This is a genomic window from Geodermatophilus sp. SYSU D00815 (assembly GCF_054050035.1).
On the sequence record NZ_JBJGYO010000002.1, the window covers coordinates 1 to 113589 of the forward strand.

General features: G+C 73.7%; 103 protein-coding genes, 4 tRNA genes and 5 pseudogenes (1 of these 112 only partly in view). 44 read left to right on the forward strand and 68 right to left on the reverse strand.

Translation table 11 applies throughout. The annotated features are described in order from the left end of the window. Positions 1-214 precede the first annotated feature (214 nt). The gene (locus tag ACI78S_RS02595; protein WP_456970643.1) at positions 215-922 is read right to left on the reverse strand and encodes a hemerythrin domain-containing protein; all 708 of its coding nucleotides are present in this window, start codon (positions 920-922) and stop codon (positions 215-217) included. A 70-nt stretch (positions 923-992) separates the two neighbouring features. Between ACI78S_RS02595 and ACI78S_RS02600 the strand changes: the two genes are divergently transcribed. After that, positions 993-2168, forward strand: a complete 1176-nt coding sequence (locus ACI78S_RS02600; RefSeq protein WP_456970644.1) for an acyl-CoA dehydrogenase family protein — start codon at positions 993-995, stop codon at positions 2166-2168. Positions 2169-2172: 4 nt separating this feature from the next. On the opposite strand, the gene ACI78S_RS02605 is transcribed toward ACI78S_RS02600, so the two are convergent. Both ACI78S_RS02605 and ACI78S_RS02610 read right to left on the reverse strand, forming a co-directional pair. Further along, positions 2173-4167, reverse strand: a complete 1995-nt coding sequence (locus ACI78S_RS02605) for a hypothetical protein (RefSeq protein ID WP_456970645.1) — start codon at positions 4165-4167, stop codon at positions 2173-2175. A 484-nt stretch (positions 4168-4651) separates the two neighbouring features. Then, positions 4652-5557: an ABC transporter substrate-binding protein gene (locus tag ACI78S_RS02610; RefSeq protein WP_456970646.1), complete on the reverse strand. Its 906-nt coding sequence runs from the start codon at positions 5555-5557 to the stop codon at positions 4652-4654. Positions 5558-5655: 98 nt separating this feature from the next. Here ACI78S_RS02610 and ACI78S_RS02615 point away from each other — a divergent pair, with 98 nt between their 5' ends. From ACI78S_RS02615 to phaZ, 5 genes are all read left to right on the forward strand, one after another. Further along, positions 5656-7356: a phosphatase PAP2 family protein gene (locus ACI78S_RS02615; RefSeq protein ID WP_456970647.1), complete on the forward strand. Its 1701-nt coding sequence runs from the start codon at positions 5656-5658 to the stop codon at positions 7354-7356. Further along, positions 7353-7937, forward strand: a complete 585-nt coding sequence (locus ACI78S_RS02620) for a hypothetical protein (RefSeq protein WP_456970648.1) — start codon at positions 7353-7355, stop codon at positions 7935-7937. Before ACI78S_RS02615 ends, ACI78S_RS02620 begins: the two co-directional genes overlap by 4 nt. Further along, positions 7934-9022: a lysylphosphatidylglycerol synthase transmembrane domain-containing protein gene (locus tag ACI78S_RS02625; RefSeq protein WP_456970649.1), complete on the forward strand. Its 1089-nt coding sequence runs from the start codon at positions 7934-7936 to the stop codon at positions 9020-9022. The genes ACI78S_RS02620 and ACI78S_RS02625 overlap by 4 nt, the downstream gene beginning before the upstream one ends. 63 nt (positions 9023-9085) lie before the next feature. After that, positions 9086-10879 (forward strand): PHA/PHB synthase family protein, encoded by a 1794-nt coding sequence (locus tag ACI78S_RS02630; RefSeq protein ID WP_456970650.1) that lies wholly within the window; start codon positions 9086-9088, stop codon positions 10877-10879. Positions 10880-10916: 37 nt separating this feature from the next. Next, positions 10917-11705: a poly(3-hydroxyalkanoate) depolymerase gene (gene phaZ / locus ACI78S_RS02635; RefSeq protein ID WP_456970651.1), complete on the forward strand. Its 789-nt coding sequence runs from the start codon at positions 10917-10919 to the stop codon at positions 11703-11705. Between the two features lies 1 nt (position 11706). Here the strand turns inward: phaZ and ACI78S_RS02640 are convergent, their stop codons facing one another. Further along, positions 11707-13086, reverse strand: coding sequence for a neutral zinc metallopeptidase (locus ACI78S_RS02640; protein ID WP_456970652.1), 1380 nt, complete (start codon positions 13084-13086; stop codon positions 11707-11709). A gap of 107 nt (positions 13087-13193) precedes the next feature. Between ACI78S_RS02640 and ACI78S_RS02645 the strand changes: the two genes are divergently transcribed. Continuing rightward, positions 13194-13760, forward strand: a complete 567-nt coding sequence (locus tag ACI78S_RS02645) for a copper resistance CopC family protein (RefSeq protein ID WP_456970653.1) — start codon at positions 13194-13196, stop codon at positions 13758-13760. On the opposite strand, the gene ACI78S_RS02650 is transcribed toward ACI78S_RS02645, so the two are convergent. Continuing rightward, on the reverse strand, positions 13729-14517 hold the full coding sequence (locus tag ACI78S_RS02650) for a putative protein N(5)-glutamine methyltransferase (RefSeq protein WP_456970654.1): 789 nt from the start codon (positions 14515-14517) through the stop codon (positions 13729-13731). The genes ACI78S_RS02645 and ACI78S_RS02650 overlap by 32 nt on opposite strands. A gap of 34 nt (positions 14518-14551) precedes the next feature. On the opposite strand from ACI78S_RS02650, the gene ACI78S_RS02655 reads away from it, so the two are divergent. After that, positions 14552-15301 (forward strand): ABC transporter permease, encoded by a 750-nt coding sequence (locus ACI78S_RS02655; protein WP_456970655.1) that lies wholly within the window; start codon positions 14552-14554, stop codon positions 15299-15301. Between the two features lie 116 nt (positions 15302-15417). Here the strand turns inward: ACI78S_RS02655 and ACI78S_RS02660 are convergent, their stop codons facing one another. From ACI78S_RS02660 to ACI78S_RS02670, 3 genes are read right to left on the reverse strand one after another with little or no spacing between them, the layout of a single operon-like run. After that, a complete protein-coding gene (locus ACI78S_RS02660) occupies positions 15418-15876 on the reverse strand; it encodes a GNAT family N-acetyltransferase (RefSeq protein ID WP_456970656.1) in 459 nt (152 codons plus the stop codon). Further along, complete coding sequence (locus ACI78S_RS02665) at positions 15873-16070, reverse strand: hypothetical protein (protein ID WP_456970657.1); 198 nt, start codon at positions 16068-16070, stop codon at positions 15873-15875. Before ACI78S_RS02665 ends, ACI78S_RS02660 begins: the two co-directional genes overlap by 4 nt. Positions 16071-16083: 13 nt before the next feature. After that, positions 16084-16497, reverse strand: coding sequence for an ArsI/CadI family heavy metal resistance metalloenzyme (locus ACI78S_RS02670; protein WP_456970658.1), 414 nt, complete (start codon positions 16495-16497; stop codon positions 16084-16086). A 116-nt stretch (positions 16498-16613) separates the two neighbouring features. Here ACI78S_RS02670 and ACI78S_RS02675 point away from each other — a divergent pair, with 116 nt between their 5' ends. Beyond that, entirely contained in the window at positions 16614-17000 is a 387-nt protein-coding gene (locus tag ACI78S_RS02675; RefSeq protein ID WP_456970659.1) for a metalloregulator ArsR/SmtB family transcription factor, read from the forward strand. Positions 17001-17019: 19 nt separating this feature from the next. On the opposite strand, the gene ACI78S_RS02680 is transcribed toward ACI78S_RS02675, so the two are convergent. The 10 genes from ACI78S_RS02680 to ACI78S_RS02725 form a co-directional block, all read right to left on the reverse strand. Continuing rightward, complete coding sequence (locus tag ACI78S_RS02680) at positions 17020-17643, reverse strand: hypothetical protein (protein WP_456970660.1); 624 nt, start codon at positions 17641-17643, stop codon at positions 17020-17022. Positions 17644-17917: 274 nt separating this feature from the next. Continuing rightward, complete coding sequence (locus tag ACI78S_RS02685; RefSeq protein WP_456970661.1) at positions 17918-18784, reverse strand: diguanylate cyclase domain-containing protein; 867 nt, start codon at positions 18782-18784, stop codon at positions 17918-17920. A 97-nt stretch (positions 18785-18881) separates the two neighbouring features. Then, on the reverse strand, positions 18882-20036 hold the full coding sequence (locus ACI78S_RS02690; protein ID WP_456970662.1) for an NAD(P)/FAD-dependent oxidoreductase: 1155 nt from the start codon (positions 20034-20036) through the stop codon (positions 18882-18884). Further along, entirely contained in the window at positions 20033-20278 is a 246-nt protein-coding gene (locus ACI78S_RS02695) for a helix-turn-helix domain-containing protein (protein ID WP_456970663.1), read from the reverse strand. The genes ACI78S_RS02690 and ACI78S_RS02695 overlap by 4 nt, the downstream gene beginning before the upstream one ends. Beyond that, positions 20278-20772 carry a DUF2975 domain-containing protein gene (locus ACI78S_RS02700; protein ID WP_456970664.1) on the reverse strand — a complete coding sequence of 165 codons (495 nt, stop codon included), beginning with the start codon at positions 20770-20772 and terminating at the stop codon, positions 20278-20280. Before ACI78S_RS02700 ends, ACI78S_RS02695 begins: the two co-directional genes overlap by 1 nt. Before the next feature lie 59 nt (positions 20773-20831). After that, positions 20832-21104, reverse strand: coding sequence for a hypothetical protein (locus tag ACI78S_RS02705; RefSeq protein ID WP_456970665.1), 273 nt, complete (start codon positions 21102-21104; stop codon positions 20832-20834). A gap of 118 nt (positions 21105-21222) precedes the next feature. After that, positions 21223-22341 (reverse strand): hypothetical protein, encoded by a 1119-nt coding sequence (locus ACI78S_RS02710; RefSeq protein WP_456970666.1) that lies wholly within the window; start codon positions 22339-22341, stop codon positions 21223-21225. Positions 22342-22375: 34 nt separating this feature from the next. Then, complete coding sequence (locus tag ACI78S_RS02715; protein WP_456970667.1) at positions 22376-23587, reverse strand: hypothetical protein; 1212 nt, start codon at positions 23585-23587, stop codon at positions 22376-22378. Further along, positions 23584-24120: a hypothetical protein gene (locus ACI78S_RS02720; protein ID WP_456970668.1), complete on the reverse strand. Its 537-nt coding sequence runs from the start codon at positions 24118-24120 to the stop codon at positions 23584-23586. The genes ACI78S_RS02715 and ACI78S_RS02720 overlap by 4 nt, the downstream gene beginning before the upstream one ends. After that, positions 24113-27571 (reverse strand): sensor histidine kinase, encoded by a 3459-nt coding sequence (locus tag ACI78S_RS02725; protein WP_456970669.1) that lies wholly within the window; start codon positions 27569-27571, stop codon positions 24113-24115. The genes ACI78S_RS02720 and ACI78S_RS02725 overlap by 8 nt, the downstream gene beginning before the upstream one ends. Before the next feature lie 549 nt (positions 27572-28120). Between ACI78S_RS02725 and ACI78S_RS02730 the strand changes: the two genes are divergently transcribed. The 5 genes and pseudogenes from ACI78S_RS02730 to ACI78S_RS02750 form a co-directional block, all read left to right on the forward strand. Continuing rightward, positions 28121-28300: a hypothetical protein gene (locus tag ACI78S_RS02730; RefSeq protein ID WP_456970670.1), complete on the forward strand. Its 180-nt coding sequence runs from the start codon at positions 28121-28123 to the stop codon at positions 28298-28300. A gap of 287 nt (positions 28301-28587) precedes the next feature. Continuing rightward, positions 28588-28791: a hypothetical protein gene (locus tag ACI78S_RS02735; RefSeq protein ID WP_456970671.1), complete on the forward strand. Its 204-nt coding sequence runs from the start codon at positions 28588-28590 to the stop codon at positions 28789-28791. Between the two features lie 227 nt (positions 28792-29018). Beyond that, positions 29019-29543, forward strand: a complete 525-nt coding sequence (locus tag ACI78S_RS02740) for a hypothetical protein (protein WP_456970672.1) — start codon at positions 29019-29021, stop codon at positions 29541-29543. Positions 29544-30032: 489 nt separating this feature from the next. Continuing rightward, on the forward strand, positions 30033-30272 hold the full coding sequence (locus ACI78S_RS02745) for a hypothetical protein (protein ID WP_456970673.1): 240 nt from the start codon (positions 30033-30035) through the stop codon (positions 30270-30272). 331 nt (positions 30273-30603) lie between these two features. Then, positions 30604-30813 (forward strand): annotated as a pseudogene (locus tag ACI78S_RS02750) (transposase); the annotation flags it as partial. 64 nt (positions 30814-30877) lie between these two features. Here ACI78S_RS02750 and ACI78S_RS02755 read toward each other — a convergent pair. The 4 genes and pseudogenes from ACI78S_RS02755 to ACI78S_RS02770 all read right to left on the reverse strand — a co-directional run bounded on the left by ACI78S_RS02755 (position 30878) and on the right by ACI78S_RS02770 (position 37733). Then, entirely contained in the window at positions 30878-31093 is a 216-nt protein-coding gene (locus ACI78S_RS02755) for a helix-turn-helix domain-containing protein (RefSeq protein WP_456970674.1), read from the reverse strand. Between the two features lie 231 nt (positions 31094-31324). After that, positions 31325-34922, reverse strand: a pseudogene (locus tag ACI78S_RS02760) (relaxase domain-containing protein). Positions 34923-36036: 1114 nt separating this feature from the next. After that, on the reverse strand, positions 36037-36495 hold the full coding sequence (locus ACI78S_RS02765; RefSeq protein ID WP_456970675.1) for an acyltransferase: 459 nt from the start codon (positions 36493-36495) through the stop codon (positions 36037-36039). 125 nt (positions 36496-36620) lie between these two features. Beyond that, entirely contained in the window at positions 36621-37733 is a 1113-nt protein-coding gene (locus tag ACI78S_RS02770; protein WP_456970676.1) for an LCP family protein, read from the reverse strand. Between the two features lie 237 nt (positions 37734-37970). Here ACI78S_RS02770 and ACI78S_RS02775 point away from each other — a divergent pair, with 237 nt between their 5' ends. Beyond that, a complete protein-coding gene (locus ACI78S_RS02775; protein ID WP_456970677.1) occupies positions 37971-38657 on the forward strand; it encodes an arsenate reductase/protein-tyrosine-phosphatase family protein in 687 nt (228 codons plus the stop codon). A 10-nt stretch (positions 38658-38667) separates the two neighbouring features. After that, positions 38668-39366, forward strand: coding sequence for a hypothetical protein (locus tag ACI78S_RS02780; RefSeq protein ID WP_456970678.1), 699 nt, complete (start codon positions 38668-38670; stop codon positions 39364-39366). 149 nt (positions 39367-39515) lie between these two features. Here ACI78S_RS02780 and ACI78S_RS02785 read toward each other — a convergent pair. The 13 genes and pseudogenes from ACI78S_RS02785 to ACI78S_RS02845 form a co-directional block, all read right to left on the reverse strand. Continuing rightward, positions 39516-40514, reverse strand: a pseudogene (locus ACI78S_RS02785) (IS481 family transposase). A 431-nt stretch (positions 40515-40945) separates the two neighbouring features. Continuing rightward, positions 40946-42430, reverse strand: coding sequence for an O-antigen polysaccharide polymerase Wzy (gene wzy, locus ACI78S_RS02790; protein WP_456970679.1), 1485 nt, complete (start codon positions 42428-42430; stop codon positions 40946-40948). Between the two features lie 46 nt (positions 42431-42476). Next, complete coding sequence (locus tag ACI78S_RS02795; RefSeq protein WP_456970680.1) at positions 42477-43742, reverse strand: nucleotide sugar dehydrogenase; 1266 nt, start codon at positions 43740-43742, stop codon at positions 42477-42479. A 72-nt stretch (positions 43743-43814) separates the two neighbouring features. Further along, complete coding sequence (locus ACI78S_RS02800; protein ID WP_456970681.1) at positions 43815-45152, reverse strand: lipopolysaccharide biosynthesis protein; 1338 nt, start codon at positions 45150-45152, stop codon at positions 43815-43817. After that, a complete protein-coding gene (locus ACI78S_RS02805) occupies positions 45149-46297 on the reverse strand; it encodes a glycosyltransferase (protein ID WP_456970682.1) in 1149 nt (382 codons plus the stop codon). Before ACI78S_RS02805 ends, ACI78S_RS02800 begins: the two co-directional genes overlap by 4 nt. Next, positions 46287-47465 (reverse strand): glycosyltransferase family 4 protein, encoded by a 1179-nt coding sequence (locus tag ACI78S_RS02810; RefSeq protein ID WP_456970683.1) that lies wholly within the window; start codon positions 47463-47465, stop codon positions 46287-46289. Before ACI78S_RS02810 ends, ACI78S_RS02805 begins: the two co-directional genes overlap by 11 nt. 110 nt (positions 47466-47575) lie before the next feature. Further along, positions 47576-48733, reverse strand: coding sequence for a glycosyltransferase family 4 protein (locus ACI78S_RS02815; RefSeq protein WP_456970684.1), 1158 nt, complete (start codon positions 48731-48733; stop codon positions 47576-47578). A 26-nt stretch (positions 48734-48759) separates the two neighbouring features. Next, positions 48760-49689, reverse strand: coding sequence for an NAD-dependent epimerase/dehydratase family protein (locus tag ACI78S_RS02820; protein WP_456970685.1), 930 nt, complete (start codon positions 49687-49689; stop codon positions 48760-48762). Next, positions 49689-50678: an NAD-dependent epimerase/dehydratase family protein gene (locus tag ACI78S_RS02825; protein WP_456970686.1), complete on the reverse strand. Its 990-nt coding sequence runs from the start codon at positions 50676-50678 to the stop codon at positions 49689-49691. Before ACI78S_RS02825 ends, ACI78S_RS02820 begins: the two co-directional genes overlap by 1 nt. Continuing rightward, positions 50675-51676: an MraY family glycosyltransferase gene (locus tag ACI78S_RS02830; RefSeq protein WP_456970687.1), complete on the reverse strand. Its 1002-nt coding sequence runs from the start codon at positions 51674-51676 to the stop codon at positions 50675-50677. Before ACI78S_RS02830 ends, ACI78S_RS02825 begins: the two co-directional genes overlap by 4 nt. A 44-nt stretch (positions 51677-51720) precedes the next feature. Then, complete coding sequence (locus ACI78S_RS02835) at positions 51721-53592, reverse strand: polysaccharide biosynthesis protein (RefSeq protein WP_456970688.1); 1872 nt, start codon at positions 53590-53592, stop codon at positions 51721-51723. 59 nt (positions 53593-53651) lie between these two features. After that, positions 53652-55145, reverse strand: coding sequence for a polysaccharide biosynthesis tyrosine autokinase (locus ACI78S_RS02840; RefSeq protein WP_456970689.1), 1494 nt, complete (start codon positions 55143-55145; stop codon positions 53652-53654). A 349-nt stretch (positions 55146-55494) separates the two neighbouring features. Then, complete coding sequence (locus ACI78S_RS02845; RefSeq protein WP_456970690.1) at positions 55495-56316, reverse strand: SGNH/GDSL hydrolase family protein; 822 nt, start codon at positions 56314-56316, stop codon at positions 55495-55497. A 275-nt stretch (positions 56317-56591) separates the two neighbouring features. Between ACI78S_RS02845 and ACI78S_RS02850 the strand changes: the two genes are divergently transcribed. From ACI78S_RS02850 to ACI78S_RS02865, 4 genes and pseudogenes are all read left to right on the forward strand, one after another. Then, positions 56592-57302 carry a glycosyltransferase gene (locus tag ACI78S_RS02850; protein ID WP_456970691.1) on the forward strand — a complete coding sequence of 237 codons (711 nt, stop codon included), beginning with the start codon at positions 56592-56594 and terminating at the stop codon, positions 57300-57302. Then, positions 57271-57345: pseudogene (locus ACI78S_RS02855) on the forward strand (hypothetical protein); the annotation flags it as partial. The gene ACI78S_RS02850 and the pseudogene ACI78S_RS02855, both read left to right, overlap by 32 nt. Positions 57346-57473: 128 nt before the next feature. After that, positions 57474-57599 carry a hypothetical protein gene (locus ACI78S_RS02860; RefSeq protein ID WP_456971022.1) on the forward strand — a complete coding sequence of 42 codons (126 nt, stop codon included), beginning with the start codon at positions 57474-57476 and terminating at the stop codon, positions 57597-57599. Between the two features lie 385 nt (positions 57600-57984). Then, positions 57985-58362: a hypothetical protein gene (locus ACI78S_RS02865; RefSeq protein ID WP_456970692.1), complete on the forward strand. Its 378-nt coding sequence runs from the start codon at positions 57985-57987 to the stop codon at positions 58360-58362. 391 nt (positions 58363-58753) lie between these two features. On the opposite strand, the gene ACI78S_RS02870 is transcribed toward ACI78S_RS02865, so the two are convergent. Further along, positions 58754-59026 carry a hypothetical protein gene (locus ACI78S_RS02870; protein ID WP_456970693.1) on the reverse strand — a complete coding sequence of 91 codons (273 nt, stop codon included), beginning with the start codon at positions 59024-59026 and terminating at the stop codon, positions 58754-58756. Between the two features lie 829 nt (positions 59027-59855). Between ACI78S_RS02870 and ACI78S_RS02875 the strand changes: the two genes are divergently transcribed. Together ACI78S_RS02875 and ACI78S_RS02880 are read left to right on the forward strand one after the other, a co-directional pair. After that, complete coding sequence (locus tag ACI78S_RS02875; protein WP_456970694.1) at positions 59856-60044, forward strand: hypothetical protein; 189 nt, start codon at positions 59856-59858, stop codon at positions 60042-60044. Positions 60045-60348: 304 nt separating this feature from the next. After that, positions 60349-61299 (forward strand): annotated as a pseudogene (locus ACI78S_RS02880) (tyrosine-type recombinase/integrase); the annotation flags it as partial. A gap of 203 nt (positions 61300-61502) precedes the next feature. Here ACI78S_RS02880 and ACI78S_RS02885 read toward each other — a convergent pair. Together ACI78S_RS02885 and ACI78S_RS02890 are read right to left on the reverse strand one after the other, a co-directional pair. After that, a tRNA-Lys gene (locus ACI78S_RS02885) sits at positions 61503-61575 on the reverse strand. Between the two features lie 210 nt (positions 61576-61785). Then, a complete protein-coding gene (locus tag ACI78S_RS02890; protein ID WP_456970695.1) occupies positions 61786-62667 on the reverse strand; it encodes a Rieske 2Fe-2S domain-containing protein in 882 nt (293 codons plus the stop codon). A gap of 182 nt (positions 62668-62849) precedes the next feature. On the opposite strand from ACI78S_RS02890, the gene ACI78S_RS02895 reads away from it, so the two are divergent. Both ACI78S_RS02895 and ACI78S_RS02900 read left to right on the forward strand, forming a co-directional pair. Further along, complete coding sequence (locus ACI78S_RS02895; RefSeq protein WP_456970696.1) at positions 62850-63347, forward strand: GtrA family protein; 498 nt, start codon at positions 62850-62852, stop codon at positions 63345-63347. A gap of 53 nt (positions 63348-63400) precedes the next feature. Beyond that, entirely contained in the window at positions 63401-63733 is a 333-nt protein-coding gene (locus tag ACI78S_RS02900; protein WP_456970697.1) for a hypothetical protein, read from the forward strand. 9 nt (positions 63734-63742) lie between these two features. On the opposite strand, the gene ACI78S_RS02905 is transcribed toward ACI78S_RS02900, so the two are convergent. After that, positions 63743-64393, reverse strand: a complete 651-nt coding sequence (locus ACI78S_RS02905) for an AMIN-like domain-containing (lipo)protein (protein WP_456970698.1) — start codon at positions 64391-64393, stop codon at positions 63743-63745. A gap of 109 nt (positions 64394-64502) precedes the next feature. Between ACI78S_RS02905 and ACI78S_RS02910 the strand changes: the two genes are divergently transcribed. From ACI78S_RS02910 to ACI78S_RS02930, 5 genes are all read left to right on the forward strand, one after another. Continuing rightward, a tRNA-Glu gene (locus ACI78S_RS02910) sits at positions 64503-64575 on the forward strand. A gap of 13 nt (positions 64576-64588) precedes the next feature. Further along, a tRNA-Asp gene (locus ACI78S_RS02915) sits at positions 64589-64662 on the forward strand. A 24-nt stretch (positions 64663-64686) separates the two neighbouring features. After that, positions 64687-64760 (forward strand) — tRNA-Phe (locus tag ACI78S_RS02920). Between the two features lie 430 nt (positions 64761-65190). Beyond that, positions 65191-65937, forward strand: a complete 747-nt coding sequence (locus ACI78S_RS02925; protein WP_456970699.1) for a response regulator transcription factor — start codon at positions 65191-65193, stop codon at positions 65935-65937. Positions 65938-65981: 44 nt separating this feature from the next. Continuing rightward, the gene (locus tag ACI78S_RS02930; protein ID WP_456970700.1) at positions 65982-67481 is read left to right on the forward strand and encodes a sensor histidine kinase; all 1500 of its coding nucleotides are present in this window, start codon (positions 65982-65984) and stop codon (positions 67479-67481) included. A gap of 7 nt (positions 67482-67488) precedes the next feature. Here ACI78S_RS02930 and ACI78S_RS02935 read toward each other — a convergent pair whose 3' ends face one another. The 7 genes from ACI78S_RS02935 to ACI78S_RS02965 form a co-directional block, all read right to left on the reverse strand. After that, on the reverse strand, positions 67489-68475 hold the full coding sequence (locus ACI78S_RS02935) for a glycosyltransferase (protein ID WP_456970701.1): 987 nt from the start codon (positions 68473-68475) through the stop codon (positions 67489-67491). 189 nt (positions 68476-68664) lie between these two features. After that, on the reverse strand, positions 68665-70362 hold the full coding sequence (locus tag ACI78S_RS02940) for an NAD(P)/FAD-dependent oxidoreductase (protein WP_456970702.1): 1698 nt from the start codon (positions 70360-70362) through the stop codon (positions 68665-68667). Further along, positions 70359-71237: a hypothetical protein gene (locus ACI78S_RS02945; RefSeq protein ID WP_456970703.1), complete on the reverse strand. Its 879-nt coding sequence runs from the start codon at positions 71235-71237 to the stop codon at positions 70359-70361. Before ACI78S_RS02945 ends, ACI78S_RS02940 begins: the two co-directional genes overlap by 4 nt. Before the next feature lie 266 nt (positions 71238-71503). Further along, complete coding sequence (locus ACI78S_RS02950; protein ID WP_456970704.1) at positions 71504-71806, reverse strand: NAD(+)--rifampin ADP-ribosyltransferase; 303 nt, start codon at positions 71804-71806, stop codon at positions 71504-71506. 170 nt (positions 71807-71976) lie between these two features. Further along, the gene (locus ACI78S_RS02955) at positions 71977-72405 is read right to left on the reverse strand and encodes a VOC family protein (RefSeq protein WP_456970705.1); all 429 of its coding nucleotides are present in this window, start codon (positions 72403-72405) and stop codon (positions 71977-71979) included. Between the two features lie 10 nt (positions 72406-72415). Further along, the gene (locus ACI78S_RS02960; RefSeq protein ID WP_456970706.1) at positions 72416-72895 is read right to left on the reverse strand and encodes a helix-turn-helix transcriptional regulator; all 480 of its coding nucleotides are present in this window, start codon (positions 72893-72895) and stop codon (positions 72416-72418) included. A 10-nt stretch (positions 72896-72905) separates the two neighbouring features. Beyond that, positions 72906-73397, reverse strand: coding sequence for a hypothetical protein (locus tag ACI78S_RS02965; protein ID WP_456970707.1), 492 nt, complete (start codon positions 73395-73397; stop codon positions 72906-72908). Positions 73398-73765: 368 nt separating this feature from the next. On the opposite strand from ACI78S_RS02965, the gene ACI78S_RS02970 reads away from it, so the two are divergent. Both ACI78S_RS02970 and ACI78S_RS02975 read left to right on the forward strand, forming a co-directional pair. Beyond that, a complete protein-coding gene (locus ACI78S_RS02970; protein ID WP_456970708.1) occupies positions 73766-73978 on the forward strand; it encodes a hypothetical protein in 213 nt (70 codons plus the stop codon). A 210-nt stretch (positions 73979-74188) separates the two neighbouring features. After that, entirely contained in the window at positions 74189-76267 is a 2079-nt protein-coding gene (locus ACI78S_RS02975) for a transglycosylase domain-containing protein (RefSeq protein WP_456970709.1), read from the forward strand. A gap of 4 nt (positions 76268-76271) precedes the next feature. Here ACI78S_RS02975 and mftG read toward each other — a convergent pair whose 3' ends face one another. Together mftG and ACI78S_RS02985 are read right to left on the reverse strand one after the other, a co-directional pair. Beyond that, the gene (gene mftG, locus ACI78S_RS02980) at positions 76272-77729 is read right to left on the reverse strand and encodes a mycofactocin dehydrogenase MftG (protein ID WP_456970710.1); all 1458 of its coding nucleotides are present in this window, start codon (positions 77727-77729) and stop codon (positions 76272-76274) included. A gap of 76 nt (positions 77730-77805) precedes the next feature. Beyond that, positions 77806-78675 carry an MBL fold metallo-hydrolase gene (locus ACI78S_RS02985; RefSeq protein ID WP_456970711.1) on the reverse strand — a complete coding sequence of 290 codons (870 nt, stop codon included), beginning with the start codon at positions 78673-78675 and terminating at the stop codon, positions 77806-77808. Between the two features lie 58 nt (positions 78676-78733). Here ACI78S_RS02985 and ACI78S_RS02990 point away from each other — a divergent pair, with 58 nt between their 5' ends. After that, positions 78734-79258, forward strand: a complete 525-nt coding sequence (locus ACI78S_RS02990; protein ID WP_456970712.1) for a hypothetical protein — start codon at positions 78734-78736, stop codon at positions 79256-79258. 76 nt (positions 79259-79334) lie between these two features. On the opposite strand, the gene ACI78S_RS02995 is transcribed toward ACI78S_RS02990, so the two are convergent. The 4 genes from ACI78S_RS02995 to ACI78S_RS03010 form a co-directional block, all read right to left on the reverse strand. After that, entirely contained in the window at positions 79335-80576 is a 1242-nt protein-coding gene (locus ACI78S_RS02995) for a M23 family metallopeptidase (protein WP_456970713.1), read from the reverse strand. Between the two features lie 213 nt (positions 80577-80789). Next, complete coding sequence (locus ACI78S_RS03000) at positions 80790-81575, reverse strand: ATP-binding cassette domain-containing protein (protein ID WP_456970714.1); 786 nt, start codon at positions 81573-81575, stop codon at positions 80790-80792. Further along, the gene (locus ACI78S_RS03005) at positions 81572-82513 is read right to left on the reverse strand and encodes an ABC transporter permease (RefSeq protein ID WP_456970715.1); all 942 of its coding nucleotides are present in this window, start codon (positions 82511-82513) and stop codon (positions 81572-81574) included. The genes ACI78S_RS03000 and ACI78S_RS03005 overlap by 4 nt, the downstream gene beginning before the upstream one ends. 110 nt (positions 82514-82623) lie before the next feature. Beyond that, positions 82624-83595, reverse strand: a complete 972-nt coding sequence (locus ACI78S_RS03010) for a sugar ABC transporter substrate-binding protein (protein ID WP_456970716.1) — start codon at positions 83593-83595, stop codon at positions 82624-82626. A 148-nt stretch (positions 83596-83743) separates the two neighbouring features. Between ACI78S_RS03010 and ACI78S_RS03015 the strand changes: the two genes are divergently transcribed. The 3 genes from ACI78S_RS03015 to ACI78S_RS03025 all read left to right on the forward strand — a co-directional run bounded on the left by ACI78S_RS03015 (position 83744) and on the right by ACI78S_RS03025 (position 85767). After that, entirely contained in the window at positions 83744-84811 is a 1068-nt protein-coding gene (locus ACI78S_RS03015; protein ID WP_456970717.1) for a Glu/Leu/Phe/Val family dehydrogenase, read from the forward strand. Between the two features lie 125 nt (positions 84812-84936). Next, on the forward strand, positions 84937-85386 hold the full coding sequence (locus ACI78S_RS03020; RefSeq protein ID WP_456970718.1) for a response regulator: 450 nt from the start codon (positions 84937-84939) through the stop codon (positions 85384-85386). A gap of 159 nt (positions 85387-85545) precedes the next feature. Continuing rightward, a complete protein-coding gene (locus tag ACI78S_RS03025; protein WP_456970719.1) occupies positions 85546-85767 on the forward strand; it encodes a DUF3073 domain-containing protein in 222 nt (73 codons plus the stop codon). A 103-nt stretch (positions 85768-85870) separates the two neighbouring features. Here the strand turns inward: ACI78S_RS03025 and purM are convergent, their stop codons facing one another. Then, positions 85871-86914, reverse strand: a complete 1044-nt coding sequence (purM, locus tag ACI78S_RS03030; protein ID WP_456970720.1) for a phosphoribosylformylglycinamidine cyclo-ligase — start codon at positions 86912-86914, stop codon at positions 85871-85873. After that, positions 86911-88452 (reverse strand): amidophosphoribosyltransferase, encoded by a 1542-nt coding sequence (gene purF, locus ACI78S_RS03035; protein WP_456970721.1) that lies wholly within the window; start codon positions 88450-88452, stop codon positions 86911-86913. The genes purM and purF overlap by 4 nt, the downstream gene beginning before the upstream one ends. A 165-nt stretch (positions 88453-88617) precedes the next feature. On the opposite strand from purF, the gene ACI78S_RS03040 reads away from it, so the two are divergent. After that, entirely contained in the window at positions 88618-89256 is a 639-nt protein-coding gene (locus ACI78S_RS03040; RefSeq protein WP_456970722.1) for a DUF5701 family protein, read from the forward strand. On the opposite strand, the gene ACI78S_RS03045 is transcribed toward ACI78S_RS03040, so the two are convergent. Further along, on the reverse strand, positions 89253-89861 hold the full coding sequence (locus ACI78S_RS03045) for an MBL fold metallo-hydrolase (protein ID WP_456970723.1): 609 nt from the start codon (positions 89859-89861) through the stop codon (positions 89253-89255). The genes ACI78S_RS03040 and ACI78S_RS03045 overlap by 4 nt on opposite strands. Beyond that, positions 89861-90946, reverse strand: coding sequence for an S-(hydroxymethyl)mycothiol dehydrogenase (locus tag ACI78S_RS03050; protein WP_456970724.1), 1086 nt, complete (start codon positions 90944-90946; stop codon positions 89861-89863). Before ACI78S_RS03050 ends, ACI78S_RS03045 begins: the two co-directional genes overlap by 1 nt. 121 nt (positions 90947-91067) lie before the next feature. Here ACI78S_RS03050 and ACI78S_RS03055 point away from each other — a divergent pair, with 121 nt between their 5' ends. Then, positions 91068-92492: an OFA family MFS transporter gene (locus ACI78S_RS03055; RefSeq protein ID WP_456970725.1), complete on the forward strand. Its 1425-nt coding sequence runs from the start codon at positions 91068-91070 to the stop codon at positions 92490-92492. Next, positions 92489-92641, forward strand: coding sequence for an MFS transporter small subunit (locus tag ACI78S_RS03060; RefSeq protein WP_456970726.1), 153 nt, complete (start codon positions 92489-92491; stop codon positions 92639-92641). The genes ACI78S_RS03055 and ACI78S_RS03060 overlap by 4 nt, the downstream gene beginning before the upstream one ends. A gap of 33 nt (positions 92642-92674) precedes the next feature. On the opposite strand, the gene ACI78S_RS03065 is transcribed toward ACI78S_RS03060, so the two are convergent. The 6 genes from ACI78S_RS03065 to purB all read right to left on the reverse strand — a co-directional run bounded on the left by ACI78S_RS03065 (position 92675) and on the right by purB (position 99629). Beyond that, positions 92675-93094: a sterol carrier family protein gene (locus ACI78S_RS03065; protein ID WP_456970727.1), complete on the reverse strand. Its 420-nt coding sequence runs from the start codon at positions 93092-93094 to the stop codon at positions 92675-92677. Then, positions 93094-95436 carry a phosphoribosylformylglycinamidine synthase subunit PurL gene (purL, locus tag ACI78S_RS03070; protein ID WP_456970728.1) on the reverse strand — a complete coding sequence of 781 codons (2343 nt, stop codon included), beginning with the start codon at positions 95434-95436 and terminating at the stop codon, positions 93094-93096. Before purL ends, ACI78S_RS03065 begins: the two co-directional genes overlap by 1 nt. Next, positions 95433-96104, reverse strand: a complete 672-nt coding sequence (gene purQ, locus ACI78S_RS03075; protein ID WP_456970729.1) for a phosphoribosylformylglycinamidine synthase subunit PurQ — start codon at positions 96102-96104, stop codon at positions 95433-95435. The genes purL and purQ overlap by 4 nt, the downstream gene beginning before the upstream one ends. A gap of 14 nt (positions 96105-96118) precedes the next feature. Continuing rightward, positions 96119-97339, reverse strand: coding sequence for a phosphoribosylformylglycinamidine synthase subunit PurS (gene purS / locus ACI78S_RS03080; RefSeq protein ID WP_456970730.1), 1221 nt, complete (start codon positions 97337-97339; stop codon positions 96119-96121). A gap of 122 nt (positions 97340-97461) precedes the next feature. After that, positions 97462-98325 (reverse strand): phosphoribosylaminoimidazolesuccinocarboxamide synthase, encoded by an 864-nt coding sequence (locus ACI78S_RS03085; protein ID WP_456970731.1) that lies wholly within the window; start codon positions 98323-98325, stop codon positions 97462-97464. Further along, positions 98322-99629, reverse strand: a complete 1308-nt coding sequence (gene purB, locus ACI78S_RS03090; RefSeq protein ID WP_456970732.1) for an adenylosuccinate lyase — start codon at positions 99627-99629, stop codon at positions 98322-98324. Before purB ends, ACI78S_RS03085 begins: the two co-directional genes overlap by 4 nt. Positions 99630-99733: 104 nt before the next feature. On the opposite strand from purB, the gene ACI78S_RS03095 reads away from it, so the two are divergent. Beyond that, positions 99734-101143 carry an AI-2E family transporter gene (locus ACI78S_RS03095; protein WP_456970733.1) on the forward strand — a complete coding sequence of 470 codons (1410 nt, stop codon included), beginning with the start codon at positions 99734-99736 and terminating at the stop codon, positions 101141-101143. Between the two features lie 3 nt (positions 101144-101146). Here the strand turns inward: ACI78S_RS03095 and ACI78S_RS03100 are convergent, their stop codons facing one another. Both ACI78S_RS03100 and ACI78S_RS03105 read right to left on the reverse strand, forming a co-directional pair. Then, complete coding sequence (locus ACI78S_RS03100; RefSeq protein WP_456970734.1) at positions 101147-102415, reverse strand: dihydrolipoamide acetyltransferase family protein; 1269 nt, start codon at positions 102413-102415, stop codon at positions 101147-101149. Between the two features lie 21 nt (positions 102416-102436). Further along, positions 102437-104614 (reverse strand): alpha-ketoacid dehydrogenase subunit alpha/beta, encoded by a 2178-nt coding sequence (locus ACI78S_RS03105; protein ID WP_456970735.1) that lies wholly within the window; start codon positions 104612-104614, stop codon positions 102437-102439. A 124-nt stretch (positions 104615-104738) separates the two neighbouring features. Between ACI78S_RS03105 and ACI78S_RS03110 the strand changes: the two genes are divergently transcribed. The 5 genes from ACI78S_RS03110 to ACI78S_RS03130 are packed head-to-tail and all read left to right on the forward strand — an operon-like array spanning position 104739 to position 109048. Continuing rightward, a complete protein-coding gene (locus ACI78S_RS03110) occupies positions 104739-105239 on the forward strand; it encodes a VOC family protein (protein WP_456970736.1) in 501 nt (166 codons plus the stop codon). Then, a complete protein-coding gene (locus tag ACI78S_RS03115) occupies positions 105236-105889 on the forward strand; it encodes a GntR family transcriptional regulator (protein ID WP_456970737.1) in 654 nt (217 codons plus the stop codon). The genes ACI78S_RS03110 and ACI78S_RS03115 overlap by 4 nt, the downstream gene beginning before the upstream one ends. Beyond that, positions 105886-106350: a (2Fe-2S)-binding protein gene (locus ACI78S_RS03120; protein ID WP_456970738.1), complete on the forward strand. Its 465-nt coding sequence runs from the start codon at positions 105886-105888 to the stop codon at positions 106348-106350. The genes ACI78S_RS03115 and ACI78S_RS03120 overlap by 4 nt, the downstream gene beginning before the upstream one ends. After that, positions 106347-108398 carry a molybdopterin cofactor-binding domain-containing protein gene (locus ACI78S_RS03125; RefSeq protein WP_456970739.1) on the forward strand — a complete coding sequence of 684 codons (2052 nt, stop codon included), beginning with the start codon at positions 106347-106349 and terminating at the stop codon, positions 108396-108398. The genes ACI78S_RS03120 and ACI78S_RS03125 overlap by 4 nt, the downstream gene beginning before the upstream one ends. Positions 108399-108412: 14 nt before the next feature. Further along, complete coding sequence (locus tag ACI78S_RS03130) at positions 108413-109048, forward strand: carboxymuconolactone decarboxylase family protein (RefSeq protein ID WP_456970740.1); 636 nt, start codon at positions 108413-108415, stop codon at positions 109046-109048. Positions 109049-109226: 178 nt separating this feature from the next. Here ACI78S_RS03130 and ACI78S_RS03135 read toward each other — a convergent pair whose 3' ends face one another. The 4 genes in view from ACI78S_RS03135 to ACI78S_RS03150 are tightly spaced (at most 11 nt apart) and all read right to left on the reverse strand, a layout consistent with a single transcriptional unit that may run on beyond the window. Beyond that, on the reverse strand, positions 109227-110687 hold the full coding sequence (locus tag ACI78S_RS03135; RefSeq protein ID WP_456970741.1) for an NAD-dependent succinate-semialdehyde dehydrogenase: 1461 nt from the start codon (positions 110685-110687) through the stop codon (positions 109227-109229). An 11-nt stretch (positions 110688-110698) separates the two neighbouring features. Further along, positions 110699-111943, reverse strand: coding sequence for a M24 family metallopeptidase (locus tag ACI78S_RS03140; protein ID WP_456970742.1), 1245 nt, complete (start codon positions 111941-111943; stop codon positions 110699-110701). Further along, on the reverse strand, positions 111940-112893 hold the full coding sequence (locus ACI78S_RS03145) for an NAD(P)-dependent oxidoreductase (RefSeq protein ID WP_456970743.1): 954 nt from the start codon (positions 112891-112893) through the stop codon (positions 111940-111942). Before ACI78S_RS03145 ends, ACI78S_RS03140 begins: the two co-directional genes overlap by 4 nt. Beyond that, positions 112890-113589, reverse strand: the 3' portion of a protein-coding gene (locus ACI78S_RS03150; protein ID WP_456970744.1) for an alpha/beta hydrolase family protein. 380 nt of this gene lie beyond the right edge of the window; only the last 700 of its 1080 coding nucleotides appear in the window; its start codon lies beyond the right edge, outside the window — the gene reads right to left on this strand; the stop codon is at positions 112890-112892. The genes ACI78S_RS03145 and ACI78S_RS03150 overlap by 4 nt, the downstream gene beginning before the upstream one ends.

Consider the following 113589-nt stretch of genomic DNA (forward strand, 5'->3'; position numbering starts at 1 on the left):
CCCCCCCCCCCCCCCCCCCCACCCCCCCCCCCTCACCCTCGCCGCCCCCCCCCCCCCCCCCCCCCCCCCCCCCCCCCCCCCGGGGGGGGGGGGGCCCCCGGGGGGGCGGCCCCGGGGCCGCGGTGGGGCGAGCTGGGGGGAACGGGGCCCCGCGCGGCCGCCCGGACCCCCGTTCCCCCCATCTCGACGCCCCTCGCGGCCCCGCGTGCCGGGTTCAGCGGCTGGTCGGGGGCCGGTCGCCCCTGCGCGCGGCGGGCACGCGTTCCACCAGGCCGGCCAGCGCGGCCAGGCCCTGGCTCGCCGAGCGGGCGACCCGGTCGAGCGGCTGGGGTGCCCGCCGGGCGCCGGCGTCGACGAGGTCACGGGTGCGGTCCAGCAGCGACGGCGGCAGCGCCGAGAGCGCGTTGCCGGGCGGACGGCGGGACACCGTCGGGTGCGGCCGGGTCGGCGAGATGCGGCGCACGAGCTCCCACTGCCGCCCGATGCGGCGCAGCTCGTCCGCCGAGAGCTGCTCCTGCAGGCGGGGCAGCAGCACGTCCTCCTCGTCGCGGACGTCCTCGCGCAGCACCTCGACCAGGCGGGCCAGCCGCTGCGGCCGGCGGGGGTCGTCGAGACCGTCCCGCTCGAGGGCGCTGACGAGCTCGTTGACCTCCTGGTGCTCCTCCTCGATCCGCAGGGTGAGCTCGTCGCCGTCCGGGAGGACCCGGCGCACGACCGGCCAGATCACCGTCTCCTCGGCGAAGGCGTGGCTGAACACCAGCCGGTCGACGCGGGTGAGCACCGCCTCCTGAGCGGTTCCCGACGTGCCGTCGAGCTCGTGCAGCAGGCGGTCGAGCTCCTCGTGGTCGGCGCGCTGGCGGGCGAGCACGCTGCCGGGTCCGCCGAGTTCCTCGACGGTCTGGCCGGCCAGTGATCGGGGCACGGGAACTCCTCAGCTTCCGGAACGGTGTCGCCCGGGTGTGCCCCCACCCGCGGCGGGGCATGCCCGCAGCATGGACTCGATCGGCACGTCGGACTTCTACGACCTGACCGGCCTGCTCGACGACGAGGGCCGCGAGCTGCTGCAGCGGGTCCGCACGTTCATGAACGACCGGGTCGAGCCGTGCATCAACGAGTGGTGGACCCGCGGGAAGTTCCCCCTGCATCTGGTCCCGGAGATGGCCGAGCTGGGCATCGCGGGCAACCCGTACCGGGGCTACGGCTGCCCGGGCCGCTCGTTCCTCCTCGACGGGATGCTCGCGATGGAGCTCTCCCGGGGCGACCCGTCGGTGGCCACCTTCTACGGCGTCCACGGCGGCCTGGCCATGGGGACGATCTACCTGTGCGGCTCGGAGGAGCAGAAGCAGCGCTGGCTGCCGCCGATGGCCCGCATGGAGCTGCTCGGCGCCTTCGGCCTGACCGAGCCGCAGTCCGGCTCCGACGTCGCCCGCGGGCTGCGGACCACCTGCCGCCGGGACGGCGACGGGTGGGTGCTCGACGGGCACAAGAAGTGGATCGGCAACGCCAGCTTCGCCGACCTGGTGATCATCTGGGCCCGCGACGAGGAGACCGACCGGGTGCTCGGCTTCGTCGTCGAGAAGGACACCCCCGGCTTCACCACCGTCGACCTCGAGGACAAGATCGCGCTGCGCGCCGTGCAGAACGCGCTGATCACCCTCGACGGGGTGCGGGTGCCGGAGGAGAACCGGCTGCAGGAGGCGCACGGCTTCCGCGACACCGCCAACGTGCTGCGCATGACGCGGGCCAGCGTCGCGTGGTCGGCGGTCGGCTGCTCCCGGGGCGCGTACGAGCACGCCCTCGCCTACGCCGGGGAGCGCACCCAGTTCGGCCGGCCGATCGCGCAGTTCCAGCTGGTGCAGGACCTGCTCGTCCGGATGCTCGGCAACATCACCGCCTCGGCGACCATGTGCACCCGCGTCTCGCAGCTGCAGGACGAGGGGCGGCTGGCCGACGAGCAGGCGTCGCTGGCCAAGGCGTTCTGCACGATGCGGATGCGCGAGACCGTCGGCTGGGCGCGCGAGCTCATGGGCGGCAACGGGATCCTGCTGGAGAACCACGTCGGCCGGTACGTCGCCGACGCCGAGGCGATCTACTCCTACGAGGGCACGCGCGAGGTCAACAGCCTGATCGTCGGCCGGGCGATCACCGGCCACGGCGCCATCGTCTGACGGGTCACAGGATGCCGCGGTAGATCTCCAGCGTCCCAGCGCCCTCCGGCGGGGTGACGGCGGAGGCCCGGCACGACTCGAGCGTGGTCAGGGGTTCGCGGCCCGCGGAGACGTCGCGGAGCCCGAGCGTGGTGCTGCCGGCGCCGGCGTCGTGCACCGCCACCGGGAACTGCTGCCGGCCGGCGCCCGGGTCGAGGGGCAGGAAGCCCTCCCGCCCGAGGCTGATGTTGTTCTGCACCATCGAGTACTCGCGGGAGCCCGCGCCGGGGCCCCGGTAGTCGAGGGTCACCTCGTACAACCCCGGGGTCGGGGCGCCGAGCACGATCTCGTCCCCTCGGACGCGGCACGGCACGCCCTGCCACGACGCCGGCTCCACCGGCGTCCACACCAGCGTCGTCGGCGACGTCCGGGCGGGGGCGTAGGAGCGGAAGAGGGTCCGGTAGAACCACCAGTTCGCGCTCAGGCTCCACGTGACCAGGGGGCCGACCTCGGGGGCCGTCGTGACCACCACGTCGGGACGGGCGGCCATGCGCTCGGCGAAGACGTCACGCTGCTCGCCGAGGGCGGCGATCACCGAGTCCACCGGCAGGCCGTTGCGGTCGGGCACCAGGGCACCGGCCAGGCCCATGTACTCCTCGACGACGGCGTCCTGGCGGTCGCGGAAGAGGTCGAGGTGGCCCCGCCACTCGAGGCCGAGGTAGCCGCCCAGCCCGGGCTCGCGGGCCACCGCCGGGTCCGCCGCGAGGGCCCGGCCGGCGGTCCGCGAGTCGGTGACCGCCGCGCGGTCGGCCAGGACGAGGGCGACGACGGTCGCCACCGCCAGGACCGCGCGGAGCCCCGCTCCCGCCCTCCGCCGGCCGGGGGAGCCGGCCCGACCGAGCCGGCCGAGGCCGAGGTGGACGAGGCGGACGGCCACGAGGACGACGACGACGTCGCCCCAGAGGGCCAGCGCCCAGAAGTAGCCGCCGGCGTGCCCGCCCACGGTCGCCACCACGCCGCCGAGCAGGACGGAGACGCCGACGTAGGCGACCAGCGACCAGCCGACGTCCCGGCGGAGGAGGGCGCGCAGCAGCACCCCTGCGAGGACGACCGGCGCGACGAGCGCGTGCTCGGCCGCCATGACGCCCACCAGGTCGCCGACGGAGAAGACGACCGACTCCTCCCCCAGGGCCCCGAAGTACCACATCTGGTCGCCGCGGACGTCGGAGAAGTTGTAGGCGAGGTGGTCGACGAAGTGCCCCGCGGTCGCGACGAAGCCGGTGACCAGCCAGCTCCCGAGCGCGGCTGCCCACAGGACGGCAACGGGCGCGGGCCACGGCGTCTCCCGCTGCCGCGCGAGGTGGACGCTCACCACGACCAGCAGCAGCCCGCCGGAGACGAGGCCGTAGTCGTTGGACCACACCGCCGCCACGGCGCCCGCGCCGACGCCGACGAGCAGCGCCCGGCGCCGTGCGGGCCACCGGCTGCGCAGTACCAGGTACGCCGTGCCGGCCAGCAGGTAGGGAGCGAGCGCGCGCAGCGGCCGCAGGCTGTTGCCGGGCAGGGCCGCGTCCCGCAGCCGGTCGAGGCAGCCACCGCAGACGGGGTCGACGGCGGCCAGCCCCGGCCAGGCGTCCGCGAGCGCCAGCAGCACGACCGGGACGGCCGCCGCCCACGCGAGGACCCACACCGACCGCCGCCCGAGCACCAGCACCGCCAGGACGGCGACGAGCAGCTGGAGGCCGAGCAGGGTCACCAGGTGGGCGGCGAACACCGACGCACCGAGGTCGCCGCCGAGGACGGCGAACACCGGGGCGAGCAGCAGCACCGGGCCGATGCCGAGGTAGGGGTGGAAGTCCCGCCCCGGCCACTCGCCGGAGGCCAGCCGGAACAGGCCGCTGGCGGTCTGGAAGGAGCCGTCGAGGTGGAAGGTGGGCACGGCGAGGGCCACCTCGCGCGCCTGCACGACCGGGGCGACCAGGTCGAGGACGAGCAGCGCCGCCAGGGCGGCCCAGCGCACCGCGGACCGCCCGCGGAGGCGTCGTCCCGGTGCGGCCGTGGAGGCCCCCGCAGGGTTGCTGTGCTCGACCATCGGTGTGCTGCCCGTCCTGACGTCCCTGGAGAGCGGCGCGCGCGGGCGGCACCGCGGCGACGCGATTGCGCAACGCATGCCACCGGCCACCGACTGTAAGCGGATGGACCCGGCCCGACGGGGATCCGCCGTCTGCTCCGCCCCACCCGTCCCACGCGGCCGAACGGCCCCGCCGCAGAGTCCCGCCGCGAGCGTGCGAGCGGTGGGGGGAGGTGACGGACGGGAACGGCCTCCCTGCAGGAGCCCGCCGCGAGCGTGCGAGCGGTGGGGGGAGGTGACGGACGGGAACGGCCTCCCTGCAGGAGCCCGCCGCGAGCGTGCGAGCGGTGGGGGGAGGTGACGGACGGGAACGGCCTCCCTGCAGGGGCCCGCCGCGAGCGTGCGAGCGGTGGGGGGCAGGGAGGTCCTTCGACTACTGGCGGTCCCACCAGAGGGCGGCCGCCTCGTCGGGCGTGCGGCCGTCGATCTCGACGGCCCGGTTGAGCGCGACCAGCGCCTGCGTGGTCAACCGGGCGCTGGTGCCGTCCAGCGCCTCCCGCAACCGGTCGCCCCACCGGTCGAGGACGGCCGTGCGCACGAGGGGGACGACGTTCTCGTGCGGCTGCAGCCCGCGGTCGTCGAGCAGCAGCAGCACCGGGGCCGTCCCCAGTCGGGCGTCGGTGGTCTCCAGCAGGCCCACGTCGATCTCGCCGGCCACCAGCGCCTCCACCGTGGCCCCGCGCGAGGGCATGCTGAGCACCTGGCCGAAGCGCAGCCCGTAGACCTCCTCCAGCCCGGGCAGGCACAGCGGCCGGTCCGGGCACTCCGGCGGACCGCCGAAGACCAGGTCCGGCGCGATCGGCGCGAGCTCCGACAGCCGCCCGACGCCGTGCTCGGCCGCGAACGCCGTGGTGACGGCGAAGCCGTTCTGGTCCTCGGCGGCGGCGGGGGCGAGGACCGTGACCCCGCGGTCGACCAGGGTCAGCGACAGCGTGCCGTGCAGCTCCTCGACCGACCGCAGCGCCGCGGCGTCGCCGGCGCCGACGAAGGTGACCGCCGTCCCGAGGTAGTCGATGACGACGTCGACCACCCCCTGCTCCAGGGCGGGCTGCACCACCTCGCGGGTGCCGAGCCCCGGCTCCACCGCCACCGGCAGGCCGGCCCGGCGCACCGCCTCGGCGTAGACCGCGACGAGCACCTGGTTCTCCGTGAAGTCGTAGGCGGTGAACCGGATCGTGCCCTCGGGCAGCGCGGGCGGGGGCGTCGCCGCCGAGCCGCACGCGACGAGCGCCGCGAGCACGACCGGTAGGACGGCGATGCGCCAACGCAACCCGCACACGGGCGCCCTCCTCCCCGGCCCCGCTGGCGGGCAGGCTAGCCGCCCTCGGGGCGCAAAGGGGTGTCCCGGCGCGCCCGGGAGGAGGACGATCCCTCGGCATGGCGTCGCCGCCGCAGGCCGTACCCGCGTCGGTGCCGGCCCCGCGGCGGGCACCGCCCGAGCTGCGCCGTGTGCGCCGCCGCCGCCGTCCCTCCGGGGAGGCACCGCCGCTGCCGCACCACCTCAACGCCTCCGGCAAGTGGTGGCTCGCCGCCTCCGCCGGCGTCCTGGTGGCGTGGGTGGTGGTGTGGGCGACCGACAGCGTGGCGCTGTTCGACCTCGCCGACACCCGGGTGCTGCAGGCCTTCGAGGCGGTCCGCAGCCCGGGGCTGACCCGGGCCGCCCTGGCCGCCGGCGCCCTGGCCACCCCCATCGCCGTCTACGTGCTGTGGGTGGCCAACTTCGTCCTGCTGATCGCGTTCCGCCGGTGGCGGCACCTGTTCGTGTGGATCGGCGTCGCGCTGGTGGTGGTCAACGCCGGCGCCATCATGCTCACCACCCTCGAGCGGCCGCGCCCGTACGAGGTGGAGCTGATCGCCCGGTGGTCGGGCTACTCCATGCCCTCGCTGCCGATCACGGTGCTCACCGCCTTCCTCGTCTGCACCCTGTACTCGCTGGTGCCGGCCGGGCGGCTCCGCACGGTCGGCAAGTGGGTGGTGTGCGCGCTGCTGGTCGTCACCGCGCTCTCCCGGCTGTACCTGGCCCAGGACCACCCGACCGACGTCGTGGCCGGCGCCGTGCTGGGCGTGGCCGTGCCGCTGGCCGCGTTCCGGCTGCTGACGCCCAACGAGGTGTACCCGGTGCGCTACCGCCGCGGCCGCACCGCCCACCTCGACGTCACGGGGGCGCGCGGGACGGCGATCGTCCGCGCCCTGCAGGACCAGCTCGGGCTGCTGGCCACCTCGGTGGCGCCGTTCAACCTGGCCGGGTCGGGCGGTTCCACGCCGCTGAAGATCCGCGTCAAGTCCGAGGCCGCCGCCGGCGAGAGCACGGTGTTCGGGAAGCTCTACGCGGTCACCCACGTCCGCTCCGACCGCTGGTACAAGCTCGGCCGCACGCTGCTCTACGGCCGGCTGGAGGACGAGCAGCCGTACCACAGCGTGCGCCGGCTGGTGCAGTACGAGGACTACATGCTGCGCCTGCTGACCGATGCCGGGCTGCCGGTGCCGCACCCCCTCGGCATCGTCGAGATCACGCCGGAGCGCGAGTACCTGCTGGTCAACGAGTTCGTCAGCGGCGCCGAGGAGCTCGGCGACGCCGAGGTGGACGACGCGATCATCGACCAGGGCCTCGCCCTCGTCCGGCGGATGTGGGAGGTCGGCGTGGCGCACCGCGACATCAAGCCGGCCAACCTGCTGGTCTGCGACGGGCGGCTGGTGCTCATCGACACCGCGTTCGCCGAGGTGCGCCCGAGCCCGTGGCGGCAGGCGGTCGACCTGGCGAACATGATGCTGGTCCTGGCCCTGCGCACGAGCGCCGAGCAGGTCTACCGCCGGGCCACGGTGCACTTCACCGATGCCGAGATCGCCGAGGCCTTCGCCGCCACGCGGGGCATCACGATGCCCTCGCAGCTGCGCCGGATGATGCGCCAGCAGGGGCGGGACCTGCACGCCGAGTTCCTCGCCCTGCTGCCCTACCGGCTGCCGCCGGTGCGCATCCAGCGGTGGAGCTTCCGGCGGATCGGCCTGATGTTCGGCACGCTGGTCTCGGCGCTGCTGGCCGCGGTGGTCCTCGCCAACGTGCTGGGGCAGCCGCTGTGAGGGCGGCGCGGGTCCGGGCATCGCTGGCCCTGGTGTGCGGCGCGCTCGTCGCCGGGTGCGCCACCGGCTCCACCGCCATCGCCGAGCCGCCGCAGTGCGCGGCCGGCGACGACGGCGCCGGCAACGGGGTGATCCTCATGGCCCAGTCGGTGCCGACGGCGGAGTGGGTCCCGTGCGTGCGGGCCGCGATCCCGCTGGGCTGGGGGTTCCACCACCTGGAGGCCCGCAACGGCGAGGCCCGGTTCTGGCTGGACTCCGACCGCGACGGGCAGAAGGCGGTGGAGGTCCGGCTCACCGCCTCGTGCGACACGATCGGCGCCACCCCGGTGCCCAGCGACCGCGAGGGCATGCAGCGGCTGGAGCGGGTCTCGCAGATGGCGCCGACCTACGCCGGCGAGCGGTTCTACCTCTTCGACGGCGGCTGCCTGACCTTCGTCTTCGCGCTGCACGGCGCCAGCCCCGGCGAGGGGCTGGCGCTCGTCTCGCAGGTCGTCGGCGTGATCGCCCGGGAGGACCTGCGGGAGCAGGTCCGGGAGGAGAGCGACGGCCGGCTCGAGCTCGACCCGGTGCGCACGCCGTGACCACCGTCGAGAGCCCGCCACGCGCCGCCAAGCCGCTGTGGCGGCGGCTGGTCGGGCCGGTGTTCTCGCTGGTGCTCGTGGTCGCGGTGTTCGCCTGGTTCCTGCCGCAGTTCACCAGCCTCTCCGACGTGTGGGCGTCGGTGCAGGCGATGACGGCCGTCCAGATCGCCGTGCTGGTGGTGGCGGCCGCGTGGAATCTGGTGACCTACCAGTTCGTCATGGTCACCTCCATGCCGGGGCTGACGCTGCGGCAGGCCTTCGTCTCCACGCAGACCACGACGGCGGTGTCGAACACCCTGGTCGGCGGCGCGGCCATCGCGCTGGGGCTGACCTACTCGATGAACTCGTCCTGGGGCTTCTCGCGCTCCCGGACGTCGGTCTCGCTGCTCACCTCGGGCCTGTGGAACAACTTCGTGAAGCTCGGGATGCCGGTGCTCGCCCTCGCGCTGCTGGCGTTCACCGCCGCCCCCACGCCCGGCCGGCTGCTGGGCGGGCTGCTGGGCCTGGCCGGGCTGGTCGGCGCCGCCGTCCTGCTGTGGCTGGCCCTGCGCAGCCGGGAGAGCGCGGCCCGGGTGGGCCGGTGGCTGGCGCGGGTGGTCTCGGCCGTGCTGCGCCCGCTGCACAAGGGGCCGGTCGAGGGCTGGGACGACGCGCTGACGAAGTTCCGCGACCGCACCGTGCTGCTGCTCCGGGCCCGGTGGCACTGGCTGACCCTGGCCACGGTCGTGAGCCACCTGTCGCTGTTCCTGGTCCTGCTGCTCGCGCTGCGCTTCTGCGGGGTGAGCGCCGAGCAGGTGAGCTGGACCGAGGCCCTCGCCGTCTTCGCCTTCGCCCGGCTGCTCACCGCCGTCCCCTTCACCCCCGGCGGGCTCGGCGTGATCGAGCTGGCGCTGATCACCGGCCTGTCCGCGGCCGGCGGCGCGCGGTCGGCGGTGGCCGCCGCCGTGCTCGTCTTCCGCGCGCTGACCTACGTGCTGCCGATCCCGCTCGGCCTGGTCACCTACGTCGTCTGGCGGCGCAACCGCTCCTGGCGGCGGCCGCCCGGCACCGCGCCGCGCACCGAGCTGGTGCCGGAGGCCGCCTGACCTGCCGGGCGCGGTGCGCTGTGGTTGAGTGACCGGAGTCACACGAGCACCAGGGGGACGGCGATGACGCAGGTCGCAGCCACGCGACGCCGGGCCGGCACCACCGACGCCACGACGAGCGAGGGCCGGGAGGAGCCGGCCGGCGCACCGGAGAAGCCGGCCGCGGCGCCGGCGGCCGGGGCGCCGGCCGAGGCCGCCGAGGCCGTGACGGGGCTGGACATGGTGCTGGTCGACGGCGCCCGCGGCCCGCTGCGCCGCTTCGTGCCGCCGGCGCGCACGACGCTGGCCTTCGCCCGGGCGCTGGCCGGCAAGCCCGACGTCGTCGGCAGGCGGGCGCGCTACCTCACCCGGGAGCTGGGGCGCATCACCGCCGGGCGGTCCGACGTCGCGCCGCACCCCAAGGACAAGCGGTTCGCCGACCCGGCGTGGACCGGCAACCCGCTGCTGCGCCGGCTGATGCAGGCGCACATCGCCGCCGCGCAGACGGCCGCCAAGCTGGTCGACGACGCCGACCTGGACTGGCGGGACGACGAACGGATCCGGTTCACCCTCACCAACGTCGTCGACGCCCTCGCCCCCAGCAACACGCCGCTGAACCCGCTGCTGTGGAAGGCGGTCATCGACACCGGCGGCGCGAACGCCGTCCGGGGGGTCCGGCGCATGGTCGGCGACCTGGTCTCGCCGCCGCGGGTGCCCTCGATGGTGGAGCCGGACGCGTTCACGGTGGGCGAGGACCTCGCGGTCACGCCCGGGGCCGTGGTGTTCCGTTCCGACGTCTTCGAGCTGATCCGGTACCGGCCCACGACCGAGGTGGTCCGCGAGGTGCCGCTGCTGATGGTGCCGCCGACGATCAACAAGTACTACATCGCCGACCTCGCCCCCGGCCGCAGCATCGTCGAGCACTACGTCGCCGCCGGTCAGCAGGTCTTCATGATCTCGTGGCGCAACCCCGACCAGCGGCACGCCGACTGGGGGCTCGACACCTACGGGCAGGCGATCCTCGACGCGATGGACGCCGTCGAGCGGGCCACCGGCAGCACCCGGGTCGCGCTGCAGGCGTTCTGCTCCGGCGGCATCATCACCGCGATGCTGCTGGCCCACCTGGCCGCCACCGGCCGGCTCGACCGGGTGGCGGCGGCCAGCTTCGCCGTCACCGTCCTTGACTGGTCGCGGGCCGGCACGGTCGGTGCGCTCATGGACCCCGACGCCGTCCGGGAGGCCACCGAGCGGTCGCGGCGGAAGGGGTACCTCGACGGCGCCGCGCTGGCCGAGGTCTTCGCCTGGCTGCGGCCCAACGACCTGGTGTGGAACTACTGGGTCAACAACTACCTGCAGGGCAAGCCGCCGGCGGCCTTCGACATCCTCTACTGGAACGCCGACACCACCCGGATGAGCGCCGCGCTGCACCGGGACTTCATCGACCTGGCCCTGGGCAACGCGCTGACCGAGCCGGGCGCGTCGACGATGCTCGGCACCCCGGTGGACCTCTCGGCCGTCGACGTCGACACCTACGTCACCGCGGGCATCGCCGACCACCTCTGCCCGTGGCAGTCCTGCTACCGGACGACGCAGCTGCTGGGCGGCGAGAGCCGGTTCATCCTCTCGACCAACGGCCACATCGCCTCGCTGGTCAACCCGCCGACCAACCCGAAGTCCACCTTCCAGGTGGCCGGCTCCACCCCGCCCGACCCCGACGAGTGGCTGCGGCAGGCGGAGACGGTCAAGGGCTCGTGGTGGCCGGACTTCACGGCCTGGCTGGGCGAGCGCTGCGGGGAACAGGTCCCGGCCCCCGACCGCCTCGAGGGCGACCTCGAGGTGCTCGCCGAGGCCCCCGGCACCTATGTCTTCGACAAGTAGCCGGCCGTCCCGCCCGGCGCGGGAGACGGTCCGGACGGTGACCGCCGCCGGCCGCACGCTCCGCGTCGCCGTGCGCACCGGCACCGGTGCCGACGCGCCGCCGCTGCTGCTCATGAACGGCATCGGCGCCAGCCTCGAGGTGCTGCAGCCGTTCGTCGACGCCCTCGACCGGCGCCGCACGGTGGTCCGCTTCGACGTCCCCGGGGTGGGCGGCTCGCCGCGGCCGGTCGTGCCGTACGTCCTGGCCACCTTCACCCCGGTCGTGGCGGCGATGCTGGACGAGCTCGGGCACGACGACGAGGTCGACGTCCTGGGCTTCTCCTGGGGCGGCGGCCTGGCCCAGCACTTCGCCGTGCAGCACGGCCGCCGGGTCCGCCGGCTGGTGCTGGCCGCGACCGGCACCGGCACGCTCATGGTGCCCGGCCACCCCAAGGTGCTCGCCCGCATGCTCACCCCGCGGCGGCACCGCGACCCGGAGTACGCGCGGTCGATCGCCGGTGACCTCTACGGCGGCACCATGCGCGAGGAACCCGACCGGGCGGCGCGGGCGCTGCACGCGGCGTCGCGGCTCGGGCCGCGGCGCGGGTACTACTACCAGCTGGCCGCGGGCGCCGGCTGGAGCAGCCTGCCGTTCCTCGGCCTGATCCGGCAGCCGACGCTCGTGGTGGCAGGCGACGACGACCCGATCATCCCGTCGATCAACGCCCGGCTGATGGCGCGGCTCATCCCCGACGCCCGCCTGCACCTCTACCGCGGCGGGCACCTGGCGCTGATCACCGAGGCGCGCGAGCTGGCCCCGGTGGTCGACGGCTTCCTCGACGCGTGACCTACAGGCGGCAGGCGGCGCCGCCCTCCACGAACCCCTGGCGGAAGTGGTCGACCAGCTCGAAGCCGGACAGCCCGGCGTCGGGCAGCACGCTGCGCATCGTCGCGTACTGCAGCAGGACGACGGCGGCCTCGTCGACGTCGCCGGGCGAGATCTGGAACCGGCTGGCCTCCAGCTGGCCCAGCGAGAGCTCGCGGGCGTACCAGCCGGCGGCGCACACCGCGCTGGTGACCGCCTCGGCGTCGTCGGTGGACAGCCCCCGCTGCGCGCGCACGGCCAGGCCGTACGGCAGCGCGACGAGGGTGTCGACGGCGAAGTCGCCGATCTCCTCGTGGGCCGGCTCCAGCAGGTCGGTGGCGTCGTAGCGCACCGAGCCGTCCTCGGCGCAGTACTGCAGGTCGAGCTCCTCCCCCTCGCCGCTGCACACCATGCCGTCGCCGTCGGCGGCGCGGACCTCCGGCGGCGCGAACTCCCCGCCGAGCGGGGGCGTGCCGGCGAAGCCCACGGTGACGGCCTGCGTCCAGAAGAGACCGAGGGTGTCGTCGACGGCCGCGACGCTCTCGTCGAACGAGAGGTTGCCCATGCTCTCCTCCTCCGCGCCGTCCTCGAACTCCGCCTGGGTGTAGAAGCGCGTGGAGTCGAAGGCGGCGCAGGCGGCCGCGCCGTCGGCGTAGCCCTCCTGGAACGCCGACAGCTGGTCGAACAGCGAGCCGTGCGCGCCGTCGACGTCCGCGGACGTGCCGACCGGGTCGCCGAAGTAGAGATAGCCGAGCAGGTACGGGTCGAGGGCCGGGGCGCGCAGGGTGAAGTGCCGCGAGTTCCCCTCCACCACCCACCGCGTCCAGGCGCCGGCGAAGCACTCGGCCTGGGTCTCGACCACGATCGACTCGTCGTCGATGCCGGCGTGGCCCTGGACCGCGTGCCCCATCTCGTGGGCCATGATCTCGGCGATCACGAAGGCCCCGTACTCCTCGGCGAGGTCGGTCAGCCACGCGCGGTCGTAGAAGATCGCGTCGTCCGGCGGGCAGTAGAAGGCGTTCTCGGCGAGGTCGTCGACGTCCCGGTCGAAGCACGCGCTGTCGGGCAGCTCGCCGTCGCCGGTCTCGGCCGGGTCGATCGACCAGAAGCCGCCCTCGACGGTGCCGAACTCCTCGCCGAACACCTGGGGGAAGGTCTCCTCCCAGAACGTGAGCACGTCGGCGAGGGAGTTGCGGGCGATCCGGTCGGTCTCGCCGTCGCCGGCCAGGCCGACCGCGAGCTCGGCGTCGCTGACGTCGGTCCGCAGGCCGTCGGCCGGCGCCGCCGTGCCGACGACGGTGGAGGTGCAGCCGGCGAGCAGGACGCCGGCGAGCAGGATCGCGGCGGGACGGCGGACGGGCATCGGATCCCTCGGCTCGGGCGGACGCGGTCGGCGGTCCGGCTCGACGCAGGAAGGTGCCCGGTCGGCGACACCCCCGTCAATGACATCGGTCCCGGTACCGTGCGCGCGTGCCCGCCCTGCCGCTCGTCCGCCGGTCCGCCGTCCTCGTGGTCGCCGTCCTGGCCGTGCTGCTCGCGACCGCTCCCGCGGCGCGGGCGCACACCGCGCTCGCGTCGTCGACACCGGCCGAGGGCAGCACCGTCGCCGAGCCGCTGCCCGCGGTCGACCTGACCTTCACCGGCCCCGTCCTGCTCCGGCAGGTCGCCGTCCGCGGGCCGGACGGCGCCGACGCGGCGGCCGGCGCGGCGAGCGCGGCGGGCGCGGTGGTCAGCCAGCCGGTCGCCCTGGCGGCCGCGGGAACCTACACGGTCGACTACTCGGTCACCTCGGCCGACGGGCATCAGGTCGACGGATCGGTGACGTTCACCTACGCGCCGCCGGCTCCTCCGACGACGTCCTCGCCGCCACCGGCGACCACGCCGGCCCCCACCTCGGCGGCCGAGCCCAGCGAGGCGGCGGCGGAGCGCGAGCCCGAGGGGTCGGGCGGGCTGCCCGCGTGGCTGCTCGTCGGCGGTGCGGCCGCGCTCGTCGCCGCCGTCTTCTTCATCCCGTGGCGGCGCCGGCGGCGGGGCTGACCGGCCGGGTGCCGATCACCACGGTCGCCTCGCCGTCCTCGTCGGTGACGACCCGGGCGCCGAGCCCGCCGCGGCGGAGGACGTCGGCCGCCCGCGGCGCCTGCGCCGCGCTCGCCTCGGTCAGCAGCGCCCCACCGGGGGCGAGCCAGGCGGCGGCCTCCGCGGCGACCCGCCGCAGCACCTCGAGACCGTCAAGCCCGCCGTCGAGGGCCACCGGCGCCTCGTGCAGCCGCGCCTCGGCCGGCAGCAGCGGGAGCTCCCCGCTGGGCACGTAGGGGACGTTCGCCAGCAGGACGTCGACCCGGCCGCGCAGCTCCGCCGGCACCGGGGCGAACAGGTCCCCCTCGACCACCCGCCCGCCGGCCGGCTCGACGTTGCGCCGGGCGCAGCGGACGGCGGCGGGGTCGACGTCGGCGGCGACCAGCGTGGTGCCCGGGCGGGCGGCGGCGAGCGCGACGCCGAGGGCGCCGGACCCGCAGCACAGGTCGAGGACCACGGCGCCCGGCGGGGTCCGCGCGACCGCCTGGTCGACCAGGAACTCCGTGCGCCGGCGCGGCACGAACACGCCCGGCGCGACGGCGATCCGCAGGCCCCGGAACCCCGCCCAGCCGAGCACGTGCTCGAGCGGCTCGCCGGCGACCCGGCGGGCGACCATCGCCGCCAGCTGCCCCTCGGTGGCCGCCTCGGCCCGCAGCAGCGCGGCCTCCTCCTCGGCGAACACGCAGCCGGCCGCGCGCAGCTCGTCCACCACCGTCACGAGGCCAACCTAGATCGCCCGCTACCGTGCGGACGTGAGCGACGGGGTCCGGCTGGGCGTCGGCCTGGTCCTGCTGGCGGCCATCGCCCTCGGCGTGCTCACGCTGGCGCGGGTGGGGCAGCGCCGGGCCCTGCTGGTCGCCTCGGGTCGCGCCGTCGTGCAGCTGGCCGTCGTCGCCCTGGCCCTGCGCGGCGTCTTCGGGGCACCGGTCCTCGTGGTGCTCGCGGTCGCGGTGATGTTCGGCGTGGCCACGTGGACGGCGGCGCGTCGGCTGCGCGGCCTGCGCGGGGCGCCGCGGGCCGTCGTCCTCGCCTGCGGCGCCGGCTCGGCGGTGACCATCGGGCTGATCTGCGGGCTGCCTGTCCTCGACCGGTCGGTGCGGACGCTGGTCGCCGTCTCCGGCATCGTCATCGGGGGCACGATGACGGCGGCCACGCTCACCGGGCGGCGGTTGCTCGACGGGCTCCGCCGGCGCCGCGACGAGGTCGAGGCGTGGCTGGCGCTGGGTGCGACGCCGCGGCGAGCCGTCGACGCCATCGCCCGCGACGCCGCCTCGGAGGCGCTGGTGCCGGCCCTGGACCAGACGCGCACGGTCGGGCTGGTGACGCTGCCCGGCGCCTTCGTCGGCGCGCTGCTCGGCGGCGCCGGCGCGGTGGACGCGGCCCGCTTCCAGATCGTCGTGCTCGTCGGCCTGCTGTGCGCGGAGTCGATCACCGCCGTCGTCCTGACCCGCCTGCTCGGCGCGCCGCGGACGCTCCCGCAGCCCGAACCGGCGCCGGCCTAGGAGCTGCCGGTCCCGGGCCCGGCAGCGGTGGCGGTCAGGTCAGCTCAGCAACCGCAGTCGCAGCTGGCGTCGGTGCAGTCCTCGTCGCAGCACCAGGTCGGCTCGGGCACGGCTCGTCACCTCCCTCCTCCGGTCGGGCACCGCAGCAGGGCGCGGGCCGATGCGGGGCAGGCGCCGCGCAGCTCCGCGGACGCCGCGAGGGTGACCGGCAGCTGCTCGCGCGCCACGGGCCGGAACCCGAAGCGCGGGAACCAGCCGTCGGCCGACCCGGTCAGCAGCGCGACCGGCGCGCCGGCGGCGTCGACGACGGCCAGCGCGGCGGCCACCAGGTCGGCGCCGACCCCGCGGCCCCGCCGGTCGGCGGCCACCGCCGCCGAGCGGAGGAGGAACGCGGTGGCCTCCCCCTCCCCGTGCCGCTCGAGCGCCACCGTCCCGACGACGTCGCCGTCGGCCCGGGCGACGAGCACGAGCGCGGCCTCCTCCAGCCCGTCGAGCGGCAGGCCGGCCGCGGCGACCAGGGCGCGGGCCGCGGGCAGCTCCGCGGCGGTCGCCTCCCCGACGAGCGCGGGGCTCATGCCGGCGTGCAGCACGATGCGCCCCGGTGCCCGCGCAGCCGCGACACCGCCGCCGCGGCACGGCGGGCGGCACGGGTCCACGTGCTCGGCCGGCAGCAGCGGACCGCCGCGGCCAGCCGGGCGGAGTCGGCCCTGCGGTGCAGCCGCGCGCGGTGCTCGGCGGCGACGACCTCGGAGATGTCGAAGGTGCTCACGGCGGTGCTCCTCTCAGCAGCAGGCGGGCTCGCCGGCGCGATCCGGGGCGGAGAACGTGGGGCTGTCGGCCAGCACGGTGTAGACCTCCCACCGCACGCCGTCGGGGACGCCCTCCACCCAGAACTTGTCCTGCCGCGCGTAGCAGCAGGTGGTGCCGCGCTCGTCGGTCGAAGCCAGGCCGAGCGCGGCCAGCCGGGTCTGCTCGGCGTCGACGGCGTCGGGCGAGGCGACCTCGACCCCGAGGTGGTTCAGCGTGCCGGCCCGGTCAGGGTTCTCGAGCAGGACCAGCTTCAGGGGCGGGTCGGCGATGACGAAGTTGGCGTAGCCGGGCCGGGTCTTGGCCGGCTCGGTGCCGAAGAGGTTGGCGTAGAAGGCGGTGGCCGCCTCGACGTCGGCCACGTCGAGCGCCAGCTGGATGCGGGACACGGGAACCTCCGTTCCGGGCGGACACATCGACCGCCGTCGATACGAGAGGTTGCACCCGTACATCGACGGCTGTCAATATGTCGAGGGACCGGGACCGGCCGGGACGGAGGAGGACCATGCCGCTGAGGGAGCTGCTGCCGCGCGAGCTGCCGCTGCGCGAGCTGCCCGTGCTGGAGCAGCCCGAGGTCGAGGCGTGCTGCGCCCCGCTGGCGTCCGTGCTGCTCGGCGAGCAGGAGGCGCAGACCCTCGCGCGCCAGTTCGCCGCCCTGGCCGACCCCGTGCGGCTGCGGATCGTGTCGCTGCTGGCCACGGCCGAGGAAGGCGTCGTGTGCGCCTGCGACCTGGTCGAGCCGGTCGGCAAGAGCCAGCCCACGGTCTCCCACCACCTGAAGGTGCTCGTGGAGGCCGGGCTGGTGACCAGCCAGCGCCGGGGGCGCAACAACTGGTACGGCGTCGTGCCGGCGGCGCTGGAGGCGCTGCGCGGCGCGCTCGCCACCCGCTGAGCCGGGCGGCGCGGCGGGGTCAGGCCGTGGGGCGCACCACGCAGCCGCTGGAGCCGCCCAGGCCGTCGACGGCGAAGCCGCGCAGCGCCAGGAGGTCGGCCAGGGCGCGGTTCATCACCTGCTGGGTCATCGCGTCGGCCTCGGCGCCGTGCACCTGCTCCACGCTCATGCGGTCGTGCTGGCGCCAGGTGACGACGATGCCGGCGAGCGCGGGCTCCGGGGTGAGGCAGGCCCCGCCGAGCGGTCCGGCCGGGCCGGTGGCGTCGTGCAGCGGCAGGCCGGCCTCGGCGATCGCGGCGGCCACCTCGACCACCAGCGTGGTGAGCGGGTCGTCGTCGGCGACCTGCGCGTCCCAGTCCTCGGGCAGCCGGTCGAGCTGCTCGCCGAGGTGGCCCAGCCACGCCCAGTCCTCCGGCGACGGCCGCCGGTTCAGCCCGCCGTCGGCCCGGCGGACGCCGTAGACCGGCCCGGCGAGCGGGTGCCCCTCCGTCACGGCGGCCCACCGCGCCTCGGCGCGGTCCGAGAAGGGGCCGGCGACGACCCGGCCGGGGCCGTGCTCCTCGTCGACGACCAGCCACCAGCCCTGGCAGGCCGCGCCGCCGAGTACGACCTCACCGCTGGACAGACCACCCACGCCGCTCACCGCTCGCCTCCTGGACCCGCCGCCGGGGACGTGCGGCGGTGGCAGAACGGTAGGTCCGCGCGCGTGTGGGGCAGGCCACTCGCGACCGGCCGCGGAGGGCGCGTTCCCGGATCGTTGCGGGGCTGCCGATACCGGACGACGACGTGCGCCCCGCGCCGGCCACATGTCGACAGCAACGGCGTTCTCCCAGCGTGCGGGCCCGGTGCGGGCGTTCGATGACCTCGGGGACGCGGCGTGTCCGGCCCGCCCCACGGGGCGACGGCGGCCCGCCGGGTCAGGACCGGGGGCGGCGGTGCCTGATCCGGTGCCGCTTGATCCGGTACATCGCCGAGTCGGCCCGCTCCAGCACCGCGTCGGGGTCGTCGCCGGGGCGACCGACCGCGCCACCGATGCTGACCCGGACGGCGTCCGGCCCGCCCGGCATCCCCAGCGGCTCGTGCAGGTGCGCGGCCACCCGCTCGGTGAGCGAGACCAGCTCCACCTCCTCCACGGCCGGGGTGAGGACGACGAACTCGTCGCCGCCGATGCGGGCGATCGCGTCGGCGGGCCGGGTGCTCTCGCGCAGCCGCCGCGCGACCTCGACGAGCAGGCGGTCGCCCGCCGCGTGGCCGTGGCGGTCGTTGACGCTCTTGAAGTCGTCGAGGTCGCAGAAGAGCAGCCCGCAGCCCTGGCCGCGGCGCGGGTCGAGGTGGCCGGCCAGCACCTCGAACAGCCCGGCGCGGTTGAGCACGCCGGTGAGCACGTCGGTGGTGCCGCGCCGGTGGACCGCCGTGACGTCCACGGCGACGCACGCGACCGCGTAGGGCTCGCCGCCCGGGTCGAGCAGGACGCTGTTGTGCATGGCCACGCGGCGCAGCACGCCGCCGGTGGCGACCCAGTCGGCCTCGACGGCGAACCCCGCGCGGGTCGACAGCGCGGCGGCGAACGCGTGCTGGGCCGGGAGGACGTCGCCGGGCACGACGTAGACGTCCCAGAAGGCCTGCCCGACCAGCTCCGCGGCGGGCAGGCCGGTGAACTCCTCGAGCGCGGGGTTGACCATCCGGATGCGCCCGGTGCGGTCGACGACCACCACCATCGCGCCGGTAGCAGAGACGAAGGCGTGCGCCAGGTCCCGTTCCGCGGCGGCGAGGGGGTCGGTCACGCGCAGCGGTTCCCCGGACGCGCGCGGCGGCAAACCAGCAGGCCGGGTCAGCTCCCCCCGCCCGTTCGCAGCCGGGCGGGGGATCCGCCGGCGGGCGTCACCGCGTGGTGACCTCGGCGCGGCCGGCGGTCGCCGGGGTCGGGAAGGACCGGTCGCCGAAGAGGATGCGGCGGGCGGCGGCCCGCCCGACCGGTGTCCGCAGCAGGGCGAACGCAGCCGACGCGGCGGCGGGCGTGCGCACCTGGGCCAGCCCGCGGCGCAGCAGGAGGCGCCCGCGGAACGAGGCCCGCAGCGCGGCCCCGTCGTAGCGCGCCCACGCCTCGGGCCGCCCGCCGCGCAGCGCGTCGTCGAGGACGTCGGCGGCGTGCTCCGACAGCCGCAGGCACGGATCCAGGCCGCCGGCGGTGAGCGGGGAGACCGCTCCGGCGGCGTCGCCGACGAGGAGGCCCTCGGGACCGGCGATCCGGCGCAGCAGACCGCCCACGGGGATCGGGCCGCCGCGCCGCTCCACCTCCGGGGGTCGGGCGAGGGCCGGCAGCCCGGGCGCCGCGGCGCCGAACCGGTCCAGGGCCGCGCGCAGCCCGGTGGGGAAGCGGGCGGCGTAGCCGGCCACGCCGACGTGCGCGTGCCGGCCGTCGTTGACCACCCACGCCAGGTACCCGGGCGCCAGCGAGGGGTCGAGCACGCAGTGGAAGGCCGGGGGCTCGCCCCCGTCCGGGATCGCGAAGACCTCCTCCGCGCCGACGAGGAGGTGCCGGTTGCGGTCGAGGGCGAGGTCGCGGGCGACCCGGGAACGGGCGCCGTCGGCGCCGACGACGTACCGTGCCCGCACCCGGAGCGGCCCGTCCGGGCCGGTGAGGAGGGAGACCCCGCCGCGCCGGCCGTCGTAGCGGGTGCCCAGCGCGAGCCGCACCCCGGCGTCGACCGCGGCGCGGGCCGCGGCCACGTAGAGCGGCCCCATGTCGCCCACCCGGTACTCGTCGCGCGCGCTGTCCAGCGTCACCGGGCGGCGCAGCGACGGCGGGTGGAGGACGACGCGGCGGATCGGGGGCCCGAGGCACCCGGGTGGCAGCGGGAAGTCGTCGAGCGTCTTGCGGACGAAGATCCCCGTGGTGCGGATCGCCCCGTCGAGCCTGCGGCGCCGTTCGGCCAGCAGCACGTCGTGACCGCACTGGGCGAGCCGCGTGGCGGCGTGCAGCCCCGCCAGGCCGGCGCCCACGACGAGGACGTCGGCGCTCTCGTCGCGGCTCACGAGCGGGCGGCGTGCGGGAGCGGGGCGGCGTCGTGCTCGTCGGGGACCCACTCGAGCAGGTCACCGGGCTGGCAGCCCAGCACGCGGCACATCGCCTCGAGGGTGCTGAACCGGACCGCCTTGGCCCGGCCGTTCTTCAGCACGGCCACGTTGGCCGGCGTGAGCCCGACCCGCTCGGCGAACTCGCCCACGCTCATCTTCCGCTTGGCCAGCTCCACGTCGATGCGCACGACGATGGCCATCAGATGACCGCCTCCATGTCGGTGCGCAGCGACGTGGCCTGGTGGAGCAGCGCCCGCATGACGACGATGAGCAGCCCCACCACGGCGCCGACGAGCAGCAGCACGAGCAGCAGCGCGGGCAGCACCGGGTCGTCGCTGACCTCGTCGACCACGAAGTAGTAGGCGCAGACGAACGCGCCGAGGAGCATCGCCCAGCCGACGGCGACGGCCCACACGATCGCGTCCACCCACGGCAGCGCGTTCCGGCTGAAGATGCGGTCGTCGCGGACCATGGTCAGCAGCGTCCAGGTGCACACGATGACCACCTGGACGCACAGCACCCCGAGCACCGAGGCCGTCAGCATCGTCCAGGTCATGAGCCTCTGCTCGAGCGAGGGCCGGGCGATCTCCGGCAGCATCCCCGGCAGCGCCCACACCTGGGCCGCCACCAGTGCGGCGAAGACGGTCGCGAGCAGGACCCGGAGCGGGAGGACCACACGCTGGATCGACGGCATGCGTCGACTGTCGTGCGATACCTATCGAATGTCAATAGGTGGAGCGGCGCCTGCCTCCGTCAGGACGACTCCCGCTCGCCCGTCTCGGGGGCCCGCACCCCGTCGGCGGCGCCCGGCGCCGCGGTCAGCTGGACCAGGCACTCGGTCAGCCGGGCGACCAGGCGGGCGACCTCGGCCGGCGCCAGGTGCACGGTGCCGGCGCAGGTGTCGTCCCGCCACACGCTGAGGGTCAGCAGGCCGGCCTCGGGGTGCGCCGTGGCCCGGACCGCCCGCCCGTCCTGGCGGACGTCCCCGGCCCAGCGGCTGGTGGAGGGCAGGGGGACGACGGTCATGGCTCCACCCTGCGCCTCCGGCGGCGGCGTCGGGTGCGCACGACACGACGCGCCGTGAGAGAACCGCGCCGCCGGATCTGGCAGATGTCGACAACCGGCGCGGCCGAGTCCGCACCCGTCAGGCGTCGAGGGTGCGGCGCAGGGCGGCGGCGAGCGTCTCCGCGTCCAGCGTCTCGAGGCGGCCCGGCACCCCCAGCAGCGCCCAGGTGAGGACGTCGAGCTCCGCGCGGGTGAACGCGCGCCCGAGCACCGGGGCCAGCAGCGGCGCGGCCAGCTCGTCGACGACGATGTCCTGCCCCCAGAAGCGCAGCGGGATGGCCGGCAGGACGGCCGCGCCGTGACGCGCGACCGCCGCCTCGGCCGCGGCCCGGAAGTGGAGGTCGCCGTAGCGGCCGAGCTCCCTGACCCAGTCGTCGTCCGAGCGCGCGACCCGCCTGCGCCGGCGCCGCACCGCGGGGTGCTCGACGCCGTCCGCCGGCTCGGGCGGCGCATCGGCCGCCGGCGCCGCGCCGGGCAGCGCCTCGGCCAGCAGCCGCAGGCTGCCGGCGACCGCGGCGGCGGGCAGGACGGCGGCGTGCTCCTCGACGAAGCCGGCGGCGTTCGGCCACTCCGGCGCGTCCGGGGCGGCGGTCGACAGCAGCTCCACCAGGCGGTCGCCGGCCCGGTCGAGGTCCTCGTCCAGCCCGAGCAGTGCGGCCGCGGACTCGCAGGCGACCTGGTGGTAGCCGCTCTGGACGAGGTACCCGCGCGCGGCCTCGATGCGGGTCGCGTCGTCGGGCCCCGCGGCCAGGAGCGCGGCGACGTCGGCTCGCGCGGCGGCCACCGCCCGTTCCCGCCGGGAGTCCGGGTCGTCGTCGCGGACGACCCGCAACGCCGGGCCGCCGTGCCGGGGGCAGCCCCGGTCGATCGAGGCGAAGACGCGCCGGTCCGGGGGGGCGTCGGCGTCGCGGTACCAGGGGCCGAAGGGACCACCGGGCCAGTCCTGCGGGCGGAACCGCCCGCCACCGGTCATCAGGAGCGGGCCCTCGCCCGGCTCGTCCTCCCAGCCCGCGACGACCCCGTCGACGACGTGCACGTACCCGCCGGTGACCATCGCGACGGTGTACGTCCCGCTCGGCGCCAGGCCACCGCGCGGCAACCCGACGCGATCACCGACGTGCAGGTACCTCAGACCCTTGCCCCACAGCTTGACCTGCTCGTAGCGCTCGCCGTGGTGGAGCGTGTCGTACGTTCCCATGGTCCTTCCCGTCCGGGCCGAGGCGCCCCGTCGATCAGCTGCGGCCGTACTTGGCCAGCAGGGCGGCCAGGTCGAGCTCGCCGTCCTGCGAGGGCAGGTACTCGTCCCGGAGGGAGGTCGATCCGGACGGGTGCCGGACGAGCCCGGCGAGGTCGCGCAGCGCGCCGGCCGAGCGCCACGCGCGGGCGCCGGAGAAGACGAACGCCTCGCCCTCGCGCCGCGTGCTGTCGACCAGGGCCACCCGGTGCCCGTCGTCGCCGAGGACCTGCGCGGCGGACAGCACGAGCAGGGTGTGCATGTCCAGCGCGCCGTGGTTGACGCCGTCCCAGGCGAAGCGCGGGTCGATGATCCGCTCGGCGGCCAGGCGGTACACCTCCCACGGCGTCGCCCACACGTGCACCCGGGCCTGCTCGCGTGCGACCTGGCCGGTCGTGAGCAGCTGGCGCAGCCGCCGCTGCACCTCGCCCAGCTCCCGCTCGACCGGACGGCCGTCGCCGTCCCGCGGGACCGCCAGCGCCGCCCGCTGGGCGGCCCGGACGAGGGTCGACGAGAGCACCACGGCGGTGTCGCCGTCCGCGCCGAGTCGCGGCAGGCCGCCGCCGAGCAGCTCCACGACGGCGTTGAGGCCGAGCAGGTGCACCGTGCGGCCGGACCCCGGCTGCGGGAGCGGATCGCCCCCCGCCGGCGCGTCGGCCGCCTCCCTGGCCGGCGGGCAGCGCCGGCCGAGGAGGGCGATGCCCAGCCGATCGGCGGCCGACCGGAGGTCGCGGTCCCGGGTCACCAGCACGGCCTCGTGGGCGGCGGCGGTGAGCACCCGCACGGTGTGCGCGATCTCGAAGTCCGCGTCGCCCGGCACGCACACCCACCGCTCGTCCTTGCGCACCTCGTGGACGAGGTCGAGGTCGGCGTTGTCCCGGCACAGCGCGTCGATGTCGGTCCGGGTGAGCACGGCGCGTCGAGCCCGTGCCCGGTCCAGGCCCACCAGGTCGGCCGGGTTCCTCAGGGCGTAGGTCGCGCGCTGCTGGGCCTGGGTCGCCTCGTCCGCGCCCCACAGCATCATGTCCGCCGCGACCCGTGCGATCTCGGTGATCACGCGCCCGGGCAGCACGGCGAGGCCGTCGTCGCCCAGCCAGGCCTGGACGCGCTCCTTCATCTCCTCCCGCCAGGTCTGGTCCTCGAAGACGGCGCACGTGTCCAGCACCGCCTTGCGCCGGGACGGCGAGGACTCCAGGAGCGAGGAGGTCACCGCTCCTCCCCGGCGGTCGGCACGACGTCGGCGCGGGGGTCGCCGTCGAGGTGGTCGTCGACGGGGAGCGCGGTGTCCAGGTCGAGCACGGCGCGGCGCAGCGCCTGCTGCTCGTACGTCGCCCGGTGCCGGAAGAAGGTCGCCTCGGCCAGCTCCACCAGCTCGACGACCGACACGTCGCTGCTCTTGTGGGTGTACGAGCTCGGGACGGCCATCGGGTCCTCCCGCAGGGCGGCGAGGAACTCCTCCCCGCCGATGCGCCCGCTGTAGTAGCTGATCGGCAGCGCCACGCCCCAGGGGTGGGCGGCCCGCAGCAGCTTGCTCAGGTCCATGCCGGTGCGCCCGTCGGGGCGGTCGAAGTCGTGGTCGAGGATCAGCACGTAGGGGTCGGTGCGGTCGACGAGCCGGCGGGCGGCCTCGTCGATGTCGTCGTAGGTGGTGACCTCCCACCCGCGGTACTCCAGGCGCCGGCGCACGGCGTCCAGCAGCTCGTGCTTGTCGTCGACGACGACCACGGGCAGGTGCTCAGGCACGGATCTCTTCCTCTCGACTGCTCCGGTGGGCGGCCCGCGCGTCACGTCGCGCGGCCGAGGGCAGGCGGAAGCAGAAGCGACTGCCGTCGGCGACCGATGGGTCGATCCACAGCTGACCGCCGGACTGGCGGATCATGTTCTCGGTGACGCGCAGGCCGATGCCCGCGCCCTGCCCCGGCTGCCCGGGGATGGACCAGTTCGCGACGTTGTCGGGCAGGTCCTCGGGGACGCCGTCGCCGCGGTCGCGGACCGACAGCACCACCCAGCCGTAGGGCGCGACGGCGAGGTCGTCGCGGTCCGACTCGGTGAACGTCGCCAGCACGTCGACCGTCCGCTGCTCGCCGTCGTCGCGCCGGGCGTGCGCCTTGATGGCGTTGGACACCAGGTTGTGCAGGGCGAACTGCAGCAGCGTGGCGTGGCCGCGGACGGCCATGCGGCCGCAGGCCTCCCGGTCCAGGACACGGATGTCCGTCCCGTGCGTGGCCGCCTCGCTGCCGAGCTGCTCGGCGACCGACTCGATGGCGGAGAGCACCAGCACGGTGCCCGCGGACGCGCGCTCCAGGTCCGCGGCGGCGGCGATCTTGGCGAGGCTCCGCTGCTGCAGCGCCCGGGTGCGGCGCAGGGACCGCACGATGTCCCGCAGGGCGTCGAGGTCGCGGGTGAGGCCCGGCGCCACGTCGTCGGCAGCCGCTCCCAGGCTCGCGGCGACGTCGCCGAGGAGCTCGACGTCCTCGGTGGTCGCCCGCAGGTGGTTGGCGAGCTCGTGCTCCAGCAGGGAGTTGTAGGCGGCGAGCTGCGCGGTCGTCCAGACCGGTCCCTGCTCGGCCACCGCGACCTCCTCGGGGCGGTGCGTGGACAGCAGCCCGGCCTGCGCGGCCGGCGTCAGCGGCACGTGCCGCGCCTCCGCGGCCGCGCCGAGCTCCCGCGCCAGCGCGTGCTCGCCCGTGGCGCTGGAGGCGAGCACCGCGGCGCTCACGAACTCGTCGGCGAGGTCGGGGTCGAGCGCTGCGTCCCCCACCGCGTCCAGGACGTCGACCACGGGTCGCACGTCGCCCGTCGCGGCGAGCAGCCGGCCGGCGGCCTGGGCCGCCGTCGCGGTGCTCACGGTGCCGGCGGCCAGCTCGGCGCGGACCAGCTCCACCGCGGATCCCGGCCGCTCGGCGGAGGCGTCGAAGAGGGCAGCGGTGAGCTCGGGGTCGCGGTGCAGCCGCAGCGGCCGGGCCGCCTGGCGCAGCCGCTCGACGCCCTCGGGGAGCAGGGCCCGGGCATGGGCGGCCGCGACCGCCCCGAGGAAGGCGGCGAACTGCTCGGCCGGCTCGGTTTCCTGGTTGAGCCGCAGCTCGACCGCGGTGTCCAGCTGGGCGTAGGGGCGACGGCGCAGCGGGTAGGCGCGCGCGATCTCGAGCAGCTGCGCCGGGGTGAACCACCCGTCGTCGGCCTGCGGGCTGCGCCGCGCGGCCAGCGTGGCGACCGCCTCGACGAGCAGGTCCTCGCCCGCGTGGAGGGCCGTGCGCGCGTTGTCCCAGGCGATCTCCTCCGCGGTGCGCCCCGTCGTCTCCTGGACCTTGTCCGGCAGCAGCGCGCCGACGATGGCGGCGGTGTAGAAGTTCGCGGTCGGCTCGACCCCGTCGGCGGCCATCTGCTCCCGCGCCCTCGCGACGCGCGCGGCGCGCTTCTGGCGGGGGAAGGAGTAGAGCCAGTCGGCCCACAGGTCGCCGGTCGGCACCCGCCCGACGCCGCGCATCCGTCGCATGACCGACTCGATGGCGCCGCGCCAGCCCGGGCCGCGGGGGGCCAGCGCCTCCCACACCTGCTCCGGCCACGACCGGACCGAGTACCGGAGCAGCCACTTCTCGGCGGCGTCGACGCCGCGGGCGGCCGCCAGCACGCGGACGACCCGGGCGCCCACGGCCGGCGTGTGCGGCATCTCCGGGAGGCCTCCCTGGCCGGCCTCCGCGGCCTTGTCGTCGAGCACCTGGCTGACCGACAGCGCGCCGTCGAGGTCCCCGGCCGCCAGCTTCGCCTCGACGACGGCCTCCACGGCCGCGCGCCGGCGGGAGCTGCGCGCAGTGCGCTCGGCGGCCGCCACGTTCCCGGTGGCCAGCTGCGCGGACACCAGCACCGGGCTGAGCCGGCCGAGGCCGCGGGGGTGCGCCTCGACGACGAGCCCCAGGGCGGCGGCGACGTCGGCCGGTTCCTGGTCCGCCGTGAGCTCGACCAGCAGGTCGAGGGTTCCGCGCGTCGGCGGGAGGCCGGCGGTCGCGAACGCCGCCACCGCGCGGGCGTGGACCGGCAGCGACCGCGACCGGCCGGCGTGCCTCAGCACGAGCTCCGCGTGCGTGCCGTTGTACGAGAAGACGTCGGCCGTGCCCCGGACGACGTCGACGGCGACGGAGACGTCGTCGCCGAGGAGGGCGCTGAGAGCGCTGGTCAGGGTGCTGGCCGGCGGATCGCCGTCGAGCTGCCCGTCGCGGATGGCCCGGGCCCAGTCGAGGAGCGCCTCCGACAGCGTCGACGTGCGCTCGGCGAGGCCGAGAGCGAGCACCTGGACCCTGCGCGCCCGGCCGCCGGCGGGGAAGCCGTCGTCCAGGTACTGCTGGTAGGCCGTCAGGGCCTCGTCGAAGCGCATGCCGTTGGCCAGCGCCTGCACGTGGGCGAGCCGGTGCTCGGCGGTGGGCCGGAGCCCGGCGGCGACGGCGGTCTCGAGCACCCCGCGGCTCGCGTCGGCGGCCCCGAGCTCGGCGAGGACGACGAGCGCGTCGTTGACCACGCGCGGGCTCAGGCCCGAGGAGGCCCTGGCGACCTCGATCAGCTGGAGGACGTGCTGCGCGGACCGGCCCTGCGCCTTGCGCAGGACGGTGAACGCGCGTCCGGCCGCGACGACGTCGGGCAGCCCGCCGTTGCGGTGCAGCTCCTCGATGGCGGCGGTGAGCTCGTCGTGCGTCTGCGCCCGGGTGAGGGCTCCGAGGACGTCCGACGTGGAGAGCGGGACCCCGCGCTCCTGCAGGGCGTCGACGAACCGGGCGGCCTTGTCGGCGCCGTGCTTGCCCAGCTCCCGCCACGCCGCGAGGGCGTGGGTGTCGGTGAAGCCCTCGGGGTCGAGCAGGTGGGCGGCGCCCATGATCCGGGCCGTGTCGTCCACGTCGCCCAGGCGGGCGTGGAGGTTGGCCTGCATGACGAGCGCGCCGCGGCCGAGCACGCCGGCGCTCCGGGCGGCATCGACGACCCCCTGGGCGGCGCTGCGGCAGTCGTCGGCGGCGGTGACGGGCACCAGCCCGTCGATCGCGCGCAGGAACTCCTTGACGCCGTCCCAGGTCAGCGTGCCGGCCGCGGCCCGGTCGGCCGCCCGCGCCGCCACCGCCGCGGCGATCCCGGGAGCCGGCTGCGGCCGGGAGCCGTGCCGGACCAGGACCTCCGACTCGAACCCCGCGGCAGCACCCACGTCGCCCATCGCCCGCCTGCTCCCGTCCCGTCGCGCCCTCGGCCGGGGCGCTCTCCTCCCGTGTATCGGACGGAACGGGACCGTCCTTTACGGGCGGTCGTCACCGGCGGCGGCGCCGGTCACCGCGCCGATGCGCACGGGCGCGGCATCCCACCTCCCGGTCACCGCACCGGTGCGCACGGGACGTCGACCTCGGCCGGTGCCGAGGCCGCCGCCTGCGGGACAGGAGAGGCGCACGCGGGACGCGCGGGACGGGCCTCGGTCCAGCGCCGGGTGGGCCCCGTGGGGATCGAACCCACAACCCGCGGATTAAAAGCTCCCCGGAGACGCTCTTCTGAGCAGCGAGAATCGGCCCGACTGGCACCTTAAGCTGCGCATATGCCGTTGACCACTGTTGGCCGCGGACGACCGGAAACGGTTGGTATGTGGGCGCGGTGTGGGCGCGCAGACCAGCCATGCTGCGAACGAGGACGCCAGCGATAGCGCACAGGTCGAGACGCCGACCGTCGCTGGCTTGGTTCGCGGGTCTTAGCAGGGGACGCCGCAGATGTCCTGCAGATGTCCTGGAGCCTCCCCGACGAGCCTGCATCCGCCGGCGCCGCGGAGCTGTGGGTCTACGACCCGATCAGCGCCCGGCTCTGGCGGGTGGCGCAAGTGCGCAACCTGACTCGAAGAGCCGGTGTCCGAGAGCGCGACTGGCTGTTCCTCGCCTGCCGCGGCGCCTGGCACGCCGGTTGACCCCGTTGTTAGGCTCCACCGACGGCGCCCCAGGCGAAGATTTCATGCCGTCGGTGGAGCCTAACAACGGGGTCCGCGCGCGACTTGACGCCATCGCTAGGCTGGTTACGTCGCCGGAGGCGATCGCGGACCGAAGGGCGTAACCAGCCTAGCGATGGCCCTCATGTGTAGTCGGCCACGATCTGGCAACTTCACCCGTCGTTGGGATGGAACAAGTTGACGGCGCCGCCGTTAACTAAGAAGGTATGAGGCTAGGCGTTGACCGCGCCCAGTCCGGAGGGAGAACCGTGATTACGAGCCAGTACGTCTCGTCTACCAGCGGTTCTTCCGGCTCGCGCATCATCGAAGAGGTTCGTCAGATGGGTTCCGCCCAGATCGTTGCCGCGCTTGACGAGGCTCGGAACTCCTCCTCTGCTGAGATCACCGAGCGTCAGCGTCGTCAGCGTCGACAGCGCGCCGAGCAGGCTGCTGCTCGCTTCCGCACTGCCTGAGAGTGCCTGCACCGCACCTTCGGGTAACTGAGCGGTGCCTCCGGGAGGACCTGGAGCTCTCCCCTGAGCTTTTTGCGAACCGCGACGCGCGGGAGTACGAGACCCGGCACGACGTCGTCAGGAAGTTCGTCAGCATGCGGTCCGCCGCACCGGACGAGGGAGAGCCAATTCAGGCTCTTCCTCCCTTCGGTCGCTACCGAAGCCTGCACACGGGGCGTGGCCGCGCGGTGACCTTCTGGGACGCCGAGTTTGAGACGTGTTGGCTGCTCGCCTGGAATTCTTATCACGCGAGCGGCGACTACCGGGACGTCTACAACTACTTCGAACGTCTTCACGACAGCGGGCAGCTCCCGCCGACCACGGAGGACTTCGAGCGCCTCCTCACCGAAACCCCGGCGGCGCTGATTGACGCCCTCCGCGACATCGCCCCGCAGATGATCTCGGAGGCCCGATCCTACCCGGGTAGCGAAGTACGGCGGGATTTCGTCGCGTCAGTAGCGCTGAGCGCTGCCGGCACCGCGATGATGACCGTCGACATCGTCTGTGAGGTCGACGGCAGCATGGAGCAGGGTTGGTTGGGACTATTGATCCCGCCCGAAGCGACCTGGCCGGCCGAAGGCGCGCTGGCACTCGCTGCCGCCCTCGCTCCCCCCGAGGTGCCGTCGAGCGAGTTGCACTGGTCAGAGACTGTGGGCGGTCGGCCAACCATGCCGAATGAGCTTGCCTTCACCTGGACGCAGCAGACCGCCTAATCGCAGGAGTGCGCTCATCCCAAGGCCCTAGCACCTCGGGAGCAGGCGGCCGACGATGCGATATGGCACTCGACATGGCACTCGACATGGCACTCGACATGGCACTCGACACTCCCCCCGACCCACCCGCATCTCCCCGAGCCGTCGGCGGCAGCAAGACCCGCGACGGCACCATCAGTCCCGATCTGCAGCGCGCGATCGAGGGCCACTGCCACCAAGGGCTGCGATCAAGACCGCGAAGGATTACATCTCTAGCACCTCAGGTTTGATGAGCGTCGCCCCGGCAGTGACGGGGTCCGCACCGTCGTCGGGAAGGCTCTACCTTTTGCTGCCCGACTCTCGGGTCGAGGCTTCGTTGAGTGGGTGCCTCCCGGCGGCGGTTCCAGTCCGAGCAGCTGACGCTCGAGAGAGGCGTGGGGACGCCAGCGTGGTCCTTTGGGGTGCTGCGCTCTGCCCGGCTCGCGGTTCTTCCGAACAGTGGGGGTCCGGGTGTCCGCAGGAATCGACAGCCACAGGGACACGCTCGCGGTCGCGGCGATCAACGCCGCCGGGCGTCCGGTCACCGTCCGGCAGATCGCCAACGAACCCGACGGCTTCACCGTCCTGGCCGACCTCGTCGCCGAGCGCGCGGTCGTGCGGGTCGGCATCGAGGGCCGCACGAACTTCGGCTGGGCCGCCGCCATGCACCTGGTCGCCGCCGGGGCGAGCGTGGTCGAGGTGCCCCACTGATGACCTCCCGGGAGCGGTAGTCCCGACCCGGGCAGGGCAAGACCGACCCGGTCGACGCGGTCGCCTCGCCCGGGTCACCGCCCGAGAGTCCTTCCTGCCGCCGGCGCGGCCGATGGACGGGCTGCCGGCGGAACTGCGAGTGCTGATGGACTACCGCGAGCAGCTCATCGACGAGCGCACGGCGCTGGCCACCGGATCCACGCCGATCTGAGCTGGGCTACCAACGCAGGCTGCCCGGCTGACCCAGCCGGCGCACGTGGAGGCGGCCCTGGCGCTGCTGGACAGCGACGACAGCGTCCGGGCCTCAGTGACCCGGCGGCGGCTGCACCGGATGGTCGAGATCAACGCCGAGCTGGCCGGCCTGCGCAGCCAGGTCGCCGAGCTGGTGCAGCAGTCGGGCACGACGCTGACCGGCATCTACGGCATCGGCATCTTCGTGCCCGCCCGTATCCTGGGCGAGGTCGTCGACGTTCGGCGCTATCCGACCCGGCACACCTTCGCCGCCGCGAACGGCTCGGCGCCGATCCCGGCCTCCTCGGACCGGAGCGCGTCACCCCGGAAGGAGTGCCTCTCCTGCCCGCAGCCACCGAGGAGCAGCCCGTGGATCACCGTCGGCTGGATTCACTGCCGTCGCGCTGAGCGTCGACCCAGGCATGGAGATCGTCGCGGCGGTAGAGGACGCGGCGACCGAGGCGGAAGCTGTGCGGGCCGCTGCCGAGGTGCCGCCAGTACCGGAGGGTGGCCACGGGAGCGCGCAGCAGCTCCGCGGCCTCACTGATGGTGAGGAGGTCGGCTGGCTTATCGGCGGTGGGGTCAGGCATGGCTGCCTCCTGGGCGGGCCGGGTGCCGTGGGCGGGTACGCCCGTAGAAGGCGCCGTCTCGGGCCGTTCCGTAACACCTCATCGTCAACTTCTCCAGCGGACCTCCAGTTTCTTCTCCCGTAGGCCTGCAGCTTGTGCTGGCCTGGGCCTGCTCGACCGCCCGACCGCCGAATGGCGGACCTCGGCCCTCGCCCCGGCCGGCCGGCAGCCGGGCAACGGCACGCCATCCGGTCACCGCGGAAGGCTCCGGTCCGGACTGCGCTGGCGGTCGAGGGCACGCAGGTCCTCTGGGCGCGGAGGGCGCACGGCCCGGGTCGGTCCCGGCTGCGGCCCGGGGACCGTCGTCCGCGCGGCTCGGCGGTCGACGTCGTGGCGGGCACGCCAGGCGTCGTGCTCGCGGGCGAGCCGGTCGGCCGGCTGGGCGAGGAGAGTCGGCTCGGCGGTGAGCCGGGTGATGCGCGTCCGGGCGTCACTCAGCTGCTGTCCGGTGGCGGCGATGTCGCGCTCGAGATCGGCCAGCCGCGCTTCGGGATCGGGTGCCCAGGCGATCGGTCCGCAAGGGCCGAGCCGCTCGTCACGCCGGCGCCGGGCCTCGGCCAGCGCCCACCGCGCCTCATCGTGGGCGTGCCCGGCGGCGTCGGCGGCGGCGCGCAGCCCGGCGTGCTCGGGATGGTCCCGTTCCGCGCCGCGGCCAGCGGCAGTGTCGAACGTCCTCCACAGCGCGGGCCGGTCGTCGAACCAGCCGGCGACCTGGGCAAGCCCCGTCGCTTCGGTGGGCAGGTCGGGCAGGTGCGGACGCCACCGGCCGGCCCAGCTGGTGAGCTGCTCGCTGGCGCGGGCGACCGCGGTTAGCCGCAGGCCGAGCCGGCCCGGGCCGGCGAGCACGACCCTGGCAGCGGCGCGGGCGGCGGCGCGTTCGCCGTCCCATAGGGTCAGCAGGCTGTCGCGGATCCGGCCGGCTTCGGCCGCGATCGCCGCACCGCTGACCGCCGCCCGGTGTGTCGCCCGCTCCGCGGCGAGGGCCGTCTGCCGGACGTCGGTGTCGAGCCCGGTGAGTTCGGCGCCCTGGGCGGCCTCCCGCGCCGCGACTTGCCGCAGGGTGTCGCGCTGCGGCTCCCAGAAGGCCAGCCGGTCCAGGCAGTTCTGCTCCGCCGCCCACGCCTCGCGCAGCTCGACGAGCACCTGGACCAGCGGTCGAGGGTTGGCGTAGCGGGCGGCCTCGGCGGCGGCCTGTTGGGCGGCATGGGCGGGACCGAGGTCGGCGCGGTCGCGGGCGAACACCGCAATCCATTGCTCACGCGCGTCGGCGAGGTCGACCGCGACGAGGTGGGCGGTGTTTGCAGTGCGGCCGCGGGTCATCCCGACGTAGGCAGACGCCGCGCCGGTGTGCTCGCCGATGACCACGTGCGCGGTCGGGACGGTGTCGCCCTGCACGCCGTGCGCGGTGCGGGCGTAAGCCAGCTCGACGTGCTCGGTGACGTAGTCCGCCGGCAGCACCCGCTCCCCCACGGCACGCGGGACGACCCCATCCGGAATAGGGCCGCTCCGGGTGACACGGCCGGGAGTGCCATGGTCCTGCGCTACATCGGCCGGGGTGACAACCAGGTCGCCAACCGTCCCGACGGAGGTGACGGTCCAGGTGTCGCGGTTGGCCACGCCCAGGGTTCGGTCGTTGCGCCGGGTGGCGATCCGGTCCCCGACGCCGATCCGCTCCCCCGCCCGGGTTTTCACCACGGCACGGTCGTCGACCCGGCCGTCGGCGACCAGCTGCTCCCGGATCGCGGCGTCGAGCGTGGCGGCCTGCTCGCGGGTGTCCACCACGATCGCTGTCTGCTCGCCCCGGCGTTGGTCCTCGGCGGCGAGGGCGGCCAGCGCCTCGGACAGGGCCGCATGATCGGGGTGCAGGCGGATTCGGCCGCGGGCGGCCAGCGCGTCGAACACCGCACCCGGGTCATTCCCGCCGCGCATGACCAGGGTTAGGTCGGCGTAGCCGCTGTCCGGCACGGGCACCCCGTCGGTGGTGTCGGTGAACCGGTGTACCTCAGCCAGGGTCAGGTGGGCGGTCGGCTCGACGTGGCAAGCGGCGAGGTCGAGGACGCCGCCGCGCCCGACCGCGGCCAGCTGCCGCCGGTCGCCGAGGAGCGCCACCCGGACGTCGTGCTCGTCGGCGACGACCAGCAGGGCGCGGGCGGTGTCCTGGTCGAACATGCCGGCCTCGTCGACGACCAGGATGTCCCCCGGCCGCAGCCACGCGTTCTCCTCGGGTCCGGCATAGAGCCGGCCGGTGGCCGGGTCAGCCTCACCGGGGACCAACCTGGTCCAGGCGCCGTCGTCGGTCCAGCGCCAGCCGTGCTGGAAGGCCAGCCAGGCCGCCGAGCCGGCGGTGGCGTCGACCTCGGCGGAGGCGACCCTGGCCGCCTTCAACGTGGGGGTAACAACCACCAGCCGCCGCCCCTGTTCCTCCAGCAGTCGACGAGCCGCGGCCAGGGTGGTGGTCTTGCCCGCGCCGGCCGCGCCCTCCACCACCACCAGCGGCCGGTTCCCGGCGAGCGCGGCCGCCGCCGCGGCCTGCCCGGCATCCAGCCGCTCCCGGCCGGCCTCCCGGTTCAGCGGGAGGCCGGCATCTGCACCGTGGTCGGTGCCGCGGGCGGCGAGGCGGGCGACGAGGTCGGCCTCGACCTCGAGCACCGCCGGAGAAGTCCAGGCCCGGACGTGCTCGGGCACCCCGTCGCGGTCCAGCAGCGGAAGGCAGCGGGCCAGAGCGCGGGCGGTGAGGTCCTCGGCCAGCTCGCCGCGCACCGCTGCCTCGGCGACGACGCCTACTGGGGCGAGCAGCCGTTCGGCCTCGCCGCGCAAGTCGGCGGCGTTCCAGGCCGAGCGGCCGGCGGCCAGCCGGGTGAGCATCTGGTCGGCCGCGCGGTCGCGGTCCAGGACGCCGATCGGGGTGGGGCGCAGCTCGACCGGTCGGTCGGGATCGCGGTAGCCGAGGGCGGCCAGCTCGGCCCGCCACCGCACGGTGAGGTCGGCCCCCGAACGCGGGGTGACCTTGTCGGGGCGGCCGTCGGCCCACGCCCGGGCATCCCACGCCCGCCGCAGCGCCGGCCCCGGGAACTCGCCGGGGTGCGCGGCGGTCCAGTCGCGTTCGTAGCGATCCAGATTGCGCCCGATCTGCGCCGCCCGGGCGCTGAACGGACCGACGTACTCGGCGAGCTCCAGTATTTCTCCAGTGGCATCGAGCGTGTAGCCGTGGGCGGCCAGCGCGGCCCGGAACTGCGGGTCACAGGCGACCGCGGCATGACCGATCCCATTGATCGCCCCGAGGTAGTCCCGGATGCCGACGGTGTGCAGCCCGCGCCATTGCTCGGCGGCGAACACCCGGGCACCCAGCTGCAGGTGCAGATGCCGGTGCGGATCGCCGGCGCGGGAGGTGTAGTGCCGCACCGTCACCGCCTCCAGCACTCCCAGCGGCACCTGCACCTGCCCGCCGCGCGGACCGACCCGGGTGGTCGCGTGCCCGGCGAGCCAGCCGATGATCTCGACGGCGGCGCGGTCCTGGGCGGCGTCGTAGGCGGCGGCGATGTCCAGGTGCACCGCGGCGGCCAGCGACCAGGACTTCGGGCCGTTGACCACCACCTCGACGAACCGCACCGCCCGCTCGTCGGTACGCAGCCTCCCCCGCGGCGCGCCGGTGCTCCACCACCCGACCGGCGCGGGTCGTGAAGCGGCGGGCGATGCCGGTGCCCTCGGCCAGGTAGTAGTCATCCGCCCGTCCCCGATCGGCCTCCAGGTACGCCCGGGCAGCCGCCGGCGAGCCGGCGTAGACCTTCATCCCACCGTGCATTTGTCAACGCCGTCCAACAATGGCCAACGCGTCACCCCTAGGAATGGCGACAGACCCCGCGAAGCAGGGTCCGGGCTACCAATATTGGTAGCATGCGTGCCGTTCTTCAGCAAAGACTCGGACGTGCAGAAAGGGCTGGACGTTACGGGCCGCAGGTTCGTCGTGAGCATCATTTCGTTGATCGAATATTGTGATTGTCGACTGCAATCAAGATGCCGTCTGCCCGGTTCGCGTTATGCGCAACCTCCTGCGACACGGTGGCGTGCGTGTAAAGAGCGGCAGGCGGACGACGACGCTCTGCCGGCCGGCAGGGTGTCCCGGTCGTCCTCCCCGTGCGGGAAGGCTTGCCGGGCGGCGTCGTACGGGACGGCAGGCGAGAGGCACCTACTCTGTCCTGCGGTGTTCCCGGTCGGGGGTTCCTGTGCGGTGACGGCGGACCGAGGCGGCGGACCTGTCCCTGAGGGCGCGGCTTCTGAAACACGTCGCGGCTCGGCTAAAGGTGCTGTGGACGGAGCGGTTCAGGTCGCTGCTTCTTTGTGATCCTCGAGGGCACGCCGGGCGTAGCGCGGTCCTAATGCTGCGTCGCGCTAAAGGTTGATGTGATCACGGCACAGGGTCGCCATGCGGCAGCCCGCGCGTGGACGGCGGGACCCGCCGGCACGCGCACGGCGGCCGGCGCCGCCCCGGTCGTCGTCGCTGGGACGACGCTTCACCCCAGCGACGCGGTGCAGCACGCGCCACCTGTTGTACGTCGCCCAGGGCGCCGCGCAGTTGCCCAGCTACGGCGGCACGCGGGTCAGATCGATCCTCGTGGCGCCGAGCGGGCGGTCGGCGAGGCGCCCTGCGCCCCAGCGACGTGTCACCTCGGCGGCGGACGACGACGCGGTTGCCCCTGCCAACCGCATGGCTCAGGCTGTTTCCGCGTTCCGGGGTGCAGCAGCCGCGGCATTCCGCACCTCCCGAGCGGGGATCCGACCCCGCCTCCCGATCCCCGGCGTCGACGCGCAGCCGACCACGAGGCAGCTCTCGCGCGGCCGGAACGACCGTGACCCCGTCGTCCGAGGATGACGGGGTCACGGTGGAGGAAACGGGCGCGTCCCGCTCAGGAGGTGGAGCCTTCCCCGCGCGGCTCTGTGTGCTCGAGGAAGACGCGGCGCTTCTCCTCCGGCGGGAGGCCACGGACGTGCACCGCGCGGGGCAGCACCCGCTGCTCGTACTCCGCGACCGTCCTGATCACCTTGGCGGGCGTTCCGGCGACGACCGAGCCCGGCGGCACGTCGCGGGTCACCACCGAGCCGGCCGCGACGATCGAGTTCGCGCCGATCGTCACGCCCGGCAGCACGATCACTCCCAGGCCGACGAACACGTTGTCGCCGATGACGATCCGGCCCACCACGTCGATGTCCGGGTACTTCTCCCGCAGCACCCACACCCCGCCGTCGTGGGTGACCATGCGGACGCCGGTGAGCGTCACGTGGTTCCCCACGGTGATCAGGTAGGGCTCGCTGCCGAAGGTGCCGCGCTCGACGCCGAGGAACCGGCAGTCCGCTCCGACGGTCACCCCGATCCGCCGGGCGTACCCGACCGGGTCACGCCTCAGCAGGAGCTCATCGCGAACCCGGGTGATCCCCCGTCGCAGCATCCCCGAAGGCTATCCACGCCCTGCCGGTGCGTGCTCGGGCGCGGTCAGCGCGGGGTCTCGGGCAGGGCCTCATCACCGAACTCGGCGGCGTTCTGCGCCAGCGAGTCGGTGCGCAGGTAGCCCCACATTCGGTCGCACGTCGTCGGGTCGAGGTAGACGACGCTCGCGGAGCCCTCCCGCCCCGTGCCGAGCACCGGCGCGGTGAAGAACTCGACATTGGAGGGCGTGAGCCCCCGTAGCGAGTAGGCCATCGTCAGCAGCTCCGTGTTACTCAGCTCGTCGTCGATGGCGACGGCACCGGTGACCGCCTGCAGCGCTGAATCCAACCGTCCTGGGTCGGAGAACGTGTCACTGCTGAAGAGCTTGGTGAACATGGCTCTCAGGTAGTTCTGCTGACGCCGTACGCGGTCGAAGTCGCCGCCCGGCAGGCCGTGCCGCTGACCGACGTAGGACCGGGCCTGGGCCCCATTGAAGTGGTTCAGCCCGGCGACAAAGGTGAACGCCCCATTGCTCGTGGCCTCGGGGACGACAATGTCCACGCCACCGAGATCATCGGTCACGCTGATCAGGCCGTCGAAGTCGATGGCCGCGTAGTGATCTATCCGGACGCCGGTCAGCTGTTCGACCGTCTGGATCAGCAGTGTGGGACCGCCGAACGCATACGCCGCATTGATCTTGTTCTTGCCGTACCCGGGAATGTCGACCCACGAGTCGCGGGGTATGGAAATCACCTGGGCGTGCTGCTGATCCCCTGCGAATCTAGCGATCATGATGGCGTCTGAGCGCGCGTTCGGCACCTCACCCGGCGCGACGTCGGCACGGGTGTCCGAGCCGACCAGTAGGAAGGTGATCGGCGCGTCGCCACCGGCGGCCGTGGACTCGGCAGGCCGGGTGCTGTCGTCCAGGCCGTTGAATACGCCGCTGACCCGTTCGATGTTGCCGGCATACCGGTCGGTCAGATACCAAGTCACGCCACCGATGAGCAACACCAGGACGCTCACCAGGACGCCGCCGGCGACCAGCGTGCGGCGCAGCCACCTCCGGCGGGGCCTGGCGGCTTCAAATGCGTCGTCCTCGTGGTCCGCGACATCGAGCGAGCCGGTGTCGCCGTCGACGGCCTGCTCCCGCGCCTCAACTTCCCAGTGTCGGCCCGCCATGACGTCCCCCGTCGCCCTGCCGGCACTGCCGACGCATGAGTTCGCTCGGTGGCACGCCCACCGCCTGGTCTCCGACGGTAACCGAGCCGCCGTGCCGCCGGCGGGAAGAGACCGATCGCGCGCCTCCCGCTCCCCCGCCGCCGCAGACGCCACACGCGTCGCGAGCCGAGTCCATCAGGAGTGCACGTATCGTCCCCTGGTCGAGCCGTGGTGCCGGGCGGCACGGATCATTCATGCATGGACCTTCTGTTCGTCTGCACCGGCAACATCTGCCGCTCGGCCGCGGCGGAGCTGCTGACGGCGAACAAGCGGACGCCCGGGCCGACCCTGCGCGTCCGCAGCGCCGGGACGCATGCCCGGGCGGGCCGCCGCATCCATCCGCTGACGGCTGCCGCGGTCGAGCCCTGGGGCATCGACGTGTCGTCCTTCCGGTCGACCCCGCTGGGCCCGGAGCACGTGGAGCGCGCCGACCTCATCCTGACCATGACCACCCAGCACCGCCAGGATGTTCTGGGGTTGAGCCCATACCGCATGCGCAGCGTCTACACCCTCCGCGAGGCGGCCGCCCTCCTCGAGAACCTCCACGGGCACGACTGGGCCCACGCGCCCGACGACGAGCGCGGGGAGGCGCTGTCAGCCGCACTGACGTCGGCACGAGCCCGGCTCAGAGGCGGCACTGCCCACCTCGACATCGTCGATCCGATCGACCAGCCCGCAGCGGTACACCGCCAGGTCGTCGAGGAGATCGCCGACTCACTCAACGCTGTCCTGGCGGCACTCGACGCCGCCTCGCCTGCGCCGGTGTCTGGGCCCAAGGCGACGCTGCCGCCAATGCCCTACGGTCGTCCGAACGTCGGGGAGGACACTGCGCGGTTGCCCCGACTGCCGCCAGTGCCTCCCATGGGCGGCCGCCGCCGACCGTAGAGTCGCAGCAGTGAAGATTTTCCTCGACGTCGGTGGCCATCTCGGCGAGACGCTGCGCGTGGTGCAGAACCCGAGGTGGGGTTTCGATCGCATCTACTCATTTGAGCCGGCGCCCGACTGCTGGCCGGCGCTCGAGCGCGTCGCCGGACCACGCACCGAAATCCTCCACTTCGGGCTCTGGGATCGCGACGGTACGATCTTGCTACACAACCCGGGGGCGATCGGTGCCTCAATGTCGGCCGACAAAGAAGGCGTCACGAGCGCAGTCCCGTGCGAGTTCCGCGACGCCGGCGCCTGGTTCCAGATGAATGTAGCTGATACGGATGAGGTGTACGCCAAGATCAACGCGGAGGGAGCCGAGGTGGAAATCATCGAGCGCCTTGCCACTTCCGGCCAGCTGGAGCGGATTGACCATCTGCTCATCCACTTCGACGCGGAAAAGATTCCCAGCCGTCGACATCTGGTGGCGGAGACGCGAGAGAGGCTGGACGAGGCGGGGACCGACTACCAGTCGGCAGCCGACATCCAGTTCGGGGGGGTCATCCGTGGAACGCGGAACTGGCTGCGGTGGTGTCACAGCACATCGCGCCGACGCGACGTCAGATACAAGACCCTCAGCAAACTCGGGCACGTGGTGCGCCGACGGCTGTATCCCCTCAAGAAGTTCGTCCGCCGTGTCCTGCACTCTCGGTCGGCACTCGATAGATGAGAGGCCAAGGATGGCCTGCTCGGCCGCGTTTGACGCGGGAACTTTGGTGGCGGAGGCCCTGGACCGCGTTTCGGCGGGCGGCCATGACTTTGGCAGCGTCGGCTGATGGCGGCGCGAGGTACCCGGGCGGGGCCTCGCGAGCGACGTCCCTAAATGTACTGACCGGGGAGGTTGGTCAGGCGGCTGACGGGCGGGTGACCGCCGATGCCGGTGTGGGGCCGATGGTGGTTGTAGCCGTGTAGCCACTCAGGAAAGGTCGCGCGGCGGTCGGCTTCGCTGGTGAAGAACTGGGCGAAGGCCCACTCGCTGGTCATGGTGCAGTTGAAGCGTTCGACCTTGCCGTTGGTCTGCGGCCGGTAGGGCCGGGTCCGCTTGGGCGTGATGCCCAGCTGCGCGGATGCGGCGGCCCAGTCCCGGCTGCGGTAGCAGCCGCCGTTGTCGGTGAGCACCCGGCGGGCGGTGATGCCGCGGTCGGCGACCCAGGCCACCGCTCGCCGCAGCACTGCGGTGGCAGTGACGCCGAGTTCGTCGTCGCAGATCTCGGCGTAGGCCAGCCGGGAGTGATCGTCGAGGACGACGTGGATGAACCCGTACTCATCAGCGGGTGGCAGTACTGGCTGCGGGCTCGGCCGCCGTCGGCGGTGCGGTTGGCTCCGCCCTGCGCGCGGCCCAGGAACCGCCAGCCACCGCCGGCGGGGATGTTGCCCAGCTTCTTGACGTCGGCGTGCAGCAGGTCTCCGGGCGCGGGGTGCTCGTAGCGAGCCGGTGGCGGCTGCTCGCGGCGCTCGAGCCGCGACAGCCGGCTGACGCCGCAGCTGCGCAGCACCGCGCCGGCGGTAGAGGGCGCCACGCCGGTCTCGGCGGCCAGCCGGAGCGGCCCCCAGCGCTTGCGCAGCCGCAGCCGCAGCGACACGATCCGCTTCGTTCGACACCGCGCTGGCCGTGCCCGGGCCGGTGTGCGGCCGGCTGGACCGGTCGGCCATCCCGACCGCGCCCTCGGTCCGGTATCGCTCGGCCCAGCGGTCGGCGGTGGTCCAGGCGACGCCGAAGAACTCCGCGGCCCGGCACTTTTGCCAGTTCTCCTCGACGACCAGCCGGGCCAGACGCAGGCGCTGGCGCGGAGTCAGTGCCGCATTAGCGTGGAGCACGAGGATCTCCGGACTCGTGAAGTGGGTGCCTTCAGCAGCTCCACTCCACGCCCGGAGGTCCTCCCTCCACAAGATCAGTTAGCTAGATCTCGTGGTCACACGCCCTCAACCAACTCCTCCGGCCAGTACCCCTGAAGACGGGAAAGCCCGCAGGCGCGACAGCCGCCATGGTGGAGGTCGCTGGCGACTTTGACTTCTCGTCGCGAATGGCTCGTCAAGCTGATAATCACCCATGGCGGAGACACATGCGACCGACCCGGCGTCAGGCAGACCCATAGTCAAGTTTGAGCGTCAATTTGTACCTACTAGCCAGGCCAAGCTCGGTCCTTACCACGCTACCGGACGCACTGACTCCATCTGCCCTTGTCAGGCGATCACTTGCCCTCAAATTCCATCGATGGGCTACTTAATGAGCCGATCTCGCCAGGATCTCAGCCGACACCGCCACGGATCCTGTGAACCTTAATGTCGGTCCGGTGCCGGACATAGGCAGCCGCAGCGATCAAGGCCACAGCTGCGACACCAGCGCCGAGCATCGCCGGAACGGGCGTGAAGCTGTTACGGACGTGCTGGAGTAGTGCCACGAAGACGATACCCAGCAATGCGCTGACCACAACACTCGGGCGCCGTCGATCACAAAAGCCTAGTACGAGACCGATAGCCAGAGGCACCAGCACTGCGCCGGACCAACCGAAGTTGTGAACCGCCTCGGCGATGAACGATCCTCCGATCGGCCCTTCTCGGTTCATCATCATCACGTTCATCAGACGGTGGTCGGACTCAGCGCTGGGAACGGGCCGGCTCAGAAGCCTGCTGTTGACCGCCCGCTCAACTGGTGCGAAGTAGGTGGTTCCCTGCAGCAGCGGCTCGTTGGCCACTTCGTGCCACTTGGCGACCACGGACACGGTCCTCAATGTGTATCCGAGCTCCGCAAGTCCCGACACCGGGGCAGCGCTCCACTCCAGGGCGCCCAATTCCCCGAGACCCGACTGGCGCACTTGCTTGATCACACTCACGCTGGTGAGCAACCCGACGACGAGCGCGAGGACGACTACACCGCGCGGCATGCGTCGCCAAGCGGCCACCAGCGCAGCAGCGGCGACGGCTGCGAAGAGCACCTCACCCCTAAGACCCAAGGGCAATGCGAGGCCAGCGAACAGGCCGAAGGGAATGAGGGTCCGCTTCCACCAGATGCCATCCCCCGCTGCAGCAGCGAGCACAACGCCGAGGGAGATGCCGAAGTACACGTACTGAATCGGCAAGCCGCTCGTGGCTTCCAGCCACTTCTGGTATGACGAGAGAGGAAACAATGGACCGAGCGCAGTGTAACCCAGCCATAGCCATGCCACGACCGCGATAGAGGTTAGTGCGAACCCAGCCGGGCCCATGACCTCAACGACGGCCTCCTGGAATCCGGCCCGTTCGGTCGGCATCTGCACGGTGGCCGCATGTGCTTGCCGCGATGAAGCGACGACCGCTCCCAGGGCCAGCGCCAGCAAACTGAGAGCAACGAGGATCGCAGCGGTGCGCGTGGTCGTCGACTGGAACCACGTGCTGTCTGCGTTGTAGACGAACACTCCAGGCCGTCCCAGCGCCGGGAATACCAGTAGTCCGACGTGGAAAACGCTGGCGACAAGGAGGAACAGCGTGGACATCGACCAGAAGCGCCCCGAGGTCGCCCGTCCGACCGCGAAGCAGGCGAGAAGCGCCGCAGCAAGAGCCACCTGCGAGACGATCTGCAGATCTTGCGCTACCAGCCACTGCCGGAGAAGCCACAGTGCCACCAGGGCCGCGGTCAGGATCAGGGCCAGGACCCGATGACTCAACCACGAGGAGTTGGAATCGCGTGTCAGCCTGGCTCCTGGTCCGTGGACCGGGACCTGGCTGGCTGCGTGCACCGCCGCGGGCTCGTCCACCCCGCGTTCGCCGCTCGAGGGGACTGTCCCCCGAATGGCCAGCGTCCTAGAGGGTGACGACATTGGCTGCCGACGCAAGCACGTGCCTAGTGTCGAGCACCTTGGGAGCGGCGGCGAGCAGGGAGTAGTCGATGTCATCGTGGTCGGTCAGTAGGATCACCAGATCGCTGCGCGTCACGGTCTCGGCGTCGAGGCCTGTCTGGCTCGGGCAGAGGGAGCTGTTGCCCGGCGCCACGTGTGGGTCGACGGCCTCGATGTTCGCCCCAAGCGCCGCGAGCAACTCAGCCACCCGCACCGCCGGCGACTCACGGGCATCGCTGGTGTTCTTCTTGTAGGCCAGGCCGAGCAGGACGATCGAGCTGTTCTTCACTGATTTGCCGGCGTCGTTGAGTAGCTCGGTGACCCGCTGGACGACGTAGCGGGGCATGTGCTCGTTGATGTCGTTGGCCAGCTCAACGAAGCGGAACGGCGTCCCCAGACGGCGCTTCACGTCCCAAGACAGGTACGAGGGGTCGATCGGCAGGCAGTGGCCGCCGACGCCCGGGCCGGGCGTGAAGCGCATATAACCGAACGGCTTCGTCGAGGAGGCATCGATGGCCTCCCAGACGTCGATGCCGAGGTCGTGGGCGAACATCGCGAGCTCATTCACCAACGCGATGTTGACGTGCCGGAAGGTGTTCTCCAGCAGCTTGGTCAGTTCCGCTACGCGCGTGCTTGAGACCGGAACGACGGTGTCGATGAGGGAACGGTAGAAGCCAGCGATCGCTGCCCCGGACTGCTCGTCGACGCCGGAGACCACCTTGGGCGTGTTCTGGAACGTGTAGGTGGCGTTACCCGGGTCGATCCGCTCCGGGGAGTAGCCGAGGTGAAAGTCCTTGCCGGCGATCAGGCCCGAACCACGCTCGAGAATCGGCTGGAGCAGTTCCTCGGTGGTACCCGGGTACGTCGTCGACTCGAGGATGACCGTGGAGCCTGGGCGGATGTACTTGGCGAGCGAGCGGCCGGCGTCCTCGACGAAGCTCAGGTCCGGCAGCCCCTCGCGCAGCGGCGTCGGGACGGTGATCACCGCGACGTCGAACTCGATGACCGCGGAGTAGTCGGAGCTGGCCACGTACCGGCCGGTGGCCAGGGCGTCGGCCAGCACCGCGTCAGCGATGTCCTCGACGTACGAGACGCCCGTCGTCAGGCTGTGTGCCCGCCGGTGGTCGATCTCGATTCCGACAACGTCATACCCAGCCGCCACTGCCCGCATGGACAGCGGCAGTCCAACGTAACCCTGACCGATAACGGCGAGCCGTTTTCCCGTAGCCATGTACAGAGCGTTCAGGGAGTGAACCGGTCCGTCAAGAATCGCCGCCTCTCACGCATCATGAGTCCCGAAGTCTCACTTGCTGCGCGCCGGGGCCGGCGTGTCGGCCCCAAAGGGCAGGCTGTCGGCCGTGGTCGACCCGAGCTGTTCCGCACCGCGGGAGGCCCGTGAAGCAAGCATCGGTCGCATGCGGAGCATGAGGACGAGCCAGGAGAGGAGCGCTCTGAGGATCTGCCCCGCCAGTACTGCGAAGGCCGCGCCGTACATGCCCCACGCGGGGATGGCCAGGAGCGACGCAGCACCCACAACGAGAAGTCCCGCGGCGGTGAGCGGCAGCTGGATCCGAAACAGCCGCAACGCACCGATCGCGGTGCCGAGGAACAGGTAGGAGTACTGGACCGCCGCCGCCGCCATGAGCAGGACTAGCGCCAGCCACCACCGCGCGTACTCGGGGCCGAAGACCAAGTCCAAGAAGACGCGGCCCAGTAGCAGCGCACCGACCAGTCCGACGATCCCGAGTGCAAGTCCGACCATCAGGAGCTTCCGTAGCGTCCGCCGGAAGCCCACGGTGTCTCCCCGGGCGTACAGATTGGCCAGCCGTGGACTGGCAGCCTCGGCGACCGAGTTCGCGATCAGCCCCGTCGAGGTGAGCGCGTACGCCAGGACCGCGAAGACGCCCAGCGCCTCGGCACCGGCGTGCCCCTCCAGCACGTAACGGGGGGCGTTGGTGGTCAGCGAGTTCAACGAGGTCGCGACCCCGAGCGGCAGTGCCAGGACCGCCAGCCGGTAGAGCCGGCGGAGCGGGAACTCGGGCCGGGCGGAGACCCCGACCGCGCGCACGCGGATCGATGCGGTGAGCGCGTATCCGAGGGTAACGACGACCTGGGCGGCGGCGGCCCACGCAACGCTGCCGGTCGGCGCGAGCACAGCAATGAAGCCTGCCAAGCTCAAGATGCCACGCGTGGACTGGGCCACCGCGATGCGGCGCATCTCCTCGCGGCGCTGTAGCACCCCGTAGGACACGTCGATCTGCCCCTCGAACGCCTTCGCCAGGGCCACGACGAACAGAAGCACCAGGACATGGTCGGGCAGCCCGGTTACGACGCCGACCGCTAGGGAGATCAGCACAGCCAGCACCGAGGTGACCCAGCGCAGGCCGAAGTATTCGCCCGCCGTGTTGACGCCCTCGGCGTCGGTGGCCTGAACGGAGCGAAGTCGCAGTCCGAGGAACAGAAAGATCGGCGCCGTGATCGCCAGGGCGAGCGAGTACTCGCCGACCTGCCGCGGGCCGGCCAGCTGGGCCAGCGCCACGAGAGCGCCGAACTGGCCCAGGGTGTAGATGGCGTTGCCCACCGCAGTTGCCGAGATGTTGGCCCGCATTGACCGCTGCGCGGCGCCGCCGCGTTCGGTCATGCGCGCTTCCCCGCAGGTTCCGCTTCGGACCGCCGGCCCCGCTCCCACAGCGACCGGTAGGCGGCGACGGCCGCGTCCAAGCGAAAGGGGCTTCCGGCGAAGGACGCCGCGATGCTCGTCCGCTCCGCCGCATCCGCGCGGGCGGCATGCAGCAACGCCCGCTTCCAATCCTGATCCGGTGCGTCGAGCGGGACCAAGGTGATGCCCCGCACAAGCTCGCTGATGAAGACCGTCCCGGGCAGCGGCGTCGCCACCACCGGCGTCCCCACGGCGAGCGCCTCCAGCACGACTCCGGGCAGGCCTTCCCTCGTCGAGGTCACCAACAGCGCGGAGCAATGGCGCAGCAGGCCGGGCACGTCGTCGACCGGCCCGGTGCGGACGACTTCCGCACCCGCCGGGAGCGCGGCGATCTGCTGGTCCAGCATGGCCCCCTCCCGCTCGTCCACCGGACCGACGAGCAGGAGCCGCGAGCCAGGAGTCTCGGCGGCGAGGACGGCCGCAATCCGCACCGCCCGTGCCCGGTTTTTCGACGGCAGCGACCGGGCGACGTGGGCGACAATCGGTGCTACCGACACGGGCACGCCGGCGTCAACCATCGCTCGCAAGCGCACCACGTCCAGTCCGTTGGGCACCACTCGGCACCGTGCGTCGTGCGACCAGTCCGCCCGGCCTAGGCCACCAGTCATGGCTCCGGGGGACACTGCCCAGATATCTGTGGCTACCAGGTCGATGAGCCGGCGCATCCCGGCCCGTTGCAGACGGCGGCGCACGGTGTCGCGCTGACCGTCCGAGTCGCTGCGGAAATGCGCTATGCGTTGATGGACCCTCGCCAGCCGGCCGAGCAGCAGCAGCAGACCGGAGAAGGTGGCCACGTTGGAGTGCAGAGACGTGATCCGCTCCCGGCGCAGGAACCGGACGAAGCGCAACGGGAAAGCCGGCGAAAGCAGCTTCAGGGGGACGACATGGCCGCCCATCGCCTCTATCCGCGCTGTGAGGTCGCCGCGCCGACCGGACAGGCACAGGAAGAAGTGCTCCATCTCCGGCAGGCGAGCCACGACGTCGAGGGTCCGAAGCTCGGCCCCGCCGCGGTCCATCGCGCCGAAGACATGAGCGATCCGGGGCGGAGCGATCCGCTCACCGGCCACTGCGAGGAGCCTCCGTGCCCGCTGCCTGCGCCCCGGATTGCGTCATCGCAATCAGGCGGCCGTAGAAACTCGCACGGCGTGCCTGCAGCACCGACAAACGATACCCGGCTGCCCGAGCAAGGTTTGTGGCTGCCTGACGGTTGTGGCGTTCCTGGTCGGTGAGGAGGCTGCGGAGAGCCAAGGCCAGCGCCGTAGCATCGCCCGGAGGGACGAGAACGCCTTCATCCAGAAGCTCCGACATGCCGCCGACCCGCGTCGCGATGCATGGCAGGCCCCGCGCCATTGCCTCGATGACGCTCCGCGGAAGCCCTTCGGTGAGACTGGGTTGGACGTAGACCGTTGCGTCGTCGAAGTGTTCCCGGACAGCCCGCGGGCCGGCCGCTCTCCCCACGAAGCGGACGGACCCATGGCTGGTGCTCCCGGCAGCCTGCGCCTCGAGGGAGGGGCGTAGCGGGCCGTCTCCGACGACCGTCAGCTCTACCGGCAAGCCGCCACGCTGCAGGAGAGACACGGCGTCGATCAGAACATGGATCCCCTTGTAGGGACGCGACAGCGCCGCGGCGACGACCAGCCGCATCCGCCCGGCTTCGTGCGGGCGGGGCGCTGGGACGAATGCGTCGTCGGACAGCATGATGGAGCTGTAGTGCGAGGTGACGGCACCAGGCGTAGCCGGATAGCGTTTCTGCAGCGTGTGTTCGGTCACGTAGGCAGCCCCTGCCGCGCCGCGCACCGCGGCCCGGACAGTTGCACGTGCCGCACTGCCCGCCAGTCTCCCCATCCACGAAAACCGCCAGCCGAGCATGCCCAGGGCCTCTTCGGCGTCGCCGACCACCTCGACCGCATAGCGACGGCGTCGCAGGCGGCACCAGAAGGCGACGAGGAGGCCCAGCATGGTAGGTAGCGCAACGATGATGGTGTGCTGGTCCGAGGACCGCGCCACTGTGGAGGCGGTCCGAACCAACGCTCGAGGCAGGAAGCTCAGGAGGGAGCTGGCGGGCAGCAGCTTCAACGTCACCCCTGGACCCTCGGATGGCGCGGCTCCCGGAGGGCAGGTCCGGTCCCGATCGAGACGCCCGACCACCTCGAGGTGGTCGAAGGACGAGAGATACCGACGCGAAAAGAGGTCGTAGTCGAAGTTCGCCGGCGAAGCGATACGGCCGTCGGTCATCCGGAAACGATGGTCGAAGACCAGGATGGCCGGTGCGGTTGATGCTCCTGACCTCTCCGGTGCTGCCAGCGGAGCAGTCGTCGTCCGTGCGTTCATCAGGTCCCCCACGGTCACGCGGCGCCGACCAGCGTGTGGCCGTCACGCCCGGTCCCTCGCGTCTCGGTGAGGAAGTCGCGCAGTTGCGCCCAGACGACCTCGTTGGTGAAGTTCTCGAGCACGAACCGGCGGCCGGCCGCGCCCATCGCGCGGCGCAGCTCCACGTCGTCGGCCAGGAGCAGCATCGCATCGGCCAGCGCGCCCGCGTCCCGGGCGGGTATGCGCAGTCCTGTGCTCCCGTGACGAACAGCATCACGTGCACCGGTGGCCTCGGTGGTCACGACAGGAATGCCTGCCGCGCTGGCCTCCAGGCAAACCGTCGGCAGGCCCTCGCGGTACGTCGGCAAGACGAAGACGTCGAGCGCCGGGTAGAGGTGCGCAGGGTCGTCGAGCCAGCCGAGGAAGCGGACGCGCGGGTGTGCGCGAAGCGCCTGAAGCGTCTCCCTGTCCACGTCGTCCCCGTCGGCGTTGCCTGCGACGACCAAGACCGCCTCGGGCAGCCGCACCGAGACGTCGTTGAACGCGGTCAACAGCTCGCGTACGCCCTTGTCCACGGTGATCCGACCGACATAACCAAATACGTTGTCGGTGTCGGACAGCCCGAGTGCCCGGCGCCTCTCGGCGGCCGTGTCCGCAGTCGGCACGGGCACCGGCACGCTGACGCCGTTGCTTCCCCCGGCGCCGAGGACTGTGCCTTGACCACGCCTGAGAATCCTCAGGGCGCGTGCCTCGTCGCGGAGGCTGCGGCTCACGCAGACGACCTGGTGCGCGCTCGCCGCGGCGATCCGCTCGCACGCCCAGAGAACCAGCCGTTGCACGCCGCGAGTCGTCTCGAGCCGCAGCCCGCGAAGCAGGTACACACGCCGCGGCACGCGGGTGAGCCGTGCCGCCAAGCCGGCGAGCAGCCCCGCCTTCGGGGTGCCGACCATCGAGATCACCGGGCGCTCGGCTCGGAAGACGCAGACAAGCGCGACGAGGGAGCGCAGGTCCGCCCAGGGCCGGATGGCCCGTGACATCGGGATTCCGATGGTTCGCACGCCCTCCCGTCGCCCGACGGCGTCCAGCAGTGGTCCGGGTGACGACACCAGGACGACGTCGAAACCCTCTTCGCGGAGGAAGGCCAACTGCCCGCGAAGCAGCCCCCAGGCGCTCTCCGGCACCGTGGTAGCCACGAGCAGCGTGCCCCGGTGTGTCCAGCTCACGCCTGGTGCGCCCCGGTCTCCTCGAACCACCGCACCGTGCGGCGCAGCCCTTCGTCCAGTGGCACTGGGCGTGCCTCCGGGATCAGCGCCAACAGCGCGCTGTTGTCGGCGGTGGACGCGCGCACGTCACCGGTCCGAGGCGCCACGAAGTCGACCTTCGGCTCCCCGATCGCGAGGATGGCGCTCAACCGCCCGACCAGGTCGAGCAGGTCGGTGTTGGTGCCGAAGGCCAGGTTCACCGGGGCCTCCGCGGCGACGCGCCGCTCTAGGGCGTGCGTCAGGACGTCGACCACCGAGTCGACCGACGTGAAGTCCCGCGACTGGCGACCGTCCCCGTGCACCTGCAGGGGCATCTGGTCGAGCATCGCCGCGATGAACGTCGGGACGACGGCGGCGTAGGGGTGCCGCGCCGACTGCAACGGTCCAAAGACGTTGAAGAAGCGGAAGGCCAGCGTGGGCATGCCGTAGGTGCGCTGGAAGGCGTTCACATAGGACTCGCCGGCCAGCTTGCTCACGGCGTAGGGGCTGCGCGGCATGGGCAGCAGGCTCTCGACCTTGGGCATGACCTCGTTGGCGCCGTACACCGAGGAGGAGGACGAGAAGGCGAGGTAGGCGCCGACGTCCCGCGCGGCGACGAGCACGTTGAGCGTCCCGGTGACGTTGATCTCATTCGTCAGCTGCGGATTCTCCACCGAACGGGGCACCGATCCGCGCGCGGCCAGATGCATGACCGAGTCCGCGCCCCGGAACGCCCGGGCGAGCATGACGGGATCGAGGATGGATCCCTCCACCAGCTCGACGTCCAGGCCGGTGAGGTTGGACCGGTAGCCGGTGCTGAAGTCGTCGAAGACGACCACCTCGTGCCCCCGGGCCAGCAGGCCCCGGGTGAGATTGCTGCCGACGAAGCCGGCTCCGCCGGTGACCACTATGCGCACTGTTCCTGCCGTTCTGCCTGTTCGGTGTTCTCGATGCCGATGTACTGCGGCTGCGCCAGCTGCTCGGCCAGCCGCGTCCAGTCCTCGTCGCGGGCGAATCCCGCGAAGCCCAGGTCCGCCAGCCGGCCGCACTTCTGGGACTGGCCAAACCAGACCAGCTCCAACCGGCGGCTCAGGGCCACCGCCTTTGCCATGCCCCCAACGGCGGTCAGCCGCACCACCGCCCGAGCGAGTGCCGCGGGGATGCGGCGCGGGCGGCGACCGAGGGCGAGCAGGGTGAGCAACCGACCGGTCGTCATCGCACCGGCCGGGTGCAAGTACACACCACCGATCGGGCGAGCGTGGCCGACCAGCAGGCGAACCGCCGCGGCCACCTCGCCGACCAGGACCTGTGGGGTGGGCTGCGCGCCCGGAGCGGCGACCGAGGCCAGCCGGCTGCGGGCCAGCCGGCTCAGCGCCCGGCTGACCTGGCGGTCGGGGCCGTGCACGGACGTCGGCCGGTACCGGACCACCTCCAGGCCGGCGACCTCTGGCTCCAGCCTGAGCAACAACTGCTCGCCGGCCGCCTTGCTCACCGAGTACGGGGAGAACGGCGCGAACCGGTCGCTCTCGTCCAGCATCCGCGAGCGGCCTTGCACGGCGGCTGACGAGACGTGCACCAGGCGCCGGACGCCGGCCCGTTCGGCCGCAAGTGCGAGAACGCCGGGAAGCAGCGCGTTGGCGCCGGTCAGCTCCGGCGAGGCGCCCGCGGCGGCGTTCGCGATGCCCGCGCAGTTCACGACCACCTCGCAGCCGGTCAGCGCGGCGACCAACCGGTCACCCATCTCGCCTGCGGCCACGGCGGCCACATCGGCCGGCCCTGCGCTGGTTCCGGTGAGCCGGGGTGCGGCGACCGGGCGCACGTCCTCGCCGGCTTCCCGCAGGGTCTGCGCCACGGCACCGCCGACGAAACCGCCCGCCCCCAGGACGGCGACCCTCACCGGGCAGGCTCCCAGCCCACGGCGGCCGGGACGGTCGTCTTCGACCGTCCGCGCAGCGTGGGTACCCAGCGCGGCGAGCTGAGGTAGCCCGCCATCAGCAGGACCACCGCGGACGACCCCAGGACCGTGCTCCAGACCTCGCCCCGGCCGAGCAGCAGCCCGGCTCCGGCCGTTGCCGCCGAGGTGGCCGCGACGCCGGTGGCGACGGCGAGGTGGCCGAGTCCCGCCGTGGTCAGACGCTGGTAGACGTGCGACCGGTGCGCCTCGTACCACTTCTCCCCCGCGCGGACGCGGCGGAGCAGGGTCGAGCCGGTGTCGGCCAGGTAGACGGCGAGCGGACCGAGCACCGCCGGCAGCGGCAGCCCGGCGAAGACCGCGGCGATGCCCAGGGAACCCAGGGCGCCGCCCAGGGCGTAGCTGCCGACGTCGCCGAGGAACATGCGCGGTGCGACCGCGTTCCAGGGCAGGAACGCCGCGAACGCCGCCGCGACGACGAGCGAGCCCGCTGTCAGCCAGGGCACATCCTCGACCACGCCGAGAACGGCGTAAGACGCCCCGGTCACGGCGCCGAAGAGCCCCGAGATGCCGTTGATGCCGTCCATGAAGTTCGTGACGTTGACGAAGGCGGCCAGGGCAATCATGGCCACGGCGCTCAGCCACAGGGCCGGGCGGGCCTGGAACGCGAGCGCGACCACCACGGCGGCGGCCAGGGCCAGCTGGCCCACCGCGCGCATGCCGGCGGACAGCCCCCGGACGTCGTCGATCCAGCCCAGGACGCCGAGCAGGGCCACCCCACAGGCCGCGGCTACCAGGAGGCCGGACGTCGGTCCGCCGGCCGTGCCGAGGAGCAGCCACCCCGACACGACCGCGGCGGCCGGGCCGAGGCCGCCACCGCGGAGCACCGGGCGATCGTGCGACGACCGCGCGTTCGGGACGTCGAGCACCTGCCAGCGACCCAGCAGCCGGTGGACGACGACGAGCGCTCCGGTGGCCGTCACGCCGCCACCGGCCAGGGGGAGCGCGACTTCCGTCAGGGCCGCCGTCATCCGGCGGCCTCGGCCGACGGCTGCGGCTCAGGGACCCGCGGCGAGGACGTGCGCTCGTTGGGCCGGGCCGAAATGAACCCGCGCCCGGTCCGCCGCTCGGATTCGAACAGCGGTGCCCAGACCAGCAGGTCCGAGGCACGGCGCCCCATGTTGGCCAACACCCAGTCGTCCAGCGGCGGGACCGGGACAGCGGTGATCAGCGGGTGCACCGGGCGCAGTTCTATCTCGTCGGTACCGAACAGCACCTCGTCGTTCTTCTCGCCGGGTCGCAAGCCGGTGTAGACAATTTCGATCGGCTGCTGGCACAGGTCGACGAGCTGCCTAGCCACGTCCGCGATTTTCACCGGGCGCCCCATGTCGAGGACCAGCACTTCTCCCCCGGAGCCGAGAGCGCCGGCCTGGACGACGAGCTGCACGGCCTCCGGAATGGTCATGAAGTAGCGCGTCACGTCGGGATCGGTGACAGTGACGGGACCACCGCGGGCGATCTGCGCCGCAAAGGTCGTGAGCACCGATCCGCGGGAGCCGAGGACGTTGCCGAAGCGAACCGACAGGAACTCCCCGGCGCTTCGCTGGGCGTAGGCGGCGGTCAGCCGCTCCGCGATCCGCTTCGTCGTGCCCAGCACGTTGACCGGATCGGCGGCCTTGTCGGTCGAGATGTTGATGAAGTGGCTCACGTCGACGGCGATCGAAGCCTCGAGCACGTTCCGCGTGCCGAGCACGTTCGTCTTCCAGGCCTCGTCCGGGTATTGCTCCAGCATGTTGACGTGCTTGAGCGCGGCGGCATGGAAGACCACCTCGGGCCGGCGGTTTCGGAACACGGCATCCACCGACTCGGTGTCCCGGATGTCCAGCAGCACCACCTCGGGGAGCTCGAGCCGGGCCTCGCCGTGCAGCCGCAACTGGAGCGCGTGCAACGCTGACTCATCCCGATCAACCATGATCAGCTCACTAGGGCCGAAACGGGACAGCTGGACGCAGAGCTCCGAGCCGATCGACCCACCGGCACCGGTCACCAGGACCCGACGGCCGACGATGTAGCTGGCGATGCCGGCCATGTCGGTGTCGATCTGGTGACGTCCGAGCAGGTCTGCGATGTCGATGTCCCTGATGTCGCGGATGCCGGCGAGCGAGCCGACGAGTTCGGACATGCGAGGGAGCACCTTGACGGCCAGGCCCGCCGCCGCGGCTCGCCGGCTGATGTCGCGCACGAGGGCCGCGCTGGCCGAGGGAATGGCGATGACCAGCACCTCCGCGCCCGTGACGCGGGCGGCGGTCTCGATGTCGTCGCGCCCACCGAGCATGCGGACGCCCTCGATTCGGGCATGGCGCTTGCATGGGTCGTCGTCGAGCAGCCCCACGGGGAGGTACGGGCCCACGGAGTCGTGCTGCATGGACCAAATCAGCTGGTGACCGCCCACGCCACCGCCGAAGATCAGCGTCCGCCTGCCGGTCAGCGGCCGCAGGCGCTCCTCCCACCGCCGACGCAGCACGTAGCGCAGGCTGAGCATCAGCACAAAGGTCACCACAGCTCCGGCCGGCGGAACCGAGAGTGGCACCAGCCGTGGCGACCCACTGATGAGGACCACCACCAACGTGGCCACCGCCGCTGCCCCCGCCGCCGCGGCCATGCCAGCCGATTCGTCGCTGCTGGCCGGTACGTAGCGCCCCTGGTGCAGACGCAGCGCGAGCGATGCGGCGGCGAAGGCCGCGACCGCGACGACGGTGGCGACGAGCACGCCTACGGGGTGCACCCTCGTGATGTCACCGTCGTAGCGGGTCAGGCAGGCCAGGAGCAGCCCGACGAAGACCAATACCGAGTCGAGGGCGAACACCTTCGCGCGGAACGACCGCCAGCGCGTGCCCATGCCAGAGCTGCCCACCGCAATGCCCCCTGTTGTCCGTGTGTTCGTGCAGGCGGTCGGCGTCAGCGGTTGCCGCGGACGGGGACCATGGGGCTGGTCAGGTCCGGCATCGGGCGGCGCCGCGAGTCCGCCGTACGGCTCTCCGACTGTCGCGACCGGACCGGCCGGTTGGTGCCCTCCGTAGTCCGCTCGCGGTCCGCGTCGGCCTCGTAGCCGTAGCCGTAGCCGTAGCCACGGCCCTTGCCGGCTACAGGCGGGACCCGATTGAGGACGACGCCGAGCAGCCTGGCGTCGATCCGCTCGAGCGTGGCAGCAGCCTCGCTGAGCTCCTCGCGCCGCGTCTTCCCGTAGCGCGTGGACAGCACGCAGCCGTCGGAGAGAACGCTCAGGATCGCCGCGTCAGTGACCGGCAGCAGCGGCGGGGCGTCGATCAGCACGAAGTCATTGGTGGTGCGCAGGTGCGCGAGCAGGCTGCGCATCTGCGCCGACCCGAGCAGCTCGCTGGGGTTGGGCGGCATCGGCCCTGCGGCCAGAACGGTGAGGTGCCCGTCCCCCCAGGGCTGAGCCACGTCGTGCAGCGAGGCCTTGCCTGCCAGTACGTCGGTCAGGCCCGCTCCCGCGACCAGGCCCATGTAGCGGGTCACCCGGGGACGGCGCAGGTCGGCCTCGATGAGCGTGACCCGACTACCGAACTGCGCGAGCACGGTGGCCACGTTGACCGCCATCGTCGACTTCCCCTCACCCGCCAGCGCGCTGGAGATCACGATGACCCGCGGCGGGTTGTCCACATCGAGGAACTGCAGGTTCGTCCGGATCGCGCGGTAGGACTCCGAGCTGATCGACTGCAGGGACTGATCCGTCACCAGGTGGTGATCGGTCAGCTGCGGGTCGTCGAGCACGGTGCCGATCAGGCCGGCGCCAGTGAGCTCACGGATGTCCTCGCCAGTCTTGACCGTGTTGTCCAAGCGGCTGCGCAGCAACGCCAGGCCGACACCCAGCAGCATCCCGAGCAGGCCGCCCAGCGTCAGATTGCTCCGGGTGTCAGGGGACACAGGGGCGCCGTCGAACGTCGCCTCCTGAACCGTGGTGACCTTGACCGTGGGGACGTCGGATCCCTCCGGGGTTTCCAGCTCGCCCACGCGGAGGCTGAACTGGCGCCCGAGGGACGCCGCGATCGCCTGTGCCCGCTCCGGGGACGTGTCGGTCACCTGAACCTGGAGGATCACCGTGTCTGGCTGTGTCGTGGCCGTCACCAGGGCGGCAGCCTGCTCCGGCGTCATGTCGAGGTCCAACTCCTCGACGACCCGGGTGGCCAGCTGCACGCCGGTCAGCAACTCGGTGTACGAGGCCACCCGCTGCTGGCTGAACAGGTTGCCCTGGTAGGCGGTCGTGGTGTCCGTCGTCCCCGACGCCGAGACGAACAACTTCGTCGACGAGGCGTACAACGGCGTCGCCAGGTAGGTCAGCGCCGCCGCGGTACCCACGCACAGCAGGACGGCACCCGCCATCAGCCACCAGCCGGTCCGGATGGCCTGCCAGACCCCGCTCAGGTTCACGTTCTCCCCAATCGCTGCTGTCCGGCGCCCTGTTCGGCGCCGCCGACCCCCGGCTGCTCAGCGGCGGATCGGGCGGGACGCTACCTGCGGAACAAGATCGTCCAAGACCGCTGGGGGGCTGTGGCGGGCAGAGTGACCACTGTGACGAATGGGTCCGGAATTCGACTTGAGTGCGACACGAGGCACCCCGGCGTCGGCAGATGTGTCAGGTCATACGACGATTTCCTGGGGCCTGGCTTGTGCACTCTTGACGACGGGCGCCCCGGTGACGGACCGGTCCCCGGCACGCGCCGGACCGGTTCCCCGGTAAGCGCCGGACAGGCCCCGGCACGGGGCCCGGGCCGTCCGGTCAGTTGCCGGCAGCCCCGTGCTGCGCCAGCGCGCTCGTCACCACCGGAGCGATGAGGGTGGCCAGGTGGGCGTGCCCAACGTCGGTCGGAGAGACGCCGTCCGGGCTGATTAGCCCGGCGGGGGCGGCGAACCAGCCGGTGGCCAGCGGGTCGACGAAGCCGACCCCGGCAGCCTCGGCGGCCGCCCGCACAGCGTCCCGCTCGGCGAGCAGATCGGCCGGTGGTGCGCCGTCGCTCCAGATGGGGCCGACGAGGACGACGACCGACCCCGGCGCCGTCTCGCGCACGGAGGCGATGACCTGCGCGGCCTGGCTGCGGACCACCGCGGGGTTCTGCCCCCTGTCGTTGCGGCTGCCGACGACCAGGGTGACGGCTGCGTCCGCCTCGGGCGCGCTCTCGACCAGCCCGAGGTAGTCCTGCCCACCGACTCCCACGCTCGCGTATCCGGCCTGGGAGGCCGCGTGCAGCGCGAGCTCGGTGCCTGTGGAGCCGGCGACCAGGGCGGGCCAGCCGGCCGGGCCGAGCCCGCCCTGCTCGTTGCCGGCCGCGTAGCCGTCCCCGTACACCGCGAGCACCGGAGGGGCCGCCGGCGCCTCGGGTGCCGCCGGCGCCGTGGCCGTGGACGTCGGGGCGGTCGTCGAGCCGCTCGGCCCCGGGTCGGCAGACAGCTCGAGGATCTCGGCGTACTCGCCGGTGGACGGGACGGTCAGGCTCTCCTGCTTCTGGATGAGCAGGACGAGCACCGCGGCGGTGCCCAGCACGAGGACGACGAGTGCCGCTGCAAACCAGCGCGGCGGACGCTCAAGACCCAGTCCTCGCATGACCGAAGGGTAACGAACCGAATCCGCAGCGTCGGTGAGGCGCGACCATCCGGCGAACATGTCCTGACCACCAGACGGGCGCCGGCCGCGTACGTTGGTTCCGGCCGAATGACAGCAATCGGCGCCAACCATTGAGACTGGGCAAGGATTTGCATTGCGTCGTCCTGCGCCCGGACGGGTCCTCCACGTAGCAGCCGTCGATTTCACGGTTGCGAAGCTCCTGGACCCGCAACTGAACTGGCTCGCCGCGCGGGGTTTCGAGGTCCACGTCTCCTGTGGGCGGACCACGGACGAGCACTGGCGGGCCCTGTCGGAGTTCCACGCACACGACCGGCCCCTTCCCAGGAGCACTCAGGCCGCTACCGATCGCACGGGCGTTTGTGCGGCTGGTGCGGCTCGTCTGGCACGTGAGGCCTGCTCTGGTGCACCTGCACACGCCGGCGGCCGCTCTGCCGGCGCGCCTGCTGCCGTCCTCGCTGTGGCCACCGGGCACGAAGATCGCCTACACGGTGCACGGCTTCTCCCACCAGTGGCCCCCTCGCGGCCGCGGCGAGACGGCAGTGCAGCGGCTGGAGCAGTACCTGTCACGGCGAACCGACTTGATCCTCTTCCAGAGCCAGGAGGACCTTGAGGAGGCCTCGGCTCGGCGTTATGCCGGGCCGCTGGTTCTTCTGGGGAACGGTGTGCAGGATGAGTGGTTCGACCTGCCCGATGTGGTGCGGCGACGCGGCACCGACCTCCGATCGCTCCTTGTCGGTCGCCTGGTGCGCGAAAAGGGGATCCTCGACCTGCTCGCCGCCATCGAGAACCTCGAGGGTGTCCAACTCGACATCGTCGGCGACGCCCTAGTCTCCGACCGGGACGGGGTGGCCGCCGAGGGCTCTCGCCGGACGGCCGGGGTTCGAGGCCGTCAGGCTGCACGGCATGCTGCATCCCGCAGGAGTCCGGGACCTCTTGGCGGCGACCCACGTGCTGTGCCTGCCTAGCTACCGAGAGGGGGTCCCGCGCAGCGTGATCGAAGCGCTGGCTGCCGGGAGACCCGTGATCGCTTCGCGCATCCGCGGCAATCGCGAGCTGGTGGTCCCGAGGCCAACGGCCTCCTGCACAAGCCGGCCGATGTCGCCGCCATCAGGGACGCCGTTGTCACGCTGCGGGACATGGATCCGGACAGCTTCAGCCGGATGGCCGCCGCTGCCAGGAAGGGCGCCGACCCTGAACGCCGGGAGGACGCGGTGTACGAACGTCTGCTTGCCGCCTACGCCCAGGTTGGTGTCCGCCCATGACGTCAGTCCTTGTCACCGGCGGCACCTCGGGTCCCGAACGACTCGTGATTCAGCAGCTCCTCGCCCTGGGGGACCAGGTCACGGCCGTTGTCCGTACGGATCGGGCCGCAAACGAACTCGCGAAGCTGGGGTCCGAGGTCGTACGCGGCGACCTCGAGTCGGTCGACACGCTTCCGGACGGTAGAGCCACCTGTTATTGCACATCGCTGGCGTGCGCTACAGCGAGGAGGCGCGGGCGCTGGCCGCCCGATGGAAGGTCGCGGGCGCGGTCTGCGTCAGTTCTGCGTCCGCGAGCGCAGACGGCCATCCCCTCCGGCAGACGATCAGCGAGCACGAGGGGCGGCTGCTCGGTGACGACCGGCCATGGCGAGTGCTTTGACCGACGATGATCTTCGGTGCGCCGACGGACCGGAGCATCCGTCTGCTCGCGGCCAGGCTGCGCCGGCTACCGGCCGTCCCCAGGCCGACCGGCGGCGGTCTCGTGCAGCCGGTGTTCGTGGACGACGTAGCGGTTGCAGTCGTCGAACTCGGTGATCGGCATGGCGACGTACAGCTCGACGCGGTGCTGCCGCTGGGAGGAGCGCGCCGGTTGACTCTGGGGGAGCTGGTCGACGACCTCGCCCGCAGGCTGGGCGTGCGGCGTCTGCCGATACGGTTGTCCATTAACGCGATGGCAGGTCTCACGAAGCGATCGGGGTTGAGTGAGCGCCACCGGGCCCTCCACGCGGTCGCCATGTTGACGACCGATCGAGTGGTCCGGTAGCCCAATGAGATCGGGCTCCGTCACCGCGCGACTGCGTGGGACGACGCCCTGGCCATCGCCCTCGAGCGTTACGCGCTGGTTCGACCAGCGCACGTCCGGCTGGAGGCTGACGGCCTCGGCGCCGGCCTGCGAACCCCGTCGGCGTCGTCGTCGCCCGCCCCAATCTGCCGACGTCGCGATTGCTGGGCTCGGCGGCGCACAAAGGGTGAGCCCCTGTGGCATCCGGCGTAGAGCACCAAGGCCTTCTCCGAATGGGGCGCCATCACCGGCGACGAGATTCTGGCCACCGCGATACCGGCTGCTGCACCACTGCGCCATGCTCTCCACCAACGGCCCCAGCTACTGGCTCATGAACCGATTCCTCACCCCACCCGAGCCGCCGATGTCATGATCAGACCGCCGCGTGAAACGACACGTCAGGCCGTACGCCCAACGACACGTGAGGTCGTACGCCGACACGCTGGATCTTCTTCGGCTGGGGCCAGGGGACGAGCGGCGGCAGACGGTTGTGTAGGGCGGCGATCTTCGCCGCCCGGGCGGCGTCGGCGACTTCCCGCTGCGTGTCGCTGAGGCGGGCGCCCCTGCCCCGCTCGCCCTTGCCGGTGGGACTGGCGCTCGTGCCGCTGTCCGCACTGCTGGTTGTTGTGCTGCTGGTGGTGGTCATCTGGACCCTCCCGGTACCGGAGCCGACACCGGATCGGGAGGGACAACGGAACCGGTGTCCTGCCGCCCATTCCCCGGCCCGTCCGGCACAGAGCTCTGCTCAGGGGCCGGGAGCGACGGCGGGGGACGACCGGACCACGACTGCTTCCGCAGCGAAGCGCCCGAAGGGCGGAAGGATCTTGGTCCGGTCGGGAGGAGGCGGCGCGGGAGGCCCTTACGCTGAGCTGCCGGACGGGTCGGGGGACCAGCAAGAACAGCCCGCCGAAGGCGGGCCTTAACGACGGCGCAGCCGGCGCCACGCGCAGCGTGGCCCGACGGGTGTTCCTGGCCTGCCCCACCGGTCGCGGCGCGACGACGTCGGGGGCGCACCCACCGGTCATTGAGCCTTGATCACCCGACACGTCGGGCAGGCCCCTGGCGGACCGATCACCGGGCCGTGCACCGGCAGTGGTCCGTCGCGGCTCGGCAAGTCCCGGCTGGCTCGCACAGCGGTCTCAACGCGACCTGCGTAGCGGCATCGCGCGCCGCTGGGTGCCCCGCACGGCTTCGTCAGCCGATCTTGATGTGTCGTGGCGACGGACTCAGAAAATATCGGGCCGGGCCTACGTCGCCGAGGATGGCACACCGCGCGGTATCCCGATCGCCTTCACCTGGAACGGCTCGGAGATCGTCCTGTGCACCACGAAGAACGCCCCGAAACTGCCCGCACTGCGCAAGAACCCCGATAGCTGCCCTGACCATCGACACCGAGGTCCCCGCCGAAGATCCTGCTCATCCGCGGGCGGGCCGAGCTGGACATCGTCGACGGCATCCCGGACGAGTATCTCCAGATGAACCGCAGGTACGAGATGACACCCGAGCAACGCAACGACTGGGAGGCCGAGGTCCGCTCGCTCTACGACCGCATGGTCCGGATCGTCGTCACCCCGACCTGGGCGAAAGTCATCGACTTCGAAACCACCCTGCCGACCGGGATCGAGGAGCTGATCCGGCAACGGGCCGAACGTCAGAACGCCTGAGAACAATGCGGCCAGGCGGGCTCCATGCTGCGTACGGTTCTCCAGCCGTCCTGCAGTCCCGTCCACCCCAGGGCCGCCCGAACGCCCGCCCCGCGCGCGGCTGCTGCAATTCTCCGGTCGAGCTTCAGGACTCCAGGACAACGGCCCCTGCGGCGCCGGCTCGGCCGGACCGGAGGAAGACCGGAGGTGAACCGGAGACCGCCTCCAGCATGCTCCGGATCATGTCTGGGGATGGCGGCGTCGGACTGCTGTCAGAGGCCTCCGGCACGCTAGGGCGCACACCTGTGCCACGGAGGTCGCTGACATGGCCGGCTCCATCACTCGCATCACGCTCAGCGACGGCTCCGCCCGCTATCGCTCACGGTATCGGGACCCTGGCGGTCGTCAGCACGAACGGCGCTTCGTGCGGAAGGTCGACGCCCAGCGCTGGCTTGACGAGGCCACCTCGGCCCTCGTCACGCAGACATGGACGGCGCCGGAGCGCGGCAGGGTCACCGTCTCCGACTGGGCCGACCGGTGGCTGGCCTCGCAGACAGGCGTAAAGCCGAGCACGCTCTACCGCTACGGCAACCTGCTGCGGACCCACGTGCTGCCGACCTGGGGACAGCACCGGCTCGCCGATGTCACGCACGCCGATGTCGCCGTCTGGGTCGCCAAGCTGCTGGCCCAAGGGTCCGCCGCGGGCACCGTACGGCAGGCCCATCGGGTGTTCTCGCTGTTGCTGGGCCTCGCCGTCCGCGACGGGCGCATCCCGCGTAACCCGGCCGAGCGAGTGCCGCTGCCTCGCGTGATCCGGAGCGAGCCGCGGTTCCTCACCCACGACGAGGTCGAGCGGCTCGCGGACGCGGCAGGCGATGAGGGGGACGTCATCCGGCTGCTGGCGTTCACCGGACTGCGCTTCGGTGAGATGGCCGCCCTGCGGGTCCGTCGCGTCGACTTCCTCCGGCGCCGGCTCACCATCGCCGAGGCCGTCACCGAGGTCGGCGGGCGGCTTCAGTTCGGCACGCCCAAGACCCATCAGCAGCGAACCGTGCCCCTGCCCGCAGCCCTCGCGGAGCCGCTGGCCCGCCGCTGCGAGGGCAAGCAGGGCGACGACCTATTGGTGACGACGGCCAGCGGCACGGTGCTTCGCCTCCGCAACTGGCGTCGCGCCGTCTTCGATCCGGCGGTACGAGCAGCCGGCCTGAGCGACGTCACTCCGCACGGCCTGCGGCACACTGCCGCGTCGCTGGCAGTCTCCAGCGGAGCCACCGTGAAAAGCGTCCAGCGGATGCTCGGGCACGCCTCGGCCGCGATGACCCTGGACGTCTACTCCGGCCTCTTCGACGACGACCTCGCCGCGCTGGCCGACCGGATGGACGCCGCCGCGCGGGCAGCTGCGGATGCGCGTGTGGGCGCCGTGTGGGCGCGGCCCCCGTCCGAGGAGTCGACGAAGAGGAAAAGACCAAGCCAGCGCGGTGGGCCCCGTGGGGATCGAACCCACAACCCGCGGATTAAAAGTCCGCTGCTCTGCCAGTTGAGCTAGAGGCCCCTGCGTCTGCGAGTCTCGCAGACCCCGCCGGCCGCGCGGACGCCCGCGCGCGGACCCACCGTGTCCCCTGCCCGGGATCTTCCACCCGATCAGGGGATGCCGCGGAGCAGCACCGGTTACGTAGCGTCATCGCCGTCGAGCCACGGCTCCCCCGCAGACACCGGCCCGGCCCCCGTTCCCCCCGGGAGGCCGGGCCGGCCTCATCTCCGCCTACTGGTGCCGCGCGGTCAGCCGCGCCAGGACGTGCCCGGCCTCCATGCGCACCTCGAGCTTCTCCTGCGGGTTCGCCGCCGGGCCGCGGCGCGGTTCCCCGCTGTCGAGGTCGAAGGCCGAACCGTGCCACGGGCAGACCAGGCAGCTCTGCCCGCGCACCTCCTCGATCGTGCCCTCGTGCAGCGGACCGGCGAGGTGCGCGCAGGAACCGATGAAGACGTCGACCCGACCGCCCCGGCGGACGACGGCCAGGGGCACCTCCGCGCTGCCGCCCGAGCCGGTGCGCAGCGCCGGCCGCCCCTCCGGCAGGTCGTCCATCGGGCCCAGGTCGATCCAGTCGGACCCCAGCGCCCGCGCGGAGGTGGCCGCGTGCGACGCGCCGGACGACTGGGCGTACGACATGTGCCCGCCGATCGACGCCGACGCCGTCGCGATCCCCAGCCCGGTGTAGGACAGCACCCGGCCCAGCGCCCCGCGCCCGCGGGCCCGCGCCACCAGCGAGCCGACGTAGAGGCCCAGCGCCACCGAGTTCAGCGTGGCGTGCAGCGCGCCCAGCCGACGCACCCCCGGGTCCTGCTCCGACCAGTCCGCCGCCCCCGACAGCGCCGCGGGCACCGCGGCCACCACCCCGGTGCCGATCAGCGCGGTCGCCGCCGGGCGCAGCGCCGGGACGGCGTCGAGCAGGCCCGCGGACGTCCAGCTGCCCACGGGCACCTGGACGAGCACCGGGTGCAGCGGGTGCCCCAGCCAGGTGCCGTGCAGGAAGTCCTTGAGCGCCGGCGGCCTCAGCGCGGAGCGGACCGCCCGGCGCGCGGGCTCGATCGCCTTGTCGAAGGTCGGGACGTCGGCGATCCGGTCCAGGAATCCCATCAGGCTCATGGGCGCCTCCTACCCGCGCCGACGTGCGGCGATGCCGACGCGTGGACGCCGACCGCTCACTTCCCGGCCACAGAACCGTCATAGCTGCGGGTGACGATTCGCACAGCGGCGCCGGGCATGTTCGGCCGGTGCCGATGGCTACACCGATCGCTGCTGCCGACCACTGCCCGGAAGGACCCACGATGACCTGCGCGCTGCTCCGCCGCCCCGCGGCCGAGTCGCCGGCGCCCGGTCAGCTGCGGGCCTCCTGGGACCGGCTCGCGCGACGGCTCTCCGAGGACGACGCCACGGCGCAGTTCGCCCGGTTCGTCACCGTGGGCGGCGTCTCCAGCGCCCTCTACGGGCTGCTGTTCGTGCTGCTCGACGGCCTGGGGCACCAGCCGGCCAACCTCGTCGGCGCGGTGGCGTCCTCCATGCTGGCCAACGAGCTGCACCGGCGGCTCACCTTCCACGCCGGCGAGCGGGTCAGCTGGTTCACCGCCCAGTGGGAGGGCGGCGGGCTGGCGGTGGCCGGCATGGTCGCCACCGCCCTCGCCCTGGCCTGGTTCGACGCCGTCACCACCGACGCGGGCACACCGGCGCGGCTGGCCGTGGTCGCCGCGGTCACCGGCGCCATCGGCCTGCTGCGCTTCGTCGCGCTGCGCTGGGTGTTCGGCGCGCGCTCGCCCGACCGCGCCTGACGCGGAGCGGCGAGGTCCCCGCCGGGGGCGCGCCGCCGACCTACGCTCGCGGCATGACGTCGACCACCCCGTCCGCGCGCCTGGCCGCCACCGCCCTCGCCGGCGGGCTGCTGCTGGCGCCGCTGGCCGGCTGCACGTTCACCTCGAACAACGTCTCCTGCTCGGCGAGCTCGTGCTCGGTCACCCTGAGCGGCGACGGCGCGACGGCCGACATCCTCGGCACCGAGCTGCGCTTCGGCGGCGTGGAGAACGGCCGCGCCACGCTGGGCGTCGGCGACGTCAGCGTCTCGTGCGCCCAGGGCGAGAGCGTCGCCGCCGGCCCGCTCGAGCTGGAGTGCACCGAGGTGACCGACGACTCCGTGGAGCTCACGGCCACGGTGAACTGACGCGGCGGGTCACGCGTCGCGCAGGTCCACCACGATCCGGGTCGGGTCCGCGAGCGCGAAGACGCGGAACGGCACCCGGCCGGTGGTGCCGATGAAGGCCACCGTCGTCCCCTCGAAGGTGGCGTCGAAGGCCACCTCGGTCACCGTCGAGGTGCCCTCGCCGGGCAGCGGGTCCGGGCCCGCGTACTCCTGCTCGCCCGTGTCGTACGGGTAGCCGACCCCGGTGACCGTCACCTGCAGGACGGCGTCCCCGGCGACGTCGACCGGCTCCCCGCTGCCCTGCGACGCCGCCTGGTCCACGTAGCGGACGTCCCAGCCGGGCGTCCCGGTGCCGGCGACCTCCAGGACGACGCGGTCGAAGCCGTCCTGCCGCCCGGTGCGGATCCCGGTCACGGTGACGAGCGAGTCGGCGGAGGCGGCCGCGGTGTCCGGCTCGGTGTTCGCCGGGAACGCCGGCGCACCGGCGTCGCCACCGTCGCCGCCGTCCCCCGCGTCGTCCGGCGCGGTGGTCCCGGCGGACGACGGGGCCGAGGTCGTCGGCGTCCCCGCGCCGGCTGCGGTGTCGGTCCCCGTGCTCCCGTCCGACCCGCCGCAGCCGGCCAGGAGGGCACCGGCCACGAGCAGGGCCGCGGGCAGGGAGAGCGCACGTCGGGAGGTCACGGTGCACAGCCTGACGGGGCGGGAACGCACCGCTGGGGACCGACGCGCCGGGGTGGTGTCAGCACGCCGCCGGAGGCCATGTATCGTTCTCCCTGCCCCCGGCGAACGAGCCCCCATCGTCTAGCGGTCCAGGACGCCGCCCTTTCAAGGCGGTAGCACGGGTTCGAACCCCGTTGGGGGCACGCACCACAGCAAGGCCCTGTAGCGCAGTTGGTTAGCGCGCCGCCCTGTCACGGCGGAGGTCGCGGGTTCGAGTCCCGTCAGGGTCGCTCTCCGGTGTCCCGCACCGGTCGGGGCAGGTAGCTCAGTCGGTACGAGCGCTCGCCTGAAAAGCGAGAGGTCGGCGGTTCGACCCCGCCCCTGCCCACACCTTGCGTCGTCAGCCACAGCTCCAGGCGGGCCATGTGCCGCCACAGCTCCTTGTCCCCGTCGGACAGCTCCGCCCAGTCGTCGAAGCTGTTGGCGGCGTGCAGCTGCTGCGCCCGCCGCTCCACCCGCGACTCGTCGAGCATCCGCGAGCGGGTCTTGAAGACCGAGAGGTGGTGGACGACGGGGTTGTGGTCCTCCTGGTCGCCCGGGGACGCGGAGACGAAGCCGCCCGCGGCCTGCGCCGCGTCGTGGTGCCGGGGGTGGGTCATGCTTCCTCCTGTTGTTCCGGAACGAGATCGGCAGCTCTCGCCGTCCCGGTGAGGCCGGCGCGGCCCGGGGTCACCCCACCGGGGGAACCGGCGGCGGCGTCCAGAGAACCCTCCGCCCGTTCTCAGACAATCCACAGGATCGGGCCCCACAGTGGCGCCATGACGCAAACCGCCTCCTCCGGCGCCCCCGCCCGCGCGCCGCTGACCCGGCCGGACGGCAGCCCGCTGCGCGTGCTCGCGGTGGACGACGAGGCCTCCATCACCGAGCTGCTGTCCATGGCCCTGCGGTACGAGGGGTGGGACGTGCGGACGGCGGCGAACGGCGCCGACGCGGTGCGGGCCGCGCGCGAGTTCCGCCCGGATGCGGTCATCCTGGACGTCATGCTCCCCGACATGGAGGGCCTCGAGGTGCTGCGCCGGCTGCGCGCCGACGCCCCGCTGCTGCCGGTCATCTTCCTGACCGCGCGCGACGGCGTGGCCGACCGGATCGCCGGGCTCACCGCCGGGGGCGACGACTACGTCACCAAGCCCTTCAGCCTCGAGGAGGTGGCGGCCCGGCTGCGCGGGCTGCTCCGCCGCACCAACCGCGCGGTGGCCGACGACAGCCTGCTCGTGGTGGGCGACCTGACGCTCGACGAGGCCAGCCACGAGGTCACCCGCGCCGGCGAGGAGATCCGGCTGACCGCCACCGAGTTCGAGCTGCTGCGCTACCTCATGCGCAACCCGCGCCGGGTGCTGTCGAAGGCGCAGATCCTCGACCGGGTGTGGCAGTACGACTTCGGCGGCCAGGGCAACGTCGTCGAGCTCTACATCTCCTACCTGCGCCGCAAGATCGACCGCGGTCGCGAGCCGATGATCCACACGCTCCGCGGCGCCGGGTACATGATCAAGCCGGCCGCCAGTTGATCCGTCGCGCCGCTCCCTGGACGAGGCGCCCGCAACGGCTGTCGTTGCGGGCGCGGCTGCTGTGGACGTTCCTCGTCCCGCTCGCCGTCGTCCTCGTCCTGGTCGGCGTGGTGTCCACGGCGGCGCTGCGGCACCAGCTCATCGAGCAGACCGACGAACGGCTCGCCGCGGCGGTCGCGCGCAGCTACGAGGGGCCCGAGGGGCTGCCGCCGGTCGGGCCGGCCGGCGGCGCCGACGACGACGGGTACGACGGCGACTATGACGGCCGGCCGGACGGCCTGGACAAGCGCGGCCAGGCGGCCGGCACCGTCGCGGCGGTGATCGTCGACGGCGTCGCCGTGGAGGGCGCGGTCATCACCGACACGGGGCCGGTCGAGGACCTCGACGGCTACCAGTGCGACGTGCTCGCGAAGGTGCCGGCCGACGGGGAGCCGCACACCGTCCACCTCGGCGGCGACCTCGGCACCTACCGGGTGCTGGCCACCACCACCGCCGCCGGCGAGGTCATGGTCACCGGGCTGCCGCTGGGCAGCACCTACCACGCGGTGGAGAACCTCGTCACCGTCGAGGTGGTCGCCGGCCTGGCCGGGCTGGCCGCCGCGGCCGTCGCCGGCATCCTGGTGGTCCGCCGCACGTTGCGCCCGCTGGAGCACGTCGCCGCCACCGCCAGCCGCGTCACGGAGGTGCCGCTGGCCAGCGGCGAGGTGCGGCTGACCGAGCGGGTGCCCGAGGCCGACACCGACCCGCGCACCGAGGTGGGGCGGGTGGGCACCGCGCTCAACCGGCTGCTCGACCACGTCGAGGAGTCGCTGCACGCCCGGCAGGCCTCGGAGATGCAGGTGCGCCAGTTCGTCGCCGACGCCAGCCACGAGCTGCGCACCCCGCTGGCCTCGATCCGCGGCTACGCCGAGTTCTTCCGCCGGCAGCAGGCCGACGGCCGGCTCCCCTCGACCGACGACGTGGCGCACATGCTGCGGCGGGTGGAGGCGGAGTCGCTGCGCATGTCGGTGCTCGTCGACGAGCTGCTCCTGCTGGCCCGCCTGGACGCCGGGCGCGACCTGGAGCTGGGCGAGGTCGACCTGAGCGTCGTCGTCCTCGACGCCGTCAGCGATGCCCGGGTCGCCGGCCCGGCGCACCGCTGGCAGGTCGACGTCCCGCCCGGCGCCGTGCTGCTGCCCGGCGACGCCGCCCGGCTGCACCAGGTGCTGGCCAACCTGCTCACCAACGTGCGCACGCACACGCCCGAGGGGACGACGGCGACCGTGCGGCTGGCCGTCGAGGACGGCACCGCCGTCCTGCAGGTCGCCGACGACGGCCCCGGCATCCCCGCGGAGCTGCAGTCGCAGGTGTTCGAGCGCTTCGCGCGAGGCGACGCGTCCCGCTCCCGGGGGGCGGGCAGCACCGGGCTGGGGCTGGCCATCGTCGCGGCGGTCGTGGCCGCCCACGACGGCACGGTGGCGGTGGACAGCCGGCCGGGCCGCACGGTGTTCACCGTCCGGCTCCCGGGCGCCGTCCTCGGCGAGCCCGAGGACGAGGAGGTCTGAGCCGGGGTCAGACGCCGGCGCGGTCGGCGGCCACCTGGGCGTAGACCTGCTCGTGCACCCGGCGCACGGCGGCGAGCTGCTCGGCGCGCCAGGCGCGGTCGGCCGGTCGCGGCGCGGGCCGCGCCAGCGCGGCGCCGACCGCGGCGCTCAGCGACACCGGGTCGAAACCGTGCCGCTCGTCGGGGCCGTAGGTCACGACGTCGGACCACTGGTCGGCGAACCAGCCGCCACCGGGGGCGACCACCCGCGTGCCGACGTCGCGGCAGATCTCCAGGTCGCGCGAGTGCGTGCCGCCCACCTCGGCCAGGACGGCGACGTGCAGCTGCTGCAGCTCGGCCGCCCACGCCGCCTCGTCGGCACCCGGCACGACGAGCTCGACGGACCCCTCGGCGGCGAGCCGGGTGATGCCGGGGACGGTGTCGTCCGGGTCGCCGGGGACCCCGAGCAGGACCCGCAGCCGTCCGCCGCCGGAGACCGCTCCCGACAGCGCCGCGCGCACCAGCGCCGCCGGGTCGGGCACCACCGGGGAGGGGCAGCGCAGCACCAGCCCCACCGTGCCCCGCTCGGCGCCGAGCTCCGGCACCGGGGCCGCCACCGACGGGTGGGCCACCACGATCGCCGTGCGCCCGTACCGCTCGGCGATCTCGTCGGCCGCCCCGGGGGTGAGGGTGAACACCACCTCGGCCGTGGCCAGCAGGGCGGCGAGGTGGGCGTCGTCGCGGGTGCGGGTGCGCCCCGCGGGGTCGCGCAGCTGGTGCACGGTCAGCACCAGCGGGATGCCCAGCCGGCGGACCGTCTCGGTCCACCGCTCCAGCGCCGCCACCGGCAGGTGGGCGTACCCCCCGTGGACGTGCAGCACGTCGACCTCCGCGGCGTGCGCGGTCAGGTAGCCGGCGTCCAGCCAGGGGCTCGGCTCGGCGTCCGGGCCGACCCGCACCGCGCCGGGCGGCAGGACCGCGTCGACGTAGGCGTCGGCGAACGGGACGGTGGCCACCCGGGGGGCTCCGGGGAGGCCTGGCGCGGACACGGGGACGAGTTCCTCCTGCGGTCGTGCACTGCTCCGCAGGAGGCGGTGCGCTGCGACTCGGACGGCGGGTCGCCCCCCGGACGAGGGACGACGTCCGTTCCGCCTACCCGGCGGTCTCGGAACCGAACCCGGCCCGACCCCATCGGGTGAACCATCTCACGCGCGCGCCCGCCGCACCGTGGCCAGGTGCGCGTGCACCAGCGTGACCGCCATCGCGCCCTCCCCCACCGCCGACGCCACCCGCTTGACCGAGCCGGCGCGGACGTCGCCGGCGGCGAAGACCCCCGGCGTGCTCGTCTCCAGCACCGCCGGCGGGCGGTCCAGCGGCCAGCCGGGCGCGGCCGGCGCGTCGGGGCCGGTCAGCTCCGCCCCGGTGAGCAGGAAGCCCCAGCGGTCGCGGGCCAGCACGCCGTCGACCCAGTCGGTCCGCGGCTCGCTGCCGATGAGGACGAACAGGACGCCGTCCTCCTTGGTCTCCTCCCCGGTGTCCAGGTCCCGGACGACGAAGCTCTCCAGGAAGTCGCCCCCGATCCCGCCGACGACCTGGGACCGGCCGCGGACGTCGACGTTCGGGAGCGCCTCGAGCTCGCGGATGAGGTAGTCCGACATCGTGGCGGTGAGGTCGGCCCGCCGGACGAGCACGGTGACCCGCTCGGCGTAGCGCGCGAGGTACACCGCGGCCTGCCCGGCGGAGTTGCCACCACCGACCACGAAGACGTGCCGGCCGCGCATCGCGGGGGCCTCGGCGACCGCCGCCCCGTAGAAGACGCCGCAGCCGGTGAGCTCCTCCAGCTCGGGCACGCCGAGGCGCCGCCAGCTGGCCCCGGCGGCGACGACGACGCTGCGGGCGCGCACCGAGGTGCCGTCGCTGAGCGCCACCGTGTGCAGCTCGCCGTCGCCGGACAGGCCGGTGGCGGCCCGCATGAAGTGGAACGTGGCGCCGAAGCTCCACGCCTGCTGGTAGGCGTTGAAGGCCAGCCGGTTGCCGCTGATGCCGTCCGGGAAGCCCGCGTAGTTGCGGATCAGCGAGCTGGTGCCCGCCTGCCCGCCCACCGCCTCCGGCTCCAGCACGAGCGTCGAGAGACCCTCGGAGGCCGCGTAGACCGCCGCGCCCAGCCCGGCCGGTCCGGCGCCCACCACCACCACGTCGTGCACGGCCTCCGGGTCGAGCGGCGTCAGCAGGCCGAACGCCATCGCGATGTCGAGGTCGCTGGGGTCCTCCAGCACGGTGCGCTCCGGCCGGAAGCGCAGCACGACGACGGGCAGCCGCGGCTCGGCCAGCCCCAGGTCGGCCAGCACGGCCCGCCCCTCACGGGAGCCGGCGTCGTGGAAGCCGATCGGGATCCGGTTGCGGGTGAACGTGTCGCGCAGGTGCTGCGCCCGCTCCGACCAGCGGTCGCCGATGATCCGCACCGCCTCGAACCCGCCGCCGCGGCGGGCGGCCCACTCCTCGAGGAACTCCGCGACCCGGCGGTGGAACTCCTCGTCGGCCACCTGCTCGGGCGCGGTCACCCAGCGGTCGAGCCGGCCCAGCGTCATCGCGTCGAAGATGGGGCGGGCGGTCTCCCACGCGCCCCAGCGGACCATGGCCACGGTGAGCGCCCCGGGGTGCTCGGCGTGCAGCTCGCCGATCCGGTCCAGCCCGTCGGGGTCGGCGTCGCCGTACCCGCCGAACAGCAACGCCACCGGCGGGTCCCCGGCCTCGGCCAGGCCGGCGCGCACGTCGGCGGCGTCCGCGCCGGCGACGACGGCGAAGTCGCGGTCGTAGCGGCGGTGCAGCTCCCGGGTCATGCGCTCGCGGATGCCGTCGTCGCGCGTGAGCACGACCAGGCCGGCCTGCTGGCGGTCGCTCACCCGCGCACCCGGTCGGGGGCGGGCGCCAGCAGCCAGCCGGCGGCGCCCGTGGCGACGACCGCGACGGCGAGCACGAGGAACACCAGCGTGGTCGGGTCGCCCCAGTCCACCGTGCCCGCGAAGCGGAGCAGGGCGACGAGGACGAGGACCCCGAACACCGTGTAGGCGATCGCCGCCGTGCGCAGCCGGCGCAGGTCGCCCCCGACCGCCGCCAGCGCCGTGGCCAGGCCGAAGGCGATCAGCCAGGCCGCGACCACCCGCGCGGTGAGCGGGGTGAGCGCCCAGGGCCAGAGCGTCGTCGCGGTCGTCGGCGCCGCGTACAGGGCGACGCCGACCACGGTCAGGACGAGCGACTCGGCGCCCAGCGCGAGGCGCAGGAAGAGCGGGACGGGGTGGCGCGGCGGCGGGTCCACACCGGGGGACCGCTCCTGGAAGACGAGCATGACGAGCATGAGCACGGGCACGAGCACGTAGACCCCGAGCCAGAACCAGGCCGCCCCCTTCGCCAGCGGTGGACGGTCGGCGAACTCGGCCATGTAGTGGAACCGGTCGTTGTGCACCAGCGTCGCGATGAGGGTGAGCACGACGAACAGCAGGATGGTCAGGACGGCGGCGCGGCTGTTCACCCACACCGGGTCGCGCAGGGAGAGGAGCACGAGCACGAACCCGGCGGCGTAGCCCGCCCCCAGGAACGCCGCGGTGAGCGGTGGCTGGACGGTCCACGCGAAGGCGCTGTCGGTCTCGCCGGCCAGCACGTAGAGGGCGCCCACGGCCAACGCGGTCAGGACGGCGAAGGCGACGAGCAGCGCCCGCATGCCGGGCAGCACCCGGCGGACCTCGCTCGTCCGGCCAGGGGCGGAGGGAAGGGTTTCCACGAGACCTCCCGCTCGTCGGACCCCCGTGCGGCGTTTCGGGCGGCGCCATGCAACCACCGCGCGCTCCGGCTGTCACCGCCTTTTGCCGTCGCCCCGGGGCACGGGCTGCGCGTGCTCACCGCCGGTGACGACGACCGGCAGCAGAGTGCGAGCACCCTCGCCCACCGCGTCGCCGCGCCCGCCGGTGCGCGGACCGGAGGGGCGTCAGCCCGGACGGCGGGCGGCGAGCGCCACCTGGGGGCGCCCCGACGGATCCACCGGCAGCCTCAGCTCGGAGACCAGCTCCAGGCCCGCCTCGGCGAGCAGGGCGGCCACAGCTGCTCGGGACGCCACAGGTGCGTCGTCCAGGCCGCCGGCACGCCGCCGTACGCCACGGTGCGCACCACGTCGCCGTCGCCGGCGTGCGTGCCGATCAGCACCTGGCCGCCGGGGAAGTAGACGTGGTTCGACACCCGGCCCTCCTGGAGGTCGGACCCGTGGCCGGGAACCAGCTCGTCGCCGACCTCGAGGTCCGACCTCGTCCCGTGGTAGCAGGGGCCCTCGACGTGCCCGCAGCTCTCGCAGGTCACCGGGACGCGCCGCCCGGTGGGGCCCGGGCGGCCGCGGCGAGCGGGACGGCTGCCGGCGCCCTGCTGGTGGCCTCCCACGCCGGCGCGGTCGGCCGCCGCCCGGTCCTGCTCGTGGCGCCGGAGGTGGGCCCCGGCCGGCCGGTCCGCCGGCGGGGCTCACCGCGACCGGCTCAGGCGAAGTCCTCCGGCGTGAACGCCCGCGGCTCCACCAGCACGAGCCAGTTGCCCGAGACGTCGCGCATGACCGCCTCGACGCCGTAGGGCCGCTCGGACGGCTCCTGCAGGAACTCCACGCCCTTCGCCGACAGCTCCTCGAAGGTCTTGCGGCAGTCGTCGACGGTGAGGCCCAGCGAGCTCATCGACCCCCGCTCCAGCGACCGCCGGACGAACGCCGCCGCCTCCTCGTCCAGCGGCGGGCCCGGCGTCATGAGCGTGATCTCCAGCTCGGGCTGGCTGGGGTGGCTCACGGTCACCCAGCGGAAGCCCTCGCCCATCGTGATGTCGGTGCGCGGGGTGAAGCCGAGGACGTCGACGTAGAAGTCGCGCGCCGCGTCCTGGTCGAGGCAGTAGACGGTGACGAGGGAGACGTTGGTGATCATGCGGGGAACGCTAGGACCGGGCGCCGGTCCGGGGCTTCTCCGAGATTGCGCGCTTCGCCGGCGCGGCCCCGCTGACCCCGCCGGGATCGAGGACTCCCGCCATGAACAGCCAGCACCCGGGCACGTGCGGGCCGCCGCGCGCCGCCCAGCGGTCGCGGTACGCGGTCGGGCTCTCCCCGACCAGCTGCCGGAAGCGGGCCGAGAACGAGCCCAGGCTGGCGAAGCCGACGACCGTGCAGACCTCGGTGACCGTGAGGTTGGCGTGCCGCAGCAGGTCCTGCGCCCGCTCGATCCGCCGGCGGGTCAGGTACCGCATCGGCGTCTCGCCGTACGTCGCCTCGAAGCAGCGCACCAGGTGGAACTTCGAGACGCCCGCCACGCGCGCGAGCGCGTCGAGGTCCAGCGGCTCGGCGAAGCAGCGGTCCATGTGGTCCCGGGCCCGCCGCAGGTGCACCAGCAGGTGCGCCCCGGGCACCCCGCTCGCCGTCACGGGGTCGAGGTTAGGACGGCGGTGGCGCGTCGCGGCCGGCGCGGGCCGCGGAGTAGGCCGGCGCCCGGAAACGCGCCATCGGCCCGTCGGGGACCAGCCCGTGCGGCGGGTTGCGGACGGCGTCGAAGCGCACGTCCGGGTCGAGCGGCGCGCGCGGCTCCTCGAGGACCAGCCGGCCGAACGGGCGCCAGGGCCCCTGCCGGCGCGCCGCGGCCAGGGTGAAGCGGCGGCTGCCACCGTCGGGCAGGGCGGCCAGGCGCAGGGTCCCGGCGTCGGAGCGGTAACCCATGATCGAGGTGTAGGTGGTGGCCGCGTCCCGCCGGAGGACGGGCACCTGCCGCAGCAGCGGCGCGGTCGCCGTGCTGCTCAGCAGCAGGTCGACCGGGCCGTCGGGGATCCGGACGGCGAGGCCGAAGAGGTCCGGCAGCGGCGGCGGCAGCCCCGCGCCGCGGGAGAGCCGGACGACGACGCGGTCGCGGGCCGGGTCGTCGAGCCACGGCACCCCGAAAGGCTCCGTGCCCGTCCCCCGCTCGAGCTCGCCGTCGAACACCACCCCCCGCGGGTGCATGGGCTTGCCCTGCCGCCACCGCGCGAGGGCCCCCAGCGGCACTCCGACCAGCCGTCCGGCCGTGTCCGCGGGATCCGCCCCCCGCCGTCGTCCCGATGCCACGACCTCGCCATACCCGCTCCGCGCCGGTCGAACGGGCGGGTCCGGCGCGCGGTCCGCGGCCGTGAGCGGAGGCTGCCGAGAGGTCGACCCGGCCGCGTGGCGTCAACCGGCGAACCCTGCGCAAGCCGGGGCCGATCTTCGGAGAGATCTGCCCACCGCCGCCCGGTGACACGGAACGGTCCCACGCTTACGTTGAGTACATGCTCTCGACGCTTCTGGTCATCGGTGGAGTGCTCGTCGGGCTGCTGGTGCTGCTCACCGTCATCGTCGGCCTGAGCGCCCGCCCGTCCCCGCGGCGGGGGAGCACGATGGCCACGCGCACCCCCTCCTGGGTCGTCGACGCCGGCAAGCCGCACCCCGACGCGTGGGCGCCCCTGTCGAACACCAGCACCGAGATCCGCGCGATCCGGTGACCCCCTGAGCCCGGCGTCCCGGCGGCTGCGAGGAGCGCGCCGCCGGGACGGTCCGGAGGCCGGGTCACGCTGCGGTTGCGTGGCACGCAACCGACTTTCGCCACCGGCGACTCTGCGTCATGATTCCGGCAACGCCGGGTCCGGAACCCTCCGGGCCCTCAGGGCTTGCGCCGGGTCCCCGCGGGGCGCCCGGGGGAAGCGGGGTCGACCGTGGCCGGACGGAAGCACCCCAAGCTGCGGGCGTTCGCCCTGCTGTTCGTCGCCCTCCCCCTCGCCGGCGCGCTGACCGCCGCCGTCCTCACCCCGTGGGTGGTCGGGCCGGGTCTGGTCGCGAGCAACTCCGCGAACCTGCTCAGCCCGTTGCCGTCGGCGCTCGGCGACGCGACACCGGCCGGCAACTCCGTCGTCCTGGCCGCCGACGGCTCGGTGATCACGTACTTCTACCGGAACAACCGGACCCCGGTGCCCTCGGAGCAGATCGCGCCGGTGGTCAAGCAGGCCCTCGTCGACATCGAGGACGCCCGGTTCTACGAGCACAACGGCCTCGACGTCGAGGGGACGCTGCGGGCGCTGACGTCCAACCTGCTCGCCGGCGCCGTCCTGGAGGGCGGGTCGACGATCACCCAGCAGCTGGTCAAGCAGACCCTGGTGCAGGTCGCCGAGACCCCCGAGGAGCGGCAGGCCGCCGTCGAGCAGAGCGTGGGCCGCAAGCTGCGCGAGGCGCGGCTGGCCCTCGCCCTCGAGGAGCAGTACTCCAAGGACGAGATCCTCACCCGGTACCTCAACCTCGTGTACTTCGGGCAGGGCGCCTACGGCATCCAGGCCGCGGCCCAGCGCTACTTCTCGGTCAACGCCGCCGACCTCGACGTCCTCCAGGCGGCCACGCTGGCCGGCCTGGTGCAGACGCCCACGGCCGACAACCCGATCGACGACCCCGAGCGGACGTTCACCCGCCGCAACCAGGTGCTCGACCGCATGCACGCCCTCGGCCACCTCTCCGACGACGAGCACGCCACGCTGGTGGCCACCCCCGTCACCGTCAACCCGAGCCCGCCGCCGCCCAACGGGTGCGTCGCCGCGGCGCTCGGCGGCTTCTTCTGCGACTTCCTGCAAAGCCACCTGACCGGGACGCTGGGCATCCCGCAGACGGTCCTGGAGAACGCCGGGCTGACCATCCGGACGACGCTGCGCCCGGACCTGCAGCGCGCCGGGGACGAGGCGGTGCTGCGGACGCTGCCCATGGGCGACCCGCTGGCCGCGATCTTCACCTCGGTCGAGCCGGGGACCGGCCGCGTGCAGGCGATGAGCGTCAACCGGGTCTTCGGCTACGACGTGAACGACCCGGCGCAGGAGTCGGTGAACCTCAACGTCGCGGCCAGCCAGGGCGCCGGGTCGACCTACAAGACCTTCGTCGCCGCCGCCGCGCTCGAGCGCGGCATCCCGCCCTGGCACGTGATCACGACCAGCAACCCGTACGTGTCCGCGGTGTACAAGAACGGCCGCGACCCCTACACCGTCGAGAACGTCGGCAACTACCCGCCGACGCTGACCATGACCGAGGCGCTCATCCGCTCCTCCAACACCTACTTCGTCGCCCTGGAGGACCAGCTCGGCAGCGTCGAGGGCCCGGTCCGGGTCGCCCAGCGCATGGGGCTGTTCTCGCTCGACCCGGTGGCCGACCAGGTCATCGCCGAGAACCGCGGCTCGTTCACCCTCGGCCCCGAGGCGACCAGCCCGCTCGCGCTGGCCAGCGCCTACTCGACGCTGGCGGCCGGCGGCACCCGGTGCGACCCGACGCCGGTCACCGAGATCCTCGACGCCACCGGGCAGCCGTTCCGGCTGAGCGCGGACGCCGCGCCGGTCGACACCGGCAACCGCTGCACGCCCGCCGCGATCCCGCCGGAGGTCGCGACGACCCTCAACGCGATCCTCGTCGGCGACACCGCCCTGCCGTACGGCACCGGCGTCCGTGCCCGCATCCCCGGCCACGACGTCGCCGGCAAGACCGGCACCAGCCAGAACCGGTTCTCCATCGCCTTCGTCGGCTACACGCCGCGTTACGCGGCCAGCGTCATGGTGCTCAACCCCAAGCAGAACCAGGACGTCGGCTCCTTCGGCGGCGGCCGCGGGGCCCAGGTCTGGCACGACGCGATGCTGCCGGTCCTCTCCGCCGAACCGGCGACGCCGTTCCCGCCGCCGGGCATCCCGCTGGCCCCGCCGCAGCCGCAACCGGGCCCGCCCCAGTCCCGCCCCGGCCCGCCGGCCGGGTTCGGTGGCCCCGGCGGCTGACGCCTCACCCCGGGAACAGCTCCGCCGCCCGCTCCCCCACCATCACCGCGGTCGCCGCCGGCCCGCGGGAGGGCACCCGCGGCAGCACCGACGTGTCGACCACCCGCAGACCCTCCACGCCGCGCACCCGCAGGGACTGGTCCACCACCGCGCCGGGGTCGCCGTCCGGGCCCATCCGGGCGGTGCCGCACAGGTGCACCGCCGTGCCCAGCGACGCCCGGATCCACCGGTCGAGCGCGGCGTCGTCGGCCAGGACGGCGTCGTCGGGGCCGGTGCGGGCGGCCACGAGCGGCGCGACCGCGGGCGCCCGCAGCAGCGCGTCGGCCAGCCGCACGCCCTCGCGCAGCCGGCGCCGGTCGGCCTCCTCGGTGAGGTAGCTCTGCTCGAGGACCGGGTCGGCCGCCGGGTCGCGCGGGTCCAGCCGCAGCCGGCCGCGTCCCTCCGGGCGCTGCAGCGCGACCCGGACGACGAGGTCGGGGCGGGCCGGGTCCAGCCCCGCGGCCGCGAACGAGGCCAGCCACGGCTGCAGCTCCAGGTCCCCGGTGTTCAGCGCGCTGTGCAGGGGTGGCGCCGGCGGCGCCGGGCGCGCCGGGCGCCACGGCAGGTAGACGTCGGGGTGGTCGGTGGCGCACGCGCCGACGCCGGGGAGGTCGACGACGACGGGGATGCCCGCCCGGCGCAGGTCGTCGGCCGGCCCGATGCCCGACAGCAGGAGCAGGTGCGGGGAGAACACCGCGCCGGCGCTGAGCACCACCTCGGCGGCCCGCACGACCCCGGCGTCGGTCTGCACGCCCACCGCCCGGCCGCGCTCGACCAGCACGCGGCGCACCGCCACCCCGGCGCGCACGGGCAGCCGGGGGCGGCGCGGGGCGAGGTAGGCCAGCGCCGTGCTCACCCGGACGCCGTCGGCCACGTTCCTCGGGATCGGCCCGTACCCCGCGACGCCGTCGGCGTTCTTGTCGGGCTCGCCGGGGAACCCGAGCTCCTCCGCGGCGGCGGCGAACGCCTCGGCGAGCGGCGCGGGCGGCGGCCGGCGCACCGGGACCGGCCCGTCGGCGCCGTGGCCCGGGAGGTGGCCGAAGTCGGCGTCGGCCTCCAGGCGGCGGAAGGCGGGCAGCACCGCGTCGGCCGACCACAGGTCGTTGCCCGCCGCGGCGTAGCCGTCGAAGTCGGCGCGGGTCCCCCGCACGAAGTAGCCGCCGTTGACCGCGCTGGACCCGCCCACGACCTGCCCGCGCGGCACCGCGACGGTGCGCCCCGGGGTGAGGACGGCGGCGATCCGGCGGTTGGCCGGGTGGCCTGGGGCCGCGGCGCGCAGCGTGGCGGCGTCCCGCACGTCGGCGGCGTCGGCCGGGCCGGCCTCGAGCAGCAGCACCCGCCGGCCGGCGTCGGCCAGCCGGGCGGCCAGCGGGCAGCCGGCGGACCCGGCGCCCACGACCACGACGTCGAACTCGCCGGTCACAGCCCGGGCCGCCCGGCCGGGGCCGGATCCGCCGCGCGCCGCTGGCCGTGCGGGCTCGGCGCCGCCGTCACGACGGTCATGCCAGCCGGACGGCCCCGTCGCCGGCGCCCTCGACCCGCCCCTCCGCGCGCAGCTTGGCCAGCGCGGCCCGCGTCGACTGGGCCGCCGCCGGCCAGACCTCGCGGGGGACGGCGGCGTAGATGACCTCCACCAGCTGGTCGACCGTGCGCGGGCCCCCGGCGAGCGCGTCGAGGACCTGCGCCTCCCGGAAGCGCCGGTGGGCGAGGTAGTAGTCCAGGACGGCGCCGGGGTCCTCGGTCAGCTCCGGGCCGTGCCCGCAGTACAGGGCGCTCGGCCCGAGGTCGTGCACCCGCCGCAGGGACTCCAGGTACGCGACGACGTCGCCCTCGGGATGGGTCACGACCGACGTGCCGCGGCCGAGCACGTGGTCGCCCACCAGGACGGCGCCCGACTCCAGCCGGAAGGCCAGGTGGTCGGCGGTGTGCCCCGGCGTGGGGACGACGCCGATCGTGGTGCCGGCCAACGCCAGCCGCTCCCCCGGCGCCAGCACCCGGCCGGCCGGTCCGGCGACGGCGGGGCTGGCGGCCGCGACCCGGGCCCCGAAGCGGCTGCCCCAGGGCAGCGCCGCCTCGGCGTGGTCGCCGTGGTGGTGGGTGACCAGGACGGCGACGCAGCGGGCGTCGCGCGCGGCCAGCGCCCGCTCCACCGCCGCCAGGTGCGCCGCGTCGTCCGGCCCGGGGTCGACCAGGACCGCCTGCCCGCTGCCCGGGGCGCCGACCAGGTAGGTGTTGGTGCCGTCGAGGGTCATGCCCGACGGGTTGGGCGCGAGCACGCGGGTGACCAGCGGCTCGAGGTCCGCCGTGCGGGGCATCGCCCCCGGGGCGGGGAGGGCCCACGAGGCGCGTGGGTCGGGCGGGGGTTCCACGGGCCGCACGCTAGCCGTGCCTGCCCTCGCGCGTCCGGCCGGCGGCTAGCCTGCCCGCATGCGCCGAACCCTGACCCTGTGCCGGACCACGCTGGCCGGTGCGGCCGCCTTCGTGCTGCTGACCGCCTGCGGCGGCGGCGACAGCGGGGAGACCTCCGCCTCCTCGAGCTCCGCGGAGACCACCAGCTCCAGCGCCGCGGAGTCCAGCAGCGCGGCGCCGGAGGCCGACAGCGAGTTCTGCCAGCAGGCCGGCACCTTCCTCGAGCAGGTGCAGAACGCCGACTTCAACACCGAGGACCCGACCGCGATCGGCGACCTGCTCACCCAGGCGGCCGGCCAGATGCGCGCCATCGAGGCCCCCGGCGAGATCGCCGCCGACTGGACCGCCCTGGCCGGGGCCATCGAGCAGCTCGGCACCGCCTACAACTCCACCGACTTCAACAACCCCGAGCAGGCGGCCGCCTTCTCCCAGACCGCCGCGCAGCTGGAGAGCCAGCTCACCACGGCGTCGACGAACGTGGAGACCTACCTGTCCGACCAGTGCGGCATCACGTCCGACGACACCGCCGCGCCCACCAGCTGACGCGTCGTCCGGACGACGACCGCGGCCCGCTCCCTCCCCCGAGGGGCGGGCCGCCGCCGTCCCGGGGCCGGCACCCCTAGCAGCCGCTGATCGCGACGCCGCGGGCCCGCAGCCAGGGGGCCGGGTTCACCGCCCCGCTGTACATCGCCCCGCTGGGGTGGACCTCGAAGTGCAGGTGCGGGCCGGTGGACTGGCCCCGGTTGCCGACCTCGGCGATCTGCTCGCCGGCGCTGACCCGCTCGCCGGCCGAGACGAAGTAGCGGTTGACGTGGCCGTAGACGGTCACGGCGCCGTCGTCGCCCAGGATGTAGACCGCCAGGCCGAAGCCGGTGGCGCTGCCTGCCCGCTTCACCACCCCGGAGGTGGCGGCGTAGATCGGGGTGCCGATCGGGGCCGCGATGTCCATGCCGTTGTGCTGGGTGCCCCACCGTGCGCCGAAGCAGCTGGAGGTCCGCCCGGCCGCGGGCAGGGCGTAGTCCGAGTCGCTCGGCGTCTGGTTGGCCGCGTGCGCGGCGGCCTGCTGCTGGGCGGCGCGGGCCGCGGCCTCCTCCGCCGCCTTCTGCGCGACCCACTGGTCGTAGGCGTTGCGGGCGCCCTGCAGCTCCAGCAGGTGGATCTGCGCGGCCTGCAGCTGGGTCTCCAGCGCCGCCTTCTGCGCGGCGATCTGGTCGTAGGCGGACTGCTGCGCGGCGAGCTGGGAGTCGGCCGCGGCCTTGGCCGACTCCGCCTGCTGCTCGGCCGCGGCCACCTGGTCGCGGGTGGCGCGGGCGGCGGAGTCGGCGTTGGCCTGCTGGATCCGCGCGGCCTGGAGCAGGTCGAGCGCGTCGAGCTGGTTGTCGGCGACCCACTCCAGCATCGCCGCGCGCTGGATGAGCTCGGCGGGGCCCTCGGCGTCGAGCAGGGCCTGGGCGGTGGTCAGCGTGTGGCCGTCGATGTAGCTGTCGCGGGAGAAGTCGGCGATCCGCGCCTCCGCGGCCGTGACCGCCGCCTCGGCCGCCTGCAGCTCGGCGGCGGTCCGCTCGGCCTCCGCCTGCGCGATCTGGAGGGCCTCCACCGCCGCCTCGTACGCCGCGCCGGCGGCCTCGGCCTGCACCGCGTAGCGCTCGAGCTCGCCCTCGGCCGCGGCCACCTCGGCCGCGATCCGGCCCACCTCCGCGGCCGCCGCCTGCTGCTGCGCGGCGGCGTCGCTGATCTGGCTGTCGGACGGGTTCGGCGGCGGCGCGGGCACGGCGACCGCCGTCCCTGCCGTCGCGACGACGACCGCGCCGGTCATCGCGCCGACCAGCGCGGTCCGGAGCGCACCGAGGCGCTGCAGCATGGCAAGGCTCCCTGGGGAAGAGGGAAGTGAGCACCGAGACGATCCCGTGATGACTGCGCGTCGCATGTGCAACACGCGGCGCGTGGGACGCGCTGGCGCTCAACCGTTACGGGAGCCATCGGCAGATAACGAATCGTGCTTGAGCGACAACTCGACGGGCTTCCGGTACAGAAAGCCCGGTCCGTCGGGGGGCTTTCCGTACCGAAAGCCCGGTCAGCCGTGGGTGGGGCGCTCCAGCTCGTGCGCCAGCTCCTCCAGCTCCGCCCCGCCGGCCATGAGGCGGGTGACCTCCTCCTGCGTGATCTCGCCCTTGGCGAAGTCGCCCAGGCTGCGCCCCCGACCGAGCAGCAGGAAGCGGTCGCCCACCGGGAAGGCGTGGTGCGGGTTGTGGGTGATGAAGACGACGCCCACGCCGCGGTCGCGGGCCTGCGCGATGTAGCGCAGCACCACCCCGGCCTGGCGGACGCCGAGGGCCGACGTCGGCTCGTCGAGGATCAGCACCCGCGCGCCGAAGTGGACCGCCCGGGCGATCGCGACCGACTGCCGCTCCCCGCCGGAGAGCGTGCCGACCGGCTGGTCGGGGTCGCGGATGTCGATGCCCATGTCGCCGAGCGCGCGGCGGGTCACCCGGCGCGCCTCGGCCGAGTCGAAGCGCCGGAACGGCCCGCGGCCGCGGGTGGGCTCCCGGCCGAGGAAGAAGTTCCGCCACACGGCCATCAGCGGGATCATCGCCAGGTCCTGGTAGACGGTGGCGATGCCGGCGTCGAGCGCCTCGCGCGGGGCGTCCCACGCGACCGGCGTCCCGTCGAGCAGCACCTCGCCCGAGTCGGGCCGGTGCACGCCCGAGAGTATCTTGATCAGCGTCGACTTGCCGGCGCCGTTGTCGCCGAGGACGCAGGTCACCTCGCCGGCCCGCACGCTGGTGCTGATGCCGTCGAGGGCGATGACGTTGCCGAAGCGCTTGCCGACGTCGCGCAGCTCGAGGAGGGGCGCGGTCACCGGCGGGCCGCCTCGGCGTAGCGGCGCACCAGCCGGTTGGCCAGGACGGCGAGCAGCAGCATCGCGCCCAGGAAGAAGTAGAACCAGTCGGCGTCCCAGTCGAGGTAGACGATGCCCAGCTGGGTCATGCCGAAGATGAGCGCGCCCAGCGAGGCGCCGATCGCCGAGCCGAAGCCACCGGTGAGCAGGCAGCCCCCGATCACGGCGGCGACGATGTAGATCAGCTCGTTGCCGATGCCGGTGTTGGCCTGCACCGAGGTGAGCCGGACGGCGAGCGTCGTGCCGACGAACCAGGCGGCGAACGCCGTCGTCATGAACAGCGTGATCGTGGTGCGGCGCGCGGGGACGCCGACGTTGCGGGCGGCCACCTCGTCGCCGCCGGTGGCGAACACCCAGTTGCCGAACCGGGTGCGCAGCAGCACCCAGGTGGCCAGCGCGGTGAAGAGCAGCCACCACAGGATCGCGATGCGGAACTCCGAGCCGACGAAGGTCACCGTCGAGGCGAACACCTTCTCCGCCGACCCGTAGCCCGGCGCGGACGCGATGCCCGACGCCGTCACCGTGCCGGTGAAGAACTTGGTCAGGCCCAGGTTCAGGCCCTGGAGCATCAGGAAGCTGCCCAGCGTGATGATGAAGCTGGGCAGCCCGGTGCGGGTCACCAGCCAGCCGTTGAGGAAGCCGATGGCCAGCGCCAGCACCAGCGCTACGGCGACGGCCACCCAGATGTTCTGCTCGAGCTCGACGGCGACGATGCCGACGGTCAGCGCCGTCGTGCCGGTCATCACCCCGGCCGAGAGGTCGAAGTGGCCGCCGATCATGAGCAGCGCGACCGCCACCGCCATGATCCCGAGCGTCGAGGCGGGGTCCAGCCAGTTGGCGACGCCGCGGACCGACCGGAACACCGACGACTGCGCGGCGAAGAACGCGAAGACGACCACGGCGCCGATCAGCGCGCCGAGCTCGGGCTTGACGAGCAGCTTGCGCAGCGGGCCGACGGCGGCCAGCCGCTCGTCGACCCGCTCCGCCGCCGGGGCCTCCGCCGCGGTGCTCAGCGGGTGCCCTCCGACGCCAGGTCGGCGATCGCGTCGACGTTCTCCGCGTCCACGATGCCGGGACCGGTGAGCACCGGCTGCCCGCCGCCGACGGTGTTCAGGTTCTCCGCGTAGAGCTTGAGCATCACGATCGGCAGGTAGCCCTGCTCGTACTGCTGCTGGTCGACGGCGAAGGAGATCGAACCCTCCTGGATGCCGCTGATGACGTCCTGGTTGAGGTCGAAGGTGGCCACCGACGCCTGCGACCCGGCGTCGCCGATCGCCGCGACGGCCACGGCCGCCACGGCGGAGTTCAGCGTGAGGACGGCGTCGACGTCGGGGTTGCTCTGCAGCTCCGAGGTGATGGTCGACTGCGCGCTCTGCAGGTCGTTGATGTCCACCTGCAGCGGGACGACCTGCGACCCCAGGCCCTGCGAGGCGCCGTCGCAGCGCTGCTCGAGGCCGATGTTGCCGGCCTCGTGGAGGACGCACAGCACGGTGGTGGCGCCGTCCTGGGCCAGCCGCTGCCCGGCGCCCTGGCCGGCGATGGTCTCGTCCTGGCCGACGTGGCCGATCGCCCCGAACTCCGCGGAGCGGTCCCCGCCGGAGTTGATGGTGACCACCGGGATGCCGGCGTCCACCGCGGCCTGGATCGAGTCCTGCAGCGCGTCGGGGTTGGCCATCGAGACGACGATGCCGTCGACGTCCTGGTTCACCGCCGCGTCGATCAGCTGCGACTGGCGCTGCGGGTCGCCGTCGCTCTGGTAGTCGACGCTGATCCCGAGGTCCTCACCGGCCTGCTCCGCGCCGTTCTGCACGACGTCCCAGAAGGCGTCGCCGGCCGAGCCGTGCGTGACGACGGCGAAGCTCAGGTCGCTCGAGCCGCCGTCGCCCCCGCCGCCGTCGCCCTCGCCCCCGTCGGCCGAGCAGGCGGCGAGCGCCAGCGGCGCGGCCAGGACGAGCGCGAGCAGGCGCTTGCGTCGAGCCATCGTGCGTACCTCCGATCCAGGGGCCGAGGTCGCCTCTGCCGCCGCCCCGGCCGAGAATCATGCCTCCCCGGGCGCCCGCGGGCCGCGTCGACCCGCGTCCGCCGTCCTCCGGTCGGGCGACACGGCGGCCGGGTTCTACGCTCGGTGCGTGGAGGTTCTGGGCTCCGGCCACGAACAGGTGGTGTTCTGCTCCGACCCCGGGTCGGGGCTGCGGGCGATCATCGCGGTGTACTCGACGGCGCTGGGACCGGCGCTCGGGGGGACGCGGTTCTACCCGTACCCGAGCGAGGAGGCCGCGCTCGCCGACGTCCTCGCCCTGTCGACGGCGATGGCCTACAAGAACAGCCTGGCCGGCCTCGACCTCGGCGGCGGCAAGGCGGTGATCATCGGCGACCCGCGCACCGACAAGACCGAGGCGCTGCTGCGGGCCTACGGCCGGTTCGTCGAGGCCCTCGGCGGGCGCTACCTGACCGCCTGCGACGTCGGCACGTACAACGCCGACCTCGACGTGGTCGCCCGCGAGACGCGCTTCGCCCACGGCCGGTCCGAGGCCCACGGCGGTTGCGGCGACTCCTCGGTGCTCACCGCCTACGGCGTCTACCTGGGCATGCGGGCGGCGGCCCAGCACCGCTGGGGCGAGCCGACGCTGGCCGGCCGGACCGTGGCGGTCGCCGGGGTGGGCAAGGTGGGCTCGCACCTCGTCGACCACCTGGTCGAGGACGGCGCCGACGTGCTGGTCACCGACGTCGACCCGGCCGCGGTGGAGCGGGTGCGGGCCCGCCACCCCCAGGTCAAGTCGGTGCCCGACACCGCGACGCTGGTCCGCACCGCGCACGATGTGTACTCGCCCAACGCCCTCGGCGGCGCGCTGGACGAGGAGAGCGTCGGGGTGCTGCCGGCGCAGATCGTCTGCGGCGGCGCGAACAACCAGCTCGCCACCGCGGGGATCGCCGACCGGCTGGTGGAGCGGGGGATTCTCTACGCCCCCGACTACCTGGTCAACGCCGGCGGCGTGATCCAGGTCGAGGACGAGCGGCACGGCTTCTCCTTCGCGCGCGCCCAGGCCAAGACGAGCGGCATCTTCGACGTCGCCCTGCGGGTCTTCCGGACCGCCGACGAGCAGGGCGTCTCCCCCGCCGTCGCCGCCGACCGCCTCGCCGAGGAGCGGATGCGCTCCGTCGGGCGGCTGGCCGCCATCCGCCTGCCGCGGACGTGAAGTAGCTCACAGCGCACGCTGCGCACCCCAGTTCTGGGGGGTGCCGCAACAGGGCGTCAGCGTCCGAGTGCGTGGTGTGATCAGGCGGTGGGTTCCGGCACCGCGGAACCCGAGGGAGGCGCCCGGTGATCACCGTCCTGCTCGTCGACGACCACGCGCTGCTGCGCGACTCGATCGCGAGCCTGCTCGAGGGCACGCCCGGCATCCGGGTGGTCGGGGAGTGCGGCGACGGCGCCGCGGCGGTGGACGCGGCGGCGCGCCTCGAGCCCGACGTCGTCCTCATGGACATCGCCATGCCGGGGATCTCCGGGCTGGAGGCCGCCCGGCGGATCCTCGCCGCCCGCCCCGGCGCCCGTGTGGTGATGCTCACCGGCACGCCGAGCGGTGACACGGTCCGCGTGGCCCGCGACCTCGGCGTCTCCGGCTACCTGCTCAAGGACGACGACCCGGCCGAGCTGCCCGCGCAGGTCAGGGCCGTGGCCGCCGGCGGCGAGGCGTGGAGCGCCGCGGTCGGCCCGCGTCCGGAGCGGTCCGGCTCCGCCGCCACGGCCCCGGAGCTGGCCGCCTGCGCGTGAGCTCGGCCGCACGCTCCTCCCTCCGAGGGGGAGACCCGTGCTCCCGACGCATACGTGTCGTAAGCTCGGTCCAGACACAGTCACTCAGTCGGGGTCGCCAAGCGGGCCAATCCAGCCGCTGGCTGGGCTCCCGTACTCCGTAACGAGGGGGTCGAGCCGATGGGGCGCGGCCGAGCGAAGGCCAAGCAGACTCGCGTGGCCCGTGAGCTCAAGTACAGCTCACCGAACACCGACCTCTCCGCTCTCCAGCGGGAGCTGGCGGGTCAGCCGTCGACGTACCCGGCGCACCGGGCGTCGACGGACGACGACGAGGACGACGAGTACGCCGACCGTTGGGCCACCGAGGACGACGAGGACGACGACTGGGCGGCCAGCCGCTGAAGGTCGGCGTCTGAGCCGCACCGCCCGCACCGCCACGACACCTCGAAGGACCTCGTCCCGATGGGGCGAGGGGCCCTTCGAGGTGTCGTCGTGAGCGCGTGCCTCAGCGGTGGGCGCCGACCAGGTGGGTGCCCTCCGGGCGGCGCTCGACCGTCCCGGCGACCCAGGACGGCACGCCGCGGCCGGTGAGCAGCGCCACCGCGCGGTCGGCCACGTCGGCGGCGACGACGGCGACCATGCCGACGCCGCAGTTGAACGCCCGCTCCGACTCCGTGCGCGGCACGCCGTGCTCCTCGAGCAGCCGCACGGCCGCGGGCAGCGCCCACGTGCCGCGGTCGAGCACGGCCGCCAGGCCGTCGGGGACGACCCGCGCGGTGTTGCCGGCCAGCCCGCCGCCGGTGATGTGCGCGTAGGCGTGCACGCCGTCGACGCCGAGCTCCTCGACCAGCGCCAGGCAGTCGCGGGCGTAGATCCGGGTGGGCTCGAGCAGCACGTCGCCCAGCGGGCGGCCCAGACCGTGCGTCGCGGCGAGGTCCAGGCCGGCGGTGGCCACGACCCGGCGCACCAGCGAGTAGCCGTTGGAGTGGAAGCCGCTGGACGCCATCGCGACGACGGCGTCGCCCGCGCGCACCCGCTCGGGCCCCAGCACGGCGTCGGCCTCGACGACGCCGACGGCGGTCGCGGCCAGGTCGTAGTCGTCGGGCGCCATGAGGTCGCCGTGCTCGGCGGTCTCGCCGCCGACCAGCGCCGCGCCGGCCTGCGTGCAGCCCGCGGCGATGCCGGTGACGATCGCGGCGATCCGCTCGGGGACGACGCGGCCGCAGGCTACGTAGTCCTGCAGGAACAGCGGCTCGGCGCCGCAGGCGACCAGGTCGTCGACGACCATCGCCACCAGGTCGATGCCGACCGTGTCGTGCCGGTCCAGCTGCCGCGCCAGCGCGATCTTGGTGCCCACGCCGTCGGTGGACGACGCCAGCAGGGGCCGCCGGTACTTCTGCGTGTCGAGGGCGAACAGGCCGGCGAAGCCGCCGAGGCCGCCGACGACCTCGGGCCGGTTGGTCTTCTCCACCGCGGCGCGCATCAGCGTCACCGCGCGCTCCCCGGCGTCGATGTCGACCCCGGAGGCGGCGTAGGTGAACTCGGTCATGGACGGGACAGCGCGTCCTCGGCCCCGCCCGGGACCGTGGCGCTGCCGGCCTGCCGCCCGGTCCAGCCGGTGACGGCGGCGCGGCGCTCGATGCCCTCGAGCACGTGCTTGCCCAGCACCTCCGGCTCGCCCAGCGGGATCGGGTACCGGCCGGTGAAGCAGGCCGTGCACAGCCGGTTGACCGGCTGCTCGGTGGCCGCGATCAGGCCCTGCTCGGAGACGTAGGCCAGGGAGTCGGCGTTGATGGAGGCGCGCACGCCGTCGACGTCGAGCCCGTTGGCGATGAGCTCGGCCCGGCTGGCGAAGTCGATGCCGTAGAAGCACGGCCACTTCACCGGCGGCGAGGAGATGCGCACGTGCACCTCCACCGCCCCCGCCTCGCGCAGCATGCGGATCAGCGCGCGCTGGGTGTTGCCGCGCACGATCGAGTCGTCGACCACGACCAGCCGCTTGCCGCGGATGACGTCGCGCAGCGGGTTGAGCTTCAGCCGGATGCCGAGCTGCCGGATGGTCTGCGACGGCTGGATGAACGTGCGCCCGACGTAGGAGTTCTTGACCAGTCCGAGCCCGTAGGGGATGCCGCTGGCCTCCGCGTACCCGACCGCCGCCGGGGTGCCCGACTCCGGCACGGGGATGACCAGGTCGGCGTCGGCCGGGGCCTCCTTGGCCAGCCGGCGGCCGATCTCCACGCGGGTGGCGTGCACCCCGCGGCCGCCGATGGTGGTGTCGGGGCGGGCCAGGTAGACGTACTCGAAGATGCAGCCCTTGGGCTCGGCGGCGGCGAAGTGCTGGCTGCGCAGCCCGTTCTCGTCGATGGCGAGCAGCTCACCGGGCTCGACCTCGCGGACCACCGAGGCGCCGACGATGTCGAGCGCGGCCGTCTCGCTGGCCACCACCCAGCCCCGCTCCAGCCGCCCGAGGACCAGCGGGCGCACGCCCTGCGGGTCGCGGGCGGCGTAGAGGGTGTCCTCGTCCATGAAGGTCAGGCTGAACGCCCCGCGCAGGGTGGGCAGCACCTTCATGGCCGCCTCCTCGATCGACAGATCGGGGTGGGCGGCGATGAGCGAGGTGATCAGGTCGGAGTCGGTGCTCGCGGTGAAGGCACCGGGCACGCCGGCGTCGGCGGCCGTGCTGGCCAGCTCGGCGGTGTTCACCAGGTTGCCGTTGTGGCACAGCGCCAGGCCGGTGCCCGCCTCCGTCGTCCGGAAGGTCGGCTGCGCGTTCTCCCAGGTGGAGGCGCCCGTCGTGGAGTACCGGGTGTGGCCGACGGCGAGGTGGCCGCGGAGGCTGCCCAGCGTCGGCTCGTCGAAGACCTGGCTGACCAGCCCGAGGTCCTTGTAGACGACGACCGAGGCGCCGTCGGAGACCGCGATGCCCGCCGCCTCCTGGCCGCGGTGCTGGAGGGCGTACAGACCGAAGTAGGTCAGCTTGGCGACCTCCTCCCCCGGCGCCCAGACGCCGAAGACGCCGCAGGCGTCCTGGGGTCCGGGGGACTGGGGATCGAGGTCGTGCGTCAGCCGTCCATCACCGCGAGGCACACCACCACGGTACCGGGGCCGCCGACGGTCCCCGAGCGCCGTGCGGTGACCGTGACCACTCCGTCGGCGTGTCCGGCGCCGCGCCGAGCGGCGAGCGGCGCGGAACCCGCCGGCGCGCCGGCGCGTTGACTGCCGGCCGTCCCCGCCGACCTCGGAGGTCCCGCCGTGCCCGCCGCCCCGTTCGAGCTGCCCGCGCCCGTCGTCCAGGCCGACCGGCTCGTCGCCCTGGGCGCGCACGAGCTCGCCGGCGTGTCGGCGGCGGACCTCTGCGCGGCCGCGGAGCGGGTGCGCGAGCCGGGTGCGCTGCTCGTCCTCGCCGCCGCGCCCGTCTCGGCGCTGGCCCCGCTGCTCGAGCGGGCGGGCCGGCCGGGCTTTGTCGTCGAGGACATGACCGACGTCGACGCGTTCGCCCCGATCGACCAGGTGTCGCTGCCGGCCGGCCCGGTCTACCTCGCCGTCGGGCTGGACCGCGGGGACGGGATGGCGAACTGGAGCCCCGACGAGGCCCTGCCGGCGATCACCGCGGCCGGCCGCACCCCGCTGACCCTCTCCGAGGGCGTCCACTGGCTGCTGCAGGTGCCCGAGGCGCTCGACCGCAACCGCTGCTTCATGACGGTCGGCTCGCGGCGGCGCAAGCCGACCGGCGCGCTCGACGCGCGCACCCCCGCGCTGTGGATCAGCAACGGCACCGGTCGCGACGGCCGCGCCCGCCGGGACGCGCCCAAGGTCGGCTGGTGCTGGGCCGGCAACCGGCACACCTGGCTGGGCTTCGCCTCGGCGGCGCGCCGGGTGCCGCTCGGTTAACCGACGTTGCCCAGCTCGGCCGAGATCCGCGTGTCCTCGCCGTGGCCGGTGTGGACGACGGTGTCGCCGTGCAGGGTGAGCAGCTTCGACCGGATCGAGTTCAGGATCGTCGGCTTGTCGCTGAAGCTGCGCCCGGTCGCGCCCGGGCCACCGGAGAACAGGGTGTCGCCGGTGAAGACCGCGCCCAGGTCACCGGCGTACAGGCACGTGCTGCCCGGGGAGTGGCCCGGGGTGTGCAGCACGGTCAGCCGGGTGCCGGCGACGCGGAACGACGTCCCCTCGCCCAGCGCCCCGTCGGGCTGGGTGTCGGGGTGCACCATCTCCCACAGCATGCGGTCGCCCGGGTGCATCCAGATCGGCGCGCCGGTGGCCGCGCGCAGCGCCGGGGCGGCGGTGATGTGGTCGTTGTGCCCGTGGGTGAGCACGATCGCCGTCACCCGCCGGCCGCCGATCGCCTCGACGATCGGGGCAGCGTCGTGCGGGGCGTCGACGACGAGCACCTCCTCGTCGTCGCCGACCAGCCAGACGTTGTTGTCGACGTCGAAGTCCTGCCCGTCGAGGCTGAACACCCCGCTGACGACGGCCTTCTCGATCCGCGCGGCCATCAGAAGACCACGACGGAGCGCAGCACCTCGCCGCGGTGCATCTTCTCGAACGCGGCCTCGACGTCGTCCAGGGCGATGGTCTCGGTGACGAAGTCGTCGAGCGGGAAGCGGCCCTGCAGGTACAGGTCGACCAGCATCGGGAAGTCGCGGCTGGGCAGGCAGTCGCCGTACCAGGAGGACTTGATCGCCCCGCCGCGGCCGAAGACCTCGATCGCCGGCAGCGTGATCTCCATGTCCGGGGTGGGGACGCCGACCATCACCACCCGGCCGGCCAGGTCGCGGGCGTAGAAGGCCTGCTCGAACACCTTGGGGTGGCCGACCGCGTCGATCGCGACGTCGACGCCGAAGCCGCCGGTCAGGCCCTTGATCGCCTCGACGGCGTCGGTCTCCTTGGAGTTCACGGTGTGGGTGGCGCCGAAGCCCCTGGCCCACTCCAGCTTCCGGTCGTCGATGTCGACGGCGATGATCGTGCCCGCGCCGGCCAGCTTGGCCCCGGCGATCGCGGCGTCGCCGACGCCGCCGCAGCCGAACACCGCCACCGTCTCGCCCCGGCGCACGCCGCCGGTGTTCATCGCCGCGCCGACGCCGGCCATCACGCCGCAGCCGAGCAGGCCGGCGGCGGTGGGCGGGGCGGCGGGGTCGACCTTGGTGCACTGGCCGGAGTGGACCAGCGTCTTCTCCACGAACGCGCCGATGCCCAGCGCCGGGGACAGCTCGGTGCCGTCGGCCAGCGTCATCTTCTGCGCGGCGTTGTGGGTGTTGAAGCAGTACTGCAGCTCGCCCTTGAGGCAGGCGCGGCACTGCCCGCAGACCGCCCGCCAGTTGAGCACCACGAAGTCGCCGACGGCCACGTTGGTGACGCCCTCGCCGACCGCCGACACGACGCCGGCGGCCTCGTGGCCGAGCAGGAACGGGAAGTCGTCGTTGATCCCGCCCTCGCGGTAGTGCAGATCGGTGTGGCAGACCCCGCAGGCCTGCACGTCCACGACCGCCTCCCCGGGGCCGGGGTCGGGGACGACGACCGTCTCGATGGTGACCGGTGAACCCTTCGCGCGGGCGACCACGCCCCGAACCTCGTACGGCATACCGCGAGCCTAGGCGGGCCGTTTCCCAGCTCTGCCGGTGCCTGCCGTTTCCGCCGCTGCCCGCCGGGGAACCCACGGCCGGGACCTTCGTCCTGGTCCCCCGGCAGCCGGAGGTCGAACCGTGGCAGTTCCCGCGTTCCTCGCCCGCGAACGCATCGTGGCCAAGCCCGGGTTCAACCGGTGGCTGATCCCGCCCGCGGCGCTCGCCGTGCACCTCTGCATCGGCCAGGCGTACGCGACCAGCGTCTACAAGACGGCCCTGGTGGAGCACTTCGACACCAGCCTGACCGCGATCGGCATCATCTTCTCGATCGCGATCGTGATGCTCGGCCTCTCCGCCGCGGTCTTCGGCACGTGGGTCGACCGCAACGGCCCGCGCGCGGCCATGTTCGTCGCGGCGGTGTGCTGGTCGGTCGGCTTCCTCGTCGGCTCGCTCGGGATCGCCACCTCGCAGCTGTGGCTGGTGTACCTGGGCTACGGCGTCATCGGCGGCATCGGCCTGGGCATCGGCTACATCTCGCCGGTCTCCACGCTGATCAAGTGGTTCCCCGACCGCCCGGGGCTGGCCACCGGCATGGCGATCATGGGCTTCGGCGGCGGCGCGCTGATCGCCTCGCCGCTGTCGCGCCAGCTGATGTCCTGGTACGACCCGTCGTACGACGCCGCCGACCCGACGTCGGTGCCCAACGGCACCGCGGTCGCGCTGCTGTTCCTCACCCTCGGGCTGGCCTACCTGGTCTTCATGCTGTTCGGCGCGCTGATCGTCCGGGTGCCGGCCGACGACTGGAGGCCCGCGGGCTTCGACCCGTCGACGGTGAAGCAGAAGGCGCTGGTCACCACCGAGAACGTGTCGGCGCGCAACGCCCCGAAGACGCCGCAGTTCTGGCTGCTGTGGACCGTGCTGTTCTGCAACGTGACCGCCGGGATCGGCATCCTCGAGCAGGCCGCGCCGATGATCCAGGACTTCTTCCGGCGCGGGGACGGCTCGCTGGTGGCCGCGAGCGCCGCCGCCGGGTTCGTCGGCGTCCTGTCGCTGTTCAACATGGGCGGCCGGTTCGCGTGGTCCACCACGTCGGACTACATCGGCCGCAAGAACATCTACATGCTGTACCTGGGCCTGGGCATGGTCCTCTACTTCGTCCTGGCCACCCTCGGCACGACGGCGACCTGGGTCTTCGTGCTCACGGCCGCCGTGATCATCAGCTTCTACGGCGGCGGGTTCGCCACCATCCCGGCGTACCTGCGCGACCTGTTCGGCATCTACCAGGTCGGCGCCATCCACGGCCGGCTGCTCACCGCGTGGTCGGCCGCCGGTGTCGCCGGGCCGCTGATCGTCAACGGCGTCCTGGACACCCGGGGCACGCCCGGCCAGCTCGTCGCCGGCGACTACCGGCCGGCGCTGTTCATCATGATCGGCCTGCTCGCGGTCGGGTTCGTCGCCAACCTCCTGGTCCGGCCGGTGGCCGACAAGTGGCACGAGCCGAAGGAAGCGGTCGAGGAGTTCACCCACGCGCACCACACCCCGGATCGGAGTGCCGCCCGATGAGCTCGTCCCTCTCCTCCTCCGACGGCCGGCGGCCGGCCACGCACACCCCGGTGGCGCTCATCGTGTTCGCCTGGGTGCTGGTCGGCATCCCGCTGCTCTACGGCCTGGTCCGCACGATCCAGACGGCGTCGGCCCTCTTCACCGGCTGACGGGCCGCCTCCCGCGGCGGGGCCGGCGGCGGCTCAGCGCGACGGGGGGCGGCGCCTGGCCGCGGCGTCGCCGCGCAGCGGCGACAGGGGCAGCAGCGCGCTCAGGTCGGCGCGGTTGCCGCTGGCGCTGACCGTGCCGTCGGCGAGGGCGTCGGCCCACGTGGTGGCGCCCGTGGCCAGCCGCAGCCAGGTCGCGGCGTCGGTCTCGACGACGTTCGGCGGCGTGCCGCGGGTGTGCCGGGGGCCTTCGACGCACTGAACGGCGACGTGCGGCGGGACCCGCAGCTCCACCGACCGCCCCGGCACCTGCTGCGCCAGCCAGCGCGCGCTGGTCTTCACCGCGGCGCCCACGACCGCGCGCGGCGGCTGCTCGGCCTCGCCGGCCAGCCACGCGCGCACGGGCTCGACCGCGGCGGCCAGCTCCTCCGCCGGGATGGGCTTGCCGGCCGGCATCAGCTCGTGGGGACGGTGCCCGCCGGGATCGTGCCCACCGCGTCCTCCGGGGCGCCGAACAGCGCGGGCAGGGTCGCCGTCCACGCCGCCCGCAGCTCGGCCAGGGGCAGCGTCCCGACGCCGTCGACGGCCAGCGAGTCGCCGCCCGTCGTCCCCAGCTCGGTGACGCGCACGCCGGCCCAGTCGGCCGTCGTCTTCACCGCGCCGGGATCGGTCGTCGTGACGACCGCCCGGGCGCCCGACTCGCTGAACAGCGCGACGAACGGGTCGCCCGCCAGGCTCAGGGTCGCGCCGACCCCGTGGCGCAGCGCGGACTCGGCCAGCGCCTGGGCCAGGCCTCCGTCGGCGAGGTCGTGCGCCGAGGTGAGGTGCCCCTCCCGGGCCAGCGCGCCGAGCAGCTCGGCCAGCGCCTTCTCCGCCGCGAGGTCGACCGCCGGGGGCCGGCCGCCGAGGTGGCCGTGCACGACCGAGGCCCACGCCGAGCCGCCCAGCTCCTCGCGGGTCTCGCCGAGGAGCAGGACGGTCTCGCCGGCGTTCCGCCAGCCCGAGGCCACCCGGGTGCGGACGTCGTCGTGCACGCCCAGCACACCGATGACCGGCGTGGGGTTGATCGCGACGTCGCCGGTCTGGTTGTAGAGGCTGACGTTGCCGCCGGTCACGGGCAGGCCGAGCTCGCGGCAGGCATCGGCCAGGCCGCGCACCGCCTCGGCGAACTGCCACATCACCTCCGGCTCCTCGGGGGAGCCGAAGTTCAGGCAGTTGGTGACGGCCAGCGGCCGGGCGCCGCTCACCGCCACGTTGCGGTAGGCCTCGGCCAGGTTCAGCTGCGTCCCGGCGTACGGGTCGAGGCGGGCGAAGCGGGCGTTGCCGTCGAGGGCCAGCGCGATGCCGCGGTGGGTGCGCTCGTCGATGCGGACGACGCCGGCGTCCTCGGGCTGGGCGAGCACAGTGTTGCCGCGCACGTAGCGGTCGTACTGCTCGGTGACCCAGGTCTTGTCGGCGCCGTCCGGGCTGGCGACGACGGCGACCCAGTGCGCCTGCAGCTCCTCGGGGGTGCCGGGGCGCGGCAGCCGCGCCGGGTCGTCGGCCCGCAGGTCGTCCAGGTCGAGCGGGCGCTGCATCGGCCGGTCGTAGACCGGGCCCTCGTGCGCGACCGTGCGCGGCGGGACGTCGACGATCCGCTCGCCGTGCCAGTCGACGGTGAGCCGGTCGCCGTCGGTGACCTCACCGATGACGGTGGCCAGCACGTCCCACTTGCGGCAGACGGCGAGGAAGGCGTCGACCTTGCCGGGCTCGACGATCGCGCACATGCGCTCCTGCGACTCGCTCATCAGGATCTCGGCCGGGGTGAGCGTGGAGTCGCGCAGCGGGACGGCGTCGAGGTCGACGTGCATGCCCCCGGTGCCGGCGCTGGCCAGCTCGGAGGTGGCGCAGGACAGGCCGGCGCCGCCGAGGTCCTGGATGCCGGTGACGAGGTCCTGGGCGAAGATCTCCAGGCAGGCCTCGATGAGCAGCTTCTCGGTGAACGGGTCGCCCACCTGCACGCTGGGCCGCTTGGCCGGGCCCTCCTCGTCGAACGTCTCGCTGGCGAGCACCGACACCCCGCCGATGCCGTCGCCACCGGTGCGGGCGCCGAAGAGGATGACCTTGTTGCCGACGCCCTCGGCCTTGGCCAGGCGGACGTCCTCGTGCCTCATCACGCCGACGCACAGCGCGTTGACCAGCGGGTTGCCGGCGTAGCACTCGTCGAAGAGCAGCTCGCCGCCGATGTTGGGCAGGCCGAGGCAGTTGCCGTAGCCGCCGACGCCGGCGACGACGCCGGGCAGCACGCGGGCGGTGTCGGGGGCGTCGGCTCGGCCGACGCGCAGGGAGTCCATGACGGCGACCGGGCGGGCGCCCATGGTGAGGATGTCGCGCACGATGCCGCCCACGCCGGTGGCCGCGCCCTGGTAGGGCTCGACGTAGCTGGGGTGGTTGTGCGACTCGACCTTGAAGGTGACCGCGTAGCCGTCGCCGACGTCGACCACGCCGGCGTTCTCGCCGATGCCCACGAGCAGCGACTCGCTCGTGGGCAGGTCGCCGAAGCGGCGCAGGTGCACCTTGCTCGACTTGTAGGAGCAGTGCTCGCTCCACATGACCGAGTACATGGCCAGCTCGGCGGTGGTGGGCCGGCGGCCGAGGATGTCGCGGATGCGCAGGTACTCGTCGGACTTCAGGCCCAGCTCGCTGTAGGGCTGCTCCTCGTCCGGCGTCTTCGCGGCGAGCTCGACGGTGTCGAGCTGGTGCTGCAGCCGCCCCGGGCCGGTGTCGAGCTGCGAGAGCCCCTCGGTGGCGCTGCTCATGCGGAGACGACCGCCTTCAGGACGCTGGTGAAGAAGCCGAGGCCGTCGGTCGAGGGGCCGGTGAGCTCCTCGACGGCGTGCTCCGGGTGCGGCATGAGCCCGACGACGCGGCCGTTCTCGCTGGTCACCCCGGCGATGTCGCGCGAGCTGCCGTTGGGGTTGCCGTCGACGTAGCGGAAGACGACGCGGTTCTCGGCCTCCAGCCGGTCGAGGTCGCGGTCGGCCGCCACGTACCGCCCCTCGCCGTTCTTGACCGGGATGACGATGCGCTGGCCCGGCTCGTAGGCGCTGGTCCACGTGGTGTCGGCGCGTTCGACGCGCAGCACCTGGTCGCGGTTGCGGAAGTGCAGGTGGCTGTTGCGGGTGAGCGCGCCGGGCAGCAGGCCGGCCTCGCAGAGCACCTGGAAGCCGTTGCAGATGCCCAGCACGGGCAGGCCGCCGCCGGCGGCCGCGACGACGTCCTGCATCAGCGGCGAGCGGGCGGCGATGGCGCCGGCGCGCAGGTAGTCGCCGTAGGAGAAGCCGCCGGGGAGCACGACGGCGTCGACGTCCTTGAGGTCGTGGTCGGCGTGCCACAGGGCGACCGGCTCGCCGCCGGCCAGGCGCACCGCCCGTGCGGCGTCGACGTCGTCCAGGGAGCCCGGGAAGGTGATGATCCCGATGCGCACGAGCGTTCGTCCGTTCAGTCGGTCGGGAGGTGCAGTTCGACGTCCTCGATGACGGGGTTGGCCAGGAGGGTCTCGGCGATCTTGCGGATCTCGGCCTCGTCGGGCGTGCCCTCGACGTCGAGGACGAAGTGCTTGCCCTGCCGGACGCTGGTCACGCCGTCGTGGCCGAGCCGGCCCAGCGCTCCCAGCACCGCCTGACCCTGGGGGTCGGAGATCTCCGGCTTCAGGACGACGTCGACGACCACCCGCGGCACGGTTCCCGAGCGTACCTGGCCCTCCAGCGCGCCGACCGCCCCGGCGAGATCGGCGGTCTCGCACGGTTCGAGCCCTCGAAGCGTGCGAGAACGCCGGTCTCGGCGCGGGACGACCTGCGCGATCTCGCTCAGGACCTGCGCGGGCCGGCCGTACACGTCCGCTCCGCTGAACCGCAGGACGGTCCACCGCTCCACCACCAGCGAGTTCTGCCGCCGGAGATCCTGGACGAACACCCGCCGTTCCCGGTGCACGTCGCCGTCGAACTCGACCAGCACCCGGGCCTCGGGCCAGGCGAGGTCGCCACGACCGAGGAACCGGCCGGAGGTGTCACGCATCTCGTACTGCACGACGGGCGGCGGGAACCCCGCGTCGTGGATCAGCCACCGCAGGACCGACTCCATGGGCGACTCCGCCCGGGGGTCCCCCAGCGGCAGGACGGTTCTCGCCGTGCCGATCCGCGCCCGGCGGGCCGGCGGTCGAGCTGCTCCTGCAGCTCTGCGGTGGTGCAGCCCTGCGCGAGGGAGCTGATCGGTCACGGCGAGCAGCGGTCCGGGCCGGAGGACGCCGGCGAGATCACGCCAGGTGCGCGCGGCGGTCGTCGACGGCACGGTCCGCCGGCGGGTCACCTCGTCGGGGAGGAGGTCGGCGCGGTACACCCGCCGATCGGCACGGCTCTCGGCGCGCGAGACCAGGGGCACCGTCACGTCCACCCGGCGGTCGGCCGGGTCCTGCACCGGGATCTCGACGCCCCGGAGGAACGCCGCGCTGCGATGGCTCGCGACGGCTCCCGGCGGCGCGGTGAGCAGGACGGCCGCGAGCCTGCCCAGCGGCTCCGCCGCCAGTGCTCTCGGCAGGCAGGTGTCGCGGGACAGCCGGGCCACCGCGGGGTGCTGCAGCTGGCGGTCGTTCAGCCCCGCCTCGAGCGCCTGAGCACGCGTGCTGGGACCTGTCAGCCGAGAGCGGGGGCGCCTGCCGGGCACCCGCGCAGCCTGGCGCCGGAGCAGCGTCCCGCGTAGGCGTCGTCCACAACTGCCGGCGAGATCGGCGGTGTCGCACGCTTTGAGCGCTCAAAGCGTGCGAGAGCGCCGATGTCGCCGCGCAACTACTCGAAGCGGCGGCCGGTCAGGCGCTCGTAGGCGGTGACGTAGCGGTCGCGGGTGGCGGCGACGACGTCGTCGGGCAGCGGCGGCGGCGGGGAGACCCGGTCCCAGCCGGACTCGTGGGTCAGCCAGTCGCGGACGAACTGCTTGTCGTACGACGGCTGCGCCGAGCCCGGGGACCAGGTGTCGGCCGGCCAGAAGCGCGACGAGTCGGGGGTGAGGACCTCGTCGGCGAGCACCAGCTCGTCCCCGTCCAGCCCGAACTCGAACTTGGTGTCGGCCAGGATGATGCCGGCGGCCTCGGCGATCTCCGCGGCCCGCGCGTACAGCGCCAGGGTGAGCGCCTTGAGCTCGTCGGCCCGCGCCGCGCCGACCAGCTCGGACACCCGCGAGAAGTCGATCGCCTCGTCGTGCTCGCCGACCTCGGCCTTGGTGGACGGCGTGAACACCGGCGACGGCAGCCGCGAGCCCTCGACCAGGCCGGGCGGCAGGACGACGTCGCGGATGGAGCCGGTGCGCTCGTACTCCTTGGTGCCGGAGCCGGAGAGGTAGCCGCGGGCCACGCACTCGACCGGCAGCATGTCCAGCCGCCGCACCAGCATCGCGCGGCCCGCGACCGAGGCGGGCACGTCGGTGGCCGAGACCAGGTGGTGCGAGGCGCCGAACTCGTCGAGCTCGCGGGTGAGCTGGTCGAACCACCACACCGACAGCTGGGTGAGCACCTTGCCCTTGTCGGGGATGGGCGTGGGCAGCACGTGGTCGTAGGCCGAGATGCGGTCGGAGGCGACGAGGAGCAGGCGGCCGTGGCCGGCGTCGTAGATCTCCCGCACCTTGCCGCGGGCGACGAGGGGCAGGTCGACGCTCACGACAGCCGCGCCACCCGCTCGAACAGCGGGTCGAGGTTCTGCACGTACCGCTCCGGACGGCAGATCTCGTCGAGCCGGGCCTCGTCGAGCTCCACGCCCGACGCCTTGGCCCGGGCGCGCAGGGTCTCCCGGAACGGCGTGCCGGTGTTCCACGTCTCCATCGCCGCCGACTGCACCAGCGCGTAGGCGTCCTCGCGGGACAGCCCGCCCTCGACCACCTCGAGCAGCACCGAGGAGGTGTAGATCAGCCCGCCGGTGGACTCCAGGTTGGCCCGCATCCGGTCGGCGTCGACGACCAGGTTCTCCACCAGCCCGGTCGTGAGGTGCAGCAGGTAGTCGGTGGTGATCGCGGCGTCGGGCAGGAACACCCGCTCGGTCGAGGAGTGCGAGATGTCCCGCTCGTGCCACAGCGGGATGCCCTCCATCACCGGCACGACCGCCGCCCGCACCACCCGCGCCAGCCCGGCGATGCGCTCGGAGCGGATCGGGTTCTTCTTGTGCGGCATGGCGCTCGAGCCCTTCTGGCCCGCGCCGAACGCCTCGGACAGCTCGCGCACCTCGGTCCGCTGGCCGTGCCGCACCTCGAGCGCCACCGTCTCGCAGACGGTCGCGATGATCGCCAGCGCGGCCACCCACTCGCTGATCGAGTCGCGCAGCACCACCTGGGTGGAGGCGTCGGCCGGCCGCAGCCCCAGCGCCTCGGCGACGGCGACCTCCACCGAGGGGTCGATGAGCGAGTAGGTGCCGACGGCGCCGGAGATCGCCACGACGCCGACCCGCTCGCGCGCCGCCCGCAGCCGGTCGCGGGAGCGCGCCGCGGCGAACGCGAGGTCGGCCACCCGGTGGCCCCACACGTCGGGCTCGGCGTGCACGCCGTGGGTGCGCCCGACCTTGATCGTGTTCCGGTGGGCCAGCGCGTGGTCGCGCAGCGCCGCCACCAGCCGGTCGGCCCTGGCCAGCAGCAGGTCGGTCGCCTCGGTCAGCTGCACCGCCAGCGCGGTGTCGAGCAGGTCGGACGACGTCATGCCGTGGTGCACGTAGGCGGCGGCCGAGCGCGGCGAGGTGTTGTCCGCCCACGCCGTGAGGAAGGCGATGACGTCGTGCTGCGTCGTCTCCTCGATCTCCGCCACCCGCTCGGGCGTCGGCGGCGGGGCGTCGCGCACCGGTTCGACGACGTCGGCGGGCACCCGGCCGGCCGCCGCGTGCGCCTCCAGCACCAGGGTCTCCACCCGGCACCACAGCTCGTACTTGTGCTGGTCGCTCCAGACCCGCCCCATGTCGGGGAGCGTGTACCTGTCGATCATGCGGGTACCGCCTCGGCCCGGTCAGCTCGTCGCACCACGGGACCATCCTCCCGCAGGGCTACCGTGATCATGGACGACCCCCGAGAACAGGGCGGAGGTGCGAGGTGCTCCGACGGGCGAACGCCGTGGTGGCCCGGGCACGCGAGCGCATCCGCGCCGCCGCCGAGCACGATCCGCACGCCTGGCCCGAGCGCGACGACGACCGGGCCATCCTCGTGCACGACGACGAGCCCGACCCGCCCGAGCCCGCGGCCGAGGGCAACGGCGCGAGCCGCCCCCCGCTGGGCAGCCCCGAGCCCGGCGCGCCCGACCTCGACGGCGGCATCCAGCCCGGCGGGGTCAGCGGCCCGCCCGCCGGCGGCCGCCCGCACCGCCCCGGCGAGCGCACCGCCCGGCTGCTGCGCGAGCGCACCGCCCCGGAGGCGGCGGTCCCGGCCGGCCTGCGGACGGCGGCCGCCTGGTCGTGGCGGCTGATCGTCGTCATCGCCGGGGTCTACGCGCTGCTCTACGCGATGGCGACGATCGCCGTCGTCGTCGTCCCGGTGATCGTGGCGCTGCTGCTCTCCGCCCTGCTGCAGCCGGGAGCGGCCGGGCTGGTCAAGCGCGGCTGGCCGCGCTCCCTGGCCGCGCTGGCGATGCTGCTGGTCGGCCTCGGCGTGGTGGCCGGGATCATCACCCTGGTGGTCGAGCGGTTCACCGCCGGCTTCTCCGACCTCGCCGAGCAGGTCAGCGAGGGCATCGGCCAGGTGCAGGACTTCATCGTCCGCACCTTCCCGATCACCCGCGGGCAGCTCGAGGACGCCGTCTCCACGCTGCAGGACACGCTGGTGTCCAACCAGGACACGATCACCAGCGGCGCGATCACCACCGCCGCCACCGTCGGCGAGGTCTTCACCGGCATCGTCCTCGCGCTGTTCACGCTGTTCTTCTTCCTCAAGGACGGCCGGTCCATCTGGCTGTGGCTGGTCGGCCTCACCCCGCGCGACTCGCGCGCGTACCTCGACGAGGCCGCCCGCCGGGCCTGGCGGACGCTGATCTCCTACGTCCGCGCCACCGTCGCCGTCGCCCTGGTCGACGCCGTCGGCATCGGCGTCGGGCTGGCGATCCTCGGGGTGCCGCTGGTGATCCCGCTGGCCGCGCTGGTCTTCCTGGGCGCCTTCATCCCGATCATCGGCTCGTTCCTCGCCGGCTCGGTCGCCGTGCTGGTGGCGCTGGTGTCGGAGGGCCCGATCAAGGCGCTGATCGCGCTGGCCATCGTCATCGCGGTGATGCAGCTCGAGGGGCACGTCCTGCAGCCGCTGCTGCTCGGCCGCGCGGTGCGGGTGCACCCGCTCGCCGTCGTCCTGGCCATCGCCGCCGGCCTGCTGGTGGGCGGCATCTTCGGCGCCCTGATCGCCGTCCCCGCGGTGGCCTGCGCCAACGTGGCCGGCACGTACCTGTCGCGCCGGCACGACGGGCCGCGCCCGCCGGAGCCGCGCCCCGAGCGGGCGCGGCCGGCGGTCACCGCGAGGTAGCCCTCAGACCAGGAGCCGCAGCGGCTGCTCCACCGCGGCGGTGAAGGCCGCCGTCCACTCCGCGGCCAGCGCGCCGTCGATCACCCGGTGGTCGGCCGACAGCGTCACCTTCACCACGGTGGCGACCGCCAGCGCGCCGTCCACCACCACCGGTTCCTGCCGGGCGGCCCCGACGGCGAGGATCGCCGACTGCGGCGGGTTGATGATCGCCGCGAACTCCTCGGTGCCGAACATGCCGAGGTTGGTGATCGTCAGCGCGCCGCCCTCGAGCTCGTCCTGCCGCAGCCGCCCGGCGCGGGCGCGCTCGACCAGGTCGCGGGTCGCCGCCGCCACCTCGCCGACCCCGAGCCGGTCCACGCCCCGCACCACGGGGGTGACCAGGCCGGTCTCCGTGGCCACGGCGACCGCCACGTCGACCGCGGTGAACCGCCGGGTCGCCTCGGGCGTCCAGATCACGTTCATCCCGGGGACGGCGGTGTGCGCGCGGGCCGCGGCCTTGACCAGCAGGTCGGTGACCGACACCTGCACGCCGGCGTCGGCCAGGCCGGAGCGCAGCCGCAGCAGCTCGTCGGCGCGCAGCGTGGCGCGCACCGTGAAGTGCGGGATCGTCTGCTTGCTCTCGGTGAGCCGCCGGGCGATGGCCCGCCGCATGGGGGTGTGCGGCACGTCGGTCCAGGCCGCGGGCTGCTCGACGGGCGCCCCGACCGGGGCCGGGGTCGAGACCGGAGCCGCCGGGGCCCGGGACCTGCGCGCCGCCTCGACGTCCCGCCGGACGATCCGCCCGCCCGGCCCGGTGCCGACGATCGACTCCAGGGGCACCCCGGCCTCGCGGGCCAGCCGGCGGGCCAGCGGGCTGGAGAAGATCCGCCCGTGCCCGTTCCCGGCGGGCGCGGCGGCCGGCGGCACCGACTCGGCGACCGCCAGCAGCGGCTCGGGCACGGCCGGGGACGGCGGCGACTCCTGCTTGCCGCCCTCGGGGTCCGGGGGCGAGTCCGGCAGCCCGCCGACGCCCAGCGAGGCGAGCAGGGCGCCGAGGTCGTCGACCCGCTCGCCGGGGTCGCCGAGGACGGCGATCGGCGCCCCGACCTCGACCGTGCTGCCGGGCGCCACCAGCAGCTTGAGCACCCTGCCGGGCTGTTCGGCCTCGACGTCGACGACCGCCTTCTCGGTCTCCACCGTGGCGACGACGTCGTCGGCGCCGAACTCGGCGTCCTCGGCCAGCGACCAGCCGGCGAGGACCGCCTCGGTGGCGTTGGCCGCCACCTCGGGCATGCGCATCAACCGGGCCACGGCTCAGGCCCCCGTCATCTCGGTGAGCTTCGCGGTGACCTCGGCCGCCTGCGCGATCGCGGCGCGCTCGAGGACCTTGCTGATGCTGGGGGACGCCTCGCCGCCGGTGACCCGCTGCACGGGGGAGTCCAGCCAGTCGAAGAAGCGACGCTGGATCTCGTCGGCCAGCCACCCGCCGTACGACGTCCCGACCGCGCCCTGCTCGGCGATGAGCACGTTGCCCGTCTTGCGGATGCTGGCGCCGATCGTCTCCCAGTCGATGCTGGCCCGGTCCAGCCAGCGCAGGTCGACCACGTCGACGTCGAAGCCGCCGCCGTCCACCGCCTCGAGCACGTAGCGGGTCATCGCCAGGTAGGTGAGGACCGTGACCTGCGCGCCGGTCCGCCGGACCGCGGCCCGGCCGATCGGCAGGCAGTAGTCGAGGTCGTCGGCCGGCCCGGGCCCGGTGGAGTTGTAGAGGTCGACGTGCTCGAGGACGACGACGGGGTCCTCGCAGCGCAGCGCCGCGTTCATCAGCCCGACGTAGTCGAACGGCGTGGTCGGGGCGACGATCCGCCAGCCCGGGTTGGTGGCGAAGACCCCGGCCGGGTCCATCGAGTGCTGCGAGCCGTAGCCGGTGCCCATCGCCACCTTGCTGCGCAGCACGAACGGCACCGGCCCCGTGCCGCCGAACATGTGCCGCGCCTTGCCGATCTGGTTGAACAGCTGGTCGGCGGCGACCCACATGAAGTCGGCGTACATGAACTCGACGACGGGGCGGAACCGTCCGTCGACGGCGATGCCGCCGCCGAGGCCGGCGAAGGCGTTCTCGCTGATCGGGGTGCCCAGGACGCGGTCGGGGAAGCGCTCCTTCAGGCCCCGGGTGGCGCCGTTGGTGCCGCCGTTGAGGCGGTGCACGTCCTCCCCCATGACCACGACCCGCTCGTCGGTCTCCATGCGCCGGTTCATCACCGCGGCGACCGCCTCGATGAACTTCTGCTCGCGCACCTCGACGGCGGGGTCGCCGGCGTCGGCGAACCGGGCGCCCGCGAACTCCGCGAGGTCCCCGCGGACGCCGACGTCGACGAACGACGGGTCGGGCCACTCGGCGGCGCGGATCCGCCGCGCGCCCGGCTTGCCGTCGGGGTCGGGCTCGAACAGCACCTCGCCGATCCCGGCCATCGCCTCCCTCGCGGCCGCGACGGCGGCCTCGTGGTCGGCCGGTGCCGCGAGGCCCAGGCGGACGAGGTGGCGGGCGACCTGGTCGATCGGGTCGCGGGCCCGCCACTCCCGCTCCTCCTCCTTGGTGCGGTAGCCGAAGGCGCTGCCCGGGAAGCCGCCGTTCTGGTGGAAGTAGCGGTAGCAGTCGGCCTCGACGAGGGTCGGCCCGCGGCCGGCCCGCATGTGCGCGACGGCCTCCTGCATGGCCAGGTGGACGGCGAGCGGGTCCATGCCGTCGACCTTCCAGCTGGCGATGCCGAACCCGGGCCCGCGGCCGGACAGCCGCGGCTCGCAGGTCGCCTCGAAGACGGTGGTGGAGACCGCGTACCGGTTGTTCTCGACGAAGAAGCACACCGGCAGGTGCCAGGCGGCGGCGAGGTTGAGCGTCTCGAGGGTGGATCCGATGTTGACCGCGCCGTCGCCGAAGTAGGTCACCGAGACCGCGTCGGTGCCGGCCTGCCGGTCGGCCCAGGCGAAGCCCGCCGCCTGGGGCACGCCGCCGCCGACGATGGCGTTGGTGCCCATCGCGCCGGCGTCCTTCCACTGCAGGTGCATCGACCCGCCGCGGCCGTGGCTCCACCCGCGGTCGAGGCCGCAGATCTCGGCCAGGGTGCGCAGCAGCACCTCGCGGACGTCGTCGTCGAGCCCGGCCGTCAGGTCGATCCCCTTCGGCGCGACGTGGTGCAGCGCCTTGGCCAGGAACTGGTGGTGGCCGCGGTGCGAGCCGTTCACCTGGTCGGCGCTGGTGAGGGCGAGCACCGAGCCGACGGCGCCGCCCTCCTGCCCGATGCTGGAGTGCGCCGGCCCGTGGATCAGCCCGCCGCCGGCCAGCTCGAGCACGTACTCCTCGAACACCCGGATCAGCACCAGCTGGGCGTGCATCGCGCGCAGCAGCTCGGGGTCGGCCGCGTCCCAGTCCTCGTCGGTGGCGACGAGCTCGACCCAGGGGGCGGACGGCTCGAGGCGGCGGTGGAGCGGCATGCGCGTCTCCTCTCGCGGACCCTTCATTGGATCCGACTGCGAGTTCGTTGCGCGGGATGCTAGTGCTTCGGATCACATTCGCCTAGAGTCTGGATCCAACCTGCGGACATCGAGGGAGATGCGCATGGCGTTGCCGGGGCTCACGGGGGTCGACCACATCGGCTTCACCGTGCCCGACCTGGAGCAGGCCCGGGCCTTCCTCGTCGACGTCCTGGGCTGCGAGTACCTCTACTCGCTCGGCCCCTTCGTGCACGAGGACGACGACTGGATGGCCGAGCACCTGAACGTGCACCCCCGGGCGCGCATGCGGAACTGCTTCTTCCGCTGCGGCGGGCAGGCGATCTTCGAGGTGTTCGAGTACGAGGCGCCCGACCAGGCCCCCCGGCCACCGCGCAACAGCGACGTCGGCGGCCACCACGTCGCGCTCTACGTCGACGACCTCGACGCCGCCGTCGCCCACCTGCGGGCGCACGGCGTGCGCGTGCTGGGCGGGCCGACGGCGAGCACCGGCGCCCACGAGGGCCAGCGGTGGGTCTACTTCCTGGCGCCCTGGGGGATGCAGTTCGAGCTGGTCAGCTACCCCGAGGGCAAGGCCTGGTCCCGCACCCCGGAGAGGTTCCGGTGACCTCGGTGCAGGACGCCGCGAGCGCGCGGGTCGCCGACCACCTGCGGCAGGCGATCCTGCGCGGGGAGATCCGGCCGGGCGAGTGGATCCGGCAGGAGGAGGTGGCCGAGCGGCTCGGCTCCAGCCGGCTGCCGGTCCGCGAGGCGCTGCGGATCCTCGAGGCCGAGGGGCTCACCGAGCACGAGCGGCACCGCGGCGCCCGGGTGCCGAGCCTGTCGATGCACGAGGTCGACGTCGTCTACCGGATGCGCGAGCAGCTCGAGCAGCTGGCGATCGCCGAGAGCATCCCGAACCTCACCGACGCGCAGGTCCGCCACCTGCAGCAGGTGCAGGAGCAGATCGAGGCCGACGGCGACCTCGCCGGCTTCCTCGAGCTCGACCGCGAGTTCCACCTCTCCAGCTACGCCGGCTGCCGGATCGAGCAGCTCACCTCGACGGTGACCCGGCTGTGGAACTCCACCGCCCACTACCGGCGCGAGTTCGTCCAGCTGTCCGGTCCCGGCCGCAAGTGGGTGATCAACGCCGAGCACCGGCTGCTGCTCGACGCGATCGAGCGCCGCGACGTCGTCGACGCCGAGCGCTGCCTGGCGGGGCACATCCGCCGCACGCGGATCGAGCTCGGCCGGCACCCGGAGGTGTTCGCCCGGTGAAGGAGACCTACGCGCTGCGGGTCAACGGCCGCTCCCGCTCGGTGGACGCCGAGCCGAGCACCCCGCTGCTCACCGTGCTGCGCAACGACCTGGGGCTGATGGGCACGCGGTTCGGCTGCGGGCTGGGGTTGTGCGGGGCCTGCTTCGTCCGCCTGGACGGCGCCGTCGTGCCCGCCTGCGACACCCCGGTGGCGGCCGCGGCCGGGCACGAGGTGGTCACCGTCGAGGGGCTGGGCGGCGACGACGCGCTGCACCCGGTCCAGCAGGCGCTGCTCGACCGGCAGGCGGCCCAGTGCGGCTTCTGCATCTCCGGCATCGCGGTGCGCGCGGCCGCCCTGCTGGAGGAGGTGCCCTCCCCCGACGCGGCCACCGTCGCCGCGGCGCTGGACCGCAACCTGTGCCGGTGCGGCGCGCACCGGCGGATCGTGGAGGCCGTCGTCCGAGCCGGGGGCGCGTCGTGACGGCGACCTCCGACACCGGCCCCCGGGTCGACGCGGCGCCGTCCGCTCCCCCGCAGCTGCCCAAGGACGTCGCGGCCAACCCGCGGCTGTCGTCGTGGGTGCGGGTGCGGCCCGACGGCGTCGTCGAGCTGCGGGTCGGCAAGGTGGAGTTCGGCCAGGGGATCGTGACCGCGCTGGCCCAGGTGGCCGCCGAGGAGCTCGGCCTGCCGCTGGAGCGGGTGCGCATGCTGCCGGCCGCCACCTTCGGCCCGGACGAGGGGCTGACCGCCGGCAGCATGTCGGTGATCGAGGCGGTCCCGGCGGTCCGGCTGGTCTGCGCGCACGTGCGCGCGCTGCACGCGGGGGCGCCCTACGGCAGCGTGCCGGTCGACCTCGACGTCGACGCCGACCCCTCGGCGCCGCTGCGCGACCCGGCGACCTACCGGCTGGTCGGCACCAGCGCGGCCCGGCTCGACCTGCCCGACAAGGTCGCCGGCCGGCCGCGGTACATCGCCGACGTGCGCCTGCCGGGGCAGCTGTTCGGCCGGGTGGTGCGGCCGCCGTCGCCCGGCGCGCGGCTGGTGGAGGTGGCCGAGGGGGCGGTGGGCGACGGGCTGACCGTCGTCCGCGACGGCTCCTTCCTGGGCGTCGTGGGCGCCGACGAGGCGGCGGTGGCGGTCGCCGTCGAGCGGCTGCGGGCGGCCGCGACCTGGGAGGAGCACGACACCCTGCCCGAGGAGCGCGACCTGGACGCGTTCCTCCGGGGGTCGCCGGCCGAGACCGTGGCCGTCGCGGACGAGCCCGTCGCGACCGCCACGCACACCGCCCGCTACAGCAGGCCGTTCCTCGCGCACGGCTCGATCGCGCCCAGCTGCGGCCTCGCCCGCTGGGACGACGACGGCCGGCTGCACGTGTGGAGCTCCAGCCAGGGCGTGCACCGGCTGCGCGACGCGCTGGCCGCCGCGCTGGTCCTCGACCGCGACCTCGTCACCGTCGAGCACGTGGAGAACGCCGGCTGCTACGGCCACAACGGCGCCGACGACGCCGCGTTCGACGCCGTCCTCCTGGCCCGGGCCGCTCGGGGGTGCCCGGTCCAGGTGCAGTGGAGCCGGCGCGACGAGCTGGCCTGGGCGCCGTTCGGCTCGGCGATGACCGCGCAGGTGTCGGCGTCGCTCGGGCCGGACGGCCGGATCGCCTCGTGGAGCTACGACGTGTGGTCGCAGGGCCACACCGCCCGGCCCGGCTACGCCGGCGTCCCGGGGCTGCTCGCCGGCCGTCACCTGGCGCGGCCGCTGCCCGCGCCGCCGGCCGCCGACCCGCCGCTGGCCACCGGCGGCGGGTCGCTGCGCAACGCCGTCCCGCTCTACGAAGTGGGTGCCCGGCGGGTGCACGGGCACCGGCTGCTCGAGAACCCGGTCCGCTCCTCGGCGCTGCGGGCGCTGGGCGCGCACCTGAACGTGTTCGCGATCGAGTCGTTCGTCGACGAGCTGGCCGAGCTGGCCGGCGCCGACCCGCTGGAGTTCCGGCTGCGCCACCTCGCCGACGACCGGGCACGGGCGGTGCTCACCACGGCGGCGGAGGCGGCCGGCTGGGGGACGCCCGTGCCGGAGGGCGTCGGCCGGGGGGTGGCCGTGGCGCGCTACAAGGGCCGCGCGGCGTACTGCGCCGTCGTCGCCGAGGTGGAGGCCGTGAGCGACGTCCGGGTGCGGCGGCTGACGATCGCCGTCGACGTCGGCCGGGTGGTCAACCCCGACGGCGTCCGCAACCAGATCGAGGGCGGCGCGGTGCAGGCCACCAGCTGGACGCTCAAGGAGCGCGTCCGCTTCGACCGCCGCCGGGTGACCAGCGACGACTGGGAGAGCTACCCGATCCTGCGCTTCTCCGAGGTGCCCGAGGTCGAGGTGCGCCTGCTCGACTCCGGCGAGCCCTCGGTGGGCGCCGGCGAGGCCGCGCAGGGCCCCACCGCGGGCGCGATCGGCAACGCGCTGGCCGCCGCCGTCGGCGTCCGCGTGCGCGACCTCCCCCTGACCCCCGAGGCGGTCACCGCCGCCATCGCCGCAGCCGACTGACGAAGGAGCCCGCCATGCCCCGCCCGCACATCAGCTACGTGCCGCTGGAGTCGATGAACGAGGCGATGCAGGAGGAGATGCACCGCTGCGCCCGCGAGGGCACGCCCCGGCCGGAGAGCTCGGCGGTGCGCGCGCACGTCCCGGAGGCGTTCTGGGCGTTCGCCGACTCGTGGAAGGCGCTGTTCCACGCCGGCGTCTGCGACCACGCGATCAAGGAGCTGTGCCGCGTCTACATCTCGCGCACGGTGACGTGCGAGTTCTGCGGCAACCAGCGCTCGATCAAGGCCTCCAGGGCCGGTCTCGAGGAGATGCAGTACGACGAGCTGCTCAACTTCGAGAAGTCGGAGCGGTACGACGAGCGGCAGAAGGCGGCGCTGTCCTACGCCGAGGCGATCGCGTGGGGCATGCCGGCCGACGAGGAGGGCTTCTGGGCGCGGCTGCACGCCCACTTCTCCGAGCCCGAGCTGGTCGAGCTGGGCTGTTTCATCGCGCTCACGTTCGGCCAGCAGAGCTGGATCCGCCTGCTCGGCATCGACCACCACCAGTACATGGCCGGCACCGACGCCTCGCTGGCGCCCGGCTTCCGCACCGCCGAGGAGCTCGCCGAGACCAAGGCCCGCCCCGACTACTGGGCCGCCCCCCGCTCCTGACGGTCGCGGGCGACGATCAGGTGACCTGGTCCGAGGAGGTCCTCCCCCACGCTGCGACGTGAGGGAGGAGCCACGGCGGTGCGGGAGGACGACGGCGTCCCCTCGCCGTGCGGTCGCCACCCGTGCCGCACACCGCGCGGGTGGCGACCACACCGCGCGGGTCAGGCGCGCGGCGGCGTCACCACTGGACGGCGATGTACTTGCTCTCCAGGTAGTCGAGCAGGCCGTGGTGGCCGCCCTCGCGGCCGATGCCGCTCTGCTTCACCCCGCCGAACGGCGCCGCGGGGTCGCTGACCAGCCCCCGGTTGAGCCCGACCATGCCCGCCTCCAGCGCCTCGCTCACCCGCAGGCCGCGGCCCACGTCGCGGGTGTAGACGTAGGAGACCAGGCCGTACTCGGTGTCGTTGGCCATCCGGACGGCCTCGGCCTCCTCGTCGAAGGCGACGACCGGCGCGACCGGGCCGAAGATCTCCTCGCCCAGGATCGCCGAGCCCGGCCGGACGCCGGTGAGCACCGTGGGCTCGTAGTAGTAGCCCTCCCGGTCGGGACGGCGGCCCCCGACGACGGCGGTCGCGCCCTCGGCCACCGCGCCCCGCACCAGCTCGTCGACCTTGGCGGCGGTGTCGTCGTTGACCAGCGGGCCGAGCTGGGTGCCCTCGTCCAGCCCCGGCCCCATGGCGAGGGCGGCCATGCGCGAGGCGAGCCGCCGGCCGAACTCCTCGGCCACCGGGCGCTCCACGTAGAAGCGGTTGGCCGCGGTGCACGCCTCGCCGCCGTTGCGCATCTTGGCCACCATGGCCCCGTCGACGGCGGCGTCGAGGTCGGCGTCGGCGAAGACCAGGAACGGCGCGTTGCCGCCCAGCTCCATGGAGCAGTTGATGACCTGGTCGGCCGCCTCGTGCAGCAGCACCCGCCCCACCTCGGTGCTGCCGGTGAACGACAGCTTGCGCACGCGCGGGTCGTGCAGCATCGCCGAGACCACCGCGCCCGAGCGCCGGGCGGGCAGCACGTTGACCACGCCCGGGGGCACCCCGGCGTCCTCGAGGATCCGCGCCATCGCCAGCGCCGTCAGCGGGGTGTCGCTGGCCGGCTTGAGCACCACCGTGCAGCCGGCGGCCAGCGCCGGGCCGATCTTGCGGGTGGCCATGGCCGCGGGGAAGTTCCAGGGCGTCACCAGCACGCAGATCCCGACCGGCTGCTGCACCACGAGGATCTTGTTCGCGCCCGACGGCGCCGTCTGCACCGCGCCGGTGGCGCGCACCGCCTCCTCGGCGTACCAGCGGAAGAACTCCGCGGCGTAGGCGACCTCCCCGCGGGCGTCGGCCAGCGCCTTGCCGTTCTCCAGCGTGACCAGCCGGGCGAGCGGCTCCTTCTGCGCCGTCATCAGCTCGAACGCGCGGCGCAGCACCTCCGCCCGCTCCCGCGGCGGGGTCGCCGCCCACGACGCCGCCGCGGCCTCGGCCGCGTCGACCGCCGCGATCGCGTCCGCGACCGTGCCGTTCGCGACGGAGGTGAGCACCTGCCCGGTCGCCGGGTCGAGGACGTCGAAGCGGCCGCCGTCCGAGGCCGGCACCGGCTTGCCGCCGATCCAGAGCTCGGTGAGCAGGTGGTCGAACTCGCCGAGCGCGTCGAGGCTCATGGCCGGCCCTCTCAGTAGGGGTTGGTGACGACGAGGTCCTGGGACGGGAAGAGCGTGAGGATCTGCGGCCCGTCGGGGGTGACGACGACCTCCTCCTCCAGCCGGGCGGCGGAGAAGCCGTCGCCGGCCGGGCAGTAGGTCTCCAGCGCGAACACCATGCCGACCTGCAGCTCGATCGGTTCCTTCATGCTGTTGAGCCGGGAGATGATCGGCCGCTCGTGCAGGCCGAGCCCGAGGCCGTGGGCGAACTGCAGCCCGAACGCCTCCATCTCGCTGCCGAAGCCGAACTCCTCGGCCTTCGGCAGGAGTGCGGCGACCTCGTCGGTGCCCACGCCGGCCTTGATGCCGGCCAACCCGCGGTCCATCCACTCGCGGGCCTGCTTGTAGGCGTCCCGCTGCGCCGGGGTGGCGCTGCCGACGCTGAAGGTCCTGTAGTAGCAGGTCCGGTAGCCGTTGAACGAGTGGATGATGTCGAAGAACGCCTGGTCGCCGGGGCGGATCAGCCGGTCGGTGAAGTTGTGCGGGTGCGGGTTGCAGCGCTCGCCGGAGATGGCGTTGATCGCCTCGACCTGGTCGGACCCCATCTCGTAGAGGCGCTTGTTGGCGTGCGCGACGACCTGGTTCTCCCGCACCCCGGGCTTGAGCATCTCCACGATGTCCTGGTAGACGCCGTCCACCATGGCCGCCGCCTGGTTGAGCAGCATGATCTCGTCGGGTGACTTGATCACCCGGGCGTCGAGCATGAGCTGCTGGGCGTCGACCACCCGCAGGCCCTGCCGCTCCATCTCGAACAGGAACGGCGGCTCGACGATGTCGACACCCACGGGCAGGTCGGCCACACCCGCCTCGACCAGCAGCGACTTGATCTCGGCCACCGCCTCGGCCATGAGGCCGACCGTCGGGGCGACGGCTCCGCGGAAACCGAGGAAGCCGGCCCGGTAGTTCCCGGTCGGGACCCACTGCGAGTACTGCTGGTGGTGCTTGACGGCCGAGCCGAAGTCCCACAGCACGGGGTCCTTGCCGCGGGCCAGCAGGGCGTACCGGATCATCTTGTCGCCGAGGGCGCCACCGATCCAGGTCGAGGTCGTGTAGCGGATGTTGTAGAAGTCGAAGAGCAGGAAGGCGCCGCACTCGCTGGCCTCCAGGGAGGCCTTCGCCCGACCGAGCCGGTAGTCGCGCAGCCGGCCGAAGTCGACCCGCTGCTCGTAGTCGACCCCCATGTGGCCGGGGGCCGGCATCGGCCGCGCGGCGGTCACCGCCCCGCCCCGCCCAGGCCGTCGTCCACCGGCACGTCCTCCGGCATCAGCTCCAGGCCGGAGCTGCGCGCCTGCAGGTCGAGCAGGATCGCGAAGTCCTCGGTGACCCGGCCGCTGCTCACGCTGGCCTGCACCGCCTGCGCGGTCGCCGCGGCGACCGGCATCGGGACGTCGAGGTCGTGCGCGGCGGCCAGACCCAGGTCGAAGTCCTTGCGCAGCAGGACGGGCGTGAACGTCGGCGTGTAGTCCAGGTGCACGAACGCCGGCGACTTGTACCGGGTGAACACCGACCCCATGACGCTGTTGTTCAGGAACTCGAGGAAGGCCGCGCGGGAGACGCCCCCCTTCTCGGCGAGCACGGTGATCTCGGCCATGCACTGGGTGACCACGCCCAGCATCAGGTTGTGGCAGATCTTCACCAGCCGGGCGACGTCGCCCTCGCCGACGTAGGTGACGTGCCGCCCGATGTGCTCGAGCAGCGGGCGGACCTGCTGGAACGTCTCCTCGGGGCCGGAGGCGACCAGGCTGAGCTTGCCGGCCGTGACCACCTTGCCGTTGCCGCTGACCGGGCAGGCCAGGAAGGCCACGCCGCGCTCCTCGGCCGCGGCCCGCATCGCCTCCGACGCCGCCTGGTCGACCGTCGAGCAGTCGACGACGATCCGCGGCACGTCGTCGGGGTCGGCCAGCAGCCCGCCCTCGCCGAGCAGGACCTGCTCGAGGTCCTTGGAGGTGGAGACCATGACGAAGACGGCGTCCGCGCCGCGCAGCTCGGCGATCCGGTCGGCGACGACGCAGCCGACCTCGGCCAGCGGCTCGGCCTTGGCCCTCGTCCGGTTCCAGACGGTGACCTTGACGCCGGCCTTGGCCAGCCGGGTGGCCATCGCGGCCCCCATCCGGCCGGCGCCGATCCAGCCGACCGACTCCGGGGTGGGGACGCTGCTGTCGTTCACTGGGTGCTCCTCGTGGTTGCGGCGAGCCGGGCGGCGAGCCAGTCGGCGGTGTACGGGCGGTGCCAGGGCGCGAGGTTGGCGCAGCCGTGGTTGCCGTCCTCGAGCATCAGCAGCTCCACCTCGCCGCCCGCGGTCTCGCGCAGGCGCTCGGCGTGCTGCCAGGGGATGAGCCGGTCCTTGCGGCCGAACACGATCAGCAGCGGGGCGGTGATCTTCTCCGCGAGGCCCTCGAGCGAGAGGGTGTGCGCGATCCGCCGCGCCTCGTCGTCGGTGCCGGCGCGCGAGCGCACCCGGAACGTCTCGCGGGTCAGCTCGGGCAGCTGCGGCCAGCAGTCGCCGAAGTCGTAGGGGCCGGCGAGCGCGACGCAGGCGCGCACCCGGTCGCCGAGCGCCGCCGCGACCCGCGGTGCGTAGTAGCCGCCGAGGCTGACACCCCACACGGCGACCCGGCCGGCGTCGACCTCCGGCAGCCCCTCCACCGCGGCCAGCAGCGCCTCGCCCACGGCCGACCAGTCGCCGCGGATCGGCAGGTCGTACTCGGCCTCCCCCTGGCCCGGCCCGTCGACGCTGAGGGTCGCCATGCCGCGGTCGAGGAACGTCTCCTCGGTGGAGCGCAGCTCCTCCTTGGTGGAGTCCAGCCCGGGCAGCAGGACGACGACGGGGTGCGGCCCGCCGGCGCCGGGCGTGCGGAGGACG

Excerpts from the sequence above, each read along its gene's own strand:
- ACI78S_RS02600 (WP_456970644.1), top strand. The coding sequence starts at position 993 with ATGGACTCGATCGGCACGTCGGACTTCTACGACCTGACCGGCCTGCTC.
- ACI78S_RS02615 (WP_456970647.1), top strand. The coding sequence starts at position 5,656 with ATGGCGTCGCCGCCGCAGGCCGTACCCGCGTCGGTGCCGGCCCCGCGG.
- ACI78S_RS02630 (WP_456970650.1), top strand. The coding sequence starts at position 9,086 with ATGACGCAGGTCGCAGCCACGCGACGCCGGGCCGGCACCACCGACGCC.
- ACI78S_RS02640 (WP_456970652.1), bottom strand. The coding sequence starts at position 13,086 with ATGCCCGTCCGCCGTCCCGCCGCGATCCTGCTCGCCGGCGTCCTGCTC.
- ACI78S_RS02660 (WP_456970656.1), bottom strand. The coding sequence starts at position 15,876 with ATGAGCCCCGCGCTCGTCGGGGAGGCGACCGCCGCGGAGCTGCCCGCG.
- ACI78S_RS02675 (WP_456970659.1), top strand. The coding sequence starts at position 16,614 with ATGCCGCTGAGGGAGCTGCTGCCGCGCGAGCTGCCGCTGCGCGAGCTG.
- ACI78S_RS02695 (WP_456970663.1), bottom strand. The coding sequence starts at position 20,278 with ATGGCCATCGTCGTGCGCATCGACGTGGAGCTGGCCAAGCGGAAGATG.
- ACI78S_RS02700 (WP_456970664.1), bottom strand. The coding sequence starts at position 20,772 with ATGCCGTCGATCCAGCGTGTGGTCCTCCCGCTCCGGGTCCTGCTCGCG.
- ACI78S_RS02705 (WP_456970665.1), bottom strand. The coding sequence starts at position 21,104 with ATGACCGTCGTCCCCCTGCCCTCCACCAGCCGCTGGGCCGGGGACGTC.
- ACI78S_RS02710 (WP_456970666.1), bottom strand. The coding sequence starts at position 22,341 with ATGGGAACGTACGACACGCTCCACCACGGCGAGCGCTACGAGCAGGTC.
- ACI78S_RS02725 (WP_456970669.1), bottom strand. The coding sequence starts at position 27,571 with ATGGGCGACGTGGGTGCTGCCGCGGGGTTCGAGTCGGAGGTCCTGGTC.
- ACI78S_RS02730 (WP_456970670.1), top strand. The coding sequence starts at position 28,121 with ATGTCCTGGAGCCTCCCCGACGAGCCTGCATCCGCCGGCGCCGCGGAG.
- ACI78S_RS02755 (WP_456970674.1), bottom strand. The coding sequence starts at position 31,093 with ATGCCTGACCCCACCGCCGATAAGCCAGCCGACCTCCTCACCATCAGT.
- ACI78S_RS02770 (WP_456970676.1), bottom strand. The coding sequence starts at position 37,733 with ATGGCGGGCCGACACTGGGAAGTTGAGGCGCGGGAGCAGGCCGTCGAC.
- ACI78S_RS02775 (WP_456970677.1), top strand. The coding sequence starts at position 37,971 with ATGGACCTTCTGTTCGTCTGCACCGGCAACATCTGCCGCTCGGCCGCG.
- ACI78S_RS02795 (WP_456970680.1), bottom strand. The coding sequence starts at position 43,742 with ATGGCTACGGGAAAACGGCTCGCCGTTATCGGTCAGGGTTACGTTGGA.
- ACI78S_RS02800 (WP_456970681.1), bottom strand. The coding sequence starts at position 45,152 with ATGACCGAACGCGGCGGCGCCGCGCAGCGGTCAATGCGGGCCAACATC.
- ACI78S_RS02810 (WP_456970683.1), bottom strand. The coding sequence starts at position 47,465 with ATGACCGACGGCCGTATCGCTTCGCCGGCGAACTTCGACTACGACCTC.
- ACI78S_RS02835 (WP_456970688.1), bottom strand. The coding sequence starts at position 53,592 with ATGGGCACGCGCTGGCGGTCGTTCCGCGCGAAGGTGTTCGCCCTCGAC.
- ACI78S_RS02845 (WP_456970690.1), bottom strand. The coding sequence starts at position 56,316 with ATGCGAGGACTGGGTCTTGAGCGTCCGCCGCGCTGGTTTGCAGCGGCA.
- ACI78S_RS02860 (WP_456971022.1), top strand. The coding sequence starts at position 57,474 with ATGGATCCGGACAGCTTCAGCCGGATGGCCGCCGCTGCCAGGAAGGGC.
- ACI78S_RS02865 (WP_456970692.1), top strand. The coding sequence starts at position 57,985 with ATGATCTTCGGTGCGCCGACGGACCGGAGCATCCGTCTGCTCGCGGCC.
- ACI78S_RS02870 (WP_456970693.1), bottom strand. The coding sequence starts at position 59,026 with ATGACCACCACCAGCAGCACAACAACCAGCAGTGCGGACAGCGGCACG.
- ACI78S_RS02875 (WP_456970694.1), top strand. The coding sequence starts at position 59,856 with ATGAACCGCAGGTACGAGATGACACCCGAGCAACGCAACGACTGGGAG.
- ACI78S_RS02890 (WP_456970695.1), bottom strand. The coding sequence starts at position 62,667 with ATGAGCCTGATGGGATTCCTGGACCGGATCGCCGACGTCCCGACCTTC.
- ACI78S_RS02895 (WP_456970696.1), top strand. The coding sequence starts at position 62,850 with ATGACCTGCGCGCTGCTCCGCCGCCCCGCGGCCGAGTCGCCGGCGCCC.
- ACI78S_RS02900 (WP_456970697.1), top strand. The coding sequence starts at position 63,401 with ATGACGTCGACCACCCCGTCCGCGCGCCTGGCCGCCACCGCCCTCGCC.
- ACI78S_RS02925 (WP_456970699.1), top strand. The coding sequence starts at position 65,191 with ATGACGCAAACCGCCTCCTCCGGCGCCCCCGCCCGCGCGCCGCTGACC.
- ACI78S_RS02955 (WP_456970705.1), bottom strand. The coding sequence starts at position 72,405 with ATGATCACCAACGTCTCCCTCGTCACCGTCTACTGCCTCGACCAGGAC.
- ACI78S_RS02970 (WP_456970708.1), top strand. The coding sequence starts at position 73,766 with ATGCTCTCGACGCTTCTGGTCATCGGTGGAGTGCTCGTCGGGCTGCTG.
- ACI78S_RS02990 (WP_456970712.1), top strand. The coding sequence starts at position 78,734 with ATGCGCCGAACCCTGACCCTGTGCCGGACCACGCTGGCCGGTGCGGCC.
- ACI78S_RS02995 (WP_456970713.1), bottom strand. The coding sequence starts at position 80,576 with ATGCTGCAGCGCCTCGGTGCGCTCCGGACCGCGCTGGTCGGCGCGATG.
- ACI78S_RS03010 (WP_456970716.1), bottom strand. The coding sequence starts at position 83,595 with ATGGCTCGACGCAAGCGCCTGCTCGCGCTCGTCCTGGCCGCGCCGCTG.
- ACI78S_RS03025 (WP_456970719.1), top strand. The coding sequence starts at position 85,546 with ATGGGGCGCGGCCGAGCGAAGGCCAAGCAGACTCGCGTGGCCCGTGAG.
- purM (WP_456970720.1), bottom strand. The coding sequence starts at position 86,914 with ATGACCGAGTTCACCTACGCCGCCTCCGGGGTCGACATCGACGCCGGG.
- ACI78S_RS03045 (WP_456970723.1), bottom strand. The coding sequence starts at position 89,861 with ATGGCCGCGCGGATCGAGAAGGCCGTCGTCAGCGGGGTGTTCAGCCTC.
- ACI78S_RS03050 (WP_456970724.1), bottom strand. The coding sequence starts at position 90,946 with ATGCCGTACGAGGTTCGGGGCGTGGTCGCCCGCGCGAAGGGTTCACCG.
- ACI78S_RS03060 (WP_456970726.1), top strand. The coding sequence starts at position 92,489 with ATGAGCTCGTCCCTCTCCTCCTCCGACGGCCGGCGGCCGGCCACGCAC.
- ACI78S_RS03065 (WP_456970727.1), bottom strand. The coding sequence starts at position 93,094 with ATGCCGGCCGGCAAGCCCATCCCGGCGGAGGAGCTGGCCGCCGCGGTC.
- purL (WP_456970728.1), bottom strand. The coding sequence starts at position 95,436 with ATGAGCAGCGCCACCGAGGGGCTCTCGCAGCTCGACACCGGCCCGGGG.
- purB (WP_456970732.1), bottom strand. The coding sequence starts at position 99,629 with ATGATCGACAGGTACACGCTCCCCGACATGGGGCGGGTCTGGAGCGAC.
- ACI78S_RS03100 (WP_456970734.1), bottom strand. The coding sequence starts at position 102,415 with ATGCCCGAGGTGGCGGCCAACGCCACCGAGGCGGTCCTCGCCGGCTGG.
- ACI78S_RS03105 (WP_456970735.1), bottom strand. The coding sequence starts at position 104,614 with ATGCCGCTCCACCGCCGCCTCGAGCCGTCCGCCCCCTGGGTCGAGCTC.
- ACI78S_RS03110 (WP_456970736.1), top strand. The coding sequence starts at position 104,739 with ATGGCGTTGCCGGGGCTCACGGGGGTCGACCACATCGGCTTCACCGTG.
- ACI78S_RS03130 (WP_456970740.1), top strand. The coding sequence starts at position 108,413 with ATGCCCCGCCCGCACATCAGCTACGTGCCGCTGGAGTCGATGAACGAG.
- ACI78S_RS03135 (WP_456970741.1), bottom strand. The coding sequence starts at position 110,687 with ATGAGCCTCGACGCGCTCGGCGAGTTCGACCACCTGCTCACCGAGCTC.